At 67.9% G+C, this 112930-nt stretch carries 98 protein-coding genes, 3 tRNA genes and 2 riboswitches (1 of these 103 only partly in view); of the genes, 61 read left to right on the top strand and 40 right to left on the bottom strand.

Annotated features, from left to right (window positions below):
- Together mfd and AC1DXI_RS01715 are read left to right on the top strand one after the other, a co-directional pair.
- Positions 1-2012: the 3' portion of a transcription-repair coupling factor gene (mfd, locus tag AC1DXI_RS01710; RefSeq protein WP_476937184.1), read on the top strand. 1690 nt of this gene lie to the left of the window's left edge; 2012 of the gene's 3702 nt are visible here — the last part of the coding sequence; its start codon lies off the left edge, out of view; its stop codon occupies positions 2010-2012.
- Between the two features lie 4 nt (positions 2013-2016).
- Positions 2017-2847: a metal-dependent hydrolase gene (locus AC1DXI_RS01715; protein ID WP_476937185.1), complete on the top strand. Its 831-nt coding sequence runs from the start codon at positions 2017-2019 to the stop codon at positions 2845-2847.
- Positions 2848-2917: 70 nt separating this feature from the next.
- On the opposite strand, the gene AC1DXI_RS01720 is transcribed toward AC1DXI_RS01715, so the two are convergent.
- The 6 genes from AC1DXI_RS01720 to nirB form a co-directional block, all read right to left on the bottom strand.
- Complete coding sequence (locus AC1DXI_RS01720; RefSeq protein WP_476937186.1) at positions 2918-3136, bottom strand: hypothetical protein; 219 nt, start codon at positions 3134-3136, stop codon at positions 2918-2920.
- 54 nt (positions 3137-3190) lie between these two features.
- Entirely contained in the window at positions 3191-3889 is a 699-nt protein-coding gene (gene deoC / locus AC1DXI_RS01725) for a deoxyribose-phosphate aldolase (protein ID WP_018774645.1), read from the bottom strand.
- 160 nt (positions 3890-4049) lie between these two features.
- Entirely contained in the window at positions 4050-4949 is a 900-nt protein-coding gene (locus AC1DXI_RS01730; RefSeq protein WP_476937187.1) for an FAD-dependent oxidoreductase, read from the bottom strand.
- A gap of 185 nt (positions 4950-5134) precedes the next feature.
- Entirely contained in the window at positions 5135-6340 is a 1206-nt protein-coding gene (locus AC1DXI_RS01735) for a uroporphyrinogen-III synthase (protein WP_476937188.1), read from the bottom strand.
- An 8-nt stretch (positions 6341-6348) separates the two neighbouring features.
- Positions 6349-7383, bottom strand: a complete 1035-nt coding sequence (gene cobA, locus AC1DXI_RS01740; RefSeq protein WP_476937189.1) for a uroporphyrinogen-III C-methyltransferase — start codon at positions 7381-7383, stop codon at positions 6349-6351.
- Positions 7384-7385: 2 nt separating this feature from the next.
- Positions 7386-10082, bottom strand: coding sequence for a nitrite reductase large subunit NirB (gene nirB, locus AC1DXI_RS01745; RefSeq protein ID WP_476937190.1), 2697 nt, complete (start codon positions 10080-10082; stop codon positions 7386-7388).
- A gap of 256 nt (positions 10083-10338) precedes the next feature.
- On the opposite strand from nirB, the gene nirD reads away from it, so the two are divergent.
- Positions 10339-10719 carry a nitrite reductase small subunit NirD gene (gene nirD, locus AC1DXI_RS01750; RefSeq protein WP_476937191.1) on the top strand — a complete coding sequence of 127 codons (381 nt, stop codon included), beginning with the start codon at positions 10339-10341 and terminating at the stop codon, positions 10717-10719.
- On the opposite strand, the gene AC1DXI_RS01755 is transcribed toward nirD, so the two are convergent.
- A complete protein-coding gene (locus tag AC1DXI_RS01755) occupies positions 10716-12455 on the bottom strand; it encodes a phospho-sugar mutase (RefSeq protein ID WP_476937192.1) in 1740 nt (579 codons plus the stop codon). The two genes, nirD and AC1DXI_RS01755, sit on opposite strands and share 4 nt — an antisense overlap.
- Positions 12456-12582: 127 nt before the next feature.
- Between AC1DXI_RS01755 and AC1DXI_RS01760 the strand changes: the two genes are divergently transcribed.
- The gene (locus tag AC1DXI_RS01760; RefSeq protein WP_018774638.1) at positions 12583-13062 is read left to right on the top strand and encodes an RrF2 family transcriptional regulator; all 480 of its coding nucleotides are present in this window, start codon (positions 12583-12585) and stop codon (positions 13060-13062) included.
- Positions 13063-13129: 67 nt separating this feature from the next.
- Here AC1DXI_RS01760 and AC1DXI_RS01765 read toward each other — a convergent pair whose 3' ends face one another.
- On the bottom strand, positions 13130-13948 hold the full coding sequence (locus AC1DXI_RS01765) for a purine-nucleoside phosphorylase (protein ID WP_476937193.1): 819 nt from the start codon (positions 13946-13948) through the stop codon (positions 13130-13132).
- A gap of 107 nt (positions 13949-14055) precedes the next feature.
- On the opposite strand from AC1DXI_RS01765, the gene AC1DXI_RS01770 reads away from it, so the two are divergent.
- The 4 genes from AC1DXI_RS01770 to AC1DXI_RS01785 all read left to right on the top strand — a co-directional run bounded on the left by AC1DXI_RS01770 (position 14056) and on the right by AC1DXI_RS01785 (position 17508).
- Positions 14056-15471: an NAD(P)H-quinone dehydrogenase gene (locus AC1DXI_RS01770; RefSeq protein WP_026266637.1), complete on the top strand. Its 1416-nt coding sequence runs from the start codon at positions 14056-14058 to the stop codon at positions 15469-15471.
- Between the two features lie 28 nt (positions 15472-15499).
- Positions 15500-16198 (top strand): hypothetical protein, encoded by a 699-nt coding sequence (locus tag AC1DXI_RS01775; RefSeq protein ID WP_476937194.1) that lies wholly within the window; start codon positions 15500-15502, stop codon positions 16196-16198.
- A 157-nt stretch (positions 16199-16355) separates the two neighbouring features.
- Complete coding sequence (locus AC1DXI_RS01780; RefSeq protein ID WP_018774634.1) at positions 16356-16829, top strand: DUF805 domain-containing protein; 474 nt, start codon at positions 16356-16358, stop codon at positions 16827-16829.
- A 133-nt stretch (positions 16830-16962) separates the two neighbouring features.
- Complete coding sequence (locus tag AC1DXI_RS01785) at positions 16963-17508, top strand: flavodoxin domain-containing protein (protein WP_476937195.1); 546 nt, start codon at positions 16963-16965, stop codon at positions 17506-17508.
- A 16-nt stretch (positions 17509-17524) separates the two neighbouring features.
- On the opposite strand, the gene AC1DXI_RS01790 is transcribed toward AC1DXI_RS01785, so the two are convergent.
- Positions 17525-18214, bottom strand: coding sequence for a hypothetical protein (locus AC1DXI_RS01790; RefSeq protein WP_476937196.1), 690 nt, complete (start codon positions 18212-18214; stop codon positions 17525-17527).
- A 76-nt stretch (positions 18215-18290) separates the two neighbouring features.
- Positions 18291-18929: a hypothetical protein gene (locus tag AC1DXI_RS01795; RefSeq protein WP_476937197.1), complete on the bottom strand. Its 639-nt coding sequence runs from the start codon at positions 18927-18929 to the stop codon at positions 18291-18293.
- 479 nt (positions 18930-19408) lie between these two features.
- Between AC1DXI_RS01795 and AC1DXI_RS01800 the strand changes: the two genes are divergently transcribed.
- Complete coding sequence (locus tag AC1DXI_RS01800) at positions 19409-19660, top strand: hypothetical protein (RefSeq protein WP_028275854.1); 252 nt, start codon at positions 19409-19411, stop codon at positions 19658-19660.
- Between the two features lie 696 nt (positions 19661-20356).
- Here the strand turns inward: AC1DXI_RS01800 and AC1DXI_RS01805 are convergent.
- The 3 genes from AC1DXI_RS01805 to AC1DXI_RS01815 are packed head-to-tail and all read right to left on the bottom strand — an operon-like array spanning position 20357 to position 25579.
- Complete coding sequence (locus AC1DXI_RS01805) at positions 20357-21916, bottom strand: FAD-dependent oxidoreductase (RefSeq protein WP_476937198.1); 1560 nt, start codon at positions 21914-21916, stop codon at positions 20357-20359.
- Positions 21913-24186, bottom strand: a complete 2274-nt coding sequence (locus AC1DXI_RS01810; RefSeq protein WP_476937199.1) for a molybdopterin oxidoreductase family protein — start codon at positions 24184-24186, stop codon at positions 21913-21915. The genes AC1DXI_RS01805 and AC1DXI_RS01810 overlap by 4 nt, the downstream gene beginning before the upstream one ends.
- 1 nt (position 24187) lies before the next feature.
- Positions 24188-25579 carry an MFS transporter gene (locus AC1DXI_RS01815; protein WP_476937365.1) on the bottom strand — a complete coding sequence of 464 codons (1392 nt, stop codon included), beginning with the start codon at positions 25577-25579 and terminating at the stop codon, positions 24188-24190.
- 317 nt (positions 25580-25896) lie between these two features.
- On the opposite strand from AC1DXI_RS01815, the gene AC1DXI_RS01820 reads away from it, so the two are divergent.
- Complete coding sequence (locus AC1DXI_RS01820) at positions 25897-27309, top strand: MFS transporter (protein WP_476937200.1); 1413 nt, start codon at positions 25897-25899, stop codon at positions 27307-27309.
- Here the strand turns inward: AC1DXI_RS01820 and AC1DXI_RS01825 are convergent.
- The 3 genes from AC1DXI_RS01825 to AC1DXI_RS01835 form a co-directional block, all read right to left on the bottom strand.
- Entirely contained in the window at positions 27306-28058 is a 753-nt protein-coding gene (locus tag AC1DXI_RS01825; RefSeq protein WP_476937201.1) for a glutamine amidotransferase, read from the bottom strand. The two genes, AC1DXI_RS01820 and AC1DXI_RS01825, sit on opposite strands and share 4 nt — an antisense overlap.
- Before the next feature lie 96 nt (positions 28059-28154).
- Positions 28155-30008: an acetyl/propionyl/methylcrotonyl-CoA carboxylase subunit alpha gene (locus tag AC1DXI_RS01830; RefSeq protein WP_476937202.1), complete on the bottom strand. Its 1854-nt coding sequence runs from the start codon at positions 30006-30008 to the stop codon at positions 28155-28157.
- 169 nt (positions 30009-30177) lie between these two features.
- Positions 30178-30894: a Maf family protein gene (locus AC1DXI_RS01835; protein ID WP_476937203.1), complete on the bottom strand. Its 717-nt coding sequence runs from the start codon at positions 30892-30894 to the stop codon at positions 30178-30180.
- 171 nt (positions 30895-31065) lie between these two features.
- On the opposite strand from AC1DXI_RS01835, the gene AC1DXI_RS01840 reads away from it, so the two are divergent.
- The 5 genes from AC1DXI_RS01840 (at position 31066) to AC1DXI_RS01860 (ending at position 35491) form a co-directional block, all read left to right on the top strand.
- Positions 31066-31233 (top strand): hypothetical protein, encoded by a 168-nt coding sequence (locus AC1DXI_RS01840; RefSeq protein WP_176803417.1) that lies wholly within the window; start codon positions 31066-31068, stop codon positions 31231-31233.
- Positions 31230-31952 carry a cytochrome b N-terminal domain-containing protein gene (locus AC1DXI_RS01845; protein ID WP_476937204.1) on the top strand — a complete coding sequence of 241 codons (723 nt, stop codon included), beginning with the start codon at positions 31230-31232 and terminating at the stop codon, positions 31950-31952. The genes AC1DXI_RS01840 and AC1DXI_RS01845 overlap by 4 nt, the downstream gene beginning before the upstream one ends.
- Complete coding sequence (locus AC1DXI_RS01850; protein ID WP_476937205.1) at positions 31949-32902, top strand: hypothetical protein; 954 nt, start codon at positions 31949-31951, stop codon at positions 32900-32902. The genes AC1DXI_RS01845 and AC1DXI_RS01850 overlap by 4 nt, the downstream gene beginning before the upstream one ends.
- A 180-nt stretch (positions 32903-33082) precedes the next feature.
- The gene (locus tag AC1DXI_RS01855; RefSeq protein WP_476937206.1) at positions 33083-33838 is read left to right on the top strand and encodes a class I SAM-dependent DNA methyltransferase; all 756 of its coding nucleotides are present in this window, start codon (positions 33083-33085) and stop codon (positions 33836-33838) included.
- A 132-nt stretch (positions 33839-33970) separates the two neighbouring features.
- Entirely contained in the window at positions 33971-35491 is a 1521-nt protein-coding gene (locus tag AC1DXI_RS01860) for an HNH endonuclease (RefSeq protein WP_476937207.1), read from the top strand.
- 15 nt (positions 35492-35506) lie between these two features.
- Here AC1DXI_RS01860 and AC1DXI_RS01865 read toward each other — a convergent pair whose 3' ends face one another.
- From AC1DXI_RS01865 to AC1DXI_RS01880, 4 genes are all read right to left on the bottom strand, one after another.
- Positions 35507-36082 (bottom strand): hypothetical protein, encoded by a 576-nt coding sequence (locus AC1DXI_RS01865; protein ID WP_476937208.1) that lies wholly within the window; start codon positions 36080-36082, stop codon positions 35507-35509.
- A 224-nt stretch (positions 36083-36306) separates the two neighbouring features.
- Complete coding sequence (locus tag AC1DXI_RS01870) at positions 36307-38853, bottom strand: MMPL family transporter (RefSeq protein ID WP_476937209.1); 2547 nt, start codon at positions 38851-38853, stop codon at positions 36307-36309.
- Position 38854: 1 nt separating this feature from the next.
- The gene (locus tag AC1DXI_RS01875; RefSeq protein ID WP_476937210.1) at positions 38855-39550 is read right to left on the bottom strand and encodes a TetR/AcrR family transcriptional regulator; all 696 of its coding nucleotides are present in this window, start codon (positions 39548-39550) and stop codon (positions 38855-38857) included.
- Positions 39551-39633: 83 nt separating this feature from the next.
- The gene (locus tag AC1DXI_RS01880; protein WP_476937211.1) at positions 39634-40032 is read right to left on the bottom strand and encodes a YbjQ family protein; all 399 of its coding nucleotides are present in this window, start codon (positions 40030-40032) and stop codon (positions 39634-39636) included.
- A 205-nt stretch (positions 40033-40237) separates the two neighbouring features.
- Between AC1DXI_RS01880 and AC1DXI_RS01885 the strand changes: the two genes are divergently transcribed.
- Positions 40238-40792, top strand: a complete 555-nt coding sequence (locus tag AC1DXI_RS01885) for a hypothetical protein (protein ID WP_476937212.1) — start codon at positions 40238-40240, stop codon at positions 40790-40792.
- A gap of 104 nt (positions 40793-40896) precedes the next feature.
- Here AC1DXI_RS01885 and AC1DXI_RS01890 read toward each other — a convergent pair whose 3' ends face one another.
- The 4 genes from AC1DXI_RS01890 to AC1DXI_RS01905 all read right to left on the bottom strand — a co-directional run bounded on the left by AC1DXI_RS01890 (position 40897) and on the right by AC1DXI_RS01905 (position 46341).
- Complete coding sequence (locus AC1DXI_RS01890) at positions 40897-42360, bottom strand: dicarboxylate/amino acid:cation symporter (protein WP_476937213.1); 1464 nt, start codon at positions 42358-42360, stop codon at positions 40897-40899.
- 264 nt (positions 42361-42624) lie between these two features.
- A complete protein-coding gene (locus AC1DXI_RS01895) occupies positions 42625-44325 on the bottom strand; it encodes a DUF885 domain-containing protein (RefSeq protein ID WP_476937214.1) in 1701 nt (566 codons plus the stop codon).
- A gap of 121 nt (positions 44326-44446) precedes the next feature.
- Positions 44447-44680, bottom strand: a complete 234-nt coding sequence (locus tag AC1DXI_RS01900) for an acyl-CoA carboxylase subunit epsilon (protein ID WP_476937215.1) — start codon at positions 44678-44680, stop codon at positions 44447-44449.
- 77 nt (positions 44681-44757) lie between these two features.
- Positions 44758-46341 (bottom strand): acyl-CoA carboxylase subunit beta, encoded by a 1584-nt coding sequence (locus tag AC1DXI_RS01905; RefSeq protein ID WP_018774608.1) that lies wholly within the window; start codon positions 46339-46341, stop codon positions 44758-44760.
- Positions 46342-46545: 204 nt separating this feature from the next.
- On the opposite strand from AC1DXI_RS01905, the gene AC1DXI_RS01910 reads away from it, so the two are divergent.
- From AC1DXI_RS01910 to AC1DXI_RS01955, 10 genes are all read left to right on the top strand, one after another.
- Complete coding sequence (locus AC1DXI_RS01910; protein WP_476937216.1) at positions 46546-47436, top strand: SDR family oxidoreductase; 891 nt, start codon at positions 46546-46548, stop codon at positions 47434-47436.
- 185 nt (positions 47437-47621) lie between these two features.
- Entirely contained in the window at positions 47622-48560 is a 939-nt protein-coding gene (locus AC1DXI_RS01915; protein ID WP_476937217.1) for a biotin--[acetyl-CoA-carboxylase] ligase, read from the top strand.
- Positions 48553-49152, top strand: a complete 600-nt coding sequence (locus AC1DXI_RS01920; RefSeq protein ID WP_476937218.1) for a PH domain-containing protein — start codon at positions 48553-48555, stop codon at positions 49150-49152. The genes AC1DXI_RS01915 and AC1DXI_RS01920 overlap by 8 nt, the downstream gene beginning before the upstream one ends.
- On the top strand, positions 49142-50389 hold the full coding sequence (locus AC1DXI_RS01925) for an adenylate/guanylate cyclase domain-containing protein (RefSeq protein WP_476937219.1): 1248 nt from the start codon (positions 49142-49144) through the stop codon (positions 50387-50389). The genes AC1DXI_RS01920 and AC1DXI_RS01925 overlap by 11 nt, the downstream gene beginning before the upstream one ends.
- A gap of 155 nt (positions 50390-50544) precedes the next feature.
- Positions 50545-51333, top strand: coding sequence for a PP2C family protein-serine/threonine phosphatase (locus AC1DXI_RS01930; RefSeq protein ID WP_476937220.1), 789 nt, complete (start codon positions 50545-50547; stop codon positions 51331-51333).
- Between the two features lie 82 nt (positions 51334-51415).
- Positions 51416-53779: an NAD-dependent DNA ligase LigA gene (gene ligA / locus AC1DXI_RS01935; protein ID WP_476937221.1), complete on the top strand. Its 2364-nt coding sequence runs from the start codon at positions 51416-51418 to the stop codon at positions 53777-53779.
- On the top strand, positions 53776-54612 hold the full coding sequence (locus AC1DXI_RS01940) for an inositol monophosphatase family protein (protein ID WP_476937222.1): 837 nt from the start codon (positions 53776-53778) through the stop codon (positions 54610-54612). Before ligA ends, AC1DXI_RS01940 begins: the two co-directional genes overlap by 4 nt.
- Positions 54613-54724: 112 nt before the next feature.
- The gene (locus tag AC1DXI_RS01945) at positions 54725-55228 is read left to right on the top strand and encodes a GNAT family N-acetyltransferase (RefSeq protein ID WP_476937223.1); all 504 of its coding nucleotides are present in this window, start codon (positions 54725-54727) and stop codon (positions 55226-55228) included.
- Positions 55229-55342: 114 nt separating this feature from the next.
- On the top strand, positions 55343-55726 hold the full coding sequence (locus tag AC1DXI_RS01950) for a RidA family protein (RefSeq protein ID WP_476937224.1): 384 nt from the start codon (positions 55343-55345) through the stop codon (positions 55724-55726).
- Between the two features lie 116 nt (positions 55727-55842).
- A complete protein-coding gene (locus tag AC1DXI_RS01955) occupies positions 55843-57558 on the top strand; it encodes a SulP family inorganic anion transporter (RefSeq protein WP_476937225.1) in 1716 nt (571 codons plus the stop codon).
- On the opposite strand, the gene AC1DXI_RS01960 is transcribed toward AC1DXI_RS01955, so the two are convergent.
- Both AC1DXI_RS01960 and AC1DXI_RS01965 read right to left on the bottom strand, forming a co-directional pair.
- Positions 57555-58226 (bottom strand): response regulator, encoded by a 672-nt coding sequence (locus AC1DXI_RS01960; RefSeq protein ID WP_476937226.1) that lies wholly within the window; start codon positions 58224-58226, stop codon positions 57555-57557. The genes AC1DXI_RS01955 and AC1DXI_RS01960 overlap by 4 nt on opposite strands.
- Positions 58219-59988 (bottom strand): sensor histidine kinase, encoded by a 1770-nt coding sequence (locus AC1DXI_RS01965; protein ID WP_476937227.1) that lies wholly within the window; start codon positions 59986-59988, stop codon positions 58219-58221. The genes AC1DXI_RS01960 and AC1DXI_RS01965 overlap by 8 nt, the downstream gene beginning before the upstream one ends.
- 169 nt (positions 59989-60157) lie before the next feature.
- On the opposite strand from AC1DXI_RS01965, the gene AC1DXI_RS01970 reads away from it, so the two are divergent.
- The 4 genes from AC1DXI_RS01970 to gatB all read left to right on the top strand — a co-directional run bounded on the left by AC1DXI_RS01970 (position 60158) and on the right by gatB (position 65176).
- Complete coding sequence (locus AC1DXI_RS01970) at positions 60158-61639, top strand: CitMHS family transporter (protein ID WP_476937228.1); 1482 nt, start codon at positions 60158-60160, stop codon at positions 61637-61639.
- Between the two features lie 177 nt (positions 61640-61816).
- Positions 61817-62113, top strand: coding sequence for an Asp-tRNA(Asn)/Glu-tRNA(Gln) amidotransferase subunit GatC (gene gatC / locus AC1DXI_RS01975; protein WP_476937229.1), 297 nt, complete (start codon positions 61817-61819; stop codon positions 62111-62113).
- A gap of 4 nt (positions 62114-62117) precedes the next feature.
- The gene (gatA, locus tag AC1DXI_RS01980; RefSeq protein ID WP_476937230.1) at positions 62118-63671 is read left to right on the top strand and encodes an Asp-tRNA(Asn)/Glu-tRNA(Gln) amidotransferase subunit GatA; all 1554 of its coding nucleotides are present in this window, start codon (positions 62118-62120) and stop codon (positions 63669-63671) included.
- Entirely contained in the window at positions 63671-65176 is a 1506-nt protein-coding gene (gatB, locus tag AC1DXI_RS01985; RefSeq protein ID WP_476937231.1) for an Asp-tRNA(Asn)/Glu-tRNA(Gln) amidotransferase subunit GatB, read from the top strand. Before gatA ends, gatB begins: the two co-directional genes overlap by 1 nt.
- A gap of 3 nt (positions 65177-65179) precedes the next feature.
- Here gatB and AC1DXI_RS01990 read toward each other — a convergent pair whose 3' ends face one another.
- Positions 65180-66088 (bottom strand): LysR family transcriptional regulator, encoded by a 909-nt coding sequence (locus AC1DXI_RS01990; RefSeq protein ID WP_018774590.1) that lies wholly within the window; start codon positions 66086-66088, stop codon positions 65180-65182.
- Between the two features lie 167 nt (positions 66089-66255).
- Between AC1DXI_RS01990 and tdh the strand changes: the two genes are divergently transcribed.
- The 4 genes from tdh (at position 66256) to hutI (ending at position 71461) form a co-directional block, all read left to right on the top strand.
- Positions 66256-67302 carry an L-threonine 3-dehydrogenase gene (gene tdh, locus AC1DXI_RS01995; protein WP_476937232.1) on the top strand — a complete coding sequence of 349 codons (1047 nt, stop codon included), beginning with the start codon at positions 66256-66258 and terminating at the stop codon, positions 67300-67302.
- 83 nt (positions 67303-67385) lie between these two features.
- Positions 67386-68597: a glycine C-acetyltransferase gene (locus tag AC1DXI_RS02000; protein ID WP_476937233.1), complete on the top strand. Its 1212-nt coding sequence runs from the start codon at positions 67386-67388 to the stop codon at positions 68595-68597.
- Positions 68598-69089: 492 nt separating this feature from the next.
- Positions 69090-70235 (top strand): NAD(P)/FAD-dependent oxidoreductase, encoded by a 1146-nt coding sequence (locus AC1DXI_RS02005; RefSeq protein ID WP_476937234.1) that lies wholly within the window; start codon positions 69090-69092, stop codon positions 70233-70235.
- Positions 70236-70246: 11 nt separating this feature from the next.
- Positions 70247-71461, top strand: a complete 1215-nt coding sequence (gene hutI, locus AC1DXI_RS02010; protein ID WP_476937235.1) for an imidazolonepropionase — start codon at positions 70247-70249, stop codon at positions 71459-71461.
- Positions 71462-71483: 22 nt separating this feature from the next.
- On the opposite strand, the gene AC1DXI_RS02015 is transcribed toward hutI, so the two are convergent.
- Complete coding sequence (locus AC1DXI_RS02015) at positions 71484-72164, bottom strand: histidine phosphatase family protein (protein ID WP_476937236.1); 681 nt, start codon at positions 72162-72164, stop codon at positions 71484-71486.
- Positions 72165-72274: 110 nt separating this feature from the next.
- Here AC1DXI_RS02015 and AC1DXI_RS02020 point away from each other — a divergent pair, with 110 nt between their 5' ends.
- On the top strand, positions 72275-73042 hold the full coding sequence (locus AC1DXI_RS02020; RefSeq protein ID WP_026537686.1) for a CPBP family intramembrane glutamic endopeptidase: 768 nt from the start codon (positions 72275-72277) through the stop codon (positions 73040-73042).
- A 123-nt stretch (positions 73043-73165) separates the two neighbouring features.
- On the opposite strand, the gene AC1DXI_RS02025 is transcribed toward AC1DXI_RS02020, so the two are convergent.
- Positions 73166-73804, bottom strand: a complete 639-nt coding sequence (locus AC1DXI_RS02025) for a VOC family protein (RefSeq protein WP_026266630.1) — start codon at positions 73802-73804, stop codon at positions 73166-73168.
- A 170-nt stretch (positions 73805-73974) separates the two neighbouring features.
- Positions 73975-74090: riboswitch (SAM riboswitch) on the top strand.
- A gap of 60 nt (positions 74091-74150) precedes the next feature.
- Between AC1DXI_RS02025 and AC1DXI_RS02030 the strand changes: the two genes are divergently transcribed.
- The 3 genes from AC1DXI_RS02030 to AC1DXI_RS02040 all read left to right on the top strand — a co-directional run bounded on the left by AC1DXI_RS02030 (position 74151) and on the right by AC1DXI_RS02040 (position 78386).
- Entirely contained in the window at positions 74151-75467 is a 1317-nt protein-coding gene (locus tag AC1DXI_RS02030) for a bifunctional o-acetylhomoserine/o-acetylserine sulfhydrylase (RefSeq protein ID WP_476937237.1), read from the top strand.
- 103 nt (positions 75468-75570) lie between these two features.
- Positions 75571-75686, top strand: a riboswitch (SAM riboswitch).
- An 11-nt stretch (positions 75687-75697) separates the two neighbouring features.
- Positions 75698-76837: a homoserine O-acetyltransferase MetX gene (gene metX, locus AC1DXI_RS02035; RefSeq protein ID WP_476937238.1), complete on the top strand. Its 1140-nt coding sequence runs from the start codon at positions 75698-75700 to the stop codon at positions 76835-76837.
- Between the two features lie 166 nt (positions 76838-77003).
- On the top strand, positions 77004-78386 hold the full coding sequence (locus tag AC1DXI_RS02040) for an MFS transporter (RefSeq protein ID WP_476937239.1): 1383 nt from the start codon (positions 77004-77006) through the stop codon (positions 78384-78386).
- Between the two features lie 155 nt (positions 78387-78541).
- On the opposite strand, the gene AC1DXI_RS02045 is transcribed toward AC1DXI_RS02040, so the two are convergent.
- Positions 78542-79441: a LysR family transcriptional regulator gene (locus AC1DXI_RS02045; RefSeq protein ID WP_476937366.1), complete on the bottom strand. Its 900-nt coding sequence runs from the start codon at positions 79439-79441 to the stop codon at positions 78542-78544.
- Positions 79442-79645: 204 nt separating this feature from the next.
- On the opposite strand from AC1DXI_RS02045, the gene mmsB reads away from it, so the two are divergent.
- The 3 genes from mmsB (at position 79646) to AC1DXI_RS02060 (ending at position 82778) form a co-directional block, all read left to right on the top strand.
- The gene (gene mmsB, locus AC1DXI_RS02050; protein ID WP_476937240.1) at positions 79646-80548 is read left to right on the top strand and encodes a 3-hydroxyisobutyrate dehydrogenase; all 903 of its coding nucleotides are present in this window, start codon (positions 79646-79648) and stop codon (positions 80546-80548) included.
- A 38-nt stretch (positions 80549-80586) separates the two neighbouring features.
- Positions 80587-82071 carry a CoA-acylating methylmalonate-semialdehyde dehydrogenase gene (locus tag AC1DXI_RS02055; protein WP_476937241.1) on the top strand — a complete coding sequence of 495 codons (1485 nt, stop codon included), beginning with the start codon at positions 80587-80589 and terminating at the stop codon, positions 82069-82071.
- A gap of 140 nt (positions 82072-82211) precedes the next feature.
- A complete protein-coding gene (locus AC1DXI_RS02060; RefSeq protein WP_476937242.1) occupies positions 82212-82778 on the top strand; it encodes an isochorismatase family protein in 567 nt (188 codons plus the stop codon).
- Here AC1DXI_RS02060 and AC1DXI_RS02065 read toward each other — a convergent pair.
- The gene (locus tag AC1DXI_RS02065) at positions 82775-83389 is read right to left on the bottom strand and encodes a hypothetical protein (RefSeq protein WP_476937367.1); all 615 of its coding nucleotides are present in this window, start codon (positions 83387-83389) and stop codon (positions 82775-82777) included. The genes AC1DXI_RS02060 and AC1DXI_RS02065 overlap by 4 nt on opposite strands.
- A 99-nt stretch (positions 83390-83488) precedes the next feature.
- Positions 83489-84361 (bottom strand): SGNH/GDSL hydrolase family protein, encoded by an 873-nt coding sequence (locus tag AC1DXI_RS02070; protein WP_476937368.1) that lies wholly within the window; start codon positions 84359-84361, stop codon positions 83489-83491.
- Positions 84362-84455: 94 nt separating this feature from the next.
- On the opposite strand from AC1DXI_RS02070, the gene AC1DXI_RS02075 reads away from it, so the two are divergent.
- Positions 84456-85112, top strand: coding sequence for an alpha/beta hydrolase (locus AC1DXI_RS02075; RefSeq protein ID WP_476937243.1), 657 nt, complete (start codon positions 84456-84458; stop codon positions 85110-85112).
- A 47-nt stretch (positions 85113-85159) separates the two neighbouring features.
- On the opposite strand, the gene AC1DXI_RS02080 is transcribed toward AC1DXI_RS02075, so the two are convergent.
- Complete coding sequence (locus AC1DXI_RS02080; RefSeq protein ID WP_018774572.1) at positions 85160-85396, bottom strand: RNA-binding S4 domain-containing protein; 237 nt, start codon at positions 85394-85396, stop codon at positions 85160-85162.
- 33 nt (positions 85397-85429) lie between these two features.
- Between AC1DXI_RS02080 and AC1DXI_RS02085 the strand changes: the two genes are divergently transcribed.
- The 3 genes from AC1DXI_RS02085 (at position 85430) to AC1DXI_RS02095 (ending at position 88984) form a co-directional block, all read left to right on the top strand.
- The gene (locus AC1DXI_RS02085; protein ID WP_476937244.1) at positions 85430-86395 is read left to right on the top strand and encodes a DMT family transporter; all 966 of its coding nucleotides are present in this window, start codon (positions 85430-85432) and stop codon (positions 86393-86395) included.
- Positions 86396-86573: 178 nt separating this feature from the next.
- Positions 86574-87959 carry a glycine--tRNA ligase gene (locus AC1DXI_RS02090; RefSeq protein ID WP_018774570.1) on the top strand — a complete coding sequence of 462 codons (1386 nt, stop codon included), beginning with the start codon at positions 86574-86576 and terminating at the stop codon, positions 87957-87959.
- Positions 87960-87961: 2 nt separating this feature from the next.
- Positions 87962-88984, top strand: coding sequence for a GNAT family N-acetyltransferase (locus AC1DXI_RS02095; protein ID WP_476937245.1), 1023 nt, complete (start codon positions 87962-87964; stop codon positions 88982-88984).
- A 102-nt stretch (positions 88985-89086) separates the two neighbouring features.
- On the opposite strand, the gene AC1DXI_RS02100 is transcribed toward AC1DXI_RS02095, so the two are convergent.
- The 4 genes from AC1DXI_RS02100 to AC1DXI_RS02115 all read right to left on the bottom strand — a co-directional run bounded on the left by AC1DXI_RS02100 (position 89087) and on the right by AC1DXI_RS02115 (position 93077).
- The gene (locus tag AC1DXI_RS02100; protein WP_476937246.1) at positions 89087-90526 is read right to left on the bottom strand and encodes a short-chain fatty acid transporter; all 1440 of its coding nucleotides are present in this window, start codon (positions 90524-90526) and stop codon (positions 89087-89089) included.
- 70 nt (positions 90527-90596) lie between these two features.
- Positions 90597-91454, bottom strand: coding sequence for a lysophospholipid acyltransferase family protein (locus tag AC1DXI_RS02105; RefSeq protein ID WP_476937247.1), 858 nt, complete (start codon positions 91452-91454; stop codon positions 90597-90599).
- A 46-nt stretch (positions 91455-91500) separates the two neighbouring features.
- Positions 91501-92313, bottom strand: coding sequence for a DUF1295 domain-containing protein (locus AC1DXI_RS02110; protein WP_476937248.1), 813 nt, complete (start codon positions 92311-92313; stop codon positions 91501-91503).
- Positions 92313-93077 (bottom strand): alpha/beta hydrolase, encoded by a 765-nt coding sequence (locus AC1DXI_RS02115; protein WP_476937369.1) that lies wholly within the window; start codon positions 93075-93077, stop codon positions 92313-92315. Before AC1DXI_RS02115 ends, AC1DXI_RS02110 begins: the two co-directional genes overlap by 1 nt.
- Before the next feature lie 256 nt (positions 93078-93333).
- Here AC1DXI_RS02115 and AC1DXI_RS02120 point away from each other — a divergent pair, with 256 nt between their 5' ends.
- From AC1DXI_RS02120 to AC1DXI_RS02150, 7 genes are all read left to right on the top strand, one after another.
- Positions 93334-94707 carry an FAD-binding oxidoreductase gene (locus AC1DXI_RS02120; protein WP_476937249.1) on the top strand — a complete coding sequence of 458 codons (1374 nt, stop codon included), beginning with the start codon at positions 93334-93336 and terminating at the stop codon, positions 94705-94707.
- Positions 94708-94776: 69 nt separating this feature from the next.
- Positions 94777-96273: a YibE/F family protein gene (locus AC1DXI_RS02125; RefSeq protein ID WP_476937250.1), complete on the top strand. Its 1497-nt coding sequence runs from the start codon at positions 94777-94779 to the stop codon at positions 96271-96273.
- A gap of 100 nt (positions 96274-96373) precedes the next feature.
- Positions 96374-97552, top strand: a complete 1179-nt coding sequence (gene dusB / locus AC1DXI_RS02130; RefSeq protein WP_476937251.1) for a tRNA dihydrouridine synthase DusB — start codon at positions 96374-96376, stop codon at positions 97550-97552.
- Positions 97545-98834: a deoxyguanosinetriphosphate triphosphohydrolase gene (locus AC1DXI_RS02135; RefSeq protein WP_476937252.1), complete on the top strand. Its 1290-nt coding sequence runs from the start codon at positions 97545-97547 to the stop codon at positions 98832-98834. The genes dusB and AC1DXI_RS02135 overlap by 8 nt, the downstream gene beginning before the upstream one ends.
- Before the next feature lie 52 nt (positions 98835-98886).
- The gene (gene dnaG, locus AC1DXI_RS02140) at positions 98887-100845 is read left to right on the top strand and encodes a DNA primase (RefSeq protein ID WP_476937253.1); all 1959 of its coding nucleotides are present in this window, start codon (positions 98887-98889) and stop codon (positions 100843-100845) included.
- A 53-nt stretch (positions 100846-100898) separates the two neighbouring features.
- Positions 100899-100971: transfer RNA gene (locus tag AC1DXI_RS02145), tRNA-Asn, on the top strand.
- 135 nt (positions 100972-101106) lie between these two features.
- Positions 101107-101179 (top strand) — tRNA-Asn (locus AC1DXI_RS02150).
- Between the two features lie 122 nt (positions 101180-101301).
- Here the strand turns inward: AC1DXI_RS02150 and AC1DXI_RS02155 are convergent.
- Both AC1DXI_RS02155 and AC1DXI_RS02160 read right to left on the bottom strand, forming a co-directional pair.
- Complete coding sequence (locus tag AC1DXI_RS02155) at positions 101302-101709, bottom strand: hypothetical protein (protein WP_079551475.1); 408 nt, start codon at positions 101707-101709, stop codon at positions 101302-101304.
- A 335-nt stretch (positions 101710-102044) separates the two neighbouring features.
- Complete coding sequence (locus AC1DXI_RS02160; RefSeq protein ID WP_018774558.1) at positions 102045-103268, bottom strand: multidrug effflux MFS transporter; 1224 nt, start codon at positions 103266-103268, stop codon at positions 102045-102047.
- A gap of 184 nt (positions 103269-103452) precedes the next feature.
- On the opposite strand from AC1DXI_RS02160, the gene AC1DXI_RS02165 reads away from it, so the two are divergent.
- The 6 genes from AC1DXI_RS02165 (at position 103453) to AC1DXI_RS02190 (ending at position 108888) form a co-directional block, all read left to right on the top strand.
- Complete coding sequence (locus tag AC1DXI_RS02165; RefSeq protein ID WP_476937254.1) at positions 103453-104331, top strand: phage holin family protein; 879 nt, start codon at positions 103453-103455, stop codon at positions 104329-104331.
- 55 nt (positions 104332-104386) lie between these two features.
- Positions 104387-105010, top strand: a complete 624-nt coding sequence (locus AC1DXI_RS02170; protein WP_370119501.1) for a CDP-alcohol phosphatidyltransferase family protein — start codon at positions 104387-104389, stop codon at positions 105008-105010.
- Positions 105010-105912 (top strand): DMT family transporter, encoded by a 903-nt coding sequence (locus AC1DXI_RS02175; RefSeq protein ID WP_476937255.1) that lies wholly within the window; start codon positions 105010-105012, stop codon positions 105910-105912. Before AC1DXI_RS02170 ends, AC1DXI_RS02175 begins: the two co-directional genes overlap by 1 nt.
- 105 nt (positions 105913-106017) lie before the next feature.
- Positions 106018-107214 carry a glycosyltransferase gene (locus AC1DXI_RS02180; protein WP_018774554.1) on the top strand — a complete coding sequence of 399 codons (1197 nt, stop codon included), beginning with the start codon at positions 106018-106020 and terminating at the stop codon, positions 107212-107214.
- Positions 107215-107408: 194 nt separating this feature from the next.
- Positions 107409-107482, top strand: a tRNA-Ile gene (locus tag AC1DXI_RS02185).
- A gap of 215 nt (positions 107483-107697) precedes the next feature.
- Complete coding sequence (locus AC1DXI_RS02190) at positions 107698-108888, top strand: acyl-CoA dehydrogenase family protein (RefSeq protein ID WP_476937256.1); 1191 nt, start codon at positions 107698-107700, stop codon at positions 108886-108888.
- A gap of 77 nt (positions 108889-108965) precedes the next feature.
- On the opposite strand, the gene AC1DXI_RS02195 is transcribed toward AC1DXI_RS02190, so the two are convergent.
- Entirely contained in the window at positions 108966-109595 is a 630-nt protein-coding gene (locus tag AC1DXI_RS02195; RefSeq protein WP_476937257.1) for a M23 family metallopeptidase, read from the bottom strand.
- Between the two features lie 469 nt (positions 109596-110064).
- Between AC1DXI_RS02195 and rpsB the strand changes: the two genes are divergently transcribed.
- The 3 genes from rpsB (at position 110065) to pyrH (ending at position 112846) form a co-directional block, all read left to right on the top strand.
- Positions 110065-110964 (top strand): 30S ribosomal protein S2, encoded by a 900-nt coding sequence (rpsB, locus tag AC1DXI_RS02200; protein ID WP_370119513.1) that lies wholly within the window; start codon positions 110065-110067, stop codon positions 110962-110964.
- 133 nt (positions 110965-111097) lie between these two features.
- Positions 111098-111934 carry a translation elongation factor Ts gene (gene tsf / locus AC1DXI_RS02205; RefSeq protein WP_476937258.1) on the top strand — a complete coding sequence of 279 codons (837 nt, stop codon included), beginning with the start codon at positions 111098-111100 and terminating at the stop codon, positions 111932-111934.
- Positions 111935-112108: 174 nt separating this feature from the next.
- Positions 112109-112846: a UMP kinase gene (gene pyrH / locus AC1DXI_RS02210; RefSeq protein WP_018774549.1), complete on the top strand. Its 738-nt coding sequence runs from the start codon at positions 112109-112111 to the stop codon at positions 112844-112846.
- Positions 112847-112930 lie beyond the last annotated feature (84 nt).

Genomic DNA, 112930 nt, shown 5'->3' on the forward strand with positions numbered 1-112930 from the left:
TCGTGGAGCTGATCCAGCGCAAGGTTGCCGGTGGCGGCGAGGGTGTGCGCGAATACCTGGTCCTGGAGTATGCCCCGTCCAAGCGCGGAGCCCCGGGCGACCGGCTCTTCGTGCCCACCGACCAGCTGGACCAGGTCACCCGGTACGTGGGCGGCGATACTCCGGCGCTGAGCAAGATGGGCGGCGCGGACTGGGCGAGCACCAAGTCCAAGGCGCGCAAGGCGGTCAAGGAGATCGCCGGCGAGCTGATCCGGCTGTACTCGGCCCGGATGGCTTCCCGCGGCTACGCCTTCGGCCCGGATACCCCGTGGCAGCGGGAACTGGAGGAGGCCTTCCCGTACGTGGAGACCCCGGACCAGCTGACCACCATCAACGAGGTCAAGGCCGACATGGAGCGGGAGATCCCCATGGACCGGCTGATCTCCGGCGACGTCGGCTACGGCAAGACCGAGATCGCGGTCCGGGCCGCGTTCAAGGCGGTCCAGGACGGCAAGCAGGTCGCCGTGCTGGTGCCCACCACGCTGCTCGCCCAGCAACACTACGAGACGTTCACCGAACGGTTTTCCGGCTTCCCCCTCGTCGTCAAGCCGCTGTCCCGCTTCCAGACCGGCAAGGAGGCCAAGGAAACCGCCGACGGCGTCAAGAGCGGTTCCGTGGACGTCGTGATCGGCACGCACCGGCTGCTGTCCAAGGACTTCGGCTTCAAGGACCTTGGCCTGGTGATCGTGGACGAGGAGCAGCGCTTCGGCGTCGAACACAAGGAGGCGCTGAAGAAGATGCGCACCAACGTCGACGTCCTGGCCATGAGCGCCACCCCGATTCCGCGGACGCTGGAAATGTCCCTGACCGGCATCCGCGAAACGTCCACCCTGGCCACCCCGCCGGAGGAACGGCACCCCGTGCTGACATACGTCGGCCCCTACACGGACAAGCAGACTTCCGCCGCGATCCGCCGTGAGCTGATGCGCGAAGGCCAGGTGTTCTTCGTCCACAACCGGGTGTCCACGATCGACCGCACCGCGGCGAAGATCCGCGAACTGGTCCCCGAGGCCCGGGTGGAGGTGGCGCACGGGCAGATGTCCGAGAGCCGGCTGGAACAGATCATCGTGGACTTCTGGGAAAAACGCTTCGACGTCCTGGTCTGCACCACGATCATCGAGACCGGCCTGGACATCTCCAACGCCAACACCCTGATCGTGGACGGCGCGGACAAGTACGGCCTCTCCCAGCTGCACCAGCTGCGCGGACGTGTGGGCCGCGGCCGTGAACGCGCCTACGCCTACTTCCTCTACCCCTCGGAAAAGCCGCTCGGCGAGGTGGCGCTGGAACGGCTCAAGGCCGTCGCGACCCACAACGAGCTCGGCGCCGGCATGCAGCTGGCCATGAAGGACCTGGAAATCCGCGGCGCCGGCAACCTGCTCGGCGGCGAGCAGTCCGGCCACATCCAGGGCGTCGGCTTCGACCTCTACATCCGGCTGGTCGGCGAGGCCGTGGCCGAATACCGGGGCGAGGCCGAGGAGAAGGCCGCCGAAATGAAGATCGAACTGCCGGTCAACGCGCACCTGCCGCACGACTACGTGCCGGGCGAACGGCTGCGCCTGGAGGCCTACCGCAAGCTCGCCAGCGCCATCACCTACGAGGCGATCGAGGAGGTCCTCGCGGAGCTCGTGGACCGCTACGGCGAACTGCCGCTGCCGGCCACCAACCTGATCGACGTCGCCCGGTTCCGGGTGGGCGCCCGCGAGGCCGGGTTGTCCGACGTCGCGCTGCAGGGCAACTTCATCAAGTTCTCCCCGGCTCAGCTGCCCGAGTCCAAGCTCATGCGCCTGACCCGGATGTACCCCGGCGCGCAGGCGAAGCCTGCCCTGGACGCCGTGCTCGTCCCGAAGCCCAAGACCGCCAGGATCGGCGGCCGGGACCTGCAGGACGCCGAGATCCTGGAGTGGGCCAACGGCGTGATCCGGAACATCTTCTCCGACGCCCCTGTTTCTGCCTCGCCGGCGGTGAAATAAAAGAATGATGGGAGGACATCACGCCGCGTCGGGAGCCGCGGCGTGGGTAGCCATTGCCTCGACCGGCCCGTATGCGCTCGGCTGGTACCCCCTGGATCCCACCGGTATCGTGATCGGCGCCATGGCGACGGCGGGGACCGCGCTGGTCTGCGACTGGGACCACCGCGCCAGCACAGTGGCGCACGCCCTGCCGCCGCTGTCCAACCTGGTGGCGCGCGGCATTGAGAACGCCAGCGGGGGCCACCGGCAGGGCACGCATTCGGTGCTGGGTGCGGCGTTCTTCGTGCTGCTGGCCACGATCGCCGGGCAGTGGCAGGTGCAGACCCAGTGGGGGCTGCTGTCCGTCGGGGCAGGCCTGCTGTGCATGTTCATGATCAACATCGCCGCGAAGGCACTGAAACTCTTCCCGAAATACGGCTGGATCAGCAACTGGATCGTCGGGCTGCTCATGGCCGGACTCGTGACGTGGTTCGCGCCGCACCAGTGGACCTGGCTGCCGGTTTCGATGCTCACCGGGGTGCTGGTGCACATTGTGGGGGACATGATCACCACCGGGGGAGTGCCGCTGCTCTGGCCACTGGTGATCAAGCCGCCGAAGGTCCTGCGCAAACTGCCGCTGCTGAAGAACATCTGGCGGGCCAACGGGGCGTTCTCCATCCCGCTGCTGGGCCGGGCGGGATCGCGGCGGGAATGGTTCGTCCTGATCCCGGTGAGCGGCTACGCCATGGTGGGGATGTTCGGCGCCGGCCTGGCGGTGGCCAAAGCGCACTTCCCCGCGGCCCTGGCGCTCGGCACGGGGCTGGTCAAGGGCCTGTTCGCGCTGGTGCCCGGCTAGAACTGCAGCCGGTTAAATGACTGAAGCTCCGGATGATCCGGAGCTTCAGTCATTTAAACGGAAGGAGTGCCTAGTTTTCGCCGGCCGAATCCGAGCGGCCCAGCAGGGTCTGCGGGACCCAGAACGCGGCGGCGAAGAGGACCAGGCACACGGCCATCGGCCAGGTGTTGTCCAGCGTCAGGAAGGACAGCGAGTAGATCGCACCGAGGAACAGGACCATCATCGCGGCAAAGATGACGATGGTCGAGCCGAGGCTGTTTTCGGTCTGCGGGGTGGTGTTGCTGGACATTCGTTCCTCCTCGGCCCCGGGGGGGCTCAAAAACTGTGGGCGGTGCCGGCACGCTCAGTACGCGGACGAACCCTGTTCACCCTTGACGATCGCGATGCCGGAGCTGGCGCCAATACGTGTTGCACCTGCAGCAATCATAGCCTGAGCATCGGCCAGGGAACGCACGCCGCCGGAGGCCTTGACACCCAGGTCCGGGCCGACGGTGCGGCGCATGAGAGCGACGTCGTCGGCCGTGGCCCCACCGCCGTTGAAGCCCGTGGAGGTCTTCACGAAGTCCGCCCCGGCTTCCACCGCGGCCTCGCAGGCGAGCACCTTCTGGTCATCGCCCAGCAGCGCTGTTTCGATGATGACTTTCAGGATGGCCCCGCCCTCGTGCACGGCGGCCGCGACGGCGGCGATGTCGTCCACCAGCGCGCCCTTGTCGTTGGCCCGGGCCGCGGCGATGTTGATGACCATGTCCACTTCTTCGGCACCGTCCAGGACCGCGCCGCGGGCCTCGAAGGCCTTGACGTCGCTCGGCGTGGCGCCCAGCGGGAATCCCACCACGGAGCAGGTCAGGACGCCGGACCCCTTGAGCGCTTTCTTCACAGTCTTGACCCAGACCGGGTTCACGCAGACCGACTTGAAGTGGTACTCCGCCGCCTCGGCGCAGACCTTGAGGATCTCCGCCTCGCTGGCCTCCGGCTTAAGCAGGGTGTGGTCGATGTAGGAGGCGATGTTGGGCGTCCCCCCGGTGGCGGCTTCTTGGCTCATGGTGGTCCCTTTCGTGGCGGGCCTGGGACGCGGCGGTCCCTTCCCGGGCCTTGTGGGCCTGCGGGCCCTGGCGGCGCCGCGTGGTGCGCGGCTTATCAGGGAACCATCTTGCCATAGGAATGTGCCCGGCGGATGTCCCGGCCGGGCCTCCCCAGCGCGTCTAGGCGGCGGCCGCCAGGGGCCGGGCCATGGTGGCCTGAAGCAACTGGGAAGCGCACACCGACGCCGCGGAACCGGAGGCCACGAGCAGCCCGAGACGGACGCCGTCGTAAGCTGCCGCGTCGCCGATCGCCCAGATGCCCGGCACGGAGGTGCGGAAGTCCTGGCCGATGACGATCCCGCCGCCGGCAGCGGTGGCGAGCCCGGCCGTGGCTGCCAGTTCGTCGCGGGCGATGCGCTCCTCGGCGAGGATCACGAGGTCGCCGTTCATGCTGGAGCCGTCCTCGAAGACGATGCCGGATGCCGGCAGGACGGACCCGGCGGCGGTGGGAACGACGGCGGCGGGACGGACTGTGGTGCGGACCGGGCGGACGCCGCGGGACCGGAGCACGGCCTCGGCCTGGCCGGCGGCCGAACCCGTGCCGACCAGGATGCCCAGGGGGCGGCGGCCGAGGACCCGGGTGACGTCCTTGACGGCCTCGCCCAGCCCGGCGGCGTCGTCGATCGTGGAATAGCTCAGGCACCGGGCCGCACCCTCCACCGGTGCCTCGGCGGGGGCGGAACCGGTGGCGATGACGAGCTCGTCGTAGTCGAACTCCATGCCGTCGGCGGTGGTCACGCGGCGGTTGTCCGCGTCGATGTAGCTGGCGGGCTGGCCGAAGCGGACAGACACCTGGGGCAGGACGGCGAGCTCCAGCAATTCCTCGGGGGCGTCGTCCCGGTTGCTGAGGACCGTGATGGCGCCGGCGAACGGGGTCCGGGCGAGCTGCCGGACGAGCGCCTGGGCGGCCCGGCCGGCGCCGGCGATGACGATCCTGGGCCGGGCGGCCGTTGTGGCGGCGGCAGCCGAAGCGCCTGCCAGGGCGGAGGTGGAGGTGGGAGACATTGCCGGAGCGGACATGTGCTGGCCCTTTCGCTGGGTGGCCATCGTGTGGCCGGTGTGCTTGATGAACCCCAGCGTAGGCGTCCGATTTTTCCGGGGTGTTTCCCGGGTGTTGCCGCTTCTGCCCTGCCTGTTCGCCAGTATTTACCGGCCGGTAATGCCGTGGGTCACACCGGTGCGGCGGGTAACAAAGCAACGCGGGGTCACTTGGCGCCCATACGTGGCGGTGGGATGGTGTCCGGCAGCGCGGACCGCAGCCGGCTGACGGTCATGTCGAGGGCATGCACGGAACCGCGCAGCTCCAGCAGGTCCGAGAGCGCCTCGCGGGACAGCACAGCCCCGCCGGCGCCGATCAGCGCGCGCAGCAGCAACAGCGGTGCGGGCGCCATCTCGACCGCCTCGCCGTTGATGCGCAGCGAGCGGCCGCGCAGCTCCACGCTGCCGGAAACGGTATCGAGCCGGCGGACGTGGTTGAGCGCCAGATGCTCGCAGACCAGCCGGATCAGGGCGCCCATTCGGAACCGTTCCGGGATCAGCGGGTGCAGCCCGGCATCGAGCAGCGGCTGCGCGGTGATGGGCCCGACGACGGCTGTCGCCACGGTGGTCTTCAGGCTCTCCACGAGCTGTTTGTAGACGCCCATCTCGTGCGCCGTGCTCCACATGGCGTCCACGGCGGGCGCGCTGGTGAACGTCAGGACATCCAGGTTGCCGCTGCACGCGGCTTCGATGAGCTTGGGCAGCCGGTCCGCGCCGTCGGGCTTGACCCATCGGTACGGGGTGACGGTCAGGACGGTGGCGCCGGACATGCGCAGGCGCTCGAGCTGGCGGACATCGGTGTAGCCGTGCAGCTGCACCGCGACTGTCTTGCCGCGCACACCCTCGGCCAGGAGCATGTCCACGAGCGTGGCAGTGGTTTCGTCGCTGCTGATTCCGACGTCGGCGAGGCCCGCGGCGCGCMCGGCGCCGCGGGCCTTGGGCCCGCGGACGAACATGCGGGTGGCGGAGAGGGTCTCCAACAGCTGGTCGCCAATGCCGAACGTGTCCGCGGCCTCGCACCAGCGGCGCATGCCGTAGGCGGTGGTCGCGATGCAAAGGTCGGGCCGGGCGGCGATGATCGCCCGGGTGTCCTCGATCAGGCTCTGGTCCTCCCGGACCGGGGCGATCTTCAGGGCCGGGGCGTGAAGCACCTCGGCGCCGCGGCGTTCCAGGGCCTCGATGAGGTCCTGCGAGCGGCGGTGCGAGGTGACGCCGATCCGGAAGCCGTCCAGGGGAAGGTCCCGGTCGGTCGCGTCCTCGGCGGGTTCCGCCGCGGGTGCGCCGGCGGTTAATGCGGGGGTTAGTGCGGGGTTCAACGGGGACAGGGGTGCGCCGGGCTCCGGGAAGGCTGCGGCGGCGTTCAGTGCGCTCATGGGAATCCTTACGCCTCCATCAGTGATGCGGCCAGACGGTCGAGTTCCGCCGTGGCCCCGGCGCAGCCCCGGTTGGCCTCGGCCACCCGGACAACGTCCCCGATCACCAGGACGGCGGGGTTGCTGCAGCCCGCGGCTGCGGAGGTGATGGTGCCCAGCTCGGCGATCGTGGTGCGCTGGCCGGGGCGGTAGCCGCGTTCGACGACCGCCATCGGCATGTCGGCGCGCATCCCGGCCCGGCGGAGTCCGGCTGCGAGGTGGTGCAGGGTGCCGATGCCCATCAGGACCACAATGGTTCCGCCGAGCCCGGCGAGGTGCGTCAATTCGTTCTCGGTCAGCGGTGCATGGCCGGAGACCACGGTGAACATGTGGCTGACTTCGCGGTGCGTGACCGGGATGCCGGCGGCGGCCGGAACCGAGATGGCGCTGGTGACTCCGGAGATCACGCGGACCGGAACCCCGGCCGCGACACAGGATGCGACTTCCTCGCCGCCGCGGCCGAACACGTAGGGGTCCCCGCCCTTGAGGCGGACCACGTTGTTGCCGGCCAGCGCGCTTTCCACCATGAGCTTTTCGATGTCGGCCTGGCTGACCTTGTGGTGGCCGGGCTTCTTGCCCACATCCACAAGTTCTGCCGAGGTCAGGGACGGCAGATCCTGGTAGGGGGCGAGCCGGTCGTAGAAGACGACGTCGGCATCGCGCAGCGCGGCGACGGCGGCGACCGTGAGCAGCTCGGTGGTCCCGGGGCCGCCGCCCACCAGCGTGACGTGGCCCGCCGGACCGGCCGGGGGCTCGGCCGCCACCGGAATGCCCGTGGCGCGGCACCGGCCCAGGAGGGCCTCCCAGCCCGGCTGGCCGTCGTCGACCGCCGCCACCAGGAACGGGCGCTCGGGCAGCGGGCCGTCGATGCCGGCGCCCTGCGGGGTGCTGAGGCGGAACACGACGGCGCCGGCCGCCTCATAGCGCCGCACGGCCTGACGTGCGGCGTGGTCCGCGCCCGTGACCAGGACTTCGCGTCCGGTGAGGTCAATGGTGAGCTGCATGGCTATGCCTCGTTCTCGTCAGACAGTCCCGCGGTGGTGGCACGGACCGGAATGGAAGCCCCGATCAGGACCGGCTGCTGACCGGCCAGCGCCTTCTCCTCCGCTGTCGCGGGGCGCATCTGGCCGCGCTCGTCGGAGACGAAGGTGATCGAATCGTCTTTCTGGTCCGGGGCGTTGACGAAGGAGCGGAAGCGGCGGAGACGCTCGGGATCCTTCAGGGTGTCGGCCCATTCGTCGACGTAGGTGTCAACGTGTTTGGCCATGGCGGCCTCCAGGTCCTCGGCAATGCCCAGGGTGTCGTGCACCACCACGTCCTCGACGTGCTTGATGCCGCCGTCGAGTTCTTCCTGCCAGCGCGCGGTGCGCTGCAGGCGGTCGGCCGTGCGGATGTAGTACATGAAGTAGCGGTCGATGTATTTGATCAGGGTTTCGTCGTCGAGGTCCTTGGCCAGCAGCTGCGCGTGCGCCGGGGTGGCGCCGCCGTTGCCGCCGACATACAGGTTCCAGCCGTCGGCGGTGGCGATGACGCCGACGTCCTTGCCCCGGGCCTCCGCACATTCGCGGGCGCAGCCGGAGACACCCATCTTCAGCTTGTGCGGGCTGCGGAGGCCGCGGTAGCGCAGTTCGAGCGCGATGGCCATGGCCACCGAATCCTGGACCCCGAAGCGGCACCAGGTGGAGCCGACGCAGGACTTCACCGTGCGCAGGCTCTTGCCGTAGGCCTGGCCGGATTCGAAGCCGGCATCCACGAGGACCTTCCAGATTTCGGGCAGCTGCTCCAGCCGGGCGCCGAACATGTCGATCCGCTGCCCGCCGGTGATCTTGGTGTAGAGGCCGTACTGCTCGGCGACCGCGGCGATCACGCCGAGTTTCTTCGGGGTGATCTCGCCGCCGGCGATCCGCGGAACCACCGAGTAGGTGCCGTCTTTTTGCATGTTGGCCAGGGCGCGGTCGTTGGTGTCCTGCAGGGTGCCGCGGCCGGCGTCCAGGACGTAGGCGCTGTTCTGGCTTGCGAGGATGTTGGCGATGGTCGGCTTGCAGATATCGCAGCCGGCCCCGGTGCCGTACTTGGCCATGATCTCCTCGAAGGAGGTCAGTTCCAGGACCCGGATGGCGTCGAAGAGTTCCTGGCGGGACAGCTCGATGTGCTCGCACAGGGCCCTGGAGACCTCGACGCCGGACTTGGTCAGTTCGGTCTCGAGCAGCTTCTTGAGCATCGGCACGCAGGATCCGCAGCTGGTGCCGGCGCGGGTGCAGCCCTTGAGCTCGCCGAGTTCCTGGACGGGCGCGTTGCCGTCGCAGCTCCCGCAGCCGTTGACGGTGTCGCGGATGGTTCCGGCCGAGACGTTGTTGCAGGAACACAGGATGGCGTCGTCCGGCAGTTCGGTCTCCGGGGCGTCGCCGCCGCCGGCCGCGGTGAGGTAGGCGCCGGGCTCGGCGGCCAGTTCGCGGCCCAGCATGGGGCGCAGGGACGTGTAAGGCGAGGCGTCGCCGACGAAGATGCCGCCGAGGAGGGTCTTGGCATCGTCGGTGGTGACGATCTTCTGGTAGACGCCGCGGGCGGGGTCGGCGTAGACGATCTCGAGCGCGTGTTCCGTGCGGGCGAAGGCGTCACCGAAGCTGGCGACGTCGACGCCGGAGAGCTTGAGCTTCGTGGCGGTGTCGAAGCCGGGGAAGGTCGCGTCGCCGCCGTGCAGCCGGTCCGCGACGATTTCGGCCATCGTGTTGGCCGGGGCCACGAGGCCCAGGCACATGCCGCCGAAGTTGGCGACCTCGCCGATGGCCCAGATGCCGGGAACCTCGGTGGAGCAGTCGTCGGAGATGACGACGCCGCCGCGCTGGCCGAGGTCGAACAGCTGCGGATCGCCTGCATCCGGTGAACCGTTCGCGGCGCGGAACAAGTCGTCGCGGGGCTTCACCCCGATCGCAACAATCACAAGGTCGGCGTCGATGGTGCGGCCGTCGGCCATGAGGACGCCCGTGACCTGGCCGTCGTCGTCGGAGAGGACCTCGGAGGGGAACACGCCGCCGTGGACGGTGAAGCCCTTGGCCTCGATCAGCCGGCCGAGTGCCTGCCCGGCACCCTCGTCCAGCTGGGTGTTCATGAGCCACGGCGAGCCGTTGATGACGATCGGGGTGGCGCCGAGCTGTTCGGTGCCGGCGGCTGATTCCAGGCCCAGCAGACCGCCGCCGATGGTGACCGCGTTGACCTTCCGGCCCAGCTTCGCGGTGAGGTCCGCGATGGCCCTGTTGATGGACCAGACGTCCTCAAGTGTGCGGTACACATGGGTGAGTTCGGCGCCCGGGATGGGCAAACGGGCAGCGTCCGAGCCCGTCGCGACTACCAGTTCGTCATACGGATAGATGGTTCCCGCCGCGGTCTGGACGGTCTTGCCGGCGGCGTCGATGCTGGTGACGCGCTCGCCGGTCTTGAGGTTAAGCGCTGTGTGGTCCCACATGGAAGCGCTGCCCAGGGTGAGGTCGACGTCGCTGTCGGTGAGTGCCTTGCTCAGCGCGACGCGGTCATAGGGGAGGTGGGCTTCCTCGGTGAGGACGGTAACGTGCCAGCCATCGAGTCCGCGGGCGTGCATGGCATCGGCGAACCGGTGCGCTGCGGGGCCGCCGCCGGCCACCACAATGCGGCGCGGGGCGGCGCTGGTTGCGCCCTGGTTCGGGTGGCTTGAGGGGTGTCCGGTCACGGTGGGCCTTTCGCATGGGCCGCAGACGGTGCTCTGCAGCTTGTCGTCCCAGACTAGGCAACCGGAATTTCGCTTCAGTTTCCCTTATGTTTCGTGATCTTAACTTCTGCATCACGAATGCATTTCCGGCCGTGTGAGCTCTCTTTTACGCGCCGGACACATCCGGCGCGTCCGGATGAAACACCGCGGGCCTAGCTTGAATATGTGGCCGCAGCAGCGGTTGAGCCCGTATGGGATGTATCAGAGAGGGGCCGGGATGACCGCCGTACTTGAAACCGCCGTAGACGACGTTGAGGACCAAATTACCGGAGCCGCTGCCGGCTGGCACCGGGTGTGCGCCGTGGCTGACCTGGAACCCGCCTGGGGCGAGGCCGCGCTGATTGCGGGCCGCCAGGTGGCACTGTTCCGCACCCTGTCCGGTGAGGTTTTCGCCGTCGCACAGGAAGACCCGGCCACCGGGGCGAACGTCATGGCACGCGGCATCACCGGATCCCGCGGGGACCGGCCCACGGTGGCATCGCCGTTGCACAAGGAGGTCTACGACCTCGCCACCGGCGAATGCCTCGGCGGCCCGGAACTCCGCCTCGCCACCTTCGGTACCCGGATTGTGGGCGGGTACATTGAGGTGCAGCTCTAGAGGCCCAGTGCCTCGCGGACGTCCGCAAGGACGCCGTCCAGAGCCGTGCGGGCCTCGTCCCGGGCTGCCGGAAGCTCGGCGGCCGAGCCGACACTGCGGATGACTTCCAGATAGCACTTGAGCTTCGGTTCCGTGCCGCTGGGACGGATGATGACGCGGCTGAGGTCCCGGGTCAGGTACAGCAGGCCCTCGGTGGGCGGGAGGAGTTCGCTGCCCTCGGCAAGGTCCGTGACGGCCTCGACGGCGGAGCCGCCGAACGATTCCGGCGGGCTGACGCGCAGCCGGTTCATCATCGCGTCCAGCAGGCCGAGGTCCGCCACCCGGATGCTGAGCTGGTCGCTCGCGTGCAGCCCGTGCACCAGGTACAGCTCGTCCAGGGTGTCAAAGATCGTCTTGCCCTCGGCCTTGGCGGCGGCCGCGAGTTCGGCGATGAGGACCGCGGCCGAAATGCCGTCCTTGTCGCGCACCAGCGACGGAGCAACGCAGTAGCCCAGCGCCTCCTCGTAGCCGTAGACCAGCCCCGGTACCCGGGCAATCCACTTGAAGCCGGTCAGGGTTTCCTCGTGGGCGTAGCCTGCCGCGGCCGCGATCCGCGCCAGCAGCCGGGAGGACACGATCGAGTTGGCGAACACGCCGGCCGGTGCTTCGCCGGCGGCGGCCTGGCGCGCCACGACGTGGGCACCGAGCAGGGCGCCCACCTCGTCGCCGCGCAACATGCGCCACGCTCCGGTGTCTGGGTCCTTCGCCGCCACGGCTGCCCGGTCGGCGTCGGGGTCGTTGGCGATCACGATATCGGCGTCCGTGCGTGTCGCCGCCTCGAGGGCCAGATCCAGCGCCCCGGGTTCCTCCGGGTTGGGGAAGTTCACCGTGGGGAAGTCCGGATCCGGCTGCGCCTGTTCGGTGACCAGCGTGACGTCGTCGAATCCGGCGGCGTTCAGCACCGCGACGGCCGTTTCCCCGCCCACGCCGTGCATGGGGGTCAGGACAATCTTCAGCCCGCGGGCCGGGAAGTGCTCAGGAACCGCCAGGGCTGCGACGGCGCGCTGGTAGTCGGCCGCGATAGAGGGCGCCAGCACGGTCCACCCGTCCGCGGCCAGAACGATGGAATCCAGGGCGCCGACGGCGTCGATCTTCGCCGCTATCAGGGCGTCGTAGGGTGCCACGATCTGGGCGCCGCGGCCGCTCTCCTCGACGGCATGACGGCCGAGGTACACCTTGTAGCCGTTGTCCTGGGGCGGGTTGTGGCTGGCGGTGACCATGACGCCGCCGTCGCAGTCCAGCGCCCGCACGGCGTAGGCGAGCAGCGGGGTGGGCAGCGCGGCCGGCATCAGGAAGGTCTCAACCCCGGCCGCGGTAAGGATCGCGGCGGTTTCCTGGGCGAAAATATCGGAGTTGTAGCGGGCGTCGTAGCCGACGACGGCGCGGGGCCGGGTGCCGGGGGAGGCCTGCTCGACGGCGTTGGTGAGGAAGGCGGTGAAACCGGCCGCGGCGCGGCGGACCACCACGCGGTTCATCCGGTTTGGACCCGGGCCGAGGGCCGCCCGCAGTCCGGCGGTGCCGAACTGGAGGGTGCCGCTGAAGCTGTCGGCCAGTTCCTGGCGGGCCGCGGCCACGCCCCCGTCGGTGAGGCGGATCAGTTCGGAGAGGGCAGCGGCGGTGGCGGGGTCCGGGTCCTGGCTTGCCCAATCGCGGGCATCGCTCAGGAGTCGGGCGAGTTCGGCATCAGAAGACGTCATGGAACCAAACTATCGCCAAACGTGGGCGATTCCTGCCCAGACAATCGAGAGTTCGGGTTTCAGTTCCATCTCGAGACCTTTCGCGGGACCTTGACACCCAAATTTCCGGACACGTAGCGTCTGGAATATGAAGATGGGCCGTGGGATCGAATGGGCCGTGCACAGTTGCGTCAACATGGCCTGGACACCGCCCGGTGAACCGGTGAACAGCGCCCGGCTGGCCGAGTACTACAAACTCCCGGCCGCCTACCTCAACAAGCAGTTTCAGTCGCTGGTCCGGGCCGGCGTCCTGGACTCGGTTTCGGGTCCCCGCGGCGGATTTCTTTTGGCGCGCCGGCCCGAAAACATCACGGTGCTGGACATCGTGCTGGCGCTGGAGGGCCAGGAGCCGGCTTTCCGGTGCGAGGCGATCCTCGGGAATGTCCCGGAGCCGGACCGGCAGGAGAACTTCGCGCGGACGTGCCTCATTTCCCAGACCATGCGCCAGGCCGAACTCGCGTGGCGGCAGGCGCTGGCGCGCCAGAGCATCGCCGGGATCGCGGATTCAATGGAGCGGCGGTTCCCGGCGGACAAGGCAAAGGTCCTGGACTACCTGGCCGCGGAATAGCCGCAGCCGGGTTGTCCAGGACCTGTCGCGGGCCACTCTGGCCCCAGGATCTGTGCCAGAGCCCAGATCAGAGCTTGGCGATGATGTCTGCGAGCAGCTTGGAAATGCGCGGCCCGGCGGCCTGGCCGGCCTCGAGGACTTCCCCGTGGCTGAGCGGCACGGGGCTGATCCCGGCGGCGAGGTTGGTCACCAGCGAGATGCCGAAGACCTCCATGTCGGCGTGGCGGCCGGCGATCGCCTCAAGTGCCGTGGACATGCCCACCAGGTCGGCGCCGATCCGCTTGGCGTACTGCACCTCGGCGGGTGTCTCGTAGTGCGGGCCGGTGAACTGGGCGTAGACGCCCTCGTCCAGCGACGGGTCCACCGCGCGGGCCAGCCCGCGGATCCGTGCGGAGTACAGGTCCGTCAGGTCCACAAACGTGGCCCCTTCCAGCGGGGAGGTGGCGGTGAGGTTGATGTGGTCGCTGATGAGCACCGGCGTGCCGGGCGTCCAGTTTTCGTTGAGCCCGCCGCAGCCGTTGGTCAGCACGAGGGTCTTGCAGCCGGCGGCGGCGGCGGTGCGCACACCGTGCACCACGGCGCGGACGCCCTTGCCCTCGTAGTAGTGCGTGCGTGCGCCCAGGACCAGGGCCCGCTTGCCCTCTTTGGTCAGGACCGAACGGATGGTGCCCACGTGCCCCACCACTGACGGTGCGGAGAAGCCGGGGATTTCGGCGGCGGACAAGGTGGCGGTGGTCTCGCCGATGAGCTCGGCGGCGTCGCCCCAGCCCGAGCCGAGGACCAGCGCGACGTCATGGGAGTCGACGCCCGTCTCTTCGGCGATGTAGTCGGCGGCGGCGCGGGCGGCGTCGAAAGGGTCCGTGTTCAGGAATTCTGTTGTACTCACCGGTACAAGTTATCGCGGCCGGGGCCCGCTGCCCAGCATGCACAGCCGGACCCGTGGCGGCCCGGATTCTTGGTGGCTCCGGTTCGGATGGTGGACAATGGTTGATTGTGACTACGCATCCTGACTTCAGCTCACCCCGTATCGCAATTCTCGGCGGAGGACCCGGTGGCTACGAAGCCGCCATGGTCGCGGCCTCGCTGGGGGCGCAAGTCACCATCATCGAGCGTGCGGGGCTGGGCGGATCCGCGGTGCTGACCGACGTCGTTCCGTCCAAAACCCTGATCGCGACGGCAGACCTGATGACCCGCGTCGGCGAGGCCGGCGAGCTCGGCGTTAAATTCGACCTCGACGGCGGCGACTGCACCCCCACGATGCGCGCGGACCTCAAGCACATCAACGACCGCCTGCTGCGGCTGGCGCGGAAGCAGTCGGAGGACATCCAGGTCGGGCTGGAACACCAGAACGTCCGCATCCTGATCGGCTCCGGCAGGCTGCTGGACAACCACACCATCGAGGTCCTCACTTCCGAGGGCACCGAGACGGTGGAAGCCGATACCATCCTGCTGGCGGTCGGGGCCCACCCGCGCGAGCTGCCCACGGCCCGCCCGGACGGTGAGCGCATCCTCAACTGGGCCCAGATCTACAACATGGACGTGCTCCCGGAAGAGCTGATCGTGGTGGGTTCCGGCGTCACGGGCGCGGAATTCGCCTCGGCCTACAACGGCCTGGGTTCCAAGGTCACCCTGATTTCCAGCCGCGACCGCGTCCTGCCGGGCTCGGACACCGACGCCGCCGAGGTCCTCGAGGGCGTCTTCGAACGCCGCGGCCTGAAGGTGCTCTCCCGCGCCCGCGCCGAGACCGTCGAGCGCACGGACGACGGCGTCGTGGTCACCCTCGGCGACGGCTCGAAGGTGACCGGCAGCCACTGCCTGGTCTGCGTCGGCTCCATCCCCAACACGGCCGGCATCGGCCTGGAGGAAGCCGGCGTCGCGCTGACCGAGAGCGGGCACATTAAGGTCGACGGCGTCTCGCGCACCACTGCGCCGAACATCTACGCCGCGGGCGACTGCACCGGCGTGCTGGCACTCGCCTCCGTGGCCGCGATGCAGGGCCGGATCGCGATCGCGCACTTCCTGGGCGACAGCGTCATGCCCCTGAAGCTGCACCAGGTCGCATCCAACATCTTCACCTCGCCCGAGATTGCGAACGTGGGCGTCTCCGAGGCCGAGATTGATTCGGGCAAGTATCAGGCCGACGTCATCAAACTGTCCCTGCGCAGCAACGCCCGCGCCAAGATGCGCAACCACCGCGACGGCTTCGTCAAGATCTTCGCCCGCAAGGGATCCGGCACCGTGATCGGCGGGGTAGTGGTAGGCCCGAACGCCTCCGAGCTCATCTTCGCGATCTCCCTCGCCGTCACCCAAAAACTGCACGTCGACGACGTCGCCAGCACCTTCACGGTGTACCCGTCGCTGAGCGGCTCCATCTCCGAAGCGGCCCGGCGGCTCCACGTCCACATGTAGTCCTGCTGCAAAAACGGAGGCCGTAGCCATGCAGAGTCCCCGCGCCGTTGTTGACTCCGTAGAGCAGCACCCCGGGCTGCCCTCCGGCCCGGAGGAACGTTTTGCCGGCTACGGCGTGATGGGCGTTCCGTTCAGCTCCGGCCACATCCTGGCCCTGCGGCATTTTCCGGCCTCCTCTGTCGGCCCGGGCTACACCTCGGTCTGGATCCGTGACCCTGCGGGCATCTGGACGATGCACAGCACCACCGAGCCCGGGTTCTCGTGCCCCCGCTACTTCGGCAGCGCCCTCGGAGCCGTCTCGACGGGCGGGATCTCCATCCGGTGGCGCGACGGCTACTCCTTCAGCGTGGAAGTCGGGGAGGGGGTGGACCTGAGCTGGGACCTGACGCTGGCGGCCACCCCGGTCACCCGGCTCCTGTCCGCGGTGTCCGGTGCCGTTCCGGACCGGTTGTGGCGCAGCCGGACGTTCCTGCGGGCCATGGGGGCTGTCGCCGGCCCGGTGCTGGGGGCGGGGCACATCGGGTTGACGGGCAGGGTGCCCAACGGGCAAAGCTTCGGTGCGCGCCCGCGCCGGATGTGGATTGTCCGCGAAAGCACAGCACACCTGTTGGGCCGAAGCCTGGAACAGGCCGCGGCCCTTCCTGTCCAGGACAGGCTCGGGGACTTCTGGATCCCGCAGCGCGGCATCTTCATGATCGGCTCATCCGTGTTCGAACCGGGAGGTTAGGACGCTGCGTTGAAAGTCCCGAGGCGCGACAGCCAGCTGGGAACGTGCAACCTGCACGGATGAACGGGGTGTAAATTCTCGCCGCCCAACAGGCATTCCTGTGTGCCGGCGGCCCTAGGATGAATCTCGTCATTCGCACTCATCCAAAGGGGACTACATGAGTTATCCGCAGCAACCGAATGCATTTCCGCCCCAGACCGGAGGGACGCCGCTTTGGGCGCCGCTCTATGGGGCCACCCTCCAGCAGGCCGTCCAGCGATTTTTCAAGAAGTACGCCACCTTCTCCGGCCGGGCCAGCCGCAGCGAGTACTGGTGGTGGGCGCTGGTGTCCCTCATCGTCGGGATAGTCATCAACATCATCACGAGCACCGGCACGACGACTAATGCGTCCGGAGCCGCCGTGACAGGACCCGGTGCCATTATCGGGTTGATCCTTGCTGTCATTTGGGGACTCGGGACGATCGTTCCGTCCCTGGCCCTGCTGGCCCGGCGTCTGCATGACGTGAACCTGAGCGCCTGGCTGATCCTGCTGGTCCTGGTGCCGTTCCTCGGCGGCCTGGCGCTGCTGGTGATGACAATCCTGCAGTCCAACCCGGCCGGCCAGCGGTTCGACCAGCCGTCCGGCTACTAGCCCGCTTCCGACGAGCGAAGAATCCCTGGCCGGGAATCCGGGCAGGGATTCTTCGTTTTCAGCAGTCTGGTGCATCGCCGTGCGGGGGCCTTAGACCCTACGACGCCGACCCGCACGGCTCCCACACTGGAACATGGCCAAAATCTATATCCCCTACGGGACCGTTGAAGGACAAACCGCCCATATCGTGGAGTACATCGCCGAGGTGGTCCGGGCGAACGGGCACCAGGCGGAGACAGCGGACCTCAAGCATTCCCCAAACCCGCTTCCGGGCGGCTACGACGGCGTGATCGTGGCGGCCTCGGTGCACGTGGGCAAGCACGAGGGATCCGTCGCGGACTTCGTCAAGAAGAACCTCGCTGAGCTCGAACGCTTGCCTTCGGCCCTGGTCTCGGTGAGCATGGCCGCCCACGGAGACGAGCACACCGCGGAGGGCTACGTGGAGAAGTTTGAGCAGGACACGGGGTGGCGGCCCGCGCACGTCGGGTTGTTCGCCGGCGCCGTGCTGTATAGCCACTACGGGTTCATCAAGAAGCACGTCATGAAGAAGATCGCCAGCGACAAGGGCTCCCCGGACACGGACACGTCCCGTGACTACGTGTACACCGAATGGGACGGCGTCCGGCGCTTCACGGAGGACTTCCTGGCCCAGTTGGCCGAGCCAGGAAGCCAGAAGTAGGGCTCAGCAGCAGGGCTCAGGAGTAGGCGTAGGGCGGAACGGTGTCGCCGGGGGCAAAGGGCCGGAACCAGTGCTCGAAAGCCAGGCTCCCGTCGCCGTCGTTGTTGGGTCGGTCGTCGGCGTACAGTGCATCACTTTCGGCGTCCTCCAGCAGGACTTCCTCGACCGCGGCCCGCCAGTCGTCCGGGAGGTCGAGTTCGTAGATGTCCTCGGTGATTTCCGCCTGATCGAGCAGGCAGCGCACGGCGAGTTCCGCCGCGAGGCAGCCGGGGGCGGTCCAGCCCCTGACCAGGCATGCGGTGACGTCGGCTGCGACCACGATGAACTTCTGGGTGAATTTCGCGTCGTAACCGGCGGCGAACTGTGGCGGCAGCGAGGACAGGACCGAGGTCCCGGCAATGTCGGTGGGCGTGACTGCATCCAGCGTGCTGAGCGTTCCGAGATCGCGGAACAGCTGATCGATGAGGATGCTCGACGAGTTCCACAGGAGTCCGGCCAGCAGGCGGGTCTGGCCCACGGCTTTGTGCCGGTCTTCCGGGGAGGCAGCGGCCATCTCGGCCAGGTCCTCGGGATCAAACTGGAGCCGCTGCTCGGCCGTCATGTCGTCCGGGTGCGGGTCGAGCCCGAGCAGTTCCAGGCTCAGCCCGGTTAGTTTCCCGGCGTCAGCCAGCAGCTCTTCGGTGATGTCGTCGTCGTCGGCGCTCATGGCCCCGATGCTACCCGCCGATTGCCCGTGGCCCGATTTGCGTTACGCGGCCGTTTTTGGCGGCGGTGCGGCAGTCTTAGGCGGCCGCCGGGTGGATGGTTCCCGGCGTCGAACCGGCCCGGGCCATCCGGACGGACAGCAGATAGGCGATCCCGCAGGCCAGGGGAACCAGGCTGGCCGCGATCAGCGATCCGACCGCGCCCGACCTTCCGATGATCGTGATCAACAGCGGCAGTACCCCCAGGGCCACCAGCAGCCAGCCGGCCAGTGCGGTAACTTTCAGGCCGAGAATGGCGGCCGGAAAAGCCAGCGCGAGCACGCTGACGGCGATGACGGGGCCGTTGTCACTGAGGAAGGCGCTCAGGGCAGCGGGGTCGAAGGCGAGCCACACGCACGCGGCAATGAAGGCAGAAGCGAGGGCGAGCAGCAGGGGAGCGGTTGCGGCCGGCCAGAACCAGGCCGAGACCGCGAGGATGAGCATCGGCACCACCCAGGCGAGCGTCATCAGCGTTCCGGTTGTTCCGCCCGGGTCCTGCATCGCGGACCCGCCGATGAAGATTCCCCCGATGACGGTGAACGCCGCCATGACGGCCGCTCCGGTGCGCGTCAGCGCGGCCGCCCGCCGCTGCGGGTCTTTTTCACGCGACATGACAACACCCATCACGACGGCGAACACAACAATCGCGCCGAGCGCCAAAATGACCGGGACGTTCATGGGATGCCTCCTGCGGATGAACGGAACCTACGTTCATTGCAGCCCCGCCTCTTGGCCGTGCCAAGGGGAGAAAGGCCCGCTTCGGGGCTAGTGGAGTTGCTGAGCGCCCTAAACTCCGGGCTCCCAGAGTTGTATTCGATCCATCCGAACTTGGCGCACCATGGAGCGCGTTCTAGCAGGCATGCATGCTGAGCACTCTTGTTGCCGGTGGTGTCTGTGTGGTTATACTCAGGGCTTGGGGGCGCCGTAGACGGTGTATGTCGGAAGCGTTCAGCAGTCCAAAATATCTGCCAACCAACCGACAGGAGGTGCGGGGAACCGTGCCAGCATTGAAACGATCGATCTTCCGTAAAGCAGCGGCCGCTGCCGCCCTTTCCGTTGCCCTGGGAGCCGGAACGCTCGCCGCGGCGGCCCCTGCCAGCGCCAACGGAGGCACGCCCGCCTCATGTGCCCAAACTACCGCGCCTTGCACAGCCGGCGTGTCCACCGTGTACGTCACCCCAGGAACAATCCTGGGGGCGAACAAGTACGGCTGGCCCAAGGGCACCAAGCTGGAATACCGCTGGTTCTTGAACGGCAAAATCTTCGCGGGCGGCTGGAATGCAACCACTAAGGTCTGGGGGCCGCCGGTCGTGGACAGCAAAGGCGACAAGTTCGTCGTCCGAGTCAAGGGCACATATGGGGGAAAGATCAGCTATCGGTTCAGCAGGACGTACGTCGTCCGCTACTAACGACCACGCGCAGAGAAACCCCGCCAGTCATCACGACTGGTGGGGTTTCTGCGTTCTGGTCAGGCCGCGCCCACGCCTCAAAGCACGCTTGCAATGCTCGCAGAAGATGTAGACGCCCCATGTCGTCTGGGCAACGGAGCGGCGACCTTGCTGATGCTCGTCAATGCAGTACGACGTTACAGGCCACCCTCCGGGGACTCACGGTTGGTCGGGGCTCTCCTCGACCCAGCTTGGCGTTCTCTTCGCGTGCGCGGTCTTCCTTGCGCGCCGCCGGCGGGCGATCAGGGAGTAAGGCCTCTACCTCCTGGCGTGTCGCATAGGCATAATGTCGCCATGTGGATCCCCGCCCTATTTCTAATTTTGGTCGTCATCGGGATACTGGTCACTTACTGGCAACTCACCCTGACTGGACTCGCCATCTGGGTGCTTGTGGCCTGGATGAGGCACCACGCGGCCGACACACGGTCGAGTTACTCCCGGAAGCCCGTCCAGACTCGGCCTGTGGCCAAGCCTGTCCAGACCCGTCCTAAACCCAAACCTGTGCAGACCCGGCCTGAGCCCACGCACAAGTCCAAGCCTGCCCGCGAGATACCAGCGCTCGAATATCTGCCCAGGTGGACTGCGGACCGCCGACTGGAAGCTGGCCGCGAGCATGCCCAGTGGCAGAAGAACTTCGACAACGAAGCGAACTAGAACTCAGGCAGCCGCCCCCTGAAAGTGGGCCTCGATGATCCCCTTGATGTCGTCGTGGCAGCCGCCGCAGCCCGTGCCGGCGCGGGTGGAGGCCGACACCTCGGCCACCGTCCCGCAGCCCTCGGAGACGGCAGAAGCAATGGCCGTTCCGCTGACGCCGGCGCACCGGCAGACCGTCCGGGCGGGGTCGGCGGCACCTGCGGAAGCGAGCTGGTCCGGACCGTCCAGGCGCAGGAGCAGCGACCGGTCGGCGGGCAGTTCGGCACCGCGTTCGAAGAGCTGCACCAGCTCGGCCGAGGTGCGCGGCATGCCCACGGCCACCAGCCCCTCCAGAACGCCGGCGCGGGTGGTCATCTTGACGTAGCGGCCGTGCTCGGGATCGGCCCACTGGGCGATCTGCAGCCGGGCCCGGCCGTTCACGGCCCCGGCGGTCAGGGCTTCCTCGTCCCAAGGGTCTGCGGACACGTCTCCGGCCACGGCCATGTTCATGCCGCGGGCCTTGAGCACGATCACCCCCGGCAGTTCCGCCGGCAGGGACGGCAACGCTTCCGCGTCGGCAGAGGCGCCGGACGCCAGCAGGGTCAGGTAGTCGGCGAGCCATTCGGCCTGCCGCCAGCCCGGGCCGACCAGCCCGGACGGGCCGCGCGCGGTCCGGCACTCCACACACTCGGGGTCCGGGCAGCGGACCTCGGCGCAGTCGCCGATCGCGAAAATGTGGGGCTCGTGGTGGGCGCGGAGCTTGTGGTCCACCAGGATCCCGGTACCGGTGGAGAGCCCGCAGCCCTCCGCCAGTTCGGTCCGCGGCCGGACACCGCAGGAGAGGACAAGGAGGTCGCCGTCGATCGCGGAACCGTCGTCCAGCAGCAAAGCGGAGAAGCCGCCGTCGGGCGCGTTGTGTTCCACGCCGACTGAGCGGGCGTTGCCGGCCACACGCACGCCGCAGTTCCGCAGGGACGCTGCGAGCACGGCGCCGCCGCCGCGGTCGATGTTCCGGCCCAGGGGATGGGGCCCGTTGTGCACCACGGTCACCGTGGCGCCTTCCTCGGCCGCGGCGAGGGCCGTCTCCAGGCCCAGCACGCCGCCGCCCAGGACCACTACTCGCTTGCCTCCCGCCACGGCCGAGTGGAGCACGGACGCGTCGCGGAGATCGCGCAGGGCGGTCACGCCCGGCGGCAGCACCGGCGCGGCCGGGTCCGGGTTGAGCCCGGTCAGGTTGGGGATGACCGGCCGTGAACCGGTGGCGAAAACGAGCCGCTCGTAGCCGGGCGAGGTGCCGTCGCTCAACAAAACCCGCTGCCGGGCGCGGTCCACACGGCGGACACGGACGCCCAGCCGGACATCGACGCCGTCGGCCACCAGTGCCGCCGCATCCGCGAGGGCCAGCGCGGCCGGTGTCGTCCGGCCGACGCCAAGATCCGCCACCAGCACGCGGTTGTACGCCGCCTCGGACTCTTCACCGATCACCGTCAGGTGTGCGATGCCGCTGCGCACGGCCGGCAGCAGCTCGTCAATCAGCCTCGCGGCGACGGGCCCGAAGCCCACCACCACAATCCGCTCAGTCATGAGGTCTCCTCTGCTTGAAGAACACGGGCTTGAACACCGCTGTGCTTGCCGGCCAGGGCATCCAGGGAAACTGCCGGCCGGATCCACACCTTGCTGGTCTTGAACTCGGGCATCCCGGAAATGGGGTCCGTGGCCGCCTCGGTGAGCCGGTTGGCGCTCCCGAGCTCCGGGAAATGGAACGGCAGGAACACCGTCTCCGGGCGGATATCCGTGCTCAGCTCGGCACGGCAGCTGACCACGCCGCGTTCGTTGGAAATCGAAACGTAGTCGCCGTCGGCGATCCCCTGGGCGGCAGCCGCGGCGGGGTGAAGCTGCAGCCGCGCCTCCGGCTGTGCCTCGGCCAGGGCGGCCACCCGGCGGGTCTGCGCCCCGGACTGGTAGTGCTCCATCAGACGCCCGGTAATGAGCGTCATAGGCACTCCGGCACGATCAGCGCCGGCGCGGGCGCGTTCCGCCTCGGACGTGGAGCCGGCAGAGGAAGAACGACGCCGGGGCGTCACCGGTGTGAACACGGCCCGGCCGTTCGCGTGGGCGAAGGCGTCCAGGAAGAGCCGCGGCGTACCCGCGCTCCCGGCGGGGTACGGCCAGTAGGCGGCCTCGCCGCGGTCCAGCATGGCGTAGTCGATCCCGGAGTAGTCGGCCAGGCCGCCGGAGGACGCGAGCCGGAGCTCCTCGAACACCGTTTCCGGATCCTCGCTGAAGGTGGAGGGCGCGTGCAGCATTTCGGCCAGCCGGGTCATGATCCACAGCTCACTGCGGACACCGGGCGGGGGAGTGAGGGCCCGGCGGCGGCGGAGCACGCGGCCCTCGAGGTTGGTGAGGGTTCCTTCTTCCTCGGCCCACTGGGTCACCGGCAGGACCAGGTCCGCCTCGGCGGCGGTCTCGGAGAGGAAGAAGTCGCACACCACCAGGAAGTCCAGGCTGCGCAGGCCCGCGATCACGGCGTTCGCATCCGGGGCGGACACCGCCACGTTGGCGCCGTGCACGAAGAGGCACCGGACGCCGTCGGGCTGTCCCAAGGACTTCAGGAGTTCGACGGCGGGGAGGCCGGGGCCGGGAATTAGGGGTTCAGGCACGCCCCACACCCTGGCCATGTGGGCGCGCGCGGCGGGGTCGGTGATCTTCCGGTAGCCGGGGAGCTGGTCCGCCTTCTGGCCGTGCTCGCGGCCGCCCTGGCCGTTGCCCTGGCCGGTGAGCGTGCCGTAGCCGCTGCGCGCGGAGCCCGGCAGGCCCAGCAGCAGGGAGAGGTTGATGGCGGCCGTGGCGGTGTCAGTGCCGTCCACGTGCTGTTCGACGCCGCGGCCGGTGAGGATGTAGCTGCCGCCCTTGCGGGCGCCGTCGGCCAGCCGCCGGGCGGTTTCCCGGATCAGCCCGGCGGGCACGCCGGTGATCGACTGGACCCGTTCGGGCCAGAAGCTGGCGACGCTGCGGACCGCGGCGTCGTAGCCGGTGGTCCGGTCCGCGATGTATCCGGCGTCGGCGAGGCCCTCGTGGATCACCGCGTGGGAGATGCCCAGGAGCAGGGCGAGGTCGGTGCCGGGCAACGGCTGCAGGTGCAGCCCGCCGCCGTCGGACGTAAACGCGGCGGTGGCGGAGCGCCGTGGGTCGACGACGATCAGCCCGCCGGCGTCGCGGGCCCCTTGGAGGTGCTGGACGAAGGGCGGCATGGTCTCGGCAACGTTGGAGCCGAGCATCAGGATGGTGCTGGCGGTGTCGAGGTCCGCGAGCGGGAACGGGAGCCCGCGGTCCAGGCCGAAGGCGCGCATGCCGGCCGCGGCGGCCGAGGACATGCAGAACCGCCCGTTGTAGTCGATCCGTGAGGTGCCCAAGGCCAGCCTGGCGAACTTGCCCAGCTGGTAGGCCTTCTCATTGGTGAGGCCGCCGCCGCCAAACACGCCGACGGCGTCAGCCCCGTGCTCGAGGCGGGCCCGCTTTACGGCGGAGACGATCCGAGTGAGGGCCTCGTCCCAGCTGACCGGGTGGTGGACGCCGTCGGCGCCCTTCAGCAGGGGCTCCGTGACGCGGCCCGGGTGGTCCAGCAGCGAGGCGGAGGTCCAGCCCTTGCGGCACAGGCCGCCGCGGTTGGTGGGGAAGTCGCGTCCGGCGACTGTCAGGAGCGGCGCGGACATGGGGGCGGTGCCGGGCGCCGGCATGGCCGGTACGGGGTCTGACCCCGGCTGGACAGCCGGGGTCAGAGCCGCTGGAGATGTGAGCGTCATGGCGCACTGCAGGGCGCAGTAGGGGCAGTGCGTGTCGGCGCTTTTGGTCATGTTAGACGTGTCCCATCGCGTTTCGGTTGGCGTTGCGGATGTAGCAGAACCAGCAGACCACCAGCATCAGGACGTAGGCCCCCACGAATCCGTAGAACGCCGAGGTGTAGGAGCCGCTGGCCGTGTTGGAGGCGTTGAGGACCTGGGGGATGATGAATCCGCCGTAGGCGCCGATGGCCGAGATCAGGCCGAGGGCCGAGGACGCGAGCCGCTGGGTGGTGTGCGTGCTGGCCCCGGAGCGGGCGGCCCGGCTGGAGGTGGCGAAGATGATCGGGATCATGCGGTAGGTGGCGCCGTTTCCGAAGCCGCTGGCGGTGAAGAGGAGCAGGAACAGGAAGAGGAAGAGCCAGAAGTTCTTCAGCGGCAGGGTCCAGAGCATGGTGAGGGTGATGACGGCCATGGCGGCGAAGGCTGCGACGGTCATGCGGGCGCCGCCCATCCGGTCTGCCATGCGCCCGCCGTAGGGGCGGGCCAGGGATCCGACCAGCGGGCCGAGGAAGGCCAGCGACAGGGCCACGGTGCCGACGGAGATCGAGGAGAATGCCGGGAAGTAGTCCTTGATGAGCTTGGGGAAGACGCCTGCGAAGCCGATGAAGGAGCCGAAGGTGCCGATGTACAGCAGTGCCATGATCCACAGGTGCGGCTCTTTGATCGCGGCCAGCGAACCTGCGACGTCGCCCTTGGCGCTGGTGAGGTTGTCCATGTACTTCCAGGCGCCGAAGGCCGCCAGCAGGATCAGCGGAACCCACATGAACCCTGCGACGGGCAGGTTCACGGTGCCGGCTGCCAGCAGGGTGATGGCGATCGGCACGGCCAGCTGTGCGACGGCTGCACCGAGGTTTCCGCCGGCGGCGTTCAGGCCCAGTGCCCAGCCCTTTTCCCGTGCGGGGTAGAAGAAGGTGATGTTCGCCATCGAGCTGGCGAAGTTGCCGCCGCCGAATCCGGCCAGCGCGGCCACGAACAGCATGACGCCGAAGGGGGTGGCCGGGTTGGCGACGCACAGGCCCAGGCCGATCGTCGGGATCAGCAGCAACAGGGCGGAGACGATGGTCCAGTTGCGGCCGCCGAAGCGGGGAACCATGAACGTGTAGGGGATCCGGAGCGTGGCGCCGACGAGGCTTGGCATGGAGATCAGCCAGAAGATCTCGTTGGTGGAGAACTTGAAGCCGGCGGAGGGAAGCTGGACCACCACGATCGACCACAGCTGCCAGACCACGAAGCCCAGGAACTCGGCGAAGATGGACCAGTTCAGGTTGCGCCGGGCGATCGAGCGGCCGGCCGACTCCCACTGCTCCTTGTTTTCCGCGTCCCAGTTGGCGATCCAGCGGCCGGGCCGGTGGTCGAGGGTAAGGGTGCCGCCGGTACTGGCGGCGCCGACCTCTGCGGTGCCGATTTCGGCGGTGCGTTCAGCAGTCACTTGGGAGACCTCCTTGGGGGTGATGTCCTTCAAAGGTAGGGACGCCGCGTTTCCGGGACGGACGCGGTTTATTAACGCGCTGTGACTTTTGCCTATCGGGGCTTTTATGACGGTGTGAGAATAGGTGTGACGACCACCACGTGAGACGGCGACACGAAGTCCAAATGACGGACTATTTGTCCACTGACTGGACGGTGGGACCTATTATCAGACGTATACGAATCCCTAGCCGGCGGCCCCGGGCATCGGGCTCTAGGGGAATATCCGACCGGTCTTCATGAAAGCGTTACTACATGTCATCCACTGCAACCTCCGCGGAGCATGGGTCCGCCCAGCAGGTGAATTCGCGCGGCCGCGTGATTGTCGCCAGCCTGATCGGTACCACCGTCGAGTTCTATGACTTCTACGTTTACGCCACCGCGGCCGTGCTCGTTTTCCCGAAGCTCTTCTTCCCCGGGCAGAACGAGACCACCCAGCTGCTGGCATCCTTCGCCGTGTTCGGCGTGGCGTTCATCGCCCGCCCGCTCGGCTCGGTCATCTTCGGCCACTTCGGTGACAAGTTCGGACGCAAGGGCACGCTTGTGGCCTCGCTGCTGACGATGGGTATTGCCACCTTCCTGATCGGCTGCCTTCCGACGGCGACCGTCCCGGGCTGGGAATTCTGGGCCCCGGCGCTCCTCGTGGTCCTGCGCTTCTGCCAGGGCCTGGCGCTCGGCGGTGAATGGAGCGGCGCGGCCCTGCTCGCCACCGAGAACGCCCCGTCGAACAAGCGCGCCATCTACGGCACGTTCCCGCAGCTGGGTGCCCCGATCGGCTTCATCATCGCCAACGTGATCTTCCTGGTCTTCAGCTACGCCCTGACGCCGGACGCCTTCATGGCCTGGGGCTGGCGTGTACCGTTCCTGCTCAGCGCCGTCATGGTGATCATCGGCCTCTACGTCCGGCTCAAGCTGATCGAAACCCCGGCCTTCACCAAGGTCCTCGAATCCAATGAGGTCGCCAAGCTGCCGCTCGCCCGGGTCTTCAAGTCCAGCTGGCGCAAGCTGATCCTGGGCACGTTCATCATGCTCGCCACCTACGTGCTCTTCTACCTGATGACGACGTTCACACTGACCTACGGCACTCGGGCCTCCAGCCTGGACGCCGCGAAGGCCGCAGCGGAGAAGGCCGGCAAGCCGATGACCGAGGCCGCCGCTGCCGCATTCGTCCCGGGCCTGGGCTACACCCGCAACGACTTCCTCTGGATGCTGATCGCCGGCGTCGTATTCTTCGGTATCTTCACGCTGGTCTCCGGCCCGCTGGCCGAGAAATACGGCCGCCGCAAGATGCTGATCGTTGTAACTTTCGGCATCATCGCCTTCGGCCTGCTCTTCGTTCCGCTGTTTAGCGCCGGGTTCGTGGGCACCATGGCCCTGCTGATCATCGGCTTCTCCCTGATGGGCCTGACCTTCGGGCCCATGGGTGCGCTCCTGCCGGAGCTGTTCCCGACGAACGTCCGGTACACCGGCTCGGCCATCAGCTACAACTTCTCCAGCATCCTGGGTGCGGCCGTCGCCCCGTTCATCGCCGTCTGGCTCTGGGAAATGGGGAAGGGCAGCCCCGGGCTGGTCGGTGTCTACCTCGCCGCCATGGCGGTGCTGACGCTGATCGCCCTGTTCGTGAGCAAGGAAACCCGGGACCTCGACTACACCAACAACGTGGCCTAACGTCCGTTCCCTATTCCTGACGGGAGAAGCCCGGCGTGTTCAGTGAACACGCCTTTCATCGGTTCCGTCGCGGTGAACTGCCGGGCGTCGGCCATGAGCATTTCGGCCGATTCCGGCGGGAAGTAGCCGGCGTGGCGGTAGATATCGATCCTGGTGACGAGCCCTTCTGCATCGAGCTCGGGGTGGAACTGGGTGGCGTACAAGTTGGTCTTGATCCGGAACATGTGCACCGGGCAGGCGGCCGAGCTCGCCAGCAGCACCGCATGGGAGGGCAGGACGGTGCAGGCTTCCTTGTGGCCGGTGAACGCCGTGAAGCTCTCCGGCAGGCCGCGCAGGAGGGGATCCTGCAGCCCCTCCGCCGTCAGTTTGATGGTGACCCCGCCGAGCCCTTCACCGTACGTCCGGTCGATCACGGCGCCCTGGTGCAGTCCGAGGGTGCCGACGCCGTAGCAGGCGCCGAGGAACGGGAAGTCCTCGGCCACGATCCTGTCCAGCAGCCCGGCGAGTTCGCGCTCCACCCGGTGCTGGGTGGCGTTCTTGTGCTCGGCCGGGTCGCTGGACGTGAACGGACTGCCGCCCACAATGACGCCCGAATAGTCGGACAGTTCCAGCTCAGGCAGCGGGGCGGCTTCCATCCGGATGCGGTGGAGCTGCTCCGGCTGGAGCCCGCAGTAGCGAAGGTAGGCGCAGTATTCGTCCTCGGCGGCGGTGTCTTCCGCGCGCGAGGCGAGGAGCAGGAATGGCTTCACACTCCAAGTCTCTACTGGCCGGTCGCGGACGCGCCAGAGGCGCSCCCGCGACCGGCAGTGGCGGTTACCGTCCGCCGTCGCCGTACTGTGAGCCGCTTACTCTGCGGCGCCGTCCTCGATCATGGCGATGATGGCGCCGGCGGAGACGGTCTCGCCTGCCGCTGCGGCGAGGCCGATCACGATCCCGGCACGGTGGGCGGTGAGCGGCTGTTCCATCTTCATCGCCTCGAGCACGACGACGAGATCGCCCTCGGCGACCATGTCACCCTCGGCGACGGCCACCTTCACGATGGTCCCCTGCATGGGGGAGGTCAGGGCGTTGCCGCTCGCGGCCGCGGGTGCGCCGCCACCGCGGATGCGCTTCTTGGCCTTGGCCGGCTTGGCGCCCGCGGCGTTGCTGACCGAGCCCAGCGACGCCGGCAGCACGACTTCCAGGCGCTTGCCGCCGACCTCGACGACGACGCGCTGGCGGTCGCCGGCGTCGGCCGCTTCAGCGTCAGTGCCGGTCGGGGTCCAGGCCGGAATGTCGTTGACGAAGGCGGTCTCGATCCAGCGGGTGTGGACCTTGAAGGCGCCCTCGGCCGGGGCGAAATCGGGATTGGAAACGACTGCGAGGTCGAACGGGATGACGGTGGGGATCCCTTCGACCACCATTTCCTCCAGCGCCCGCCGGGAGCGCTGCAGGGCCTGGGCGCGGGTGGCGCCGGTGACGATCAGCTTGGAGAGCATGGAGTCGAAGTTGCCGCTGATGACATCACCCTGCTCCACGCCCGAATCGACGCGGATACCGGGTCCGGTGGGGTTCAACAGTCGCGTGATGGTGCCGGGGGCGGGCATGAAGTTCCGGCCCGGGTCCTCGCCGGTGATGCGGAATTCGATGGAGTGGCCGCGGACTTCCGGGTCGCCGTAGCCGAGCTCCTCGCCGCGGGCCAGCCGGAACTGTTCGCGGACGAGGTCGATCCCGGTGACTTCCTCGGAGACGCAGTGCTCCACCTGCAGGCGGGTGTTGACCTCGAGGAAGGAGATGGTGCCGTCTTGGCCGACGAGGAATTCGCAGGTGCCTGCGCCGAGGTAGCCCGCCTCCTTGAGGATGGCCTTGGAGGATTCGTAGAGCCGGCGGTTCTGTTCCTCGGTGAGGAACGGGGCCGGGGCCTCCTCGACGAGCTTCTGGTTCCGGCGCTGGAGCGAGCAGTCGCGGGTGGAGACCACCACGACGTTGCCGTGGGCGTCGGCCAGGCACTGGGTCTCGACGTGGCGCGGGGCGTCCAGGAAGCGCTCAATGAAGCACTCGCCGCGGCCGAAGGCGGCGGTGGCCTCGCGTACGGCGGATTCGAAGAGTTCGGGGATTTCTTCGCGGGTGCGGGCCACCTTGATGCCGCGTCCGCCGCCGCCGAAGGCCGCCTTGATGGCGACGGGCAGGCCGAACTTGTCCACGAAGTCGAGGATTTCCTCGGCGGATTCGACCGGGTCGGCGGTGCCGGGGACCTGCGGGGCGCCGACCTTCTCGGCGATGTGGCGGGCCTGGACCTTGTCGCCCAGGGCAGAGATCGCCTCGGGGGAGGGCCCGATCCACGTAATGCCGGCATCGATCACCTTAGTGGCGAACTCGGCGTTCTCGGCCAGGAACCCGTACCCGGGGTGGATGGCGTCCGCGCCGGACTGGCGGGCGACGTCGATGATCTTGTCCATTACCAGGTAGGACTCCGCGGCGGTGTTGCCACCGAGCGCGTAGGCCTCGTCCGCGAGCCGGGCGTGCAACGCGTCGCGGTCGGGGTCCGCGTAGACAGCCACCGAGGCGATGCCTTCATCGCGGGCGGCGCGGATGATGCGCACCGCGATTTCTCCGCGGTTGGCGATCAGCACCTTGGTCAGCCGGCGGATGCCCGCGGCTGTAGATGACTGCGTTGTTCCCGGGACGGTGGGTGCGGACTGCTCCGAATTTGCTGACAAGGCGTCTCCTTCTTTCCTTCAGGGAGCCTAGCGCGGTTTTGAGGGTTCCGCCGATATTACTTGCGGATTCCGCGCGTATACGGCCCTTCCTTTGTAGGGTTGCCACAAAGGGCGGCGAATTGGCCCACTCCGCGCCCAGTCTGTCTTTCCTCCGGCATACATTCCGTCGTTACTCGGCGCGGACGTCCGCCGGGTCCACGGCCCCGCCGGTCCAGAGCTCGGTGATCCCCACGTTCGCCTGGCCGAGCAGGGCGCGCAGGGTGGAGATGGAGAGCCCGACGACGGTGTGGGGATCGCCGTCGACCTTGCGGATGAACGCCCCGCCGTAGCCGTCGATCGTGAAGGAGCCGGCGCACTGGAGCGGCTCGCCGGTGGCGATGTAGGTTTCGATTTCCTCGGTGCTCATTTCCATGAAGTGCACCTCGGCCGAGGACACAGAGCCCAGGGTGGCGCCGGTGCCGCGCGCGTCGCCGTCGCCGTCTTCTGTGTCGGTGTCTGTGTCGGTGTCGGTGTCTGTGTCGGTGTCGGTGTCGCGGCAGTCGACCAGCCAGTGGCCGGTGTGCAGGACGCCCATGCCGCCGCTCATGCGCAGCATGCGCTCGCGGGCGACGTCGGCCGTGTAGGGCTTGCCGTGGGCCTCGCCGTCGAACTCGAAGACCGAGTCACAGCCGATCACGATTGCGCCGTCCGCCTCGGGCAGGGACGCGACGGCCTCGGCTTTGGCCCGGGCAAGCAGCAGGGCCGTGTCATGCGGATCCGTCACGCCGTAGCGGGCCTGCACGGCGTCCTCATCCACGTCCGAGACGAGGACCTCGTGGGCGATGCCGGCGTTGCGGAGCAGCTTGGTGCGGGCGGGGGACTGGGAGGCAAGAATGAGGCGGGTCACCGTTCCAGCCTAATCCACCCCAACAGAGCAACGCGGGGTCACTTACGGCCCATCCGGAGGGGATTGATAGGCGCTAGGTGACCCCGCGTTGCTTTAGGGCGGAAGGCCCTGTTTGCGGATAGGTGACGGTGGTGGAGTTGAACCGGCAGCGTAAAGAGAATCGAGTGGCCCATGACCGGATGGCTGGTGGCAAGCGTTGGCCTGGTTGGTGACGGAACATATTTTGGCTGGGACGGCTTCACCATCCAGTCCGGAAATTTGATCGTGATCGTCGTGATGATCATCCTGTTCGTATTGGCCCTGGTCCTTCCATTTCCCGGCGGGAAGCGGCGGAAATGACCGCCGGTGCCACACCGGGGCACGGTGCGCCGGTCGATGAAGCGGACGCCCACACATTAACCGGCAGGGTCCGCCGTTGGCTCCTGAGGAAGCTTCCGCCGGACAAGCTGTTGCCCGAGGACCAGCCGGTCTTTGTGGCGTCCTGGGCCTACGTATTCGGCATGGGAGCCGTCGCGTCCCTGCTGTGGATCATCGTGTCCGGGATAGTGCTGGGACTGAACGGACCCCAGTGGTATCACGTTTCTTCGCTGGGGAGCTTCGTCAACAGCACCCATTTGTGGAGCGTGGAGTTCTTCTTCATTTTCATGGTGGTGCACCTGTGGCTGAAATTCTGGATGGCGGCCTGGCGCGGGGGCAGGGTCCTGACTTGGATTACCGGCGTGATCTCGTTTGTCGTTTCCATCGTGGCGGCCTTCACCGGGTATCTGCTGCAGACGAACTTCGATTCCCAGTGGATTGCCTTCGAAGCGAAGGATGCGCTGAACGCAGTCGGAGTGGGCGCCTGGTTCAATGTGGCCAACGTCGGTCAGCTCTTCACCTGGCACGTCACGCTGCTGCCACTGGCCGTGGGCGCTGTGGTTGTCCTGCACGTCCTGCTGGTCCGGGTCCACGGCGTTGCACCTCCACTTGAGGCCGCGGAGTCCGACGCCCAGCTGCTTCACGACCGCCCGGAGGCCACCGAAGCCAGGGGCACAGAATCCGGGGGCGCAGTGCAATGACCAGGAAGAGCAGCAGTATCTCTTGGCGGAAGAGGGACGATGTTGCCAGCCGGCCCTGGACAGGCAGCGTCCGCGAATATGACCTCATCAAGGAACTGATCATCGGCGTTGTGGTGGTTGGTCTGCTCGTGCTCGGTGTGTCCGCCATCTTCGGGTCCCCGGATGAGCCCAGCGTCAGCCTCAAGACGTGGGCTACGGCCGCCCCCTCGGATTTCGTCGGCACCGCAGCCAAGGAGCTTGCCGGGACAAGCGATACTGCAGGATACGGGCCGCCCTACAACCCGACCCCGGAAGCGACGCAGAAGATCGGCCCCGTGGACCTTCAAAGTCTCTCAGGCGTCCGCCTTCCGGTGGATACGGCCAATGACTTCGTGATCACTCCGCTGTCCACGCTGCCATCGCCGCCAGAAGCCGTGGCGCAGTGGACGGCCGCCACGGATCAGCAACGCTCAAGCTGGGCAGCTGCCTATTCCGATGCCCTGGCCGCCGCGCCGGATAACGACCCGGCCCAGGTGGGCGACGGCGACTATGGCCCGGTCCCTGCACTGACCGGAGCGTTGCTGGAGATGGCGCGCCAAGGCAATCTGGACGGCGTGCTGCAAAGCGGCGGGAACTTCTACAACATGGACTACACGCGCAGTCTCCTCTTCTTGGGCGACGGCGGCTACTTCCCGGATCTTGCGGCCAGCCAACACCTCTCCGGGGATCAGTGGGGCGTGATGAACGAAACCGGCGATACGCCTGGGCAGTCCTGGTTGTGGCTCTTCTCGCTCCTCTACCAAATCGAGCCGTTCAAGTCCGCGCCCAATGCCGATGCCCTCGTCGTTGTGACGATGCTCGTGCTGACCGCGTTGCTGATGCTGCTGCCGTTCATCCCTGGTCTGAGGTCGCTGCCGCGGATGATCCCCCTTCATCGCCTGGTCTGGAAGGACTACTACCGCAATCGCTGAATCGCCCGCATCAATTGACCGCCGCGGATTCCGGCAGAGCCACCCGGTGTCGACCGGCCTCGGTTGACCACGTTCGCGGTAATACCAACATGCCCAGGCTGGGACGGATAGCGGGCCTTGGATCGACCGGAAGGCGTCGGCCGGTAGCTGATCTGCGCAGCGGGGTGCGATAGTGGCTGGATGATCAACCAGCAGCAGCTCTGGGACGAGGACGCGGCGAAGCAGTACGACACGCCCGGAGAGGGAATGTTCTCGCCCGAGGTACTCGGCCCCACAGTGGAGGTGCTGTCAAGGCTGGCGGGTAACGGCCCGGCCGTTGAGTTTGCCATCGGCACGGGGCGAGTCGCCATCCCCCTCTGGGAAGCGGGGGTCCAGGTCAGCGGCATCGAACTGTCTCACGCCATGATCTCCCGCCTGCGTGAGAAGGTCGGCGAGGACCACATCCCCGTCGTTCAGGGCGACATGACAGAGGCCGCGGCGGGCGAAAATTTCTCGCTTGCGTTCCTGGTGTTCAACACCATCGCCAACCTCTTGACGCAGGACGAACAGGTCCGGTGTTTCCAGAACGCTGCCCGTCATCTGGCACGTGGCGGGCGCTTCGTTATTGAGCTCTGGGTTCCGCAATTGCGCTCGCTGACACCCGGACACGGCGGCACAGTCGAAGTCAGTGAGCCCGGGTATCTTCTGGTCGACACGTATGACGTGCTCCGCCAGCACGTCGTCTCGCACCATGTGCGATTCGGCCCAGAACTGTCGGATGGGCGGGATGCGCGGATCGGACGGACACCACACCGATACATCTGGCCGAGCGAGCTCGATCTCATGGCCCGGATAGCCGGGTTTGAGCTGGAGTCCAGGTGGGCAGACTGGGACCGCAGCGAATTCACCGCGGAATCTCGCAGTCACGTGTCGGTGTACCGGCTGGCCGCACGCTGAGGGCCGAGCTCACCACACCCGGCGACGACAAATCGACTGCACAAACGCGGCATCAACCGTGACCAATCGTGCTTTCCCGGGTTCCTTCCGGCTGTCGCTTAGATTGTCGGAGGTCTCGGGGAGACTGGGTTCATGGACGGCAAGCAGGGGCCTGATGTGGCTCTCGGACCGGCGGCAGGGCCCCGCGACGGCGGGTCGTTCGCCGCGGCCGCCCTCCGGCTGGCCGCGCTCCCGCCGGCCACGGATAGTGCCGGGCTGATTGACCGGCTTCGTATACTCGAGGATTTCAAATCCGCCGCCGCCGCGGAACAGGCCCGGCTCGCCGTGGCCTTCGACCTGCTCCAGCGCCGCGACCAGGCCGCCGCCGGGGTCCCGGCCGAGAGAATCGGCGCCGGGATCGGCGCTCAGCTCGCCCTTGCCCGGCGCGAATCCCCCGCCAAGGGGGGCCGGCTCCTGGGCCTGGCCAAAGCCCTCGTGACCGAAATGCCCCACACCCTCGCCGCGCTGCAGGCCGGGCAGCTCAACGAATGGCGCGCCACCCTGCTCGTGCGCGAAACCGCCTGCCTGACCCCGGCCGACCGGGCCGCCGTCGACGAAGAACTCGCCGCCGACGCCGGGACGTTCGCCGGGGCCGGGGACCGGTCCCTGGTCGCCGCGGCCCGGGCCGCCGCGTACCGGCGTGATCCCCGCTCCGTGACCGAACGCGCCGCGCACGCCGTCTCCGAGCGGCACGTCAGCCTCCGCCCGGCCCCCGATGCCATGACCTGCCTGAGCGCCCTGTTGCCGGTGGCCGCCGGCGTCGCGGTCTACAAGGCGCTGAGTGGGCACGCCGACACCCTCCACGGCGCCGGGGACCCGAGGGGCCGCGGGCAGCTGATGGCCGATGCCCTGGTCGAACGCACCACCGGCACCCCCGGCGGGATCGCCGGCGTCGAAATCCAGCTCATCATGACCGACCGCACCCTGTTCCAGGCCGACGCCGAACCCGCCCGGCTCCCCGGCTACGGCACCGTCCCCGCCGGCTGGGCCCGCACCCTCATCAACCCGGCCCCGGGCAGGGCACACGGCGGCGAGGGCGGTAGTTCCCCGGGGCGCGGCGGTCCGCCTCACCCGGGCGGCACCGCCGGGTGCGCCGATGACCGCGCGTTCCGGCTCTGGCTCCGGCGGCTCTACACCCACCCCGGCAGCGGAGAGCTCATCGCCATGGACTCCCGCGCCCGGCTCTTCCCGCCCGGCCTGCGCCGCTTCATCCAAACCAGGGACGACACCTGCCGCACCCCCTACTGTGACGCACCGATCCGCCACCTGGACCACATCATTCCCTGGCACACCGGCGGCCCGACCACCACAGACAACGGCGCCGGCCTCTGCGAAGCCTGCAACCACACCAAAGAAACCCCGGGCTGGACCGCACACCCCGCACCCCGTCCCCGTCACACCATCAAACTCACCACCCCCACCGGCCACACCTACCACTCCACCGCACCCCCCTGCCGGGATCGCCTGCCGGCGAAGCGAGCGAAGAGTCACACCGCCAGCGCCGCGACGAGCGCCACCGCGCGAAGACGCTCAAGCGTGTGCGGCCCTCAGGCTCATTGGCGGCCTGAGCGGCCCGGAGGCTTGACGGCTTTGAGAAGGACTTTCTACCGATGAAAGGAAGTGGGGCGGTCAGACGAGTCGGCTGGCTAGGAATCGCTCAATGGCAGTGAACACCTGAACGTGCGCGGCCAAGGAGGCACGCCAGTCGTTCGGGACTTCCAACGAGTGATTGGCGTCCAGAATGTCAACGAACGTCGGTGCGGTTTCTGACAACGCATCGGTTGCCCAAAACTTGTCTTTGGATCCACCGATGAGCAGATCCGGCTTACTTGTTTCAGCAAGTGTCCGCCGAATGACGTCGTCCGTGAGGATAGGAGTGAGCCAAACAGCTGGCACTTGAGCCTCTTCCGCCCACGGAATAGAGAACGTGCCAAACGACTTCGCCACGATGAGTCGATGGTCGGCGGGCGGCAACTCGGCGAACGCCTGCTGAACTGCACGGGCCGCGAATCCGTGGGGGTCGTCCCCAGGTTCATCATCGTCGGTCCAGCGAATTGCCTGAACTTGCCAGCCGCGGTCTCTCAACTGTTCTGCAGGCCAGTAAAGAAGAGGCGATTCGACCTTGTATCCCGCACCTGGCACGAGCACGGCGACCTTAGTCTCACCGTGAGTGGACTTGCAGCCAGGCCAGAGGAAAGTTTCCATGCCGGAGATACTACATACGGGGCTGGCTTTCCGGCCGGATGGCAAGAGCTAGTGGGCAGAATGCACCCGTTGCGACGTTGGTGAGTATCCGGCGGGGACGGCCCCACGAGCTGTCCGGGCTTGCAGGCACGAAAAAGCCGCCCGCAGATCGAAACGATCAGCGGGCGGCTTCAGGGGAACTCGGCTTCAGGCAACGCGGCTTCAGGGCAACTCGTCGGCGGGCTTTAGCGGGCGCCGATCTCCTCCGGCTCGGGCTCGCTTTCGGCTGAGGCTGAGGCGGAAGCCCCGGGCCGGAGCTTGGCGCCCTCGACGTCGACGTCCGGCAGGATACGGTCCAGCCAGCGGGGGAGCCACCACGCCTTGTCGCCGAGCAGGTACATCACGGCCGGGACGATCGTCATGCGGACCACAAACGCGTCCACCAGGACACCGAACGCCATCGCGAAGCCCAGCGGCCGGACCATGTTCAGGTGCGAGAAAATGAAGCCGGCGAACACGCTGACCATGATGATGGCGGCGGCGGTGACCACGGATGCTGCATGGCTGAAGCCGGTGCGGACCGCGTGCCTGGCCGATTCGCCGTGCATAAAGGACTCACGCATGCCCGAGGTGATGAACACCTGGTAGTCCATGGCCAGCCCGAAGAGCACGCCGATCAGGATGATCGGCAGGAAGCTCAGCACGGCGCCCGGGTTTTCGACGCCGAACACCGTCCCCAACCAGCCCCACTGGTAGACCGCGACGACGGCTCCGAAGGCTGCCGCGAGCGAGAGCAGGAACCCGCCCGTGGCCAGCAGCGGCACCACGATGGAGCGGAACACGAGCAGCAGCAGGATCAGGGACAACCCGACGACGATGGCCAGGTACGGGGGAAGGGCATCGCCGAGCTTGGTGGAGACGTCGACGTTGCCGGCCGTCTGCCCCGTGAGCCCGATGCTGACCCCAGTGGCTTCCTTGATGCGGTCCTTTTCGGCGCGCAGCTCGGAGACCACCTGGACTGTGCTTGCGCTGGCCGGGCCCTCGCGGGGGATGACCTGGAACACCGCGGTGCGCCGGTCCTCGCTCAGTGCCACCGGAACGGCGGCGGTGACGTTGCCCGTGCCGCGGAGGATGTCGGCGACGTCGAGCTGCTTGGCCGTGGCTTCGTCCGCGCTCAGGCCGGCCGGGAAGTCGCCCACCACCACAATCGGGCCTGTCATGCCTGCGCCGAAGCTGCGGCCGGTGACGTCATAGGCCTTGAACGCCTGCGACTCAACGGGTTCGGACCCGCCGTCGGGCAGCGCGAGCCGCAACTGGCTGGCCGGCAGCGCCACGATGCCCAACAGCAGGACACCGGCCAGCAGTGCCAGGACCGGGTGCCGGGTGACGAGTCCGCCCCAGCCCTGTTTGCTGCGGCGTTCGTCGCGGGCACGGTCGGCGCTCTCATGGCCGGGGGCGGCGTTGTGCTTTTCCGCCTTCGCCCAGACCCTGCGGGAGATCAGCCGGGGTCCGATCAGGGACAGCACGGCAGGGGTGAGGGTCAGGGCGACGACGACGGCGACTGCCACCGTTGCGGCGGCGGACAGGCCCATCACGGCCAGGAAGGGAAGGCCCGGAATGACAAGGGCCGTGAGGGCGATGATGACGGTCAGGCCGGCGAACAGCACCGCGTTGCCGGAGGTGCCGGTGGCGAGGGCGACGGATTCCTCGCCGTCCATGCCGGCCAGGAGCTGGCCGCGGTGCCGGTTGACGATGAAGAGTGAGTAGTCGATGCCGACGGCGAGGCCCAGCATGAGCGCCAGCATCGGGGAGATGGAACTCATGTCGACGGCGCCGCTGAGGGCGAAGGTGCCGCCGACGCCCACTGCCACACCGACCAGGGCCATCAGCAGGGGGAGCCCGGCGGCGATCAGGGTTCCCAGCATGACGATAAGCACCAGCGCCGCGATGGCGATGCCGAGGATCTCGGAGATGCCGAACAGCTCCGAGACGTCCTCAGTGATTTCCTTGCTGGCCAGGGCGGTCACTCCGGCAGAGGAGACGTCGTGGGCGATGTCCTGGACCTGCTGGCGCACAGCGGGGGCCAGCCCGTTGATCGAGGTCTTGAACTGGACCTGGGCGATTGCCGCTGTGCCGTCCTCGGACACGAACCGCATGCCCTGCGAGGCCTCCAGCTGGCGCTTGGCCAGGGCGAGCTTGGCCGCGCCGGCCTCGAGTTCCTTGGTCCCGGCGTCGAGCTTTTCCTGGCCCGCGGCGAGGGCAGCCTTCTGCTGGCCAAGCTGGGCGTCGATGGCCTCGGCGGACATGCCGGCCGCGGTCATCTGCTGCTCGGCCGCGGCCAGCTGGGCCTTGCCAGCAGCCAGCCGGGCGGCCGACGCGTCCAGTTGCGCCTGTCCTGCGGATGCCTGCTGCTCGCCGGCGGCAAGGTCCGTCACGGCCTTGTCCAGCTGGGCCTGGGTGGCGAACGGGTCCACGGTGCCCTGAACGTCGGGGAGGGCTTTCAACTTGGTCAGCGCAGCCGAGACCGCGTCCTTGCCGGCCTGCGTGAACTGGCCGTTCTGCGACTCGAACACGATGCCGGCCGAGCCGCCGGAGGACTTGGGCAGCTCCTGCTTGAGCTTGTCCGCCATCTGCTGGGTTTCAGTGCCGGGGATCTGGAAGTTGTTGGACATGGTGCCGTGGAAGGCCGCAGCCGCGCCGCCGACGGCCACCAGGACGGCGAGCCAGAGGGAGATGACGAGCCAGCGGTGGCGGTAGGAGAACTTGCCTAGACGGTAGAGCAACAGGGCCATGTCAGTGCCGATCTGGGGAAGGGGTGGCGGGGGAGTGGGACGCGAATCCGGAGCCGAGGAGGCCCATGGAATCGATCAGGAGCTGGCGCAGGATGGACAGGGACTCGGGGGTCAGGTCGCCGCCGCAGCGGGCAAACCAGACATCCATGGCGGCTTTTCCGCACGAGATGACGGAGCCGGCGAGGGCGCGGAGGTAGAGCTCGTCGCCGGCCGCCGTCAGCGCAAAGCGTTCGCGGGCGGCGTCGATGATCTGTTCGGTGCAGTGGTCCCAGGCTTCCAGCTCGGAGCGGCTGAGCTGGGGGTTGGTCTGGCCCAGGCTGTAGAGCTCGGCCACGGGTGCCACGGTCATGGGATCGGCCAGTTCAACGAGGGCTGCGCGGGCAGATTCCAGGATGGGCTCGTCTGCCGGGCGGAGCCGGAACTGCTGAAGTGCCGTGTCCAGGAAGCCGAACGTCACCGAGGCGAGCGCCGCCTCGGTGCTGCCGAAGTAGTTGAAGAAGGTGCGGCGGGAGATCCCGGCGGCGTCGGCGATGTCCTCGACCGTGAAGTTTCCGGGCCCCCGCGTGCGGAGCAGGTCCATGGCGGCGTCCGTGATGGCCTGCCGGGTAGCGGCCTTGTTCAGTTCGCGGCGCGAGGGGACACCGGGGTCGCCGGATGCGGCGGCCTGGTGGGCGGAGGGGGAGGGTGATGGGGACACGCGCTTACACTACGTGCATGTTTGCACTCTGGGCAAGTATTTTCGAAAGCTGGCGGCGGTGGGGCTGGCAGGCGGACCGGCGTTCAGGGCTTGAGCTGGGCTGCCGCGTCGCCGGAATTGGTCAGGTAGATCGACTGGCCAGTGGCCCCGGGCTCGTTCTGCGAGAGCGGAATGGCAAATACGGCTGTGCCGTAAGCGCAGACCTCCGTCCAGTTTTGCCCGATCGCTGACGTATCGAAGCGCATGGCGATGATGGCGTTGGCGCCGCGCTGCTCGGCCTCGGCCACCATCCGGGCCATGACATCCTGCCGGCTGTCGTGGAGGGCCCGCGTCATTTCCAGCACCTCGCCGCCGCCCAGGGAACGGAATCCCGCCATGACCTGGGCGGTGATGTCCCGGGAACGGACGGTCAGGCCCATGACTTCGCCGAAGACGGCGTCGATCCGGTGGCCCGGAATGTCGTTCGAGGTGACGATCAGCATGCCCAGAGCCTATCCACTTTTGCCGCCTTCTTGCCGTCTTTTTGCCATCTGGGCGTCCCTGCCGGATTCACAGGAAAGTGAAAGCTGGGAAACAGCTATCTCTGCTGGGGCAGGTGCAGACTGGAGGTGCTCGTGGAGCAGCCTTCCCCCGAAGTACCATCAGCTTCAAGCGCCGTCACCGCGCGGCAGATCCAGGAGACAGCAGATGTCACGCACAACCAAAATCGCGCTAGGCCTCGGGGCCGCGGCCGTGGCACTGGGCGCAGGGCTCGGGGTCGCCGGGATGGCTTCCGCCACCACGACGCCGACGCCCACCCCGACACCCAGCTCGAGTGCCCCCGGGAACAACTTCGCCGACGGCCACGGCATGCGCGGTGGGCACCGCGGCCACGGCGGTGCGGAGTCCGGCGCCCGCGCCAAAGAACTCGCCGCCAAGCTCGGCGTCGACGAGGCCAAGGTCACCGATGCCCTGAAGACTTTCCGCGAAGTCAACAGGCCGACTACCCCGCCGTCCCCAGGGCAGAAGCCGGACCGCGCCGCAATGCAGAAGGCCTTGGCCGCTTCCCTGGCGAAGTCGCTTGGCATCGATGAAGCCAAGGTCACCGCTGCCCTGGCGGAATTGCGTACCGCGGAACAGGCCAATCACGCCGCCGCACTGAAGCCCCGGCTGGACCAGGCCGTCAAGGACGGCACCCTGACCCAGGCAGAAGCGGACGCAGTCACCAAGGCCGCCGAAAAGGGTGTGATCGGCGGACACTAGGCCCGTGCGCACTGGAGCCGACGCAGGTTGAAGCCGACGCCGGTTAAACCAGAGAAGTCCCCAGGGATTCCCGGGGACTTCTCTGGTTAACACTCGTTCAGCCGTTACGCCCTGGCGTCAGCCAGGTCCCGCTCTTCCCGTCCAGCCGCGGGAGCTGCGGCGGCGGAGGGGTCGACGGCGGCGGTGCTATCGACGTCGTTGCTGTCATCGACGTCGTCGCTGAACGGATCGCCGTTCCGCGGCGCGTTGTACAGCGTTTCGTCCAGGATGCCCTGGCGCTTGGCCACGATCGCCGGGATCAATGCCTGCCCGGCCACGTTGACGGCGGTGCGTCCCATGTCCAGGATCGGGTCGATGGCCAGCAGCAGGCCGACGCCGGCCAGCGGCAGTCCCAGCGTGGAGAGCGTGAGCGTCAGCATCACGACGGCGCCCGTGGTGCCGGCGGTCGCGGCCGAGCCGAGCACGGACACCAGCGCGATCAGCAGGTACTGGGTGAAGTCGAGCTGGATGCCGAAGAACTGGGCCACGAAAATCGCCGCCACGGCCGGATAGATCGCCGCGCAGCCGTCCATCTTGGTGGTCGCGCCGAGCGGCACCGCGAAGGAGGCGTAGGCGCGGGGGACACCCAGGCTCCGTTCGGTCACGCGCTGGGTCAGCGGCAGCGTGCCGATCGAGGAACGGGAGACGAAGGCCAGCTGCACGGCCGGCCACACGCCGGAGAAGTACTGCCTGACGGACAGCCCGTGGCTGCGGATCAGGGCGGGGTAGACCACGAACAGCACAAGCGCCAGGCCGATGTAGATCGCCACGGTGAATTTGCCGAGCGAGCCGATGGTGTCCCAGCCGTAGACAGCCACGGCGTTTCCGATCAGGCCGACGGTGCCGAGCGGCGCGATCCGGATGATCCACCAGAGGACCTTCTGGATGACGGCGAGGGCGGACGCGTTCAGGGCCAGGAACGGTTCAGCGGCTTTGCCCACTTTCAGCGCGGCGATGCCGACGGCGATCGCGATCACCAGGATCTGCAGGACGTTGAAGCTCACGGCGGTGGTGGCGACGCCGTCAGTGACGGTGGTGGTCGCGCCGAGGCCCAGGAAGTTCTTCGGGAACAGCCCGGTCAGGAAGGCCCACCAGTCACCGGACTTGCCGGCGTACCTGGCTTCCTGGTTGATGCCGGTTCCGGCGCCGGGCTGCAGCAGCACGCCCAGGCCGATACCGATCAGCACGGCGATCAGCGAGGTGATCGCGAACCAGAGCAGCGTGTTCCAGGCCAGCCGGGCGGCATTGGAAACGGCGCGCAGGTTGGAGATGGAGCTGACGACGGCGGTGAAGATCAGGGGGACCACAGCGGTCTGCAGCAGCGAGACGTAGCTCGAGCCGATGGTCTGCAGCGTGGTGCCGAGGGCGTTGGGGTTGGCTTTGGTGCTGCCGGTGTACTTGGCCAGCAGGCCAAGGCCCAGGCCGACGATCAGGGCGGCGATGATCTGGAAGCCGAACGAGCCGGTCCATTTGGGCAGCTGGAACCCGGTCTTTCCAGCGGGTGCGGGGGTGCTTGTCTGAGTGGTCACCGGAACACGCTAGGACCGTTGCACATAGCATGACGAACGGATGTTGAGAAATGTTACGGCGCCTCAGGTGGCCCTGCGCCGCGGAATGCCCGGAATTTCCGCGCGGGCGGGGGCTTTTGTGAAGTTATTCCGGTAGGCGGTGTGGCGATTGTCTCGTCGCCGGGCGGGCCAGGCCACCTCCGGCCACGCGGGATGACAGTTCGCGGCAATATTCGTGCGAAACACTGCCGCGAACTGCACTCTCGTCGAGGTTGGGACTGCGGATTACCCCAGGAGCGCGCGCTTGAGGGTGTCCAGGCCCACGGAGCCGATGTTCAGGGCCTTCGTGTGGAACGCCTTGAGGTCGAAGCCGGGGCGCGATTCAAGCTCCGCCCGGATCTGCTCCCAGAGCCGCTGGCCCACCTTGTAGGACGGGGCCTGTCCCGGCCAGCCCAGGTAGCGGGTGAACTCGAACTTCAGCTGCCCCTCGCTGATCGGCAGGTTGGCGCGGAGGAAGTCAAAGCCCTTCTCCGATGTCCAGATGCCGCTGCCCCAGCGCTCGGGAACTTCGAGTTCCAGGTGCACGCCGATGTCGAACACCACGCGGGCCGCGCGCATGCGCTGCATGTCCAGCATGCCCATGTGGTCGCCCGGATCATTGAGGTAGCCGAGTTCCTGCATGAGCTTTTCCGCGTAGAGAGCCCAGCCTTCGCCGTGGCCCGAGGTCCAGCACACACTGCGGCGCCACTTGTTCAGCAGCTCGCGGCGGTAGGTGGCGGTGGCGACCTGGAGGTGGTGGCCGGGAACGCCCTCGTGGTACACCGTGGTGGTTTCGGCCCACGTGGTGAAGGTGTCTTCACCGGCCGGCACGGACCACCACATCCGGCCGGGGCGGCTGAAGTCCTCCGAGGGTCCCGTGTAGTAGATGCCGCCCTCATCGGTGGGCGCGATCCGGCACTCCAGCGTTTTCATGATGTCCGGGATCTCGAAGTGGACGCCGGCGAGCTCGGCCACGGCCTTGTCCGACAGTTCCTGCATCCAGGCCTGGAGGGCGTCGGTCCCTTTGAGCTGCCGGGCGGGATCGTTGTTCAGGATCTCCTTGGCTTCCTCGATCGAGGCGCCGGGGCGGATTTCGCCGGCCACCCGTTCCTGTTCGGTGATGAGGCGGTCGAGCTCCTCCACGCCCCACGCGTAGGTCTCTTCCAGGTCAACGGTGGCACCGAGGAAGGCGCGCGAAGCCAGGGCGTAGCGCTCACGGCCCACAGCGTCTTTAGCGGGGGCAACCGGCAGGAGCTCGGACTCGAGGAATCCTGCCAGCCGGGAGTAGGCCACCCGGGCGTCCGCGACGCCGGCGTCGAGCCTGGTCTGCAGATCCGCCGGCAGCGGGCCGTCCGCAGTCTTGGCGCCGGCGGCGAGCTTCGCGAAGAAGCCGTCGTCCGCGGCGTGCTTGGTGGCCTGCTCGATCACGATCGACACCTGGCGGGCCGCGGCCACCTTGCCGTCCTGCATCGCCGAACGCAGCGACTCGATGTATCCGTCGATGGCTGCAGGGACATTGTGGGCCCGGCCCGCGATGTGCTCCCACTGCCCGGCGGTATCGGTCGGCATGAGGTCAAAGATGGCGCGGATCTGCTGGGACGGGGACTCGATGTTGTTCAGATCGGCCGTGTCCCAGCCCGATTCGTGGATTTCCAGCTGCAGGCCCAGCCGCTCGCGCATGGCGTCGAGCGTGACGGCGTCGACGTCGTCAACCGGCTCCAGTCCGTCCAGCGCCGCAAGTGCCTCGCGGGCGGCGGCCGCGAATTCCTCGTGGCCGGCGGGGGAGAAGTCCTGGTACTCGGTCTCGTGCCCGGGCAGGCCGAGTTCGGTGGCGAAGCTCGGGTTGAGCCGGATCAGCGTATCCGTGTAGGCGTCGGCGACGGCGTCAATAGCCGTCTGCTGGCGCGCGGGGGCAGTGTTGTCTGAGGCGATGATTTCGGTAGTCACCCGACGAGACTAGCCCGGCGGCCATGGTTATGAAAGAGTCACTGAACTTTTTCGCGCGCAACTTTTTCCGTGCAGATTTCGCCGGCGGGCTGGCCCAGCCAGGACGCTCAACCAGGTCGTCTCAGCCCAGGCTGCGGCGCCAGGCCTCCGGACCCGGCCTGGGCGCCAGCCGAAGCTGCTGCCGGCGGACCCAGTGCCGGACGCCGGGGCTTTCCGGTGCCGCCTGCTGGCTCTGCCCCAGGGACAGCACGACGGCGGTCAGGGCGGCCAGCTCTTCCGGTGTCGGCTCGCCCTTCACGACTGAGAGAAGCGGCGAGTCGAGGCTGTCGGCGGGTCCTTCTGGCCGTGGGCCCACGCCGGCGAGGGACCCGGCCTGAGCTTGCGAAGGCTGGGAGCCGGTGGGGACTTGCGAGGTTAGGGGGCGGGKGGGGATCACAGCGGGATGTTCCCATGCTTCTTGGCGGGCAGGGCGGCCCGCTTGTCCCGGAGGGCGCGCAGGCCCTTGATGATCTGCACCCGGGTTTCGGACGGTGCGACGACGGCGTCCACGTAGCCAAGCTGGGCGGCCTGGTAGGGGTTGAGCAGCTCTTCCTCGTACTGGCGGATCACCTCGGCGCGCTTGGCCTCGACGTCGCCGCCGTCCTCCGCCACCGCGGCGAGTTCGCGGCGGTACAGGATGTTCACGGCACCCTGGGCGCCCATGACGCCGATCTGGGCGGTGGGCCAGGCGAGGTTCAGGTCCGCGCCGAGCTTCTTGGAGCCCATCACGATGTAGGCCCCACCGTAGGCCTTGCGGGTGATCACGGTCAGCTTGGGCACGGTGGCCTCGGCGTACGCGTAGAGCAGCTTGGCGCCGCGGCGGATGATGCCCTGGAACTCCTGGTCCTTGCCGGGCAGGAAGCCCGGCACGTCCACGAGCGTGATGATGGGGATGTTGAAGGCATCGCAGTGCCGAACGAAGCGCGCGGCCTTTTCCGAGGCCGCGATGTCCAGGGTGCCGGCGAACTGCATGGGCTGGTTGGCCACGATGCCCACCGTATGGCCCTCGACCCGGCCGTAGCCGATGATCACGTTCGGGGCATAGAGGGACTGCATCTCGAGGAAGTGGGCGTCGTCGACAATCTGCTCGATGACCTTGCGCATGTCGTAGGGCTGGTTGGCAGAGTCCGGGATCAGCGCGTCCAGGGCGAGGTCGTCGTCGTCGATTTCCAGCTCCTGCTGGTGCTCCAGCACCGGGGCCTCGGCGAGGTTGTTGGAAGGCAGGAAGTCGAGCAGTTCGCGGACGAATTCGACGGCGTCGGCCTCGTCGGAGGCCAGGTAAGTCGAGGTGCCGGTGTTGGCGTTGTGCTGCCGGGCGCCGCCGAGGGTTTCCATGTCCACGTCTTCGCCGGTGACGGTCTTGATGACGTCCGGGCCGGTGATGAACATGTGCGAGGTCTTGTCCACCATGACCACGTAGTCGGTCAGGGCGGGGGAGTAGGCCGCGCCGCCGGCGGAGGGGCCCATGATCAGCGAGATCTGCGGAACGACGCCGGAGGCGTGGACGTTGTTGCGGAAGATGTCCGCGAACATCGCCAGGGAGGCGACGCCCTCCTGGATACGGGCACCGCCGCCGTCGAGGATGCCGACCACGGGGCAGCCGTTGCGCAGTGCGAACTCCTGGACCTTGACGATCTTTTCGCCGTTGACCTGGCTCAGCGAGCCGCCGTAGACGGAGAAATCCTGGCTGTAGACCGCGACCGGGCGGCCGTCCACCGTGCCGTAGCCGGAGACGAGGCCGTCGCCGAGGGGCTTCTTCTTCTCCATGCCGAACGCGGTGGAGCGGTGCACGGCCAGCGCGTCGAATTCCACGAAGGAGCCGGCGTCCAGCAACAGGTCGATGCGCTCGCGGGCGGTATTCTTGCCGCGCGCGTGCTGCTTGGCGATCGCTTCCGGACCGGAGGGCTGCTCGGCACGGGCCTGGCGGTCGCGGAAATCTGCAATCTTTCCCGCAGTCGTGGTCAGATCGTGGCTCATCAAGTTTCTCCGGCTCTGTCGCAAGGTTGAACGGCGCCCGTTATGTGCGGTCCTTTGGCTGGAATCCACAAAAGCAGGGCTCTGCTGGCAAGTCTAGTGACGGTATTGGCCGGTGCCGCTGTAGGGAACCTACAATTTTCCCGCCGCGAAGCTCCCGCACCGCTTTGTTACCCGCGAGTAACATTGGTCCGCTAGAGTGTGGGCATGACTTCAAGCAACGATGCTTCGGGCACCGCCGCAGGGCCGTACCAGGCCGCCGGTTCCCTCCAGGGCCGCACTGTCCTCATCTCCGGGGGCAGCCGTGGCATCGGCCTGGCCATCGCGCTCCGCGCAGCCCGGGACGGCGCCAACATCGTCCTGATGGCCAAGACCGGTCAGCCCCACGCCAGGCTGGAGGGAACCGTGTATACCGCCGCCGAACAGATCGAGGCCGCCGGCGGCCGGGCCCTGCCGCTGGTCGGCGACGTGCGCAACGACGCCGACGTCGCCGGTGCTGTCGGCTCCGCCGTGGACCGCTTTGGCGGGATCGACGTCGTCATCAACAATGCATCGGCGATTGACCTCTCCAGCACCGACGACGTGGACATGAAGCGCTACGACCTCATGCAGGACATCAACGTGCGCGGCACGTTCCTGCTCTCGAAGATGGCGCTGCCGGCCCTGCGCGCCTCCGCGGCCGGGCACATCCTCACACTCTCCCCGCCCCTGAACCTGGATCCGAAGTGGGCCGGCCTGCACCTGGCCTACACCATGGCCAAATACGGCATGAGCCTGACCACGCTGGGGCTGGCCGAGGAGCTCAAGGCCGACGGGGTCGCCGTGAACTCTCTCTGGCCGCGTACCTTGATCGACACCGCGGCGATCCGCAACATGCCCGGCGGCGACATGATCGTCAAGGGCGCCCGCAGCCCCGAAATCATGGCCGACGCCGCCCACGCCGTGCTGACCGGCGGCAACGCGGTCCCCGCCGGCGGGAGCCAGAGCGGCAACTTCTACACCGATGAACAGGTTCTCGCGGCGGCAGGGGTGACGGACTTCAGCCCGTACAGCCTCGGCGCGCCGGAGTCCCAGCTGGTCCCGGACATCTTCCTCTGAACTTGCTGGGTGTTTTGCGGCCGCGTGCCCTGCGGAATTTCCGCTCATTTGAGGGCCGGCCGCCGGAATCAGCGGCGTGTCCGGCCGACACGCCGGAACTCCCGGCCAAAGGTGGGGAGTTTCGGCGGAGGCATGTGAGGCGGCTGGCCGGGGCTCCGGTGCGCTTTCCTCGGTAGGATTCAAGGATGGAAGCCGTGCAGGAAACCCCGGACCGTCCGCCCCTGGACATGAGTGCCCTCAGCGATGAGGCGTTCCTGTCTGCCAACGGAATTCCGCGCCTGACGGTGCTTGAATCCACCGGTTCCACCAACGCCGATCTCCTCCGCGGGGTGACCGAGGATCCCGGCGCGTGGCCGGACCTGTCGGTGCTGACCGCCGAGTACCAGAGCGCCGCCCGTGGCCGGCTCGACCGCCGGTGGGAGGCGCCGGCCCGCAGCTCGGTCTCCGTCTCGCTCGTGCTCCTGCCGGTCAACGGGGCCGGCCGGCCATTGCCGACCCACAGGTACTCCTGGCTTTCCCTCCTGGCCGCCCTCGCCCTGCGTGAGGCCCTGACGGAAACGGCAGGCCTTCCGGCGGAACTCAAATGGCCCAACGACGTCCTGGTCCGGGGCCGGAAGATCGCCGGCATCCTGGCCCAGCTCGGACCGCTCGGCGCCGGCGGCGCGCCGCCGGTCATCCTCGGCACCGGCCTGAACGTCACGCTGACAGAGCCCGAACTCCCGGTTCCCACCGCCACCTCCGTGCTGCTGGAGAATCCGGACACAGTGGACCGGACGGAGCTCCTGAAGAGCTACCTGTCCCGCTTCGCCACCCTCTACCGGAGTTTCTGCAACGCCGACGGCGATCCCACCGCCGGCATGGCCGGTGGCCCGTCGCTGCACAAACGGGTGGAGCACTTCCTCTCGACCCTCGGCAAGCAGGTCCGGGCCCAGCTCCCGGGCGACCACGAGATCATTGGCCACGCCACGCGGCTGGACGAATACGGCTCGCTCCTGGTGGTCGATGCCGCGGGCCATGAACACGTGGTGACCGCCGGCGACGTCGTGCACCTGAGGCCGTGGAACCCGGCCGGCACCGGCGGCCAGGGCAACGGCAGCGGCGGGGCAGAAAGCGGTTATGCGTAAAGTGCTCCTGCCGGGAGAGCAAGTAATTGTGATGACCCGGCCCCAGCCCAGGATGCTCATTGTCCCGGCGCTGACGTTCGTTGTTGTTCCGGCCGCGGCCGCGTACGCCTGCGCCTGGGTTGTTAAGGGCGGCCCGACGCGGCTCCTGCCCCTCGTCCCCAAGGAGTGGACTCCCTGGCTGGTCACCGTGTGCCTGGCGTTGGCGGCGTGGGTGCTGCTGGGCTATTGCCTCCCGCGGGTCATTGCATGGCACGCCACCCGCTACATCCTCACCAGCCAGCGTTTAGTTACCCGCTACGGCATGTTAAGGCGGCGCGATGAACAGATCCCCCTCGCCGCCGTCCGCCATGTGGCCATTGAGCAATCGCTGTTGCAGCGCCTATTGCACTCCGGGAATATATCCTTGGAGACCGGGTACCCCCTTGGAACGGTGGTCCCCGATGTCCCCGAGGTGGCGACATTCCGTAATTTCCTGCTGGACGCCATTGACGATCTCCCTCAGGGCGAGGCGTCCGGGGCCGACGGCATGACCTACAACCCGGGCGAGGCCTGGCCGTGGGAGACGAGAGAAGGTGGAAGAGATGAACGCTGAGAACGTCCACCAGGACACCGACCTCGCTGCCCCGGAATTGCCCCGGGAGCCCGAGGACGCCGCCGGTTCGGCTGCCGCCGACAGCGACGCCGGGACCGCCTTCGACACCGAAGCAGGCGCGCTCATCGAACCCGCCGCCGAAGCCGAATTCGAAGCCGCCGAACCCGAACCTGTGGCCCCGCCCACCGGCACGATGTCCGCTGAACGGCTCGCCGCCAAAGCCTTGGAAGCGCGGCTGCTGGGCGGTGAGCGCAAGCTCCGGCGTCGTGAAGTCGCCGCCGGTGCCGGGCTCTCGCTGCTCTCTGCCCGGAAACTTTGGCGCGCCCTCGGCTTTCCCAACCTCGGGGATGAAGACGTGGCGTTCACCGAGCGTGACCAGGCCGCCCTGTCCACCATCGTGGACCTGGTGCGCGACGGCAAGCTCACCGAGGAAGCCGCCATTTCCATCACCCGGGCCATCGGCCAGATGACCGACCGGATGGTGGTGTGGCAGATCGAGGCCCTCGTGGAGGACATGGTCCAGGAACAGGGCGTGAGCGACGCCGTCGCCCGGAAGCGGCTCGTCAGCGAGTTGCCGAACCTGATCGACCCCCTCGAGGAGATGCTCGCCTACTCCTGGCGCCGCCAGCTCAACGCCGCTGTGCAGCGCCTTGCCGTCCGGGCCGAAGCCGGGCTGCAGTCCAGCGAAGAGGGCCGCGAAGGCGACGAGGACGATGCGCCCCTGCCGTTGGCCCGGGCCGTTGGCTTCGCCGACCTTGTCTCCTACACCAGCCTCTCCCGCCGGATGAACGAGAAGACGCTCGCCCAGCTGGTGCAGCGCTTCGAGAACAAGTGCGCCGAAATCATCTCGGTCGGCGGCGGCCGGCTGGTCAAGACCGTCGGCGACGAAGTCCTGTACATTGCCGAGACTCCGGCGGCGGGAGCCGAGATTTCCCTGGCCCTGTCCCGCGCCTTCACCGACGACGAGATCCTGCCCCAGGCCCGCGTGGCCATGGTCTGGGGCCGCATCCTCTCCCGCCTCGGTGACATCTACGGACCCACCGTCAACCTCGCCGCCCGCCTGACGGCCCTCGCGGACCCCGGAACCGTGCTGGTGGATTCGATGACCGCGGCCGCGCTGGAGCAGGACGAACGCTTCGTCCTGGTGCCCCGCCCGGCCGAGGACGTCCGCGGGTTCGGTGAAATCCACCCGGTGCAGCTGCAGCCCGGCAGCGGCCGGGGCCTGATCCTGGACTGAGCACCGGATCAGCCCGGCGGTAGCCCGTGGCGGGCTTCTCAGTTGAGCGGCGCATATGCAATAGTCGGACCGGCAGTTGCGATCCGGCCGGGTTTGTGACCGCCGTCATCCCTCGCGCACCGCTGAAGCCGCGCACCACTGTATTGAGGACCGCCATGAACGCAACGCCAGACGCCCCCATCCCGCCGTCGGACGGCAAACAGGGACCGCGGCTGCACTGCGGGTATGGCACGGACCGGGGGCTGCGCCGGGAGGCGAACGAGGACGCCTTCATTGCCGCCGACCCCGTCTTCGCCGTGGCGGACGGCATGGGCGGGCACGAGGCCGGCGAAGTTGCCAGCAGCATCTGCGTGCGCACCCTGGCCGAGCTGCCACAGTTCAAGACCGGCAGCCGGGACGCGACGGCGGACATCCTGCAGGAGTACCTGCTCATGGCCGATGCAGGCATCCGTCACGCCACCGGATCTCGCGCAGGAACCACCCTGTCCGGCGTCGTGGTGGTGGAGCAATTGGACGTTCCGTACTGGCTTGTCCTCAACATTGGGGACTCCCGCACCTACCGTTACAGCCACGGCCGGCTCGCCCAGATCAGCGTCGACCATTCCGAGGTCCAGGAACTCCTTGACACCGGCCAGATCACCGAGGCCGAGGCCGCCGTGTATCCGCGCAGGCACGTTGTGACCCGGGCGCTGGGAACCGGGGACGACTCGGAGGCCGACTTCTGGCTGCTTCCCCTTGAAGACGGCGACCGGATCCTGGTCTGCTCCGACGGCCTCAACGGCGAACTGACCGATGAGAAGATCGCCGGCATCCTCGCTTCCGAGGCCGACCCCCAGGCGGCCGTGGACGAGCTGATCCAGGCGGCCTTGCGCAGCGGCGGCCGGGACAACATCACGGCGATCGTGGTGGATGCCCGGACTGCAAGCGGGGACGCGCCCGCCTGACCGGCCCCGCGACCGCAGACTGACGGTCGCCTGACCGGACCCCTGACCGGACAACAGCGGTGATCTAGGGCAGGATAGGTCTGTGAGCACAGGGAAGACCGCAGCAGAGACCGCAGCAGGGACTGACGAAGCAGCCGAAGCAGCCCCCCGGCACAGCACGGATCCGCAAGGCCCCGCGGGGGAGCAGGTCCCCTCCGGGGACATCCGTGCGGAGTACGAAGACCTTGTGGAGCAGGTCCGCAAGCACCGCTTTGCGTACTACCAGCAGGACGCGCCGATCATCGCCGACGCCGAGTTCGACGAGCTCTACCGGCGGCTGGAAACGCTCGAAGCCATGCATCCGGAACTCGTGGCCAACGATTCGCCCACGCAGGAAGTCGGCGGCGAGGTATCAGCGGCGTTTGCCGCCGTCCAACACCTGCAGCGCATGTACAGCCTGGAGGATGTCTTCTCGCTCGAGGAGCTGGAGGCCTGGATGGTCAAGGCCGAGGCGGGCGTCGCCAAGCTCGGCAACGGCGGCAACCCGCCGTCCTGGCTCACCGAACTGAAGATCGACGGCCTGGCCGTCAACCTGCTCTACCGCAACGGGGCGCTGGTCCGGGCCGCCACCCGCGGGGACGGCACCACCGGCGAGGACATCACGCACAACGTCCTGACCATCAAGGAAATCCCGCAGCAGCTCAGCGGTACCGGCTTCCCGGCCGAGATGGAAGTCCGCGGCGAAGTCTTCATCCCGTCGCAGGCCTTCGCGGAATTCAACGAAGCCCTGATCGAGGCCGGCAAGGCGCCGCTGGCCAACCCGCGCAACGCCGCCGCAGGTTCGCTGCGGCAGAAGGACCCCGCGGAAACGGCCAAGCGGCCGCTGCGGATGTACGTCCACGGCATCGGCGCCCGCGAGGGACTCGACACTGCCAGCCAGTCCGAGACCTACCGGAAGCTCGCCGAGTGGGGACTGCCCACGAGCCCGTATTTCGAGGTCCTGGCCGGACTGGCCGACGTGCTCGAATTCATCAAGCGCTACGGCGACAAGCGGCACAGCCTCACCCACGAGATCGACGGCATTGTGATCAAGGTGGACGACTTCGCCACCCAGCGGGCCTTGGGCTACACCACCCGGGTGCCGCGCTGGGCCGTGGCCTACAAGTACCCGCCCGAAGAGGTCCACACCAAGCTGCTCGACATCGCCGTCAACGTCGGCCGCACCGGCCGGGTCACCCCGTACGGCGTGATGGAACCGGTCAAAGTGGCCGGCTCCACCGTGGAAATGGCCACCCTGCACAACCAGGAGGTGGTCAAGGCCAAGGGCGTGAAGATCGGCGACATCGTGGTGCTGCGCAAGGCCGGAGACGTCATTCCGGAAATTGTGGGCCCGGTGCTGGCGCTGCGGGACCAGCAGGACCCTCCCGTCCGCGACTTCATCATGCCCACCGAATGCCCCGCGTGCGGCACGCCGTTGGCCCCCGGGAAGGAAGGGGACGTGGACATCCGCTGCCCCAACTCCCGGTCCTGCCCGGCGCAGCTGCGCGAACGCGTCTTCCACCTTGCCGGCCGCGGCGCCTTCGACATCGAGGCCCTCGGCTGGGAAGCCGCCATCGCGCTGACCCAGCCGGCCGAGCCCGCGGAACCGCCGCTGACCACCGAGGCGACGCTGTTCAACCTGACCCCGGAGCAGCTCGCGGACGTCCGCGTCCGCCGGGAGAAGCGCTCCAAGGGCATCGGCACCGGGGAATTCGAGCTGGTGCCCTACTTCTTCACCAAGGCCACCACCAAGACCCCGTCCAAGCCCACGGCCACCACGGACAAGCTCTTCCGGGAGCTGGAAAAAGCGAAATCCCAGCCGCTGTGGCGGATCCTGGTGGCCTTGTCCATCCGGCACGTCGGCCCGCGGGCCTCACGCGCCCTCGCCACCGCGTTCGGCAGCATGGACGCCATCCGGCAGGCCTCCGAGGAGGAGCTCGCCCACGTCGACGGCGTGGGCCCGGTCATCGCCCAGGCGCTGACCGAATGGTTCGCCGAGGACTGGCACCGCGACATCGTGGACCGCTGGGCGGACGCCGGCGTCCGGATGGCGGACGAACGCGACGAGTCGACGCCCAGGACGCTGGAGGGGCTGACCGTGGTGGTGACCGGAAGCCTCGAGGGCTTCAGCCGCGATGAGGCCAAGGAAGCCATCCTGATCCGCGGCGGCAAGGCGGCCGGATCGGTGTCGAAGAACACCAGCTACGTGGTGGCAGGCGAGAACGCCGGCACCAAACTGGACAAGGCCGAACAGCTCGGCGTCCCGGTCCTGGATGAGGACGGCTTCCGTGCCCTGCTGGCGAACGGGCCGGCCGGCGGCGGAGCGGACGCCAGCGCGGACGGTGGCGAGACCCCCGGCGCGGACGGTGTCCCGGTCCTGGCCGGCGACGGCGAGGCTCCCGGCGCCGATGGTGCGGCGGCCGAATGAGTTCGCACTCCGCGGGTCCTCCCGCACCCGGCATTCCGGAGCTGCTCGACCTGGCCAAGTCGGCCGCGGCGGCGGGGGCCGCCGTCCTGGCCACCCGGAAGACTGCCGCCCTGGACGTCAGCAACAAGGGCGACTCAGGCGACTGGGTGACCGCCTTCGACCTCGCCGCCGAAGCCGCCGTCCGGGACGTCATCACCGCCGCCCGGCCGTGGGACATCATCACGGGGGAGGAGGGCGGCACCGTCCTGCCGGCTCAGCCCAGCGGCTACCGCTGGTCGATCGACCCCCTCGATGGCACCACCAATTTCATCCGCAACATCGTCTACTACGCCACCTCCGTGGCGGTGGCCGACGCCGACGGCGTCTGGCTGGCCGGCGTCGTCAGCGCGCCGGCGCTGGGACGCACCTACTACGCGTCCCGCGGCGAGGGCGCCTGGCTCCAGGAACAGGGCCAGCTGACCGCCCTGTTCGGCCCGGTCCCCGGACGGACCGGCCAGATCCTGGCCACGGGCTTCAGCTACGATCCCGGCGTGCGGGCGGAACAGGCCGAGGGCCTCGGCAGCCTGATGGACGGCTTCGCGGACATGCGCCGGCTCGGGTCCGCGGCACTGGACCTGTGCCTCGTGGCGGACGGCACGCACGATGCCTACGGTGAGCGCGGGCTCAACGAACACGACTTCGCCGCCGGGGCCCTGATCGCCGAGGAGGCAGGCTGCTGGGTGCGCCGGCCGCGGCTCACCAGCCCCCTGGCCGGCGGCCCCTCCGACGACGAGCGCCTGGCCGCATGGACGTGCGCCGGTCCGCTGGAACTCTCCGGCAAATTCCCGCTCTAAAGTCCTCTCCCAGGGCCGGCTCCGGGTCTGAGTGATAGGCCTGAGTGATAGTTCAGTCACGGAAACGGCCTTTCCGGGCACGGCCCGGGCCGGGCGCCCGTACCATTGACAGGTGCCCTCGCAGATCCTCATTCGCCCCGCCGTTCCGGCCGACTTCGACGCCATAGCGCGCATCACCCGGGACGCCTACCTGGCGGCAGGCTACTTTGAGAGCGCCGACCACCCCTACATGCAGCAGATCCAGAACGTCGGGCAGCGCGCGGCGGCCGCGACGGTTTGGGTCGCGGAGCGGGAGGGCCGGATGCTCGGCTCCGTGACGCTGGCGGTCGCCGGCGAGCCCTACGCGGACATCGCCTTCAGCGACGAGCTCGAGTTCCGCATGCTCGTGGTGGACCCGTCCGTGCAGCGCAGCGGTGCCGGCAAGGCCATGGTCCAGGCCATCATCGAGCACGCCAGGGCCCTGCCCGGTATCCACGCCGTGGCCCTGACCACGGGCGAGAGCTGGGAAAGTGCCCACGGCCTCTACCAGAAGACCGGCTTCCTCCGGGCGCCGGAGCGCGACTGGCTCGTGCCGGGCACGGACATCAAACTGCTCGTTTACCGCCAGGAACTCTAGCCCGGGCGGAGGCCCCGCGCAGTCCCGCCGACACAAAACAACCCGGTTTGGCGGCCCAGGCGCCCGGCGCCCTACAGTTGTGCCGATCCCTGCGGCAACTGCGAAAGGCCCACCATGCGCAAGACCTTCGGTACCGGCTCCACCTGGGAACAGGCCCTCGGCTATTCCCGGGCTGTCCAGGTGGACAACACCCTCTACATCTCCGCGACGGCCGCCAGCGGCGAGGACGGAATCGTGGGCGAGGACTTCTATGCCCAGACCAGCTACATCCTGCAGAAGCTTGGCGCTGTGCTGGCCGACGCCGGCTTCGGCTTCGAGGACGTGGTGCAGTCCAAGCTGTACCTGACGGACATCAGCAAGTGGGAAGAGGCCGGCCGGGCCCACGGCGAGGTCTTCGGCGACATCCGTCCCACGCTCGCCCTCGTTCACGTGCTGCCGTTCCTGGATCCCAAGATGCTCGTCGAGATCGAACTCGTCGCCCAGAAGAGCGCCACCTAACAACCAACGCGGGGTCACTTACGGCCCATTCCGGCACTCCGCATGGGCCGTAAGTGACCCCGCGTGGCTGTCTAGGGACTCTGGCGGAACTTCCGGACTCGGAGTATGACTGGCGCATGACCAAAGCGCCCGGGCAGGGGCCCACGAGGGTACCTCTCATCGGCCAGTTCCGCTCCTATGACCGCTCCTGGCTGCGCGGCGATCTGATCGCCGGGGTCACCGTCGCGGCCCTGATCGTTCCGAAGAACCTGGGGTACGCAGGCATCGCCGGGATACCGCTGCAGAACGGCCTGTATGCCGCGGCCGCCGGCGCCATCGTCTACGCGATCTTCGGCACCTGCCGGCAGATCTCGATGGGCCCCAGCTCGGGCCTGGCGGCAGTGGCCGCCAGTGCCGTCCTCGCGGCGGGCATCACGGGAGAGCAGGACGTCGCCTCGTTCGTTGCGGGAATCACGCTCGCCGCCGGGATCCTGTTCCTGTTCCTTGCCGTCCTCAAGATGGGCTGGATCGCGCAGTTCCTCTCGAAGGCCGTGGTCACCGGCTTCCTCTTCGGCGCGGCGATCGACGTCGTGATCGGCGAGCTCCCCAAGCTCACCGGGACCGAGGTCACCGGCTCGAACCCCATCCAGGAGCTGTGGTCATGGCTGGGGACCCTTGGCGAGGCGCAGCCGACCACCGTGGTGGTTGGCGTTATTGCGCTGGCTGTCGTCTTCGGGCTGAAAGCTGTCGCTCCCCAAGTCCCCGGCGCCCTGGTCCTGGTGGTGGGCGGGCTGGCGGCCGAGGCGCTTTTCGGTCTCGGGGCCAAAGGCGTGGCCCTGGTGGGCGACGTGCCCAGCGGCCTGCCGTCGCTTCAGGTCCCGGACGGCCAGTTGATGTGGGACCACATCGGCACCGTGGCCCTCGCGGCGGTGGCAGTGGTCCTGATCGGCTTCTCCCAGACCGCCGGGGATGCGAGGGCGTTCGCTGCCAAGCACCGCTACCAGATCGACATCAACCAGGAGTCGATTGCCCAGTCGCTGGCCAACATTGCCGCAGGACTCTTCAAGGGGATGCCCGTCTCGACGAGCCTGTCGGCGAGCTCGCTGAACGACCACTCGGGGGCGAAGACCGGGCTTGCCTCCCTCACTTCCGGGGTCACCGTCCTGCTCACGCTGCTCTTCCTGGCGCCGCTGTTCTCGAACCTGCCCAAGCCCGTGCTGGCGGCGCTGATCATCGAGGCCGTCGTCATGGGCATGATGAACGTGCCCGAGATGCGGCGGCTTGCCCGGGTGCAGAAGTTTGACTTCTGGATTGCGATCGCAGCGATCATCGGCACCCTCATCTTCGGCGTGCTGGCGGGCGTCGTGATAGGGATCGTACTCTCGCTCTTCTGGCTCGTCCGGGTGGCCACCCACCCGGCGATGCCGTCGCTTGGCCGCGAACCGGGCACCCAGGTCTTCCGTGAAGCCGATGGGCACCCCGGCGACGAGACCGTTCCCGGCATTGCGGTGATCCGGTTCGACGGCGGCCTGTTTTTTGCCACGGCCGACGCGCTGGAGGACCGTCTGCGCGAGGTCATCCATTCGACGCCGGGGCTCACAGGGATTGTGCTCGACTGCGGCGGGATCAATTTCGTCGATTCGCAGGGGGCAACAAAGATGGCGGACATCGCGACCCTCGCCCGCGAGTCGGACGTCAACCTGCGCCTGACCAGGCTCAAGCCCGCGGTTCGGGCGGTCCTGGAGCGCGACGGCGTGATCGAGCGCATCGGGGCGGACATGATCCACGGCAACGTCTACCGTGCCGTGCAGGCGGAGCAAGCGGCGGCACAGAAACGGCCCGAGGGCGCCTAGTTGCCGGTTCCGGCAGGGATCCCGTAGCGGTGCTCGGGCCGCCCGGTGGTGCCGTAGCGCAGCTGGATGTCGACGGCGCCGTCGTCCGCCAGCGCGGACAGATACCGCTGGGCGGTGGCCCGGGACACGCCGACCCGGGCGGCGACGTCGGCGGCCGAATACTGCTCGCCGGGTACCAGGGATTCCAGCACCGCGGCCTCGGTGGCGGAGCGGGGACGTGCCGAGGCGACGACGTCGCCCGGGATCAGGGCCCGCTTGGCGCGTTCCACCGTCTCCTGGCTGACGGAGCCCGGCTGGGCCAGGATCCGGCGGTAGCGTGCATAGGAGCGCAGCTGCTGCGAGAGGGACTCGGCCGTGAAGGGCTTGAGCAGGTAGCCCAGTGCCCCGCGGCGGAACGCGAGGCGCAGCGAGGCCGTGTCCGAGGCCGCGCTGAGGATCACGGTGTCGACGTCCAGTTGGTGCAGCAGGTCCAGGCCCGAGGCGTCCGGCAGGTAGACGTCCAGCAGCACCAGGTCCGGGCGCAGGCTGTGGATGGCCTGCAGCGCCTGGGACGCCGAGCCGGCCGGCGGCAGCGCCAGGAAGCCGGCCACCGAATCCACGTAGGCGGCATGCAGCTTGGCGACGTGGAAATCATCGTCGACAATCAGCACCCTGAAATCCTCAGACATCGTTGTCCTCTCGGCGTGGTTCAGGGGTTCGCAGTTCGGGGGTTCCGGGTTGGGCGGGTCCCGGCAGCGTTGGCCCGGGTTCGGTGGTTCCCGGAAGCGTGGCGACGAAAACGGCGCCCGGGCCGCCGGGGGAGCCCGCTTCGAGCACCCGCACGTCTCCGCCGCGGCGGCGCGCGAGCTGCCGGGACAGCGCCAGCCCCAGACCCTGCCCTGCGCCAGGGCGCGCTGGCCGGACCGAGGTCGTGTAGCCCTCCGCGAAGACCGCCTCGGCCTCGGCGGCCGTCATTCCGCCGCCCAGGCCGTCGCCGGAATCGGCCACCACAATGTGGAGTGTGCCGGCGCCTCCGTTGAGGCCCGGTTCGTCCAGCACTTCGACTTCCACCCAGCGCTCGGCCGCGGAACCGGCGACGGCGGCGTTCACGGCGTTGTCGATCAGGTTCCCCAGGACTGTGGTGACGTCCTGGGGTTCCGTAACGTGGCCGCGGACCACGGATTCCGGGCCGAGGCGGAGGCTCACGCCGCGCTCGTCCGCCTCTACGCCCTTGGCACCGAGGAAGGCCTGCAGGTAAGGGTCCTGGAGCAGCTCGGCCTGGTCCACCGGGAACGCCAGCGGCCCGGTGCCGGCCAGTTTGGCGAGGTAGTCCTGGGCCTGCTGGGGCTGGCCGATGCTCATGAAGCCGGCGATCGTGTGCAGCTGGTTGGCAAACTCGTGGCGCTGCGCCCGCAGGGCCGCGGACATGGTGCCGACGGCATCGAGCTGGCGGGTCAGCTGCTGCAGCTCGGTCCGGTCCCGCAGCATCACCACCCAGCCCAGGTCCTCGCGGCCGTGCAGGGCCTTGCGGGCGCTCACCACCAGCACCCGGCCACCGGCCACGAGTTCCACCGCCTCGCCCTCGGCCGCATCGGCCCGGGTCAGGGCCTTGAGCTGCTCCGGCACCGGGGCGGCGGCCCACGCCGTGCCCGCGAGGTCCGGGACACCGAGCAGCCGCTGGGCGGCGGCGTTGAAAACGCTGACCCTGCCGTCGGCCGAAACGCCGATCACGCCGTCGTCGACGCCCTGCAACACGGCCACCTGGTCGTGCACCAGGGTGCTGATCTCCTCGGGTTCGAGCCCGAGGGTCAGCCGCTGGAGCCGCCGCCGCAGCAGGAAGGAGGCGAGCACGCCGGCCAGCAGCGCGCCGGCGGCCGTGACGGCGATGGGGATGATGTCCCGGGCCAGGCTTTGGCTGATCGTCTCGGTGGAGTAGCCCACGCTCACCTCACCCACCACCGCCGTCGAGCCCGGGGCGTACACCGGGACCTTGGCGCCGGCGGACGGGCCCAGCGTGCCCGTGTTCCGCGTGGTGACCTCCCGGCCCGCGAGGGCCTCCGAGGGGTCGGTGCTGACCTTTTCGCCCAGCCGCTCCGCGTCGGGGTGCGCCAGCCGGATGCCGGTCTCGTCCGTAATGACCACGAACAGGGCCCCGGTGCGGGTTCGGGCACCCTCCGCGGCAGCCATCAACGGACCGGCCAACAGCTCAGCGGCCGGGGGAGCGGCGGGAAGGGCGCTGATGGCCTGGACCTCTGCCCGCACCGAGGGGTCCGAGGCCACCGTCCGGGCCAGGGTCAGCGCCTGGTTCTCCGCCTCGCGGCCCAGCCGGTCATAGCTCAGCCAGGCGTGGACGGCGCTGCTCAGCAGCACCACCAGCGCCACGACGCCGAGCTGCAGCAACAGTGTCTGGGTCGAAAAGCGCAGGGCCGGCAGAGCTGTGCGGCGCTTCATCGGGCTCCTGCCTGGGGTTGGTGTGGACGTGAGCAAAATGCGCAAAATGCATCCAATAAGCAGTATGCCAATCAATTGAGCCAAAGGCCCAGTCGTGACGGGCGCCACTCTAACGTCTGTAGTGCGCATCACACCGGAGTGGTGTCATTCAACGAAGAAGGAGCCGGCCGTGCTGGTATTACTAGGATTCGCCATGATCGCGGTATTCATGGTGCTGATCATGACGAAGAAGTTGACGCCGGTGCTGGCGCTCATCATTGTTCCCACAGTCTTCGGGCTTTTCGCCGGCGCGGGCCTCGGCATCGGCCCGATGGTCATGGACTCCATGAAGTCCATGACCTCCACCGCCGCGCTGCTGATGTTCGCGATCATCTACTTCGGGCTGATGATCGACGTCGGGCTCTTCGACCCCCTGGTCCGGTTCATCCTGCGCAAGCTCGGCAACGACCCCGCCAAGGTGGTCCTGGGCACGGCCATCCTCGCAGCAGCGGTCTCCCTCGACGGCGATGGCTCCACCACCTTCATCCTCACCACCGCGGCGATGCTGCCGGTCTACCTGCGGCTGAAGATGAGCCCCGTGGTCCTGACCTGCGTGGCCGGCCTGGCCAACGGCACCATGAACATCCTGCCCTGGGGCGGCCCCACCGCCCGCGCCGCCTCCGCGCTGAAACTCGACGTCAACGATGTCTTCGTGCCCATGGTCCCGTCCCTCATCGCAGGACTCATTGTGGTGCTGGTCTTCTCCTGGTTGCTCGGCCTGCAGGAACGCAACCGCCTCCGCGCCGTCGCCCCCGAGATCTGGGGTGTCCCGGATACGGCTGAAGCGCTGGTTGGTGATGCAGACGGCGCAGCCAGCGGCAGCGCGGCCGGCAGTACCGGAATCCGCCGCGGACGCAAGGGCCCCGGAGCCTCGCCCGCCGGGCTCTCCCCGGAAGGATCCTCCGTTGCAGTGCTGGAGCGCGCCGATTCCCTCGTTGACGACCGCGACTCCGCCATGGCAGACACCGCCCTGGACCCCAACCGCAAGACCCTCCGTCCCAAGCTGTTCTGGTTCAACCTCGGCCTGACGGTCGCGGTCATGGTGACGCTCGTCGCCAACGTCATTCCGCTCCCGTTCGTCTTCATGGTCGGCTCCGCCATTGCCCTGCTGGTCAACTTCCCCAAGGTCAAGGACCAGAGCGCCCAGCTGATCGCGCACGCTCCCTCGATTGTCGCCGTCGTCAGCATGGTCATGGCCGCCTCGGTCCTGACCGGCGTCCTCAACGGCACGGGCATGGTCAAGGCCATGTCGGAATGGCTGGTCCAGATCATCCCGTCCGACATGGGCCCGCTGATGGCCGTGATCACCGGCGTCCTGAGCATCCCGATGACGTTCTTCATGAGCAACGACGCCTTCTACTTCGGCGTCCTGCCGGTCCTGAGCGAAACGGCGGCCCACTACGGCGTCAGCGCCGCCGACATGGCCCGCGCTTCCATCACCGGCCAGCCCTTCCACCTCCAGAGCCCCCTGGTCCCGGCGATCCTGCTCCTGGTCTCCCTCGCCAAGGTGGACCTGGGTGACCACCACAAGAAGGTCCTGTGGCGCACGGCCGTGATCTCCCTGGTCATGCTCGGCGTTGGCGTCCTCACCGGAGCCATCGGCATCGGCTGACCCCCCAGCAACTGCAACGCGGGGTCACTTGCGGCCCATTCCGGACTTCCGGATGGACCGTAAGTGACCCCGCGTTGTTTGGCCTGGCGCCGGAAGGTGACCGCAGCCGGACGGTAACAGCAGTTCAACCCACGTAGACTGGGACGGAAAATTATCCATACCTTGCAGGGGAGATCCATGGCTGCGATCAACCGCGACGACGTCGCGCATCTCGCGCAACTCGCGCACATCGAGATGAGTGCTGAAGAGCTGGACAGGATGGCGGGCGAACTCGCCGTCATCGTGGATTCAGTGAAGTCCGTCAGTGAAGCCGCCGGTGATGACGTCCCGGCCACGTCCCACCCGATTCCGCTGACCAATGTGTTCCGCGAGGACGTGGTGGGCCACACGTTTACGGTCGAGCAATCCCTCTCCGGTGCCCCCGACGCTTACGAAGGCCGGTTCAAGGTCCCGGCAATCCTGGATGAGGACTAAGACCATGACTGAGAACAACGAACTGATCCGCCTCTCCGCCGCCGCGCTCGCCGAGAAGCTGGCCGCCCGCGAAATCACCGCCGTCGAGGTCACCCAGGCCTACCTGGACCGCATCGCCGCCGTCGACGGCAAGGTCCACGCCTTCCTCCACGTCAACGCCGACGAGGCGCTTGCCGTCGCCGCCGAAGTGGATTCGATCCGCGCCGCCGGCGGTGCCGCCGCCGAGGAGCTCCACGTCCTCGCGGGCGTCCCGATCGCCGTCAAGGACCTCATCGTCACGATCGGCCAGCCCACCACGGCCGGCTCGAAGATCCTCGAAGGCTGGCACAGCCCCTACGACGCCACCGTCGTCGAGCGCCTGCGCGCCGCCAAGATGCCGATCCTGGGCAAGACGAACCTCGACGAGTTCGCAATGGGCTCCTCCACCGAACACTCCGCGTACGGGCCCACGCACAACCCGTGGGACCTGGAGCGCATCCCCGGCGGTTCCGGCGGCGGCTCCGCTGCCGCCGTCGCGGCCTTCGAAGCCCCGCTGGCCCTCGGCACGGACACAGGCGGCTCCATCCGCCAGCCCGGCGCCGTCACGGGCACGGTCGGCGTCAAGCCCACTTACGGCGGCGTTTCCCGCTACGGCGCCATCGCCATGGCCTCCTCGCTGGACCAGATCGGCCCGGTCTCCCGCACCGTCCTCGACTCGGCCCTGCTGCACCAGGTGATCGGCGGGCACGACCCCCGCGACTCCACCTCGCTGCCGGACCCGCTCGAGGACCTCGTGGCCGCGGCCCGGACCGGCAACGTCAAGGGCATGAAGATCGGCATCATCAAGGAGCTCCACGGCGAGGGCTACCAGGCCGGCGTCGAGAACCGCTTCAACGAATCCCTCGAACTGCTCAAGGGCGCGGGCGCCGAGATCGTCGAGGTCTCCTGCCCTAACTTCAAGTACGCCCTGGGTGCCTACTACCTGATCATGCCGTCGGAGGCGTCCTCCAACCTGGCCAAGTTCGACGGCGTCCGGTACGGTCTGCGGGTCCTGCCCAAGGACGGGCCCATGACCATCGAGCGGGTCATGGGCGCCACCCGCGCCGCCGGCTTCGGCGACGAGGTCAAGCGCCGCATCATCCTGGGCACCTACGCCCTGAGCGCCGGCTACTACGACGCCTACTACGGCTCGGCCCAGAAGGTGCGCACCCTGATCCAGCGCGACTTCGACGCCGCGTTTGAAAAGGCCGACGTGCTGATTTCCCCGACGGCGCCGACCACGGCGTTCAAGCTTGGCGAGAAGCTCAACGACCCGCTGGCGATGTACCTCAACGACGTCGCCACCATCCCGGCGAACATGGCAGGCGTCCCGGGCCTGTCCCTGCCGGGCGGCCTGGCCGACGAGGACGGACTGCCCGTGGGCATCCAGCTTCTGGCACCGGCCCGCCAGGACGCCCGCCTGTACCGCGTCGGCGCGGTCCTGGAATCCCTGCTCGAAGCGCAGTGGGGCGGCCCGCTGCTGGACAAGGCCCCCTCGCTCACTGATTCTGCCGTTTCAAGCCACGGAGGCTCACACTAATGACTGACGCAACCCTCAGCTTCGAAGAGGCGATGGACAAGTACGACCCCGTCCTGGGTTTCGAGGTCCACGTGGAGCTCAACACCAAGACCAAGATGTTCTCCTCCGCGCCGAACGTCTTCGGCGACGAGCCGAACACCAACGTCAACGAGGTGGACCTCGGCATGCCCGGCGTGCTGCCGGTGGTGAACAAGACCGCGATCGAGTCCTCGATCAAGATCGGCCTGGCGCTGAACTGCAAGATCGCCGAGACGTGCCGCTTCGCCCGGAAGAACTACTTCTACCCGGACACCCCGAAGAACTTTCAGACCTCCCAGTACGACGAGCCCATCGCGTACGACGGCTACCTGGACATCGAACTCTCCGACGGCACCGTGTTCCGCGTCGAAATTGAACGCGCGCACATGGAGGAAGACGCCGGCAAGCTGACCCACATGGGCGGCGCCACCGGCCGCATCCAGGGCGCGGACTACTCCCTGGTGGACTACAACCGCTCCGGCGTGCCGCTGGTCGAGATCGTCACCAAGCCGATCGAAGGCGCCGGCAGCCGCGCCCCCGAACTCGCCAAGGCCTACGTGGCCGCCGTCCGCGAAATCGTCAAGAACCTCGGGGTCTCGGACGCGAAGATGGAACGCGGCAACGTCCGGTGCGACGCCAACGTCTCGCTGCGCCCGCACGGCCGCGAACGCTTCGGCATCCGCTCGGAGACCAAGAACGTCAACTCGCTGCGCGCCGTCGAACACGCCGTCCGCTACGAGATCCAGCGGCACGCTGCCGTGCTGGACTCCGGCGAGCCGGTCATCCAGGAAACCCGCCACTGGCACGAGGACACGCGGACCACGACGTCGGGCCGGGCCAAGTCCGACGCCGACGACTACCGCTACTTCCCGGAACCTGATCTGGTCCCGATCACCGCGTCCCGCGAATGGGTCGAGGAGCTTCGGGCCACCCTGCCCGAGCCGCCGGCCGCGCGCCGCAAGCGGCTGCAGGCCGACTGGGGCTACTCGGACCTGGAGTTCCGCGACGTCGTCAACGCCGGCGTCATGGACGAGATCGAGGAAACCATCGCTGCAGGCGCCACTGCCACCGTGGCGCGCAAATGGTGGATGGGCGAGATCGTCGGACGCGCCAAGAACGCCGACGTCGATCCCGGCCAGCTCGGCGTCGCCCCGGCCACCATCGTGGAACTGAACAAGATGGTGGAGGACGGCAAGATCAACAACAAGATGGCCTCCGAGGTCCTCGACGGCGTCCTCGCCGGCGAGGGCACCCCGGCGGAAATCGTCGAGAAGCGCGGCCTCGCCGTGGTCTCCGACGACGCCCCGCTCCTCGAAGCCATCGACGCGGCCCTCGCCGCGCAGCCCGACGTCGCGGACAAGATCCGCGGAGGCAAGGTCCAGGCGATCGGCGCGATCGTCGGCGGCGTTATGAAGGCCACCCGCGGGCAGGCCGACGCCGGCCGCGTCCGCGAGCTGATCCTCCAGCGCCTCGGCGTCGAGGGCTAGCCCCTAGCCGCCCACTAAATCGGTCATGATGGTCTGCAGCGCTTCGCAGACCATCATGACCGATGTGCGTTTAAGGTTCTCCGGCCGGGCCAGGACGTCGATCCGGCGCCGGGTGCTGATGCCTTCCAGCGGCCGCAGCACAATGTCCGGGTTCAGCACAGGCCGCGCGGTGTGCCGCGGCAGCAGGCCGATCACGCCGCCGGCCGCCACGAGCGCCGCCACGGTCGAGTAGTCGTTGATGCGGTGCACGATGTTCAGCTCACGGCTGGAGACCGCCGCGACGGCGGAGAGCACGTCGGCGGGGGAGTAGCCGGCGCGGCTCGTCACCCACGGTTCGCCCACGACGTCGTCGGCCGTCACCGCGCGCTGCCCGGCCAGCCGGTGCCCGGCGGGCAGTGCCACGTCCAGCGGCTCGTGCGCGAGCGGGATCACGGCGACGCGTTCCTCGGGCCAGCGGGGGCTGTGATCCATCCGGTGCGCCAGGACCAGGTCATAGCGTGCCGTCAGGGCGGGGAAATCCTGCTGGGCGACGTCCTCGTCGGAGAGCAGGATCCGCGGCTGGCCCGGGCCATCCAGGAGCCGTGCCAGCGGCGCGAACAGCGCCTGCCCGGCACTGTGGAAACCGCTGAGCGTCACCGGCGCCACCGGCGAGCCGTGGTAGGCGCCGATCGCCATCTTCGCATCCGCCATCGCGCTGACCACCGCCGCCCCGGCGTCCGCCAGGACCTGCCCGGCCTCCGTGAGCACCAGGTTCCGGCCCTCCTTGCGGGTCAGTGGCACCTCCACGGTCTTCTGCAGCGCGGCCAGTTGCTGGGACACGGCCGACGGCGTCACCAGGAGGGTTTCGGCGACGGCCTTGACGCTGCCCAGGGCCCCGAGTTCGCGCAACATCTCCAGCTGGTGGATTTCCATGCCAGCCATTCTATGCAACAGCAATTCCTAATTCGTCGATTGAGAAAAATTCGGTTGTGCTAATGCTTTCTGGTGGGTCTAATGGGGTGAGTTGTCCCACACCCCCGCGCCGCACGGCGGAACAGAACGCGCGGAGCAGAACACCAAAAGCACAGTTAGGAAGGCCCATGAAGGCTCTCTACAAGGCCGGCGCCCACGCAGGGTTCGAGCTCGTCGACCGTCCCGAGCCGAAGACCGGCGCCGGCGATGTCAAGATCCGCGTCATGACCACCGGCATCTGCGGCACGGACCTGCACATCCAGGCCTGGGACGCCTGGGCGCAGGGCATCATCAACGCCCCCCTGATCGCCGGCCACGAGTTCTACGGCGAGGTCGTGGAGACCGGCGAGGACGTCCTGGACGTCAAGGTCGGGGACCGGGTCTCCGGCGAAGGCCACGTTGTCTGCGGAATCTGCCGCAACTGCCGCGCCGGCCGACGGCAGATGTGCATCAACACCGTCAGCGTCGGCGTCCAGCGCGACGGCGCCTTCGCCGAGTACGTGGTGATCCCCGAGACCAACGTCTGGGTCCACCAGGACCCCTCCGTCACCCCGGAGCTCGGCGCCATCTTCGACCCCTTCGGCAACGCCGTCCACACGGCCCTGAGTTTCCCCCTGGTCGGTGAGGACGTCCTGATCACCGGCGCCGGACCGATCGGCCTGATGGCGATCGCCGTCGCCCGGCACGCGGGCGCCCGCAAGATCGCGATCACCGACGTCTCCGCGCCCCGGCTGGAACTGGCCCGCAGGCTCGGCGTCGACCTCGCGATCGACGTGTCGAAGATGCGGGTCAAGGACGCCCAGCGCGAACTGGGCATGCGCGAAGGCTTCGACATCGGCATGGAAATGTCGGGACACCCCACCGCGCTGCCTGAGATGATCGACAACATGAACCACGGCGGCCGGATCGCGATGCTGGGACTGCCCAGCCAGTCCATCGACATCAACTGGGGCAAGGTGGTCACACACATGCTGACCATGAAGGGCATCTACGGCCGCGAAATGTTCGAGACCTGGTACGCGATGAGCGCCATGCTCTCCTCCAACCCGGTCCTGCACACGAACATCTCGGCCGTGGTCACGGACACGCTGCCGGCCACCGACTGGGAAAAGGGTTTCGAGGTAGCCCGCGCCGGCGTCGGCGGCAAGGTGGTCCTCGACTGGACGGTTTTCTAGGCCCCTTTCCTGACCGCCCGCTTCCGGGCCCCTGCCAGACACCGCATTCTGCCCCCGCATCCAACCAGCCGAGGAGCCAACCCATGTATTCAGCCATCAAGGACCAGCTGCAGCACGAACTCGATGAGATCCGCAGCGCCGGTCTGTTCAAGACCGAGCGGCACATCGACTCGCCGCAGGCCAACCGCATCAAGGCCGGACAGATCGGCGAGTCCGGCGCCGACGTGCTGAACTTCTGCGCCAACAACTACCTGGGCCTCGCCGACCACCCGGACATCATCGCTGCGGCGAAGACCGCGATGGACGAGCGCGGCTTCGGCATGGCCAGCGTCCGCTTCATCTGCGGCACCCAGGACCTGCACCTGGCACTGGAAAAGCGCGTCTCGGCGTTCCTCGGCACCGAGGACACCATCCTGTTCTCCAGCTGCTTCGACGCCAACGGCGGCGTGTTCGAGTCCCTCTTCGGCCCGGAAGACGCCGTCATCTCGGACGCCCTGAACCACGCGTCCATCATTGACGGCATCCGGCTCTGCAAGGCCCAGCGCTTCCGCTACGCCAACCAGGACATGGCGGACCTCGAATCGAAGCTGATTGAGGCCACTACGCAGGAGAACCCGGCCCGCCGCAAGATCATCGTCACGGACGGCGTCTTCTCGATGGACGGCTTCCTCGCCCCACTCGAAGCGATCTGCGACCTCGCCGACAAGTACGACGCCCTGGTCATGGTGGACGATTCCCACGCCGTCGGCTTCATGGGCGCCACCGGTGCGGGCACGCCGGAGCACGCCGGCGTCTCGGACCGTGTGGACATCTACACCGGCACGTTCGGCAAGGCCCTCGGCGGCGCCTCAGGCGGCTACGTCTCCGGCCGCGGCGAGGTCGTGGCGATGCTCCGCCAGAAGGCCCGCCCGTACCTGTTCTCCAACTCGCTGGCCCCGGCGATCGTCGCGGCCACGCTCAAGGCCCTGGACCTCGTGGAAAGCTCCGGCGAACTGCGCGGCAAGCTCTTCGCTAACGCTGAGCTCTTCCGGAACCGCATGTCCGAGGAAGGCTTCGACCTGCTCCCCGGCGAGCACGCGATTGTTCCGGTGATGTTCGGCGACGCCGTCATGGCGGCCAAGGTGGCCGACGCCATGCTCCACAACGGCGTCTTCGTGACGGCGTTCAGCTACCCGGTGGTGCCCAAGGGCGCCGCCCGGATCCGCGTCCAGCTTTCGGCCGCGCACAGCGCCGACGACGTCGAGGCCTGCGTCCAGGCGTTCGTGCGCAGCCGCGCTGCGGTGGGCGCAGCCTAGGCTGGATCCCTGAGGCCGGGCCCCACTTTCAGCACGGGGTCCGGCCCCACTCCAGGGGCCCGGCCCCACTCCAGGGGCCCGGCCCGCCCGTTCATCCTGGCTTTGCCCGGCCCGGCCCGGCCTTGCGCGTTCACCCCGGCTTTCTCCACAGGCTTGTCCGCGGGACATGCCCAGCTCCGGCGGCGAGGACTGGACATAATGCCACTATGTCCAACGGCCACGAGCAACGAAGGGCATGTCCCGGGCCGGCACGCGGCAACGGGGGGGGGCATGCCCAGTCGTGCGGACCAGGGAAGGGCATATCCCGGGCCGGCCCGCGGCAACGGGGGACATGGCCAGTCGTGCGGACGAGGAAGGGACATGTCCAGCGGTGCGGAACGTGGCGATGGCACGTCGGCCACCTTCGAACGATCCACTGGCGTCTTGTCGGCTACTGCCGCCCGGGCGCAGGTCGCGGCACGGCCTGACCCGAGAATCTGCAAGGATGGGACCATGTCAGCTCATTACGATGTCGTAATTGTCGGCGGCGGGATCGCCGGCCTGTCCCTTGCCTCCACCCTGGCCGGGCAATGCCGCGTGGCCCTGATCGAAGCCGAGCAGACCCTGGCCTACCACACCTCGGCCCGCTCGGCCCGGCAACTGATTCCCAGCTACGGCCCGCCCGTGGTCCAGGAACTGACCGTCCGGACGCTCGACCTCATCGCAGCCGAGGACGCCGGACGTCCGGAGCCGGTGCTCACCCCGCGCAGCTTCATGCTGATCGGGGACGACGCCACCGTCCGGGCGGAGGCCAGCGGCCACATGCGCCGGATCACCCACGCCGAGGCACTGGATCTGTGCCCGGCCCTGGTCCCGGACTCGTTCAGCGCCGCCGGGCTGGACACCGGATCCTTCGCCTGCAACGCCCCCGTGCTGCTCGAGGACCACCGCCGCCGTGCCGAAGCGGGAGGCGTGGACATCATCACCGGCGCCAGGGTCCATTCGGCCCAGCGCCTCGGCACCGGCTGGGAACTTGGCGCCGGGCAGGAAGGCTTCCAGTCCGCCGTCGTGGTCAATGCCGCCGGTGCCTGGGCCGACGAGCTCGCCGTCCTCAGCGGCGTCGAGAAGCTCGGCCTGCAGCCGTACCGGCGCACCGCGGCGATCGTCGACGTCGAGAATCCCCTCCCGGAGGCCTGCCCGATGGTGGCGGCGGCCGATGACAGCTTCTACTTCCGGCCCGACGGCGGCCAAGTCCTGATCTCGCCCGCCGAACACGTGCCGAGCGGGCCCGAGGACGCCCGGCCCTATCCCGGCGACGTCGAACGGCTCGTCGCCCGGCTCAACACGATCACGACACTCGGGATCCGGAACGTCCGCACGGCGTGGACGGGGCTGCGGACGGAGGCGGCCGACGGCGTCCCCGTGGTGGGGTTCGACGCCGAGGCCACCGGATTCTTCTGGCTCGCCGGCCAGGGCGGGTACGGTTTCCAGACCTCATCCGGCGTCGCGGAGCTGGCCGCCGGGCTGATCCTCGCCGGCCAGGGTTCCGCCGCCACGGCCACGGCTGTGCCCCCGCCGGTGTCCCCGGCAAGGGACGCCAGTCCGGCATCCCGGACAGCGGAGGCGCTGGCCGCGACCCGCTGGTCCATCCGGCGCTGAAGAATGGATCCATGAGTACCCTCATCACCAATATCGCCGAACTGATGACCCAGGACGCGGAACACCGCGTCCTCCGCGACGCGGCGGTGGTGATCGAGGGGGAGCGGATTTCCTGGCTCGGCCCCGCAGCCGACGCCCCGGCCGCGGACGAACGGGTGGACGCCGGGGGCCGGGCGCTCCTGCCGGGCTGGGTCGACTCGCACACGCACCTGATCTTCGCGGGGGACCGCACGGCCGAGTTCGAGGCCCGGATGGCGGGACAAAGCTACAGCGCCGGCGGGATCGCCGTCACCACCGGCGCCACCCGGAGCACGAGCGACTTCGACCTCACCCGGCTGGCGATGGGCCGCGTCGCGGAGGCCGTGTCGCAGGGCACCACCTACCTGGAGACCAAAACCGGCTACGGCCTGGACCTCGAGAACGAGGCCCGCAGCGCCCGCATCGCCTCCACCGTGGCGGACGAGGTGACATACCTGGGGGCGCACCTCGTGCCCGCCGGGATGGACGCGGAGGAATACACGGAGCTGGTCTGCGGGCCGATGCTCACCGCAGTCCGGCCCTACGTCCGCTGGGCCGACGTCTTTTGCGAGCAGGGCGCCTTCAACGAGGACCAGTCCCGCCGGGTGCTCCTGGCCTGCAAGGCCGCCGGGCTGGGGCTGCGCGTCCACGGCAACCAGCTCGGCGAGGGCCCGGGCGTCCGGCTGGCGGTGGAGGTCGGCGCCGCCAGCGTGGACCACGTGAACTACCTTTCGGCCGCGGACGTCGATGCCCTCGCCGCCAGCTGGTCCGGGTGGGACGCCGCCGGCAGCGGCACGCGCGGCACGGTTGCCACCTGCCTGCCGGCCTGCGATCTTTCCACCCGGCAGCCGCTGGCCCCCGGCCGGGAACTGCTCGACGCCGGTGTGCAGCTGGCGCTGGCCTCCAACTGCAACCCAGGCACGTCCTACACCAGCTCCATGGCGTTCTGCGTCACCACCGCCGTGCTGCAGATGCGGCTCAGCGTCCACGAGGCGGTGCGCGCCGCGACCTACGGCGGCGCGCTGGCCCTGGGCCGGGAGTCCGGGAACGACGTCGACGGCGAACGCGCGGTGGGCTCGGTCGCCGTCGGACACCGGGCGGACCTGCACCTGCTCAACGCGCCTTCCGCCACGCACCTGGCCTACCGGCCCGGCATCCCCTTGACGCACGCGGTGTGGCGGGCCGGTGTAGCGCAGCCCATCCGTTAGCCGGCCGGTCCGCCGACGGGCCCTAGAACATCATGGGCGGCGCGTCCAGGACGGTCTCGTCCACGCGCCTCTTCTCCCACTGCGTGAAGGGCTTGTCGAGCTCGTACTTCCCGCGCGCGGTGCGCAGCAGGGTGCGGACCTCGGCGTTCTCCGGGTTGTTCAAGGATTCGAAATATTCCACCGACCAGTGGAACCAGCGCATGCAGAACAGCCGCATGGTCAAGCCGTGCGTCACGAACAGCGCGTTTGGGGCATAGCCGGGCTTGGACCAGTGCCGGTGCAGGGTTTCCATGAAGGAGGAAATCCTGTCATACACATCGGAACCGGACTCGCCCTCGCGGAAGCGGTAGAAGAAGTGCCCGTAGGCGTTGCGGAGCTCCTTCTGGTCCTCAATGTCGCCGGCGATCTGAAAGTTCGCCCAGTCCTGTTCGCGCAGGCGCGGTTCCTCGATCACCCGCTCCACGAGCGGGCCGAGATTCAGCGCCTCGAGGGTCTGGTAGGCGCGCAGGTACGGGGAGACGTAGACGCACACCGGGCGGCCGTCCAGCTGACGCCGGACCTCTTTCCCGGCCGCGGTGGCCTGCTCCAGGCCCAGGGGTGTCAACGGGATCCGGTAGTCCGGAACACGGTTGTAGATCGAGGTGTCGGCATTGGCGGCAGACTGGCCGTGCCGGATCATGATGATTTTCCGGGGCGCGCTCATAGTCCCCAAGCATAGGGCTCCCAAAAAGCAAGTGCCGCAGGCACAACCCCGTTCGGCCGGCACCACGCGGGCACCAGCAAACTATCGGCAAGTGCAGGCAAGATAGAACCATGTTGGTTCCCTCCCGCCGTCGGCTGCGGTTCGAAGTGTTGATTGTCCTGGGGTTGTCGCTGGGGCAGTCCGCGGTCTACTCCCTGGTGCAGCTGCTGGACAAGATGACCACGGCGCCGCTGGCCCAGGGGACATCCACGCTGAACCGTTCGCAGAGCGCGCGCGAATACTTCGACCTCACGTACCAGTTGCTGGACATCGTCTTCGCCCTGGTCCCGGTGGCCCTCGTGATCTATTTCCTCACCGAGCACTGGCCGGCCGGTCAGCGCGGGACCTCGGCGTTCCGAAGGATCGGCTTCGACTTCGCCCGGCCCGGCAAGGACCTGCTGCAGGGCCTGGGACTCGCCGCGCTGATCGGCATTCCGTCCCTGGGGCTCTACGCGGCGGGCCGGGCGATGGGGATCACGACGGCGATCATCCCCAGCGCCCTGGACGCGTACTGGTGGACCGTGCCGGTGCTGGTCCTCTCCGCGATCCGGCACGCGGTGGTCGAGGAAGTGATTGTGGTGGCGTACCTGCTGGACCGGCTCGGGAAACTGGGCTGGAGCGTGCCGGCCGCCATTGCCGCCAGCGCCCTGCTCCGCGGCAGCTATCACCTGTACCAGGGGTTCGGGCCGTTCATCGGCAACGCGGTGATGGGCGTCGTCTTCGCGCTGGTGTACACGCGGACCAAACGGGTGATGCCGCTCGTGATCGCCCACGCCATCCTGGACACCGTGGCGTTCGTGGGGTTCAGCCTGTTCGGCAAGGCCGTGGGCCTGGGCTGAGCGCGTGGTCCGGCACGCTTGGGACGCGCCGTCGCCCGGCCTTAAATGATCTCGGCCGCCGTCTCCTAGGTGACATCGTTGGCACCTAAGAGATGGCGGCCGAAGCGTGGGGCAGGTGGAGCGTTAGATCGTGACCGCTCCGGAGGCGGTCTCGAAGGTGACGGAGAGGATGCCGGGAGTACCGTGCGGCGCGATCCAGTTCACGGCGACGTCTTCCAGCGGCTTTTCAACTGGTTCGCCCAGCCACTCCGTGACGCGGGCTGCCGAACCGGCAATGGTCAGTGCGGACATCTTGACATCGCTCGCGTAGGCGTTGGACGGGTGCAGTTCCGGGTCGCCCTCCCACTTGAGCATGTAGGGCACCTGGGGGTCGGCGATGAGCCCCAGGATGCCGATCTGCTTCCAGACCAGTTCGCGGCCGTCGGGAAACTTCCGGTTGCCGTTGACGGCGGCGCGGCCGAGCCTCTCCTCGAACGGGGCCAGGTCGTCAACCTCGACGCACCAGCCCATCCAGCCGCCGCCGGCCTCGGAACGTGCCCGGACGGCCTGGCCGAACGGGGCCTTGTCGGAGGCCGGGTGGTTCAGGACCTCCACGACTTCCAGGTACTTGTGTCCCGCGAGCGGGATAATCATGTTGCGTGTCCCGAAACGGGGGTGCACTCCACCCTTCACGGCTTCAACGCCGAGGGCAGACGCAATACGTTCAGTGGTGGCTGCCAAGCCATCGTGTTCACAGGCGTAAGAGACGTGATCCATGCGCATGCCATCATCTTGGCACTTTGTGATGGACCTCTCAGCTTAGGCTCCCCTAACCGTCATGGGACGTCCGGGGGCGCTGACCGGGGCGGCCCGGGAAGCGCCGACAGGGAGACCGTCTTCATCTTCGTCACAAAGCTATCCAAGGCTCCGCCGCCATTCCTACACTGAAGCCAGGTCATGAGTGCCAGCGCACAGCCCCGGCTTGCTGGCCGGCAACCCTCGTATCGCGGTGGGGTGCCCCGGGTGAAGACCTGGCCGCCCGGCGCCCGCCGGAGGGCAAGCGCGGCGCCAGTCCGGTCCGGGCCGAAAGCCCCGGCCGGTGCTGTGCCCAGTGACTCGAGGAGCATCAATGTCCAACGCCTGGTCCTTTGAAACCCGCCAGATCCACGCCGGCCAGGAGCCGGACAGCGCCACCGGCGCGCGTTCCCTGCCCATCTACCAGACGACGTCGTTCGTGTTCCCCAGCGCCGAAAGCGCCGCGAACCGCTTCGCGCTCGCCGAACTCGCGCCCATCTACACCCGGATCGGCAACCCCACCCAGGACGCCGTCGAACAGCGCGTGGCCAGCCTCGAAGGCGGCCTCGCGGCCCTGCTGCTCAGCTCCGGCCAGGCCGCCGAGACGTTCGCGATCCTCAATATCGCCGAGGCCGGGGACCACGTGGTGGCCAGCCCCAGTCTCTACGGCGGAACCTACAACCTGCTCGCCCACACGCTGAAGAAGTTCGGCATCTCCGTGACCTTCGTGGCGGACCCGGACAACTTGGACCAGTGGCGGGACGCCGTCCAGCCCAACACCAAGCTGTTCTTCGGCGAAGTGGTCTCCAACCCCCGCCAGGACGTGCTGGACATCGAGGGCGTCTCCCGCGTGGCGCACGAGGCCGGCGTGCCGCTGGTCGTCGACAACACGCTCTCCACCCCCTACCTGATCCGGCCGATCGAGTGGGGCGCGGACATCGTGGTCCATTCCGCCACCAAGTACCTCGGCGGGCACGGCGCCGCAATCGCCGGCGTGATCGTGGACTCCGGCAACTTCGACTTCGGGAAGGACCCGGAGCGGTTCCCCGGCTTCAACACCCCGGACCCCACGTACAACGGCCTGGTCTACGCGCGCGACCTCGGCGCCGACGGCGCACTGGGCGCGAATCTTTCCTACATCCTCAAGACCCGGGTCCAGCTACTGCGCGACCTCGGCTCCGCGGTGTCCCCGTTCAACGCCTTCCTCATCGCCCAAGGCATCGAAACGCTGAGCCTGCGCGTGGAGCGCCACGTGGCCAACGCCACCAAGGTGGCGCAATGGCTGGAGGGGCGGGACGACGTCGAATCGGTCGCCTACGCCGGGCTGCCCTCCAGCCCCTGGTACGAGCGCGGCCGCAAGTATGGGCCCAAGGGGACCGGCGCCGTCGTGGCGTTCAACATCGCCGGGGGAGCGGAGGCCGGCAAGCGGTTCGTCGATGCCCTCGAACTGCACTCGCACGTCGCGAACATCGGCGATGTCCGGTCCCTGGTGATCCACCCGGCGTCGACCACCCACAGCCAGCTCTCGCCCGAACAGCAGACGATCGCCGGGGTGAACCCCGGGATGGTGCGGCTGTCGGTGGGACTGGAGCACATCGACGACATCCTCGCGGACCTCGACGCCGGATTCCGCTCGGCCAAGTCCGCATAGTCACCCCGGCCGGCCTCCCCGCAAGGGGCGGCCGGCCAGGGGGCTGTCACATGGAAGTCACAATCTTCGTGATTTCCGCACCGTGTTTCGTAGACTCGTATCAGGTCATGAGTGCCAGCGACAGCCCCGGCTTGCTGGCCGGCAACCCTCCTTTTGCGGCGGGGTGCCCCGGGTGAAGACCTGGCCTGCCGGTCAGCTGACGGCAGGCAAGCGCGAAGATAGGTCCTCACATGACGATTGCCGTCACCCGCACGGGTGTACCCGAAACCAAACCATCCCGGACCCCGGACGGGACCGTCCAGTTCGTCAGGATCGGTGATCTGCAGCTCGAATCCGGGATTCTGCTGCCGGATGTGGTCCTCGCCTACGAGACGTGGGGGACCCTGAACGCTGACGCCACCAACGCCGTCCTCATTGAACACGCCCTGACCGGCGACACGCATGTGACCCGCGGCGAAAGCGGGGAACCCGGCTGGTGGGAACAGCTCGCCGGACCCGGAGCGCCCGTGGACACGGACAAGTATTTCGTCATCTCGATCAACATCCTCGGCGGCTGCTACGGTTCCACGGGACCCTCCACCCCGGCCCCCGACGGGCGCCCCTGGGGATCGCGCTTCCCGCTCGTCACCCTGCGCGACACCACCGCTGCCGAGGCGCGGCTGGCCGACGCCCTGGGCATCGGTTGCTGGTACGCCGTGGTGGGCGGCTCGCTTGGCGGCGCGCGCGCCCTTGAATGGGCCGTCACGTACCCCAGCCGGGTCCGGCGCTGCGCCGTGATTTCCGTCGGCCCCAGCAGCACGGCCGAACAGATTGCCTTTGCGCAGGCCCAGACGCTGGCCATCCGCCAGGATCCCCACTTCAACGGCGGGAACTACTACGGCGGCCACGAACCCGAGGCTGGGCTCGCCCTCGCCCGCCGCATCGCGCACATCACCTACCGCTCTGCGGCCGAACTGGACGGCCGGTTTGGCCGGAACGCCCAGGAGTCGGAGACGCCCCTGGAAGCCGGATCGCTGGCCGGACGCGGGCGCTACCAGGTGGAAAGCTACCTGGACCACCAGGGCAGCAAGCTGGTCCGGCGCTTCGATGCCAACAGCTACATCGCCATAACCGAAGCCCTCATGAGCCATGATGTCTGCCGCGGGCGCGGCAGCCTCGCGGAGGCCCTGGCCCCGGCCACCGCAGAGTTCCTCGTGGCGGCGGTGGACTCGGACCGCCTGTACTTCCCGGCCCAGTCCCGCCAGCTGGCCGAGGCCCTGCCGGGCGGAGCGGAACTGCACATCATCGAAGCGCCGATCGGCCACGACGGCTTCCTGACCGAAATCGGCCAGCTCAGCGGCCAGCTCCGGGAGGCCTTCTTCGGCCACTAGGCCCGCCTGCTTGTGCATTTTTGCAGATGCGCTCTGCACTAATGGCCGTTGAGGCTCAGCGCGGGAGCGTCCATACTCATGGGGAATGACGCCATGTGCCCTACATCACGGGCGTCCTCAGTCCAATGGTCCGCAGGGTGTCGAAGGCGACACCGAAGGAGTTCTCATGAGCACGGAAAACGCCGCGACAACGCGCGCAGATGAGCCGGACGTCCAAACGTCCGGCCTGAAGAAGGTAGTAACGGCCTCCATGGCCGGCACGGTGGTTGAGTGGTATGAATTCTTCCTCTACGCCTCCGCCGCCACCCTGGTGTTCGGCAAAACGTTCTTCCCCAATTCGGGCACGGAACTCGACGGCATTATCGCCGCGTTCCTGACCTACGCCGTCGGATTCGTCGCCCGCCCGATCGGCGGCATCGTCTTCGGCCACTTCGGCGACAAGTTCGGCCGCAAGCAGCTGCTCCAGGTCAGCATCCTCCTGGTGGGCGTTTCCACCTTCCTGATGGGCTGCCTGCCCACCTTCGCGCAGATCGGCTACTGGGCCCCGGCGCTGCTGGTCTTCCTGCGCTTTGCCCAGGGCTTCGCTGTCGGCGGTGAATGGGGCGGCGCCGTCCTGCTCGTCGCCGAGCACAGCCCCAGCAAGTCCCGCGGGTTCTGGTCCAGCTGGCCGCAGTCGGCCGTTCCGCTCGGCAACCTGCTCGCCACCGCCGTGCTGTTCACGCTGTCCTCCGTGCTGTCCTCCGCCGACTTCCTCAGCTGGGGCTGGCGCGTCGCCTTCTGGCTCTCCGCCGTGATTGTGCTGGTCGGCTACTACATCCGCACCAAGGTCCAGGACGCCCCCATCTTCCTGGAGGCCCAAAAGGAAGTCGAAGTCGAGAACAAGGGCTACGGCGTGGCCGAAGTCTTCCGCCGCTACCCGCGGGGCGTCTTCACCGCGATGGGCCTGCGCTTCGCCGAGAACATCCTCTACTACCTCGTGGTCACCTTCTCGATCACGTACCTGAAGGTCGTCGTCCAGACGGACACCTCGCGGATCCTGCTGCTGCTGCTCGTGGCACACTTCATCCACTTCGCCGTGATCCCGATGGTCGGCAGGCTCTCGGACAACGTCGGCCGCAAGCCCGTCTACATGGCCGGCGCCATCCTCGGCGGCACGTGGGGCTTCTTCGCCTTCCCGATGATGGACACCAAGAACGACTTCGTCATCCTCGCTGCGATCACCATCGGCCTGCTGTTCCACTCCCTGATGTACGCCGGCCAGCCGGCGCTCATGGCCGAAATGTTCCCGACCCGGATGCGCTACTCCGGTGTCTCGCTGGGCTACCAGGTCACCTCGATTGTGGCCGGTTCGCTGGCTCCGATCATCGCCGTCGCGCTCCTGGGCCAGTACAAGTCCTCCGTCCCGGTCGCCATCTACCTCCTCGGCGCCTGTGTGGTCACTTTGGTTGCGGTGTTCTTCCTTAAGGAAACCCGCGGCATCTCGCTCCGGGACGTCGACGCCGCCGACGCCCAGGGCACCGCTGACCTCCTCGCCGCCGGCAAGCGGTAATCCTCACCGGCCCCATCAAACCCGCTGGGGGCAGACTGCCCGGATCCGCGCACGGCGCGGACCCGGGCAGTCTGCGTTAAAGCGGCCGGCCAACGCTGCCGGCCAACGCGGCAGGCTGTCGCCGCATGCCCAAGTCCGGCTGCGCTGGCGCGGCCTCAGGCGGACAGCACATCCTGCCGCTCCCGGATTTCGCCGCGAATCGCCTCCAGCACGGCACGGACCGGGGCCGAACGCAGCGCCTCGGGCCGGGCCACGGCCCAGATGGGCAGCTGGCGCTGGAAGTCGTCCGGCAGGACGGGCAGGAACCCCGGCCGGCCCGCCACGAGGAAATTGGGGAGCAGGCCTATCCCGGCGCCCCGCCGGACGGCCTCCAGCTGGGCGAAGACGCTTGTGGCCTGGAAGCTGGACCGCGGCACCGGCAGCTGCGTGGAACGGTGGCCCAGCTCGGCCACCTGGAGCGCCGATTCCACGTAGGAGACAAAGCCGTGCTGCCGGACGTCGTCGAGCGTTGCCGGAAGGCCGTGCTCCTGCGCATAGCCGGGACTGGCGTACAGCCTGAGGAAATAGTTGCTCAGGAAAATGGCGCGGGCGGTGGTGATGTCCATGTTGCCCACCACCACTTCCAGGTCCACGCCGGAGCGGTTTTGGCTTACCTTGCGGGTGGCGCTGAGCAGCTCGACGTTGAGCAGCGGATTCGCGCGCTGGAGCCGCACGAGGGCCGGGGCCAGGAATTCGGCGCCGAAGCCGTCCGGGGTGCTGATCCGGACCAGGCCGGAGACCACATCGCCGGAGCGGGCAATGCTGCTGGAGAGGGCACCGAGAGTGCCCTCGATGGCTTCCGCCGCCGCGACTGCCTGGCTGCCGAGTTCGGTCAGCTCCCAGCCGTGCGGGCTGCGTTCGAGCGTCCGGCCGCCGAGCTGCTTGTCCAGGGCCAGGACGCGGCGGGAAATGGTGGTGTGGGTGGTGCCGAGCGTCTCCGCCACGGCGTTAAACCGGCCCAGCCGTGCCACGGTCAGCAGGATCAGCAGGTCATCGGGGCTCGGAAGCCGGCGCAAGTCCACTCATGTCCCCTTTGCAGCGAGTGTGGCGATGAGGAAGCCAGAGCCATGAATGTGCATCTGTGCACATGGCATCTGTGATTTTTTACCTTGATTGCACTCTAACAGGGTGTGATGGTGGACACCGGGGCGCCGGGGTTTCGGCTTTCAGGCCGGAGCGTCGAGGCGCCCGGCAGCACATCAAGCAAAGGAGCTTAAGCCATGGCAGTCATCGCCTGGATCGGACTTGGAAACATGGGTGGATCCATGTCCGTCAACCTCTCAAACGCCGGACACGAGGTCCGCGGCTTCGACCTCAACAGCGCAGCCCTCGCCGCCGCCGAGGCCGGAGGAGTCAAGGCCGCCGGCAGCATCGCCGAGGCCGTCACCGGCGCCGACGTCGTCTTCACCATGCTCCCCAAGGGCGAGCACGCCCGCGCCGTGTACCTTGGCGAGGACGGCGTCCTTGCCCACGCGGACACCCGGACCCTCCTGGTGGATTCCTCCACCATCGACATCGCCTCCGCGCAGGCCCTGCACGACGCCGCCGCTGCCGCCGGCTTCCGCTTCGTCGACGCGCCCGTCTCCGGCGGCATGAGCGGCGCGAAGGCCGCCACCTTGACGTTCATGATCGGCGGCGAGCCCGGCGCCGTCGCCGACGCCACCGAATACATCCGCCCCATGGCGGCCAACATCATCCCCACCGGCGGCGCCACCACCGGCCAGGCCGCGAAGATCTGCAACAACCTCATGCTCTTCATCAACCTCGCCTCCACCGCCGAAGGCGCAGTCCTCGCCGATCGCCTCGGCCTGGACAAACAGGTTTTCTGGGACATCGCCTCGGTCTCCTCCGGCGACAGCTGGGCGCTGCGCACCTGGTACCCCGTGGCCGGCGTCGTGCCCACTGCGGCTTCAAACAACGACTTCGCCCCGACGTTCACCACCGAACTCGCCAACAAGGACATCGGCCTGGCCATCAGTGCCGCGCGCGACACCGGCACCCCGCTGGAACTCGGCGAGCACGTCCAGCAGCTCTTCCAGCGCCTCATCGACTCCGGCCAGTCGGGCCAGGACTGCTCGATGATCGTCAAGCTCGTCGACGGCACCCTCGAGTCCGCCAACTAGCCCTACACGGCCCTCCCCTTCACGAAAGAGACCCACCCATGGAACGCATTCCGCACTTCATCAACGGCGCCCTGATTTCCGACGCCGAGCGCTTCGGCCCCGTGTTCAACCCGGCCACCGGCGAGCAGGAGAAAGAGGTCGCCCTGGCCTCCGCCGCCCGCGTCGAGGAGGCCGTCGAGGCCGCCCGCGCCGCCCTGCCCGGCTGGCGAGCCACAAGCCTGGCCAGGCGCACCGCCATCTTCTTCAAGGTCCGTGAACTGCTCATGCAGCGCCGGCCCGAACTCGCGGCCCTGCTCACCAGTGAGCACGGCAAAGTCCTCTCGGACGCGGAAGGTGAAATCACCCGGGGCCTGGAGAACATCGAATTCGCCACCGGGCTCTCCCACATGCTCAAAGGCGAGCGCTCCGAGCAGGTCTCCGGCGGCGTCGATGTCCACTCGGTCCGCCAGCCGGTCGGCGTCGTCGCCTGCATCACGCCGTTCAACTTCCCCGCCATGGTGCCGCTGTGGATGATCGGCAGCGCCCTGGCCTGCGGAAACACCGTGCTGCTCAAGCCGAGCGAGAAGGACCCGTCCTCCGCCGTCTTCATCGCCGAGGTCTTCGCCGAGGCCGGCCTGCCGGCCGGCGTGCTCAACGTGGTCCACGGCGACAAGGAAGCCGTGGACGTCCTGCTGGAACACCCCGAGGTCAAGGCCGTCAGCTTTGTCGGCTCGACGCCGATCGCCCAGTCGATCTACAAGCGCGCCGCCGATCACGGCAAGCGTGTCCAGGCCCTGGGAGGTGCGAAGAACCACATGGTGGTCCTGCCGGACGCGGACCTCAACATGGCCGCGGACGCCGCCGTCTCGGCCGCCTACGGCTCCGCCGGGGAGCGCTGCATGGCGGTCAGCGTCCTCGTCGCCGTCGGCAGCATCGCCGACGAGCTCGTGGAGGCGATCAGCACCCGCATGGCCACGCTCACCATTGGCCCGGGCACGGACCCGGCCTCCCAGATGGGCCCGCTCATCACGGCCGAGCACCGCGACAAGGTGGCCTCCTACGTTGCCGGCGCGGCCCACGAAGGCGCCACCGTGGTGGTGGACGGCCGCGAGCACGAATTCGACTCCAACGGCTTCTTCATCGGCGTCAGCCTGATCGACCACGTCAAGCCCGGGATGAAGGTCTACGACGACGAGATCTTCGGCCCCGTCCTCTCGGTGGTCCGCGTCGAGACCTACGCGGACGCCGTGAAGCTGGTCAACGAGAACGAGTTCGGCAACGGCGTGGCCATCTTCACCCGCGACGGCGGCGCCGCCCGGCAGTTCGAGTTCGACGTCGAGGCCGGCATGGTGGGCGTCAACGTGCCCATCCCGGTGCCGGTGGGCACCTTCTCCTTCGGCGGCTGGAAGAATTCGCTCTTCGGCGACACCCACATGTACGGGCCCGAAAGCATCCGCTTCTACACCCGAGGCAAGGTTGTCACCACCCGCTGGCCGGACCCGTCCACCTCGGTGATCGACCTCGGCTTCCCCCAGGTCGACTGACGCCGCACCCCCAACAAAAGCAACGCGGGGTCACTTTCCGCCCATCCACGACTGGATTATGGGCGGAAAGTGACCCCGCGTTGTTTGCTGCCTCGGGATTAGAGTAGGCACGCAGGGACAGCCAGGATCCGGGAGGCACCATGACCACGCTCGTCAACCGCCCCAACACGGCACTGCTCGTCGTCGATATGCAGGTCGGCGTCGTCGCAGAGGCCTACCGCCGCGACGACGTCGTCGCAACCATCGCCGCCCTCGTGGACAAGGCGCGCGGCGCCGGGGTGGACGTCGTCTGGGTCCAGCACAGCGGCGAGGACCTGCCGCGCGGCAGCGACGGCTGGCAGTATGTGCCGGAGCTCGCGCGCCGCGGTACGGAGCCGCTCGTGGCCAAGGAGTACAGCGACGCCTTCGAGGGCACCGACTTGGAGTCCGTGCTGGCCGGGCGGGGCATCGGCCGTGTCTTCCTGGCCGGTGCGCAGACCGACGAGTGCATCCGCTCGACCCTGCACGGCGCGATCACCCGCGGCTACGATGTCACGCTGGTCGCAGACGCCCACACCACCGAGGACCTGACCGATTATGGCGCGCCGCCGCCTGATCTGGTGGTGGCCCACACCAATCTGTATTGGCAGTACCACAGGGCGCCGGGGCGGACGGCGGGAACGGTCAACGCGGCCGACGTCAACTTCGCCGGCCCAACAGGGTCCTAGCCCTTCATGATTTCGGCGCGCTGGGCCATGTAGTCCTCCATGGACAGCTTGCCGTCGGTGTACTGCTGGTCGAGTTCGGCCAGCTTGCGGGCCCGGTAGCCCTGCCCGGCCGACGGCGGCGGCGGGGGAGTCTGCGGCGCCTGCGGCTGTCCCGCGCCCGGCGCCGGGGGAGTTTGCGATGCCTGCGGCCGCTGCGGTTGCGGCGGGTTGTTCAGGTACTCGGGGCTGTCCTCATACGGGACGGGGGACTGGTAACCGGCCGGGTTCGGGTACTGCTGGCCGGGATACGGCTGGTTCGGGAACGGCTGGTCGGGGAACCGGGGACTGGGGTGCTGCGGGTTCTGGTACTCCGCGTTGGGGTATTGCGGGTTGGGGTACGGCTCGTTGGCCGGACCCGACTGCTTCGGGGCGCCCAGCTGGCCAAAGCCGCCGAAGTAGTCCTGCTGGGTGTAGCCGTCCCGCGGCTGGTTGCCCTGGCCGGGGTTGTTCTGGTTGCCGGGGAACCGGCCGAACTGTCCCGGCGTGCCCTGGTTCCGGCCGCGGGCAGACCTGCGGTAGAGGCGCATCGCCACGGGAACCAGGAACGACAACACGATGATCCAGAAGAACATACTGCTCACGGTACTGGGCCTTTCAGCTGCTGGGCCTTCTCATCTGCGGGCTCATCGGTAGGGCCGGAGAAGTGTTCTTCCAGCTTATGCCCCGCAGGCTCAGGACCGCACCGCGTCCTCGGCGCCGGGTGGGCCTTCGCCGGAGCCAAGCGGAACGCCGGGACCGAACACCGGGCCGGCCAGCGGCCGCTTGGCCGTCATGCCGTCGCCGGAGGAGCGGTGCCGCAGCCGCCGCACCACCCAGGGGACAAAATACTCCCTGGCCCACACCAGGTCCCCGCTGCGCGCCTCGCGCCAACTGCGCTGTGGCAGCGGTTTGGGGGAGAGGGGCTGGAGAGTGTGCTCGACGTTGAGCGAATCCAGCACCATGGCCGCGATCGTGTGGTGGCCCAGCGGTGAGAAATGCAGCCGGTCGACGTTCCACATCTGTGGGTCATTGAGCTGGCGCAGCGACCACATGTCCGCGATCACGGCGTCGTGGCGGGCGGCGATCGTGCGCAGGTTCTCGTTGTAAATGGCCACCTTGCTGCGGATCCGGCCCAGTACCGTGGAGCCGGTATCCGGGCCGTTGAACAGGACGACGGTGGCGCCGCCCAGGCTGAGGATCTGCACCACCGAGTCCAGCTTTTCGGCCAGCACGTCCGGATCGCCGCCGGGGCGGATGAGGTCGTTGCCGCCGGCGGAGAGCGTGATGAGGTCCGGTTTGAGGGACAGGCAGTGCGCCATTTGCTGTTCCACGATCTGCTGCAGGAGCCTGCCGCGGACGGCCAGGTTGGCGTAAGCGAAGTCGTTGTGCCCACGGCTGAGTTCTTCGGCCACGCGGTCTGCCCAGCCCCGGTGGCCGCCCGGACTGGCCGGTTCCGGGTCGCCGATGCCCTCCGTGAAAGAGTCGCCCATCGCCACATAGCGGGTCCAGGGGTGGGTGACGGTGTCTGCGGGGGTCTCGGCTGAGGTGTCCGGTGAATTTTCCATGGGATCGGTATTGCTCACCCCCTTATCCTGCACTGTTCCCGTTAAGCTGCGCCACCGTCAGTTGTTACCGCCGGGTAACTGTAAGAATGGTTCCATGACTCACGCTGACGCCTTCCCCGCCCCTGTCGTCCAATGGTCCCAGCCGGAGCAGGAACGGGCCGGCAAGCCGCTTCTTGTCCTGCTGCATGGCTACGGCGCCAACGAACAGGATCTGCTCAGCCTGGCGGAAATGCTCCCGCAGGACTTCGCGGTGGCCTCGTTGCGCGCCCCGATCGCCATGGGTCCGGGCTTCACCTGGTTCCCGCTGACAGCGTCCATTGACTATTCGCTCGACGCCGTCAAGGTCGCCGCAGCGTATGTCCAGGACTGGCTTGACGGCGTCAAAGCCAACCACCCGTCGGTGACACTGCTGGGATTCTCGATGGGCATGGCCATGGCCACCACGTTGTTGCGGCAGCGCCCGGCGGACTTTGCCGCCGTCGTCGGCCTGTCCGGGTTTGTCGTCGACGCCGGTGATGACCCCAGTTTCCGCGACGGCGAACTGGACGGCACTGTGCCGCTGTTCTGGGGCCGGGACCAGCAGGACCCCGTGATCACCGAGGACAAGATCGACTACACCATCGGCTGGGTCCGCAAGCATGTGAAGCTCACCAAGGTCCTCTACACGGGCATGTGGCACGGCATCAACCAGCAGGAAATCGGTCACGTCTCGGAGTTCCTCACGCACGTGGTGCTCAACTCCAAGAAGTAGCCGCGCCGGGGAAGTGTGCGCAGGGAAGCAGGCGGCCGGGCGGGCGGCTAGGCGGCCGGGGGCGCGCTGATCCGCACGGTCCGGCCGTTCACGGTGACGGTGTCGCCGTCGTGCAGCTGGCGGCCGCGGCGCTCATCGATTTCGCCGTTGACCTTCACCAGCCCGTTCTTGATCAGCTCCGCGGCCTCCACACCGTCCTCCACCAGATTCGCAAGTTTCAGCAGCTGGCCCAGCCGGATCATGCTGTCGCGGATGGTGATGTCTTCGAATTCCGGATTGCTCATACAAGCAATGATGCCTGACCTAAGGTGACACCAATGACCCACACCCCCCGTCTCCCGCTGATCGTCGGCCTGCCCATGGCCGTCGCGACCGGGCTGTTCATCCCGATCCAGGGCCGGATCAACGGCGCGCTCGGGGTGGCGCTGGGGGACGGAATCGGTGCCGCCGTCGTCAGCTTCAGCACCGGGCTGGTCGTCATGGTGGCCATTTCCCTGGCATTGCGCCGAGGCCGGGCCGGGCTGGCGCGGATCCTGCCGGCCGTGCGCGAACGGCAGTTTCCGCCGTACTACGTCCTGGCCGGCTGCATCGGCGCCTTCTTCGTCTTCGCCCAGTCCTTCACCGTGGGACTGCTGGGCGTCGCCCTCTTCACGGTGGCCGCCGTGACGGGGCAAACCCTCAGCGGCCTGCTGGTGGACCGGATGGGGATCGGACCGGCGGGGAAGAGGCCCATTACCGGCATCCGGGTGCTCGGCAGTGTGCTCACCGTCGCCGCCGTCGCCTGGGCGGTGTCGCCCCGGTTCAGCGCCGGGGAATCCGGGCTGCAGCTGCTGGTGCCCGTGCTGCTTCCGCTCCTGGCCGGGTTCCTGATGAGTTTCCAGCAGGCCATGAACGGCACGGCGACCGTGCACTACGGCACCCCCATCGCCGCGACACTGGTGAACTTCATCGCCGGAGCGGCCCTGCTGTGGGTGGCGTGGCTGATCAAACTCGCCGTGGCCGGGGCCGGCAACCCCCTCCCGGCGCAGTGGTGGTACTACCTTGGCGGCCCGCTCGGCTGCATCTTCATCGGCATCGGCGCCCTCCTGGTCCGCAGCCTGGGCGTGCTGGTCACCGGCCTCGGGATGATCGCCGGCCAGCTGCTGGGGTCCCTCGGACTGGACCTGGTATTGCCGGTGCCCGGAACGGTGATCACCCTCCCGACGGTCCTCGGCACCGTCCTGACGCTCGGCGCCATCGTCCTGGCCACCCTGCCCTGGCCCAAGGGCGCGCTGAAGCGGTAGCGGGCCGGTAGGCTTGGAGTTTGCATCGCACTGTTCGTACCGCATTGATTGCATTGCTTTGTTCGTACCGCTTTATTCGTACCGCTTTGTTCGTATCGTCCCGGCCGGCAACCAGCCGGCGTCCCGGGGCCAACACCACGGACCGCACCCAGCGGCCCTGTAGAAAATTGGAGTTCCCATGGCAGCAAAATCCGTCCTCGACCAGATCATTTCCCTCGCCAAGCGCCGGGGATTCGTTTTCCAGGCCGGTGAAATCTATGGTGGCTCCCGTTCTGCCTGGGACTACGGGCCGCTCGGCGCCGAGCTCAAGGAAAACATCAAGCGCCAGTGGTGGCAGTCCGTGGTCCGCGGCCGCGAAGACGTCGTAGGCCTGGATTCCTCCGTCATCCTTCCCCGCCAGGTCTGGGAGGCCTCCGGCCACGTGGATGTGTTCTCCGACCCGCTGGTGGAGTGCCTGTCCTGCCACAAGCGCTACCGCGCGGACCACCTCGAAGAAGAGTACGAGGAGAAGAAGGGCCGTCCCGCCGAGAACGGCCTCAAGGACATCGCCTGCGCCAACTGCGGCACCCGCGGCCAGTGGACTGAGCCGCACGAATTCTCCGGGCTGCTCAAGACCTACCTTGGCCCCGTCGCCAGCGAAGAAGGCCTGCACTACCTGCGGCCCGAGACGGCCCAGGGCATCTTCGTGAACTTCGGCAACGTCCTGACCACCTCGCGGAAGAAGCCGCCGTTTGGCATCGGCCAGATCGGCAAGTCCTTCCGCAACGAGATCACGCCCGGCAACTTCATCTTCCGCACCCGTGAGTTCGAACAGATGGAGATGGAATTCTTCGTCGAGCCCGGCACCGACGAGCAGTGGCACGAGTACTGGATGAAGGAACGCATGTCCTGGTACACGGGCCTGGGCATCCGCGAAGAGAACCTGCGCTTCTTCGAGCACCCGCTGGACAAGCTCAGCCACTACTCCAAGGGCACCACGGACATCGAATACCGTTTCGGTTTCCAGGGCTCGGAGTGGGGCGAGCTCGAGGGCATCGCCAACCGCACCGACTTTGACCTCTCCACCCACGCCAAGGCCTCCGGCGCGGACCTGAGCTACTTCAACCAGGCCACCAACGAACGCTACACCCCGTATGTGATCGAGCCCGCCGCCGGCCTCACCCGCTCGTTCATGGCATTCATGATCGATGCCTACACCGAGGACGAGGCCCCCAACGCCAAGGGCGGGGTGGACATCCGCACCGTGCTCAAGCTCGATCCGCGCCTGGCGCCGGTGAAGGCGGCCGTGCTGCCGCTGAGCCGCAACGAGGACCTGTCCCCGAAGGCCAAGGACCTCGCAGCGCAGCTGCGCAAGAGCTGGAACATCGAGTTCGACGACGCCGGCGCCATCGGCCGCCGCTACCGCCGCCAGGACGAGATCGGCACACCGTTCTGCATTACCGTCGACTTCGACACGCTCGAGGACCAGGCCGTCACCATCCGCGAACGCGACACCATGAGCCAGGAACGCGTCTCCCTGGACAAGGTGGAGGGTTACCTGGCCGCACGGCTGATCGGCGCCTGATCATGGCCATCGCATACCGGGAATGGCGGGAGGGCGACGACCTCGCGCTCCTGGAAATCTGGGGCGGCCCTGAGACCGTCCAGGCCGGACAGTTCCGCGGCACGCTGGCGCCCTCGGGCAACTCCCCGTGGCGCCGCTGCATCGTGGCCGAGGACGTCGTGGACGGTGTCGCCATTCCCGTGGCGGCCGCCGTGGTCCACGAGGCCTCGCTGCACCCGGAACGGCTCTGGGCGTATGTCGAGGTCGCCCGGGACCACCGCCGCGCCGGCCTCGGGTCCACGCTGCTGACCATGCTGCGGCACGAGGCCGCCCAGGCGCCGTCGGGCGTGTCCAGACTGCGCTGCAAAGTGGAGCCGGGCACCCCCGGGGCGGCGTTTGCCGAGGCCGCGGGCCTGGCCCCGATCCAGCGTTCCCGCCTCGTCGTCGTTGACCCGGCGCCGCTCAAGCTGCCGGTGTTCGGCGACGGGTCGGAGTCCGCGGCCACCGACCAGGTCGAGGACCTGGCCACAGGCTCGGTGGAGCTCAGCGACGTCGTGGGACGCTACTACACCGCCGTGCACGGCTGGGACAGCCCGGGGGAGCTGAGCGTCGCCGCGGTGCAGCGCCTCTTCCTCGATGACCTCAGCGGCGCCCACGGAGCGATCGTGCTGCGGGCGCCCAAGGCCAGCGCCTTCGGGCACGGCATTGCGGCCAGCCGCAAGGGCCGGCTGGAGGGGTTCGCCATCAGCTACGCGGCGGCAACTCCGGGGGCCGACGGCGGCGCCGATGCAGGTGCAGGTGCCGGTGGCTCGGCCGGGCCCACTGATCCTACTGAAGTCTTCCTCGGGCACGAACCCAAGCTCGGCGCGGATGAAGCCCGGGCCGCCGTCCGGGACCTCTTGGCCCTGATCGCTTACCAGCATCCGGTGATGCTCGAACTGGACGACGCAATGACCGCCCTGCGCACCGTCGTCGAACCGCTGCTCGAGAGCGGCAAGGCCCATGTCCAGGGCTCGGAAACGCTCGTCGTCTCCGACCCGGCCTAGGCCTCACCCCGACTGACCCGCAGCTGKGGCCGTAATGAAGCTTGATAACGGCCACAGCTGCGGGTCAGTCTGCGTTAAGACACAGTTGTTGGGGGGACGCAGTTATTTGGGCATGACCGGCGGCACGAAGTCGAAGGTCATACCCAGCAGCCAGACGAGCAGCAGGACCACTGGCAGGTGGAAGACGAACTGCAGGAAGGTGAAGCCCACCAGGTCCCGGGCGCGCAGCCTCAGCACCGCAAGCAGCGGCAGCATGAAGAACGGGTTGACCAGGTTCGGCAGCGCCTCGGCGATGTTGTAGATCTGCACGGTCCAGCCAAGGTTCATCTGCACGTCGGTGGCCGACTGCATCACGTAGGGCGCCTCCACCAGCCATTTTCCGCCGCCGGAGGGGACCAGGATTCCCAGCACGGCCGTGTACAGGGCAATGACGACGGCGAAGCCGCCGCCGCTGCCGATGTCCGAGAAGAACGCCGCGAGGTGCGTGGAGAGGCTCATGCCGCCGGTTCCCGTGGCCTTGGTCAGGATGGCCGCCATCGCCGCGTACAGCGGGAACTGCACGAGGATGCCCGCGGTGGCCGGAACGGCTTTCGTCACGGCCTGCAGGAAGTTCCGCGGCGTCCCGTGCAGGACCAGGCCCAGGATGAGGAACACCAGCAGGTAGCCGTTGAGGCTGCTGACCACGCTGAGAAACGGCTTGGTGAGGAACTGCGAGACGAGCCAGCCGAGCGTGAGGACGCCGGCCAGGATCGGCAGGACCCGGCTGTATTCGAGCCATTCGCCCGGCCGGGAACGCGGCGCGGACTCGGCCGGCTCATCGTCCAGGTCCACGCCCAGGTCCTCTGCGGTGCGGATCGAGCCGCCCTGGGGTGCGGAGAAGTGCGCAATCACGGTGGTCAGGGCCATCAGGATGGCCATCGTCAGCAGCGACTGCCAGGTAAAGATTGTGGTGCCGAAGTCCAGGATGCCCGTGATTTTCAGCAGCGCCGGCGGCAGCGACGCGGCCGTGGCCTGCAGTTGCGCGGCAGAGGAGGACAGCCCCAGGGCCCAGACGGCGCCGAGGCCCATGAAGGCCGCAGCGCCCAGGGCACGGTAATCCACCGTCAGGTCCTTGCGGCGGGCGATCGCGCGGGCCAGCAGCCCGCCGAAGATCAGGCTGAGCCCCCAGTTGAGGAAGGACACGGACATGGCCAGCACGGCCACGAAGCTCACGGCGCTCCGCGCGGTTGACGGCACGAGGGCCAGCCTGTTGATCAGCCTCGCCACGGGCGGGGAGGTGGCTACGACGTAGCCGGTGAGGACCACCATGGCCATCTGCAGGGTAAAGGCCGTCAGGTCCCAGAAGCCGTTGCCGAACGAGTCGGCGATCGCCTGGGGCGTGGCGCCGATGGCCAGCGCGGCCACCGCGATGATGACGACGCCGGCGAGGGCGAAGATGTAGGCATCCGGGAACCACCGCTCCGTCCACGCCGCCATTCGTTGGGCTATCCGGGCGAGACCGCGTTCTTCGGTTCCGCTCTTGGTCACGACTGTGCTTGCCACAGGTGTCCCTCTCCATTGAGTGCTTTTTGTACCCCATGGAGTTTAGTCAAGACGATGGCGGAAGTAGGGCTTATCGGCGCCTGGCACCTGCGCGCCGGGGACCGTCGGCCTCGTCGAGGCGGCGTCGTTCCTCCTCTGTCGGGGCGCCGCCGCCGAGACCTGCCGGCATCCACCAGGCCCCGGGGGCCGGTTGCAGGGGGAAGTCGGCGATGCCGGCGTCGATCCCGTCCTGCAGCGTCTTGGCCAAGCGCGCCGTCGCCGTCCGGGCGTCGTCGGCCGGGTCCGGGAGCGAGCCGGGAAGGATCGGCTCGCCGACGTGGATGCGGACCGGGGCGCGCCMGGCGCGCCGCGGCGAGAAGGCATGGTGGCGGGTCATCAGCCGGTGGGCGCCCCAGATGGAGACCGGGATGATCGGCACGCCGGCCTCGGCGGCCATCCGCACCGCACCGGTCTTGCATTCGCGCACCGTGAAGCTGCGGCTCACGCCGGCCTCGGGCAGGACGGCGACGTATTCGCCCTCCCTCAGCCGGGCGACGGCGGCGTCGTAAGCGTGTGCTCCCGACCCGTACCCGACCACCACATGCCCGGCGGCGCTGACCGCGGGGCCGGCAAACCAGTGGTCGGCGGCGCCCTGCGTGACAAGGAAACGCAGCTGGGCCCGGTTGTGCCACCACAGCAGCATCTCGGCAAAGGCAAAGTCGAGGTAGCCGAAGTGCGTGATCGCGACGACGGCGCCCCGGCCGGGCACCAACCGACGGGACGGGGCGCGGGTGGATGCGCCGCGGGGGGATGCGCTGGGCGGCCCGGGTGGCGGCAGATGCTCCCGGCCCGTGACGAGGACACGGATCCGGAACAGCCAGCGCAGCGCCAGCCCGGTGCGGACGATGAAACGGTAGAACCGGTCGCTGGGCTCCGGCCGCCACTTCACGGGCCGCCAGCCCAGCCCATGCCGGGCACCTCCCGGGCCCCGCATGTCAGTGCCCGCCCACCCGCCGCCGGGGCGGCCAGGGCAGGAAGCCGGAGGTGGATTCGATGTATTCCTTGTAGCCGGGACGTGCGGACATTGCCTTTTCCGTCAGCGGCTTCCCGGTCTTGCCGGCAAGAGTCCAGATCATCAGGGCGGGGGAGAGGATGGTCAGGACCCCCGGCCAGGAATCGGCGGCCACGAGGAAGAGCCCTGCCCAGACGGCGGCGTCGCCGAAATAGTTGGGATGGCGGGTGTAGCGCCACAGGCCGGTGTTGAGGACGGTGCCGCGCCTGGCGGGATCGGCCTTGAACTGCGTCAGCTGCCAGTCGCCGACCGTCTCGAACACGAAGCCTAGGATCCAGAGCAGGACGCCGGCAAAGGCCACCCAGCCCAGGCCTCCCGTGGCGAACATGCCGACCTGGATGGTGAGCGAGACGAAAAACATCACCAGCCCCTGGGGCAGGTAAACCCGCCGCAGGGCATAGACGTTGCGTGATCCGGGCGCCGCGGAAAGCATGTCCACATAGCGCGGGTCCTCGTGGCCGCCGCGCGCGCGTGCCCCGATGTGGACGGCGAGGCGGATGCCCCACACCGCAACCAGGGCGAGCAGCAGCAGCCGCCTGCCGGCGTCGCCGTATCCGGCGGAAAGCCCCCAGGAGATGCCGGCCACCACCACGAAGCCAAGGCCCCAGACGGTGTCGATGACCGAGTGCCGGTTCTGCCGCACGGCAACCGCGAAGGTCACTCCCAGCAGCACCACGAGTCCCGCGATGACCCATGGCAGGCTGGCCAGGAAAGCGTCGAGCGGGAACGGCGGCATCACAACACCACCGGCATACGTGTTCCGGCTGCCGGCGGGGCGCTGCCGAGGGCGCCGCGCAATGCGTCCCTGGCGCCGGCGATCTCGGCGCCCGTTGCCTCGCCGAAGGCATCCAGGACGTAGCCGTTCGCCAGCACGTTCCACAGCGCCAGCCGGCGGACCATGAAATGGCCGGCAGCCTTGAGCGAGACGTAGTCAATGGACGCGGCGACGCCCTCGGCGCGCCGGGCATAGTCCAGGGATTTCGCCGGGCTGGTCCAGCGGTCCTCGGTCCCGTGGACGATCAGGACCCGGCGGCCTGCGACAGGCTGGACCGAGGTTTTGTGATTGAGCCACGGGGCGAGCGCGACGACGGCTTCGACCTGCGGGGTGTCGGCCACGCACAGCGCCGTGAGACCGCCCATGGAGTGGCCCAGCAGGTACACCGGCACGCCGGGATGTTCCTGGTTGATCCGGGCGAGCGCCCAGCGGGCATCGTGAACGGGGGACATGTCCTCCCCGTTCCAGCCGCGGTACCGGTTGCGCAGGGTCCACACGGCCAGCCCGTGCGGGCCGCCCTGCCTGTGCAGCGCCCGGGCGAAGGGCACCATCCGGGCCGGACTCAGGTGCCGGCCGCGGACGGCGTCATAACTGTCGGCCCGCCCGCCGTGCAGGACCAACGCGACTCCGCGGGTCTCCCCGGCGGCTTCGGCGATGGACAGCACGGCTTTGGCGGCAGGCCCGGAACGGCCCGCCTCCGGCTCGCGGTCGTCGAGTTTGCGCATAGCCACGTATGTGTCCTTCCGGTCCTTCGTCCGTCAATTACCAACCATAGGTTGCGGCCCGCTCCCGTCAAGACAGGTGGTCCCTAGTGTGGATTCGGAGCCGGCGCCCCCGGTGATGGGTGCGGCTTGCCGTGAACCCTTGACGGGGAAATGCGGGAAGAGTAGGCATGAGCAGGTAAACCTCCGGGCGCCACGCCGGCTGGGAGCGCAGAGGACCGTCCGGTCGAATCTCACGACGAAATCGACGGTATAGAAAATGAACGGAACACAGTTCGATAGCCTGCGCGGGCAAGTCCGCGGACAGATCATCACGCCCGGCGACGCCGGCTACGACGCGGCACGTGCGGTCTTCAACGGCATGATCGATAAGAGGCCGGCAGCGGTGGCCCAGGTATCCCAGGTGGCCGATGTCATCTCCTGCGTCAACTTCGCCCGGGACAACTCCCTGGACTTGGCGGTCCGCGGTGGAGGACACAGCGCCCCGGGCTTTGGCACGTGGGATGACGCCCTGGTCATCGACTTCTCCAACATGACCGGCGTCCGGGTCGATCCCGCAGCCGCGACGGCGCGCGCGGAGCCGGGTGCGACGTGGGCCGACTTCAACCACGCGACCCATGCCTTCGGGCTGGCAACTCCTGGCGGCATTGTCGGCTCGACCGGCATCGCCGGGCTGACCCTCGGCGGCGGCATCGGGTACCTGAGCCGCAAGTATGGTCTCAGCTGCGACAACCTCCTCTCTGCCGACGTCGTCACGGCCGAGGGAAAGTTCCTTACCGCCAGCGAAAGCGAGAACGAGGACCTGTTCTGGGCGTTGCGCGGCGGCGGCGGGAACTTCGGCGTCGTGACGTCGTTCGAGTACAGGATGCACCCCGTGGACATGGTCCACGCCGGCATCATCATTTACCCCATCGAGCATGCGGAGACGGTGGCGAGGTTTTATCGGGACCACATGGCCACCGCCCCTGAAGAGTTTGGCGCGTTCCTGGGCTTCCACCAGGGCCCGCCAGTTCCGTTCCTGCCCGAGGAGTGGCATGGCAAACCGGTGTGCGTCATCGTCGGCATGTGGACCGGCGATCCGACGGAAGGTCCGGCACGCTGGCAGCCGTTCCTGGACGCCGCACCGGCTGCGGGATCCATGGTGGGGCAGATGCCGTACCCCGCCTTGAACACGGCTTTCGACCCGCTGCAGCCCCCCGGCATGCAAGCCTACTGGAAAGCGGATTTTCTGGCCGAGCTCAACGACGGCGCCATCGCCGCGCACATCGAACACGGCAGCAAGGTCCCCAGCGTGCAGACCGCGGTACACCTCTACCCCATCGATGGTGCAGTCCAGCGGGTGGGCGCCAAGGACACGGCGTTCGCCAACCGGAACGTGAAGTTCTCGCCCGTGATCGCGGCGCAGTGGCTGGACCCCGCGGACAACGAGGCAAACATCGCGTGGGTACGGGACTACGCGGCCGCCCTTCGGCCCTATTCGGCTCCCGGCGGCTACATCAACTTCATGGACGGGGATGATCTGCCCAGGATTGCGGAGAACTACGGGGAGAACTACAAGCGGCTGAGGGAGGTCAAGGCCAAGTACGATCCGCAGAACCTCTTCCACGTCAACCAGAACATCGCCCCGGCGTAAGCGCGGCGCCATCGGTCGGGGGCGGCCCCGTCCACGCCGTAAAGTTTTCGGCATGAGGTTGAACTGCTGATGGGCGCCGGACACTCGCACTCCCACAACGAAGATCCGGAGCCGACGCCCCAAATGCTCGCGGCGCGGAAGAAGGCCAACTGGATCCTGGCTGCCATCCTGATCCCGCTGACCCTGCTGACCCTGGCGGCCATGGCCTTCATGTGGCCGTCCGGGAGCAAGGAAGGCATCACGCTGGCCAGCCCGTACGCGGCGGCCCCGGGGGTGACGTTTGATACCGGCAAAATCCAGCGGGTCGTCGTCGGCAGCTGTTCGGATGTCCAGGCCGGCGGCGACGCCGCGGCGCAGCAGGGCACCCCCGGTTCCGGCACCGCGCCGCAGCCCCCGAACGAGGGCTCACAATGCACGTTCGCCTACACCGAGCCGGACAAGGGCGGCAACCCGGTGAAGGTGGTCATCAACCCTGACGTCGCGAAGTCCCACGGCGTGAAGCCCGGGGACAACATCCGCTACCTGAACCTCTCAAAGGTGCAGGGCGCCGCGGGCCAGGGCGCGCCGGCCTACGTCTTCGTCGACTTTGTCCGGACCCTGCCCATCATCTTCCTGGCCGTGCTCTACGCCGTCGTCGTGATCGCCGTGGCGCGCTGGCGCGGCCTGCGGGCGCTGATCGGACTTGTCGGCGCCTACGTCGTGCTTATCTCATTCATGCTGCCCGGGCTGGTCGAGGGCAAGCCGCCGCTGCTGCTGGCGCTCGTGGGATCCACGGTGATCATGATCGGGGTGCTCTACTTCGCCCACGGCTTCTCCGCCCGCACGTCGACGGCGCTGCTCGGGACGATGTTCGGCCTCGCCATCACAGCGCTGCTGGCGGCCTGGGCCACCGACGCCGCAAACCTCGCCGGTGTGGGCAGCCACGACGCTGCCACACTGACCAACATCTCGGACAACATCTCGATCTCCGGCATCATCCTGTGCGGACTGATCATTTCCGGGCTGGGCGTGCTCAACGACGTCACCATCACGCAGTCCTCGGCCGTCTGGGAACTGTGGGAACTCGCCCCCGAAACCAGCGCCCGGCAGCTCTTCACGTCCGCCATGCGGATCGGCCGGGACCACATCGCCTCCACCGTCTACACCATCGCGTTTGCGTACGCCGGTGCGGCCCTGCCGGTGCTGATCCTGGTCATGCTCTACGAGCGGCCGCTCGGGGACGCCCTGACCAGTGCCGAACTCTCCGAGGAAGTCATCCGCACCCTCGTCGGCTCAGTGGGACTCGTCCTTGCCGTGCCGGTCACCACCCTCATCGCCGTACTGGTGGTCAAGGCCACCGGCATCAGGGGCGGTGCGGTGGCAAGGGTCGCGCCGGAACGAACTCAGCCGGAACGAACTCAGCCGGAAGGGACCGAACCGGAACGGATCGGGCCGGACGCGGGCGGGCCGGACGCGGGCGGGCCGGATTGGGGCGGGTCCGAATCGGGCGGGCCCGAATCGGGCGGGTCCGACGGAGCCGGTGGTGCTGCCACGCGCCGCGGGCGGCGGGCCGCACTCCGCGGCTGACGGGGGATCTGTCGGCACCCGAACGCTGCCATAGAGGGGAGATTTCCACATAGCCGGAGCGGGACCGGGCCGATTTGCCCGTCTTTGAGACAATGGTCGGGTGACTGTTGTAGCAACCCCTCCCGCCCCCAAGCTGGAACTCCCGCCCCTGAAGCTGGGCCCGATCACGGTGGACACCCCCGTGATCCTGGCTCCCATGGCGGGCATCACCAACTCCGCCTTCCGCAGGCTGTGCCGTGAATACGGCGGCGGCCTGTATGTGGCGGAGATGGTCACCTCCCGCGCCCTCGTCGAGCGCACGCCGGAGTCGCTGCGCATCATTTCGCACGACGACGACGAAAAAGTCCGCTCCGTCCAGCTGTACGGCGTGGATCCCGTCACTGTCGGACAGGCCGTCCGGATGCTGGTCGAGGAGGACCGGGCGGACCACATCGACCTCAACTTCGGCTGCCCCGTGCCCAAGGTCACCCGGCGCGGCGGCGGATCGGCCCTGCCGTGGAAGATCGACCTCTTCACCTCGATCGTCCAGACGGCGGTGAAGGAAGCCTCCAGGGGCAACGTCCCGCTGACCATCAAGATGCGCAAGGGCATCGACGAGGACCACCTCACCTACCTCGATGCCGGCCGGATCGCCCGCGATTCCGGCGTCGCCGCCGTCGCCCTTCACGGCCGCACGGCCGCCCAGTTCTATTCCGGCCAGGCCGACTGGTCCGCCATCGCCCGGCTGCGTGAGGCGCTGCCGGACATTCCCGTCCTCGGCAACGGAGATATCTGGTCCGCGGAGGACGCGGTCCGGATGGTCCGCGAAACGGGTGTGGACGGCGTCGTCGTCGGCCGCGGCTGCCAGGGCAGGCCCTGGCTGTTCGGCGACCTCATGGCCGCGTTCGAAGGCAGCGACCAGCGGCACCGGCCGGACCTGCGCCAGGTGGCCGAGAGCGTGTACCGGCACGCGGAGCTCATGGTCGAGACGTTCGGAGACGAGGGCAAGGCCCTGCGCGAAATCCGCAAGCACATTGCCTGGTACTTCAAGGGCTACGTGGTCGGCAGCGAACTGCGGACCAAGCTGGCGCTCGTCACCAGCCTTGAGGTGCTGCGCGGGACCCTGGACCAGCTGGACCTCGACTCGCCGTATCCCGGAGGCGACGCCGAGGGTCCGCGCGGCCGCGCCGGTTCGCCCAAAAAGCCTGCGCTACCGAAGGACTGGCTGCTGAACCGGACGCTGGATGACGCGCAGACCCGCGACATTTCCTTTGCCGAACTGGACGTCTCCGGTGGCTGAGACCCGGACCACCGCCCCCGTCCTGGACGGCTACACCTCCCGCGACTGGGCCCGCTGGGTCGAGGAGCCGCCCAAGAGCACCTACCGCTCGGACTTCGAGCGCGACCGTGCACGGGTCCTGCACTCCTCGGCGCTGCGCCGCCTCGGCGCGAAGACCCAGGTGGTGGCCCCGGATACCGACGACTTCGTCCGGACCCGGCTCACCCACAGCCTCGAAGTTGCCCAGGTGGGCCGTGAACTGGGCCGTGCGCTGGGCTGTGACCCCGACGTCGTGGACACCGCATGCCTCAGCCATGACCTGGGCCACCCGCCATTCGGCCACAATGGCGAAGCGGCCCTCAACGAGGTGGCGCACGGGATCGGCGGCTTCGAAGGCAACGCCCAGACGCTGCGGCTGCTGAGCCGGCTGGAGCCAAAGGTCCTGGCCGCCGACGGCCGGCCGGCCGGCCTGAACCTGACCCGGGCCAGCCTCGATGCCGCTGCCAAGTACCCGTGGTCCGCTGTGAACGCCCCGGTCATCCACGGGGAGCGGACCAGCAAGTTCGGCGCCTACGAGGACGACCTCCCCATCTTCGACTGGATCCGCGACGGCGCCCCAGAACGCCGGTCCTGCCTCGAAGCGCAGGTCATGGACCTGGCGGACGATATCTCCTACTCGGTGCACGACGTCGAGGACGCGATCGTGGCAGGGCATTTCCAGCTGCGCTGGATGGACAACCCGGACCACCGCGCCCGCGTCGTCGGCTACGCCAAGCAGTGGTACCTGCCGCACAACGATCCCGCCGCGATCGACGCCGCGCTGGCTCGGCTCGAGGGCACGGATGTCTGGGTGCGCGAGGCCGACGGCAGCCGTAAGGCCATGGCGGCGCTCAAGGACATGACCAGCCAGCTCATCGGCCGCTTCTGCCAGAGCGCGCTGGAGGCCACCCGCACGGTCTACGGCCCGGAAAACCTGACCCGCTACAACGCGGAGCTGATCGTCCCGGATGAGACCGTCATGGAAATCGCGGTGATGAAGGGCCTGGCCACCACCTTCGTGATGACCACCGAACACCGGCAGCCCATCTACGAGCGCCAGCGCGAGGTCCTGCATGCCCTCGTCACCGCGCTCAGCGCCACGGGGGACCGCCACCTGGAGCCGATGTTCGCCGCCGACTGGCTCGACGCGGGCGACGACGCCGCGCGGCTGCGCGTCGTCATCGACCAGGTCGCGTCGCTGACGGACGGCTCGGCGCTGGCCATGTACGAGCGTCTCGTGGGCAGCCTGCCGTCGCTGTGGTGAGGGCCACCATGACCGGCCCGTCGGCGTCGTACCCGGGGACTAGGATGGCACTGTGGCCGGCCTGATCAAACGCGAAGACATCGATGAAGTGCGCCAGCGCACCGACATCAAGGAAGTCGTCGACGGCTACGTGACGCTCAAGGGAGCCGGGCTGGGGTCCTACAAGGGTCTGTGCCCCTTCCACGACGAACGCTCACCTTCCTTCACGGTTCGCCCCCAGGTTGGCCGGTACCACTGCTTTGGCTGCGGCGAGGACGGCGACGTCATCTCCTTCGTCCAAAAGCTGGACCACATTTCCTTCCACGAGGCTGTCGAGAAGCTGGCCCACCGGATCGGCTTCGAGCTCCACTACGAGGACGGCGGGTCCGGGCCCAACCGGGAGGACATCGGCCGGCGCCAGCGTCTCCTGGACGCGCACAAGGTGGCCGACGAGTTCTTCCGCGCCCAACTGCTCACCCCAGGCGCCGCGGAGGGCCGCAACTTCCTCTACGGGCGCGGCTTCGACCGTGCGGCGGCCGAACAGTTTGGTGTGGGCTACGCACCGCAGGGCTGGGACTCGCTCCTCAAACACCTTCGCGGCCGCGGCTACACGGACGCCGAGCTCAAGCTCACCGGCATGTTCTCGGAAGGCGGCCGGGGGATCTATGACCGTTTTCGCGGCCGGCTGATCTGGCCCATCCGGGATATCGCCGGCGACACCATCGGCTTCGGCGCACGCAAGCTCTATGAGGACGACCAGGGTCCGAAGTACCTGAACACCCCCGAAACCGCGCTCTATAAGAAGTCCCAGGTCCTCTACGGAATCGACCTCGCCAAGCGCAACATCGCCAAGGACCGCCAGCTCGTGGTGGTCGAAGGCTACACCGACGTCATGGCCTGCCACCTGGCAGGAATTCCGACGGCCGTAGCCACGTGCGGGACCGCCTTCGGCACCGAGCACATCAAGATCGCCCGCCGGCTGCTCTCCGATGACGGCAGTGGGGGAGAGGTCATCTTCACGTTCGACGGCGACGCCGCCGGGCAGAAGGCGGCCCTGCGCGCCTTCGAAGAGGACCAGCGGTTTGTCGCGCAAACCTTCGTGGCGGTCGAACCCAATGGCGCAGACCCCTGCGAACTGCGCCAGTCCAAGGGCGACTCCGCCGTCCGGGACTTGATCGGGAGCCGCCGCCCGCTGTTTGAGTTCGCCATCCGGGCCGCCCTGAAGCGGCACAATCTGGACACTGTCGAGGGCCGGATCGCGGCCCTGCGTGAATCCGCGCCCGTGGTGGCGCAGATCCGCGACGCCGGAATCCGGCCGGCCTATGCCCGGGAGCTCGCCGGCTGGCTGGGGATGCCGGTCGAGGAGGTCAGCAGGGCCGTCGGTGCGGCGACCAAGCGCGCCGCGCAGGCCGCATCGGCTCCGCCGGGCGGCGGCGGCCATGCCCAGAGCCACGGGCAGGGCGGCGGGCAGGGCTATGCCGGGTCCGGCCGCGGCTATGCCGGGACCGCGCCCGGCGTTGCCCCCTTGCCGCCGTCGGCCGTACTCCCGTCCTTCAATCGCCCTGATCCCCGGGACCCCGTGGCAGCGATGGAGCGTCAGGCGCTCGAGGTCGCGCTGCAGGAACCCGGCATGCTCGAGGGCGAGACTTGGCAGCGCTTCTCGGAAGCGCGGTTCTCCACACCCGCCTATCTCGCCATCCACGAGGCCATCCGGGCCACCGGACTCGGGTTTTCCGGGGATCCGGTGCGCTGGGTCGAGCAGTTGCTGCAGGAGGTCCCTGAACCGCTGCGCCCGCTCGTGTCCGAGCTCTCTGTGGTGCCCCTGCCTGCCAACACTCCCGAAGGCGTCCTGCGCTACTGCAAGGACATCCTCGCCCGCTTGTTCGAACTCCAGATCACCCGGGTCAAGGCCGAGAAGATGGGCCAGCTGCAGCGCCTGGACGCCTCGGCTGACCCCGAGGAATTCCAGCGGCTGAACCGCGAACTCATGCAACTCGAGATGCAGCGGCGGTCCCTGCGCTCGGACGCCTGAGCCGCCGATTTCGTTTCCCGGGCTGGTGTTTGCTAGGCTTATACCCGCTTCATTCCTCCTTAGCTCAATTGGCAGAGCATTCGACTGTTAATCGAAGGGTTGCTGGTTCAAGTCCAGCAGGAGGAGCGCGCAGTCCCCGTTCCGGGTTCCGGAACGGGGACTTTTTTATACCCGGAGGGGGTATATCGCGACTGGCTGGCGCTGGCTCCGTGGCCGATTTCCCTACCGGCAAAACCTTTGCTAATGTCGTACCTGCTTCATTCCTCCTTAGCTCAATTGGCAGAGCATTCGACTGTTAATCGAAGGGTTGCTGGTTCAAGTCCAGCAGGAGGAGCGGACAGGTCCCGCGGCCGGTGAAAACCAGCCGCGGGACCTTTTTTATTTCGTCGTTTTTGTTGCTCCGTCAGTGGGCTGGGCTTTCAGCCGGACGTCCCAAGGGGCAGTTCAGGGGCGGGATCAGACGAAGTACATTTCCACCTGGAGAAAGCGCTGGGCCTCGGCGACCGCTGCCTGGAAGGCCTCCAGCTCGGTGGGGGACTTCCGAGGTTCCCGCGGGTGCCATTCATGCGGCGCCGAGTGCACCTGGGTGAATCCGCCGCCCGGGGGCGCATAGAAGATGCCGAACCGTTGCACCGGCCACTCCGGGGAAGATTCCGGTGCCACGAGGAGGGCGGAGTCATAGGCAGGGTTGTACCACTGGGCAATTGGGCGCCGGCGGTCTTCGGTGAAAAGGCCGGCGGCAAACAGGGCCGCCGATTGCGGACTGGTCTGGGCGCACAAGCGATCCCACCACAGGGGCAGGATTCCGGCGTCGCACCGCTGCCAAGTGGCCGGAAGGGGCGGGTGATCCTGCCTGTCGGGCATGAAATAACTTTATCGCCCGCCGCGGACGTCGAACAGGGTGCGACGGGGCGCAGGGCTGCAGGCCAGGGACAGGGCTGTGGGTGCGGCTTGGCAGGGCGACCGAGTGCGGCCGAGCGACCGGGCGGGCCACAGGGGGCAGCCGGGCAGGGCAACGGAGAGAAGCGCAGTGTGGCGGTGTCCGGTATTCACGCTATTCGGGCTGCCGGTGGGGACATGTCCAGTGGTGCTCCTGGCGGGTGGACATAGTGCCAATATGTCCAGCCCTGGGCGCCAAGAATGGGCATGTCCCGCCGGGGAAGCCGCGAAGAATGGGCATGTCCTGCCGGGGAGCCCGGCTACTGGATCGGTGGCACCGTGCTGGGCCGTACAACCAGCCACAGTGCAGCGGCCGCCAGCAGGATGCAGACGGCCTGGACAGCGCCCATCGGGGTTGCGGAGCTGACGCCGAGCCAGCCGACCACCGGCGAGATAAGGCCCGCCATCAAGAAGGTCGCCGCGCCGAGAAGGGAAGCCGCGGTTCCTGCCTGGGCGCCATGTTTGGACAGGGCCAGGACCTGCACGGTGGGGAAGGTGAAACCGGCGCCGAGGATATAGAACCACAGCGGCACCAGGACGCCCCACAGCCCGAACCCCAGCTGGTCGAAGACGACAATCAGGACGGCCATGACGAACATCCAGGCCGTGGAACAGGCCAGGATCCATTGCGGCGGGACGCGCTTGATGAGCCTTGCGCTGGTCTGCACGCCTGCCACGATGCCCAGCGAGTTGACGCCAAAGAGCAGGCCGTACTGCTGGGGCGTGAACCCGTACACGTTCTGGAACAGGAACGGCGAGGCCGAGAGGTAGGTGAAGAGGCCCGCGAAGTTCATCCCGCCCACCAGCAGCAGGCCCACGAAGATCCGGTCGGAGAAGAGCACTTTGTAACGCTGGCCCGCGGTCATCCCGGATTTGCCGCGCAGCTCCGGCGGCAGGGTCTCCCGGATCACGAAGAGGGCCGCGATGATGACGCAGGTCCCGTAGGCGGCCAGGAATAAGAAGATGCCGGGCCAGGGGACCAGCAACAGCAGCTGGGAGCCGATCACCGGGGCGAGGATCGGGGCCAGCCCGTTGACAAGGGCCATCCTCGCGAACATCCGCACCATCGCGTAGCCGCTGAACAGGTCACGGACCATGGCCATGGCCACCACACCGCCTCCGGCAGCCCCGACGCCCATGAGGACCCGGAAGAAGCCCAGCGTGGCGATGTCTGTGGACTGCGCGGCGCCCAGGGATGCCGCGATGTGAACCGCCGTCGCCACGATCAGGGGCAGCCGCCGGCCGAACTTGTCACTCAGCGGACCCACTACCAGCTGTCCCAGCGCGAATCCTATGGTCGTCCCCGTGAGCGTCAGCTGCACCGCGGCCGCGGAGACGCCAAGGCTTTCTTCCAGGGCCGGGAATGCGGGCAAGTAGAGGTCAACCGTGAACGGCCCGAGGGCGGTCAGAGCGCCGAGCGTCAGGATGTAGAGGAATTTACGACGGCGGCTCAGGGAATCACCGGGATTGTGGGGTGTGCTCACAGAGGTCCATCCTAGGGCCCGCCGGGACGGCCAGCCGGTGGCTGGGCAGGCGCGCCACACCTTGCCCGAAAGGGCCTCCCAAGAGCCTAAATGATAGTTTTGACACCGGGGTCTGTGCGAAGCTGTCCAGACCCGGCAAGCCCGCGCGAGCGGATCGACGGATGGCACCAGTTAGGCGGGACCGATGAGCGGACGTCACAGCGGCGGGACAGGCGGTGGGCTGCGCATTTCCGCGCTGCCGCAAACCCTGAAGATGATCTTCAAGCTGGCGCCCCGGCAACTCAGTGACGAGATTGCGCTGGCCAAGGCCGAAATCAAGCGCAAGGGGATCCAGCTCGGCGTAGCAGGCGCCTTCTTCGCCGTCGCCCTGGTGTTCGTTGCGCTCCTGCTGGTCGGACTCGTCGTTGCGGCAATCATGGGACTGGCCACGATCATGCCCGCCTGGCTCGCCGCCCTGCTGGTCTGCGCAGTCTTCCTGGTCATCGCCGCGATCGGGGCGCTCATCGGTCTGAACAAGTTCAAGAAGCTCATGCCGCTGGTCCCCGAGGAAACTATCCGGGGGCTCAAGTACGACCTCGGCATCGCCAAGGAGGGCTCCGCCTTCGACGCGGCGATCCTGGATCCGAACTCCGAACAGTACAAAGCCGCCAAGGCCGCCAAGGAAGCCGCCGCCGCCAAGGCGAAGGCGGAGAAGGAAGCCAAAGCGGCAGCCAAGCCCGACTTCGGGCCGCCCCCCACAGAGGCCGAACTCCGACGCCGGGTGGACCAGCGGCGCACGCATCTCACCGGCGTGCGCGACGACCTCGGCCGCGAACTCGACGTCAAGACCCAGGCCCAAACCCTGCTGGCCGCCACCCAGGCCCGGCTCCAGGACGGCAAAGAGCAGCTCAGCGACAAGATCGCAGGCTTCCGCTCCTCAGTCCGCACCTCGGCGGGGTCCTCCACATCCGCTGACGGGCAGGGTCTGGCCGACACGATCAAGCAGCGCTGGAAGCCCCTGGCTGTGCTCGCCGCGTCGGGAGCCGCCCTCGCGGTCCTTGTGCGCAGGCTGCTAAAGGGCTAGGCAGATCCCTGAACCCAAACGCCAAACCGTTGCCGTCCACGGAAGGGGGGAATCGATGAAGTTCATCGGCGCTGGCGCCCGCCCCGGGCAGCCCCTCGTCCACCGCGACGCGGTCTTCACGGTCCCCAATGTCCTGACCGTGGTGCGCTTCCTTGGTGTTCCGGTGTTCATCTGGCTGGTTCTCTCGGAGCACAAGTACGGTTACGGTGCCCTCGTGCTCGCCATTATGGCCAGCACCGACTGGGTGGACGGCTACATCGCCCGCCGCTTCAATCAAATGTCCAACCTCGGCCGGGTCATGGACCCGATTGCGGACAGGCTTTCGCTGATCGCCGTCGCCGTGACCCTCGTGATCGCAGGCGTCGTCGAGTGGTGGTATCTCGCCGCGCTGCTGGTCCCGGACGCGGTCCTGCTGGCCCTGTCACTGTTCTATTTCCACGGCCACCCGGATCTGCCGGTGAGCCGGATCGGAAAAATCCGGACGGGCCTGCTGCTGGTGGGCACCCCGCTGCTGGTGCTGTCCAAACTGCCGGTGCCCGCAGCGGACGTGTACGCCACGGTCGCGTGGATCTTCCTGGGCCTGGGCCTCGTCGGGCACTGGATCGCGGCCTACAACTACGTCTGGGCCATCATCGGCAAGGGCAGGCAACTTCGCGCGCACGACGGCGGCTCCCACTGATGGTCTGGGTTGCGGTACTGCTTGCGGTGCTCGGTGCCTTCTGCCTGGCCTTTGGCGCCCAGCGCCAGGGCAGCGCGGTCAAGGCCGATACCGGCGGCCTGGCGCTGAGCACCCACGGCCTGCTTCGGCTCGCGCGCAATCCGCGCTGGCTTTTCGGGTTCATGCTGCTGTGCGTCGGGATGGCGATGAACGCCGTCGCGCTCGTCATGGCCCCGCTGACGGTGGTGCAACCGATCGGCGCGATCGCCCTGGTCATCACCACCGTGGTCAACACCAAGGACCAGGGCCTGAGCATGAACCGGGCCACCATCGTGGCCATCTCGCTCTGCGTGACAGGTTCAGCACTCTTTGTGGTGCTGGCCGTCAATGTCACCCAGGAAAACCACAACGTCAGCAGCTCGGACGAACTGACCATCGTGCTGCTCCTGGCCCTGGCGGTCGGGCTCTTCGGAACGCTCGCCGTCCTGTTCAAGCACCGCATGAGCGCCTTCGTCTACATCCTCGGCGCCGGCGTCCTGTTCGGCTTCGTGGCGGTCCTGACCCGCATCATCGGCCGGCATCTGTTGGACCCGAACGGGCAGTTCATGCTGAATGTGCCGTGGTACAGCGCCGTGGCAATTGTGGCTGCAGGCGTGCTGGGATCGTGGTTCGTACAGAATGCCTACTCCAGCGGACCGCCGGACCTCGTGATCGCCGGTTTGACCGTGATCGACCCCATCGTGGGCATCGCAATCGGCATCGTAATTCTGGGAGAACTGCGTCCCGACGTCCAGCCTGTGATGGCTATCGCCATGGGGACGGCCGCATCACTTGCTATCGTGGGAGTAATAGCCCTTTCCAGACACCACCCGGAAGTCACCAAGCGCAAGAAGGACGCGCGGAAGACTGCGGGCAGGTCCTAGGGCGTCCGCCCAGACTTCGGCTGCAGGCCCGGCGCCCGTGCGCCGATGGCCAGCCGGCCACCTTTGATCCAGCTGACCGCACAGCGACCACCAGGAGCTCTCCACGTGACCACGTCCGACAACCAGCCGCCGCTGACCATCCTGATTGCCGCTGACACGTACCCGCCCCACGTCAACGGCGCCGCCCAGTTCGGCTACCGCCTGGCCAAGGGGATGACCGCCCGCGGTCACGAGGTCCACGTCCTGGCATGCCGCCCGGGCAAGGGCCCGAGCTACAGCGAGTTCAGCGACGAGGCCACCGTCCACCGCCTGCGCTCCCACTCCGTGCCCACGCACGAGTATTTCCGGGTCACCTTCCCCTGGGAGATCAAAAAGGAAATCGGGCTGCTGTTCGACCGCATCCAGCCGGACGTGGTGCACATCCAGAGCCACTACATGATCGGCGAGCACGTCCTGTACGAGGCCGTGAAGCGCGGCATCCGGGTGGTGGCGACCAACCACTTCATGCCCGAAAACCTGAACCCCTTCCTGCCGTTCCCGCAATGGTTCAAAGACATCGTGGGCCGGATCTCCTGGCGTGACATGGGCAAGGTCATGGGCCAGGCCGACGTGGTGACCACACCCACACCGCTTGCCGCCAAGGCCATGCACCAGCACGCCTTCCTCCGCCAGGTCCTGCCCCTCTCCAACGGCATCGACGCCGCCGCCTACGAGCTGCATCCCGGCGAAACCGCGGAACGCCACGCAAGCCCCACCGTGCTCTTCGCCGGCCGGCTGGCGGAGGAGAAGCACGTGGACGTCCTGATCGACGCCGTAGCCAAGACGCCCAAAGAACTGGACATCCACCTCGAAATCGTCGGCGGCGGCGAAGTCCGTCCTGCCCTCGAGGCACAGGTCGCCCGGCTCGGACTGGCGGACCGGGTCAGGTTCCTCGGCCTGGCCAGCGACGCCGAGCTTCGCAAGGCCTACATCACGGCCGACGTGTTCTGCATGCCCGGCACGGCGGAGCTCCAGTCCCTCGTGACCCTGGAGGCGATGTCGGCGTCGACGCCAGTCCTTCTGGCCAACGCCATGGCGCTGCCGCACCTGGTCCGCGACGGGGAAAACGGCTACCTCTTTATCCCCAACGACAGCGACGACCTCGCCGCCAAGCTGACGCGCGTGTTCTCGCTGCCGGACCACGAGCGTGATGCGATGGGCAAGACCAGCCGCGAAATGGTGGAAAGCCACGGCATCGCGCGCACGCTGCAGACATTTGAGGACATCTACCGGGGCGCCAGCTACGACGACCTGGTCCTCTAGGCACGCCGCCTGGCAGGGATGCGTCCACTCCGAACGCGTCCAGTCCCAGTGTGTCCAGTCCCACAGCATCCAGGTCAGTTGCGCCAGGCCGCTCGCCGGTGGCGGCGTGCACGTGTGATGCGTCTACTATTGCTAGAGTATTTTTGCCCGGAACCAATCCGGCCCCCGCGGGCCAGGTCCGGCTCCGGGCGCAGGGGGCTATAGCTCAGCTGGTTAGAGCGCGGGACTCATAATCCTAAGGTCCTCGGTTCAAGTCCGAGTAGCCCTACATTCATTTCTGCGGCAGCCTCCTCATCCGGGGCCCGCAACCACGGGAGCCGTGGCTGACGTCCGACGTCGGCCACGGCTCCCGTTTTTGTCGGGCTTTTGTCGGGTCTGACGCTTGCAGGCGACTCGACACTGCGATATGTTACTCATGAGTAACATATCGTCGGCGCGAAGCCCGCGCCCTTTTGGTCCCCGCTGATCGAGTGAAGGAACACCATGTCCAAAGCTGCCATCGACATCCATAACCTGCCCTACGCCGATGGCGACTTCTTTGCGTTCGAGCAGCTGCTCAGCGCCAAGGAGCAGGACAGGCTGGCCGAAGTCCGCGAGTTCCTTGCCCGCGAAGTCCGGCCGATCGCCGTCGATTGCTGGAATCGCGCTGAGTTCCCCATGGAGCTGATCCCGAAGCTGGCAGAAATCGACCTGGTCAGCCCCGTCCGGAGGCAGGGCTACTCGAACCTCTTCGCCGGCATCCTGCACGCGGAGGCCACCCGCGCCGACACGTCGATCGCGACGTTCATGGGCGTCCATGACGGACTCTTCACCGGCTCCATCGAAGCCCTTGCCTCCCAGGAGCAGCAGGACGCGTGGCTTCCCGAGATCTACTCGCTCAAGAAGATCGGCGCCTTCGGCCTCACCGAGCCCCTTGGCGGCTCCGACGTCGCCGGCGGTACGCGCACCACGGCGCGGCGCGACGGCGGGAACTGGATCCTCAATGGAGCCAAGCGCTGGATCGGCAACGCAACCTTCTCCGACTGGGTGGTCATCTACGCCCGCGATGTCGACGACAACCAGGTCAAAGGGTTCCTCGTGGACACCAAGACCGAGGGATACAGTGCCTCGAAAATCGAGAACAAGATCTCGCTGCGCACGGTTCAGAACGCCGACATCACGCTCGATAACGTTGTGGTGCCGGAGTTCTTCAAGCTCGCCAATGCCAACAGCTTCCGCGACACGAACAAGGTCCTGAAAGTCACCCGCCTGGCCGTTGCCTGGCAAGCGGTGGGGCAGCAGCTCGCCGCCTTCGACGTCGCCCGGCGCTACGCCGTGGAACGCAGCCAGTTCGGCCGCCCGATTGCCTCCTTCCAGCTGATCCAGCACCAGCTCGTGCAGATCCTCGGCAACGCCGTCAGCTCCATGGGCATGATGGTGAGGCTCTCCCAGCTGGAGGATGCGGGGGAGGCGAAGGACGAGCAGTCCGCCCTGGCCAAGGCGTTCACCACCGCGCGCATGCGTGAAAGCGTGGCCCTGGGCCGGAGCATCCTCGGCGGCAACGGGATCGTGACGGACTTCGAAATGGCCAAGGTCTTTGCGGATGCCGAAGCCATCTACTCCTACGAGGGCACGCACGAAATCAACACCCTGGTCACCGGCCGGGCGATCACGGGCATTTCCGCGATCGTCTGACGCGCCAAACGGCCGCCGCGGAGGCCCGCGTGCCTCAACGGAGGAGCCGCGCATCAAAGGCGGCGCCAAATGCTGCATCATGGACCCGGCTCCAGGGGCGGGAGCAGGACGGAAGGCCTGAGGTCCATCACGAACGCCAGCGGGTTGACGTAGTCCTCGCCGCGGCGGACGCCCCAGTGGAGGCAGGGCGGGGCCGGGCCGCAGTGGCCGGCCTGCACCTGCCCCAGGACCTCGCCCTCCGCCACCGCGGCACCAGCCGTCAGTGAACTCGCCACCGGCTCGAAACTGCTGCGCAGCCCGTTGCCGTGATCGATCGTGATGACCGGCCGATCCACCACCGTCCCGACAAAGCTCACCGTCCCGGCGGCCGGCGACAGGAGCGGGGCGCCATCAAAGGCCGCCTCAATATCGACACCGCGATGACCGCTGAGCCACGGCCTGGCCGGGGGATCGAAGGCGCGCAGCACCGCCGGCCGCGGGCTGAGCGGCCAGCTCCAGGCAGGTTCCGGGACCGGCTCTGCCCGTGGGGAGCCCTGGCCGGGGGAAATCGCAGCCCGGGCGGCGTCGGGGGGAATCGCAGCCCGGGCGGCGTCGGCGCCGGCGGAGATATGGGCGGCGTCGGCGGTGATGGGGGACTGCGCCAGGAACGGTGCCGCCAGGAACAGTGCCGCCAGGAACAAGGCCGGCAGGCCAATGGGGAGCTTCATGGCCCCAGCCTGCCAAGGCAGCACCCCGGGCGGAATCTCCCGCCATGGCTATGTGGATAAGGTGCCCGCCGACCCCCGCCCGAGCCCCGGAACCCCGCCCCGCTGCCGTGGCAAAACCGTCTTCCGGGGCGGGGCCGCTGTAGTACACTTGGTGGAGCAGTTTGCTGTGCCCTCACGCTTGTAGGTCGCGATACTTCGTGATTGCCGAAGCCGGCACGCCTCATTCAGGGGTGCGGGGGAACAACAACTGACTACGCGTATCCAGCCCTCCTCAAAAGAAGCCACAAACTTCGGCTGCGGAGGACTGCGCCTCCTGCGGTCCGTTCCACATGGCATGGCGCGGATGGGAAGTGCAGTGGATGCCAGGAGCAACGCCCATCCCGGGCGAATGCTAAACAACCGTCAACTATTGGCAGGGTAAGAGGGCCATGGGCTCTCTCATGAATGACCTGCCGGAAGGAGCGTCGGCATGCCCGTCGTAACTATGCGCCAGCTGCTTGACAGCGGCGTCCACTTTGGACACCAGACCCGCCGTTGGAACCCGAAGATGAAGCGCTTCATCTTCACGGAGCGCAACGGTATCTACATCATTGACCTGCAGCAGTCGCTGTCCTACATCGACCGTGCCTACGAGTTCGTGAAGGCCACCGTTGCACACGGCGGCACCGTTCTCTTCGTCGGCACCAAGAAGCAGGCGCAGGAATCCATCGCCGAGCAGGCCACCCGCGTTGGCCAGCCCTACGTCAACCAGCGTTGGCTCGGCGGTATGCTGACCAACTTCCAGACGGTCTCCAAGCGCATCCAGCGCATGAAGGAACTCGAAGAGATCGACTTCGACGACGTCGCCGGTTCGGCTTACACCAAGAAGGAACTGCTGCTCCTTCGCCGCGAACTCACCAAGCTGGAAACCAACCTCGGTGGTATCCGCAACTTGACCAAGGCGCCGTCCGCGCTGTGGATCGTTGACACCAAGAAGGAACACCTTGCTGTCGACGAGGCCAAGAAGCTGAACATCCCGGTTGTAGCCATCCTGGACACCAACTGCGATCCCGACGAAGTCGACTTCCCGATCCCGGGTAACGACGACGCCATCCGCTCCGTCAACCTGCTGACCCGCGTGGTCGCCGACGCCGTTGCTGAGGGCCTCATCGCCCGCAACCAGCGCGCCACCGGCACCACGGAAGCTCCGGAAGAGCCGCTGGCCGAGTGGGAGCGCGAGCTCCTCGAAGGCAACAAGGCTGAAGCTGCTGCAGCCCCCGCCGCTGAGGCTGCTCCGGCTGCTGAAGAGGCACCGGCCGCTGAAGCTGCTCCGGCTGCTGAAGAGGCACCCGCTTCTGAAGAAGCACCGGCCGCCGACGAAGCCAAGTAGTCAGACAAGTAAATCTGGATCTCCCCACATGCGCTCAGCTGCATAGGGGGTACCGACAGGATGGCCGCTCACTCGGTGAGCAGCCGTCCTGTCGGTCCGTACACCACATAAATTTCTAGACAGAGGGGTTCACATGGCGAACTACACTGCCGCTGATATCAAGGCTCTGCGCGAGCGCACCGGCGCCGGCATGATGGATGTCAAGAAGGCTCTTGACGAAGCCAACGGTGACGCCGAGAAGGCCATCGAAATCATCCGCATCAAGGGCCTGAAGGGCGCCACCAAGCGCGAAGGCCGCTCCACCGCTGAAGGCCTGGTTGCTGCCAAGGTCGCCAACGGCGTCGGCGTGATGATCGAAGTCAACTGCGAGACCGACTTCGTCGCCAAGGCTGACAAGTTCATCCAGCTGGCTGACAAGGTCCTCACCGTGGCCGTCGAGTCCGGCGCTGCCGATCTCGAGACCCTGCTGGCCACCGAGGTCGACGGCAAGCCGCTGTCCGAGGTAGTCATCGAAGAGGGCGCTGTTCTGGGCGAGAAGGTTGTTGTCCGCCGCATCTCCCGCATCGAGGGCGCTACGGTCGACGCTTACCTGCACAAGACCTCCAAGGATCTCCCGGCCCAGGTCGGCGTGCTCTTTGCTGTTGACGGCGAAGGCGAAGCGGCTGCCACCGCAGCCMACGACGTCGCCGTTCACGTCGCTGCGATGTCCCCGAACTACCTCTCCCGCGAGGATGTTCCGGCCGAGCTCGTCGAGTCCGAGCGCCGCATCGCCGAGGAAACCGCCAAGGCCGAGGGCAAGCCCGAAGCCGCGATGACCAAAATCGTCGAAGGCCGCGTCACCGGCTTCTACAAGGGCGAGGTTCTCCTCGACCAGGCATTCGCCAAGGATGCCAAGAAGTCTGTCGCCCAGGTCCTCGAAGAGGCCGGCGTCAAGGGAACCGCGTTCACGCGCTTCCGCGTCGGTTCCTAGTCAGACTGGCCAGACACCAGTCAGGCACTAGCAAGACACGCTAAGGGGGTGGTCACCACGGTGGCCACCCCTTTTGCATGCACCCGTGAGGCACCGGTTCCGGTCACGGCCGGAATGCCGCCCTGGGCGCCCAGCACGATAACCTAACTCAGAGTTCACCAACGGGAAGGCACCATGGAAACCGTCACCACTTCAGCCCAGCCAAAGAAGAACAGGCGCCGCGTCCTCTTGAAGCTCTCCGGCGAGGTCTTCGGCGGCGGGAAACTGGGCGTCGACCCGGATACCGTCCGTGGCGTGGCCAAGCAGATCGCCGCCGCAGTTCCCGACGTCGAGGTCGCAATCGTCGTCGGCGGAGGCAACTTCTTCCGCGGCGCCGAACTGTCCCAGAGCGGCATGGACCGCTCCCGCGCCGACTACATGGGCATGCTCGGAACCGTCATGAACTGCCTCGCGCTCCAGGACTTCCTGGAGCAGGCCGGGGTGGAAACGCGCGTGCAGAGCGCCATCACCATGGGCCAGGTTGCCGAGGCCTACATTCCCCGCCGCGCCATCCGCCACATGGAAAAGGGCCGGGTTGTCATCTTCGGCGCCGGCGCCGGACTGCCGTACTTTTCCACGGACACCGTGGCCGCCCAGCGCGCCATGGAGGTCCACGCCGACGTCGTCCTGATGGCCAAGAGCGGCGTCGACGGCGTCTACACCGCCGACCCGAAGAAGGACCCGACGGCGGAGAAGCTGCACCGCCTCAGCTACGACGACGCCCTCCGCCGCGACATCCGCGTGATGGACCAGACCGCGATGACCATGTGCAAGGACAACAACCTCACGATGGTGGTCTTCGGCATGGAAGGCGAGGGCAACGTCACCCGCGCCATCCGGGGCGAGGACCTGGGCACCGTCGTCACCCCCTAGCAACGGCTAGGATGTTTTCAGGACCTTTCCGCCGCCAGGCGGAAGACAAAAAGCGCCCGGCGGAATACATCAGGCGCACCAAGA

The sequence above is a fragment of the Arthrobacter sp. P1_H7 genome (genome assembly GCF_056405215.1).

What these genes read in the sequence shown, in the direction of transcription:
- AC1DXI_RS01715 (WP_476937185.1), top strand. Translation starts at nt 2,017, where the DNA reads ATGATGGGAGGACATCACGCCGCGTCGGGAGCCGCGGCGTGGGTAGCC.
- AC1DXI_RS01720 (WP_476937186.1), bottom strand. Translation starts at nt 3,136, where the DNA reads ATGTCCAGCAACACCACCCCGCAGACCGAAAACAGCCTCGGCTCGACC.
- deoC (WP_018774645.1), bottom strand. Translation starts at nt 3,889, where the DNA reads ATGAGCCAAGAAGCCGCCACCGGGGGGACGCCCAACATCGCCTCCTAC.
- AC1DXI_RS01730 (WP_476937187.1), bottom strand. Translation starts at nt 4,949, where the DNA reads ATGTCCGCTCCGGCAATGTCTCCCACCTCCACCTCCGCCCTGGCAGGC.
- cobA (WP_476937189.1), bottom strand. Translation starts at nt 7,383, where the DNA reads ATGCAGCTCACCATTGACCTCACCGGACGCGAAGTCCTGGTCACGGGC.
- nirD (WP_476937191.1), top strand. Translation starts at nt 10,339, where the DNA reads ATGACCGCCGTACTTGAAACCGCCGTAGACGACGTTGAGGACCAAATT.
- AC1DXI_RS01755 (WP_476937192.1), bottom strand. Translation starts at nt 12,455, where the DNA reads ATGACGTCTTCTGATGCCGAACTCGCCCGACTCCTGAGCGATGCCCGC.
- AC1DXI_RS01760 (WP_018774638.1), top strand. Translation starts at nt 12,583, where the DNA reads ATGAAGATGGGCCGTGGGATCGAATGGGCCGTGCACAGTTGCGTCAAC.
- AC1DXI_RS01775 (WP_476937194.1), top strand. Translation starts at nt 15,500, where the DNA reads ATGCAGAGTCCCCGCGCCGTTGTTGACTCCGTAGAGCAGCACCCCGGG.
- AC1DXI_RS01780 (WP_018774634.1), top strand. Translation starts at nt 16,356, where the DNA reads ATGAGTTATCCGCAGCAACCGAATGCATTTCCGCCCCAGACCGGAGGG.
- AC1DXI_RS01785 (WP_476937195.1), top strand. Translation starts at nt 16,963, where the DNA reads ATGGCCAAAATCTATATCCCCTACGGGACCGTTGAAGGACAAACCGCC.
- AC1DXI_RS01790 (WP_476937196.1), bottom strand. Translation starts at nt 18,214, where the DNA reads ATGAGCGCCGACGACGACGACATCACCGAAGAGCTGCTGGCTGACGCC.
- AC1DXI_RS01795 (WP_476937197.1), bottom strand. Translation starts at nt 18,929, where the DNA reads ATGAACGTCCCGGTCATTTTGGCGCTCGGCGCGATTGTTGTGTTCGCC.
- AC1DXI_RS01805 (WP_476937198.1), bottom strand. Translation starts at nt 21,916, where the DNA reads ATGACTGAGCGGATTGTGGTGGTGGGCTTCGGGCCCGTCGCCGCGAGG.
- AC1DXI_RS01810 (WP_476937199.1), bottom strand. Translation starts at nt 24,186, where the DNA reads ATGACCAAAAGCGCCGACACGCACTGCCCCTACTGCGCCCTGCAGTGC.
- AC1DXI_RS01820 (WP_476937200.1), top strand. Translation starts at nt 25,897, where the DNA reads ATGTCATCCACTGCAACCTCCGCGGAGCATGGGTCCGCCCAGCAGGTG.
- AC1DXI_RS01840 (WP_176803417.1), top strand. Translation starts at nt 31,066, where the DNA reads ATGACCGGATGGCTGGTGGCAAGCGTTGGCCTGGTTGGTGACGGAACA.
- AC1DXI_RS01845 (WP_476937204.1), top strand. Translation starts at nt 31,230, where the DNA reads ATGACCGCCGGTGCCACACCGGGGCACGGTGCGCCGGTCGATGAAGCG.
- AC1DXI_RS01850 (WP_476937205.1), top strand. Translation starts at nt 31,949, where the DNA reads ATGACCAGGAAGAGCAGCAGTATCTCTTGGCGGAAGAGGGACGATGTT.
- AC1DXI_RS01855 (WP_476937206.1), top strand. Translation starts at nt 33,083, where the DNA reads ATGATCAACCAGCAGCAGCTCTGGGACGAGGACGCGGCGAAGCAGTAC.
- AC1DXI_RS01860 (WP_476937207.1), top strand. Translation starts at nt 33,971, where the DNA reads ATGGACGGCAAGCAGGGGCCTGATGTGGCTCTCGGACCGGCGGCAGGG.
- AC1DXI_RS01865 (WP_476937208.1), bottom strand. Translation starts at nt 36,082, where the DNA reads ATGGAAACTTTCCTCTGGCCTGGCTGCAAGTCCACTCACGGTGAGACT.
- AC1DXI_RS01870 (WP_476937209.1), bottom strand. Translation starts at nt 38,853, where the DNA reads ATGGCCCTGTTGCTCTACCGTCTAGGCAAGTTCTCCTACCGCCACCGC.
- AC1DXI_RS01880 (WP_476937211.1), bottom strand. Translation starts at nt 40,032, where the DNA reads ATGCTGATCGTCACCTCGAACGACATTCCGGGCCACCGGATCGACGCC.
- AC1DXI_RS01885 (WP_476937212.1), top strand. Translation starts at nt 40,238, where the DNA reads ATGTCACGCACAACCAAAATCGCGCTAGGCCTCGGGGCCGCGGCCGTG.
- AC1DXI_RS01905 (WP_018774608.1), bottom strand. Translation starts at nt 46,341, where the DNA reads ATGAGCCACGATCTGACCACGACTGCGGGAAAGATTGCAGATTTCCGC.
- AC1DXI_RS01910 (WP_476937216.1), top strand. Translation starts at nt 46,546, where the DNA reads ATGACTTCAAGCAACGATGCTTCGGGCACCGCCGCAGGGCCGTACCAG.
- AC1DXI_RS01915 (WP_476937217.1), top strand. Translation starts at nt 47,622, where the DNA reads ATGGAAGCCGTGCAGGAAACCCCGGACCGTCCGCCCCTGGACATGAGT.
- AC1DXI_RS01920 (WP_476937218.1), top strand. Translation starts at nt 48,553, where the DNA reads ATGCGTAAAGTGCTCCTGCCGGGAGAGCAAGTAATTGTGATGACCCGG.
- AC1DXI_RS01925 (WP_476937219.1), top strand. Translation starts at nt 49,142, where the DNA reads ATGAACGCTGAGAACGTCCACCAGGACACCGACCTCGCTGCCCCGGAA.
- AC1DXI_RS01930 (WP_476937220.1), top strand. Translation starts at nt 50,545, where the DNA reads ATGAACGCAACGCCAGACGCCCCCATCCCGCCGTCGGACGGCAAACAG.
- AC1DXI_RS01940 (WP_476937222.1), top strand. Translation starts at nt 53,776, where the DNA reads ATGAGTTCGCACTCCGCGGGTCCTCCCGCACCCGGCATTCCGGAGCTG.
- AC1DXI_RS01950 (WP_476937224.1), top strand. Translation starts at nt 55,343, where the DNA reads ATGCGCAAGACCTTCGGTACCGGCTCCACCTGGGAACAGGCCCTCGGC.
- AC1DXI_RS01955 (WP_476937225.1), top strand. Translation starts at nt 55,843, where the DNA reads ATGACCAAAGCGCCCGGGCAGGGGCCCACGAGGGTACCTCTCATCGGC.
- AC1DXI_RS01960 (WP_476937226.1), bottom strand. Translation starts at nt 58,226, where the DNA reads ATGTCTGAGGATTTCAGGGTGCTGATTGTCGACGATGATTTCCACGTC.
- AC1DXI_RS01965 (WP_476937227.1), bottom strand. Translation starts at nt 59,988, where the DNA reads ATGAAGCGCCGCACAGCTCTGCCGGCCCTGCGCTTTTCGACCCAGACA.
- gatC (WP_476937229.1), top strand. Translation starts at nt 61,817, where the DNA reads ATGGCTGCGATCAACCGCGACGACGTCGCGCATCTCGCGCAACTCGCG.
- gatA (WP_476937230.1), top strand. Translation starts at nt 62,118, where the DNA reads ATGACTGAGAACAACGAACTGATCCGCCTCTCCGCCGCCGCGCTCGCC.
- gatB (WP_476937231.1), top strand. Translation starts at nt 63,671, where the DNA reads ATGACTGACGCAACCCTCAGCTTCGAAGAGGCGATGGACAAGTACGAC.
- AC1DXI_RS01990 (WP_018774590.1), bottom strand. Translation starts at nt 66,088, where the DNA reads ATGGAAATCCACCAGCTGGAGATGTTGCGCGAACTCGGGGCCCTGGGC.
- tdh (WP_476937232.1), top strand. Translation starts at nt 66,256, where the DNA reads ATGAAGGCTCTCTACAAGGCCGGCGCCCACGCAGGGTTCGAGCTCGTC.
- AC1DXI_RS02000 (WP_476937233.1), top strand. Translation starts at nt 67,386, where the DNA reads ATGTATTCAGCCATCAAGGACCAGCTGCAGCACGAACTCGATGAGATC.
- AC1DXI_RS02005 (WP_476937234.1), top strand. Translation starts at nt 69,090, where the DNA reads ATGTCAGCTCATTACGATGTCGTAATTGTCGGCGGCGGGATCGCCGGC.
- hutI (WP_476937235.1), top strand. Translation starts at nt 70,247, where the DNA reads ATGAGTACCCTCATCACCAATATCGCCGAACTGATGACCCAGGACGCG.
- AC1DXI_RS02015 (WP_476937236.1), bottom strand. Translation starts at nt 72,164, where the DNA reads ATGAGCGCGCCCCGGAAAATCATCATGATCCGGCACGGCCAGTCTGCC.
- AC1DXI_RS02020 (WP_026537686.1), top strand. Translation starts at nt 72,275, where the DNA reads ATGTTGGTTCCCTCCCGCCGTCGGCTGCGGTTCGAAGTGTTGATTGTC.
- AC1DXI_RS02025 (WP_026266630.1), bottom strand. Translation starts at nt 73,804, where the DNA reads ATGCGCATGGATCACGTCTCTTACGCCTGTGAACACGATGGCTTGGCA.
- AC1DXI_RS02030 (WP_476937237.1), top strand. Translation starts at nt 74,151, where the DNA reads ATGTCCAACGCCTGGTCCTTTGAAACCCGCCAGATCCACGCCGGCCAG.
- metX (WP_476937238.1), top strand. Translation starts at nt 75,698, where the DNA reads ATGACGATTGCCGTCACCCGCACGGGTGTACCCGAAACCAAACCATCC.
- AC1DXI_RS02040 (WP_476937239.1), top strand. Translation starts at nt 77,004, where the DNA reads ATGAGCACGGAAAACGCCGCGACAACGCGCGCAGATGAGCCGGACGTC.
- mmsB (WP_476937240.1), top strand. Translation starts at nt 79,646, where the DNA reads ATGGCAGTCATCGCCTGGATCGGACTTGGAAACATGGGTGGATCCATG.
- AC1DXI_RS02055 (WP_476937241.1), top strand. Translation starts at nt 80,587, where the DNA reads ATGGAACGCATTCCGCACTTCATCAACGGCGCCCTGATTTCCGACGCC.
- AC1DXI_RS02060 (WP_476937242.1), top strand. Translation starts at nt 82,212, where the DNA reads ATGACCACGCTCGTCAACCGCCCCAACACGGCACTGCTCGTCGTCGAT.
- AC1DXI_RS02065 (WP_476937367.1), bottom strand. Translation starts at nt 83,389, where the DNA reads ATGTTCTTCTGGATCATCGTGTTGTCGTTCCTGGTTCCCGTGGCGATG.
- AC1DXI_RS02070 (WP_476937368.1), bottom strand. Translation starts at nt 84,361, where the DNA reads ATGGAAAATTCACCGGACACCTCAGCCGAGACCCCCGCAGACACCGTC.
- AC1DXI_RS02075 (WP_476937243.1), top strand. Translation starts at nt 84,456, where the DNA reads ATGACTCACGCTGACGCCTTCCCCGCCCCTGTCGTCCAATGGTCCCAG.
- AC1DXI_RS02080 (WP_018774572.1), bottom strand. Translation starts at nt 85,396, where the DNA reads ATGAGCAATCCGGAATTCGAAGACATCACCATCCGCGACAGCATGATC.
- AC1DXI_RS02085 (WP_476937244.1), top strand. Translation starts at nt 85,430, where the DNA reads ATGACCCACACCCCCCGTCTCCCGCTGATCGTCGGCCTGCCCATGGCC.
- AC1DXI_RS02090 (WP_018774570.1), top strand. Translation starts at nt 86,574, where the DNA reads ATGGCAGCAAAATCCGTCCTCGACCAGATCATTTCCCTCGCCAAGCGC.
- AC1DXI_RS02095 (WP_476937245.1), top strand. Translation starts at nt 87,962, where the DNA reads ATGGCCATCGCATACCGGGAATGGCGGGAGGGCGACGACCTCGCGCTC.
- AC1DXI_RS02110 (WP_476937248.1), bottom strand. Translation starts at nt 92,313, where the DNA reads ATGCCGCCGTTCCCGCTCGACGCTTTCCTGGCCAGCCTGCCATGGGTC.
- AC1DXI_RS02115 (WP_476937369.1), bottom strand. Translation starts at nt 93,077, where the DNA reads ATGCGCAAACTCGACGACCGCGAGCCGGAGGCGGGCCGTTCCGGGCCT.
- AC1DXI_RS02120 (WP_476937249.1), top strand. Translation starts at nt 93,334, where the DNA reads ATGAACGGAACACAGTTCGATAGCCTGCGCGGGCAAGTCCGCGGACAG.
- AC1DXI_RS02125 (WP_476937250.1), top strand. Translation starts at nt 94,777, where the DNA reads ATGGGCGCCGGACACTCGCACTCCCACAACGAAGATCCGGAGCCGACG.
- AC1DXI_RS02155 (WP_079551475.1), bottom strand. Translation starts at nt 101,709, where the DNA reads ATGCCCGACAGGCAGGATCACCCGCCCCTTCCGGCCACTTGGCAGCGG.
- AC1DXI_RS02165 (WP_476937254.1), top strand. Translation starts at nt 103,453, where the DNA reads ATGAGCGGACGTCACAGCGGCGGGACAGGCGGTGGGCTGCGCATTTCC.
- AC1DXI_RS02170 (WP_370119501.1), top strand. Translation starts at nt 104,387, where the DNA reads ATGAAGTTCATCGGCGCTGGCGCCCGCCCCGGGCAGCCCCTCGTCCAC.
- AC1DXI_RS02175 (WP_476937255.1), top strand. Translation starts at nt 105,010, where the DNA reads ATGGTCTGGGTTGCGGTACTGCTTGCGGTGCTCGGTGCCTTCTGCCTG.
- AC1DXI_RS02190 (WP_476937256.1), top strand. Translation starts at nt 107,698, where the DNA reads ATGTCCAAAGCTGCCATCGACATCCATAACCTGCCCTACGCCGATGGC.
- AC1DXI_RS02195 (WP_476937257.1), bottom strand. Translation starts at nt 109,595, where the DNA reads ATGAAGCTCCCCATTGGCCTGCCGGCCTTGTTCCTGGCGGCACTGTTC.
- rpsB (WP_370119513.1), top strand. Translation starts at nt 110,065, where the DNA reads ATGCCCGTCGTAACTATGCGCCAGCTGCTTGACAGCGGCGTCCACTTT.
- pyrH (WP_018774549.1), top strand. Translation starts at nt 112,109, where the DNA reads ATGGAAACCGTCACCACTTCAGCCCAGCCAAAGAAGAACAGGCGCCGC.